Below are 112526 nucleotides of genomic sequence, written 5' to 3' on the forward strand. Positions count from 1 at the left end.
ACTCGGACCCCCTCCTGGCCCGGGCACTCCTGTTCCTGCCGGATCCGGGGGAGCGCGCGGCGCTGGCGCAGGACGAGCGATTCCACGTCCCGGCGTACTACGGGCCGGCCGGCTGGCTGGCATTGCCGCTGGACGGTGGAGTGGACGGTGGCGGCCGTGGACCGGACTGGGATGAGGTGGCCGAACTCGTCGAATCCTCGTACCGGCAGACCGCCGGGGGCCGGCGGGTCGCTCGTCTGGACGACCAGCGGGGACGCCCCGGCGACTAGGCTGCACTCATGCCGCTCCGCCCCCGCTCCGAGGCCGCCTCGCCACGCAGGCGCTCGTCCGACGGCATGGACCTGGGGACCCGGGCGCTGGTGCTGGGTGTCGGGGCCCTGGTGATCTCGTGGGTGCCGGTGCTCAACATCATCGCGTTCCTCGCGGGCCTGATGGCCGTCGCGTTCGGCCTGCTCGCCCGCTGGCCCACCGGCTGGCTCACCAACGACGATGCGAACCCACGTCGCGCACTGGCGGGCGTGGTCCTGGGCGTGATCGCCCTGGTGGTGTTCGTGGTGACCGCGGTGCGGTACTCGGCGCTCTAGCGCGCGTTCGACACGACCCAGCCGATCGCGGTGCGCATCCGGCGGGCGAACGTGCCGGGGTGGGTGGCACAGACTGCGTGGCCGGCGTGGATCGGGAACACGGCGCTGTGCGGCAGCAGATCGGCCATCTCGTCCTGGATCCACTGCGGGAACGCGAGGTCACGGGTGGTCTTGACCACCGCGACGGGCAGGGTGAGTTCGTGGAGCCAGGGTGTCGAGTTGAACCCGGCCACCTGGGCGATCACGGTGCGGTGCGTGGCGAGCGAGACCGACGACAACTCGCGCAGCGCCCACGCGTGCGGCCTGAGCGCCTCGTCGTCGACCTGTTCCTCCACCACCTCGCCGACCTCCTCCGGAACGGTGTTGAGCAGCGGCTGGGAGCGGGTGAACCCGCTGAGTGCGACCTTCTCGAGGGCATTGCGCTGTGCGCCCGTCCCGGTGGCGGCCAGCACGAGGCCGCCGAGCCGGGAGGGGTCGCGGCGGGCCGCCAGCTGGGCGACGATCCCGCCCATCGAGTAGCCGCCCACCACCGGTGCCGCCAGGTCGAGGTGGTCGGCGACCCGCAGCACGTCCTCCGCGAGGGTCTCGAACCGGAAATCCCCGTGGAAGCCCTTGCCGTGCCAGCGTTGGTCGAACGTGATGAGCCGGTACTCGCCCCGCAGTCGTTCGAACGTCTGGTACCAGTTCAGCATCCCGGTGGCCGCCATCCCGTGCAGCAGGATCGCCGGTGCGAGGTGCTCCTCGCCGGTGTCGTGGACCTTCGTGGTGACACCGTCCGCGAGCGTGACGATCCGCCCGGGTGGCAGATGCGCCAGGTCGGGGATCATCCGCGGTAGTCGCGCGGCCGTCCGCGGCAGCCAGACGATCGACCTCCTGGACACAGGGCACCTCCTGGTAGTGGTACCCGATTGTGTGTCAACGGGCGGGCGGGCGCATCCGGCCGCGCGGGGGCGCACCTGCGGTCAGTCCACCGAGACCAACCCCCGGTCCTCGAGGAAATCGCGTGCGACCAGCGCGGGATCCTCGCCGTCGACGTCGACACGCATGTTCATCTCCACCATCACCTCGTTGGTGAGGATGTCCACCAGCGGTGCGAGGACGTCCGCGATCTCCGGGTGTGCGTCGAGCATCTCACCGCGGACCACCGTCGCGAGGTTGTAGACGGGGAAGAAGCGCTGGTCGTCCTCCAACACCAGCAGGTCCAGGCCCTTGATCCGGCCGTCGGTGGTGTAGACCTCGCCGAACCGGCACTCCCGGCCGACCGAGGTCGCCTGGTAGATGATCCCCGGCTGCATGATCGGCGTGGGCACGGCGCCCGCGTCGAACCCGTAGGCCTCCGCCAGCCCGGGCCAGCCGTCGCGACGCACGGAGAACTCGGTCTCCATGCAGGTCAGGGCCGCCTGTGGATCGGTCCGGGCCAACTCGGCGTACTCGGAGAACGTGCGCACCCCGGTCTCCTCGGCGGTGGCCCGGTTCATCGCGAACGAGTAGGTGTTGTCCACGGTGGTGGGGGCCAGCCACCTCAGGTCGTGCTCGGCCAGGTCGGCGTCACGCACCGCCTCCCACTGCCCCTGCGGATCGCGGATGGGGTCGGAGTTGCCCAGGTAACTCATCCACGCGGTGCCGGTGTACTCCATGCCGATGTCGACCTGCCCGGTCACCAACGCCTGGCGGAAACTGTTCGACCCGGCCAGTGACGACATGTCGGACACCTCCATCCCCGCGGCCGCCAGCAGGAACTCCACCAGGTAGCTGGCGATCACGCCCTCGGTGAAGTCCTTGCCGCCGACCGTGATGCGCACTCCCTCCAGCGCGGGGACGGTGCCCTCGGGGCCGGGGCCCACGGGCAGCGGGACGGAACCGCCGTTGTTGAGCCCACATCCCGTCGCCAGCATCACGGTGGCCAGGAGCGCGGCGACCAGGCGCCTCGTCCGTGTCAGCCCGGTTCGTGTCGGCCCGGCGCGCGTCATCGCAGTCCCTTCGGGTTGAACAGGATCTCGCCGACCCCGCCGAGCCAGTCCACGAACAGCGCCAGGCACACCGCCAGCACCGAGCCGACCACGAGGGTGGTGTAGTCCTGCAGCCGGTATCCGGTGTCGATGAAGATCCCCAGCCCGCCGGCGTCGACGAGGAAGCTCAGCGTCGCCGTGCCCACCGCCAGCACGAGGGTGGTGCGCAGGCCGGCGAGGATGAACGGCACCGCGAGCGGCAATTCGACCGTGCGCAGGACCCGTCCGCTCGACATCCCCTGTCCGCGCGCCGCGTCGATGAGTGCGGGGTCGACGTTGCGGATCCCCACGATGGTGTTCCGCAGCACCGGCAACAGGGAGTAGAACGCGACCGGCAGCACACCGATCCAGAACCCGGTCCGGTTGGTGGCCAGGAACAGGAGCACGATCAGGCCGATCGCGGGCGCCGCCTGGCCGATGTTGGCGAACCCCACCGCCACCGGTGCGAGGAACCGCGTCCGTCGGCGGGTGAGCAGGATCCCCAGCGGCACGCCGACCGCCACGACGATCGCCACGACCGTCACCGTGATCTGCACGTGCTCGAGCGTGCGCTGGGTGATGGAGGCGGCGTTGAGCGAGGCCTTCTGTGTCTCGTCCAGTTCGCTGGAGAACGCCCACCACAGCACGCCCACGGCCGCGGCCACGATGAGGAGCGGTTGCACGATCAGCCGCGCGGAGTCCTGGAGAGCGGCGACCCCATTGGCAGCGCCACCACGACCGGCGGAGCCCCCGCGCGTCGCCGTGGCGGGGGCGCTCACGGCGCCACGTCCTGCTCGGCGAGGCCCTCGTCGTTGTGCCGGTGGTGGATACGCCGCAACTCGGCGACCAGGTCGTCGATCCCGATGGTGCCGCAGTAGGCCCCGTCCCGGTCCACGACCACCGTGGTGGCGCTCGCCGTGGACAGCAGTCCGTCCAGCGCCTCCTGCAGCGAGGAGTCGACCGTCACGGTGCCGGTGATCGGCAACCCGCCCGAGCCCAGGTCCGGCATTCGCGACACCCGGTCCCCGCGCACCCAGCGCAGGGGGCGGCCGGCGTCGTCGAGCACCACGGCCCACTCGTCGCTGGTTCCGCGCAACCGGGCCGCGAAATCGGTCGGGCTCTCGGAGGCCCTCGCCGTCGTCGCCCCTTGGAGTTCCACGTCCCCCACGCGGCGGAGGGTCAGGGTCTTCAGCGCGGCGTCGTCGCCGATGAACCCGCTCACCGTCTCGTCGGCGGGATTGGTGAGGATCGCCTCCGGGGTGTCGAACTGCAGCACCGACGATCCGGGGCCGAGCACCGCGATCCGGTCCCCGAGCTTGACCGCCTCCGAGAAGTCGTGGGTGACGAAGACGATGGTCTTGCGCAGTTCGTCCTGCAGTCGCACGAGCTCGTCCTGCAGTGACGCGCGTGTGATGGGGTCGACCGCGCCGAACGGCTCGTCCATGAGCAGCACCGGCGGGTCCGCGGCCAGCGCCCGGGCCACGCCGACGCGCTGCTGCTGACCACCGGAGAGCTGCGCGGGGTAGCGGTCGCGGTAGTCCGACGGGTCCAGGCCGACCAGTTCCAGCATCTGGTCCACCCTCTCGGCGATGCGCGACTTTTTCCACTTGAGCAGCCGCGGCACGGTGGCGACGTTCTGCGCGACCGTCATGTGCGGGAACAGTCCGGAGGCCTGGATGGCGTAACCGATGCTGCGGCGCAGGGTGTCGGCGTCGAGGGTCCGGTTGTCCTCGCCGTCGATCGTGATCGTGCCGGAGGTGGGCTCGATGAGGCGGTTGATCATCCGCATCGTGGTGGTCTTGCCGCAGCCGGACGGGCCCACGAACACGGTGGTCCGCCCGGCGGGCAGTTCGAGCGAGACGTGGTCCACCGCCGGGCGCTCCTGACCGGGGTAGACCTTGGTGACGTCGTCCAACACGATCGGCACGCCGGATACGGGTTCTGAGGTGCTCACTGGTTCCCCCTGATGGTGAGACGTCCGAGCAGGACGAGGAGCGCGTCGAGGACGAGCGCGAGGACGACGATGAGCACGGTCGCGGTGAGCGCCATCGGCAGCGCGGTGGGCGTGCCGACCCGGGACAGGGCCGCGAAGATGAGGTTGCCCAGCCCCGGGCCCTTGGCGTACGCGGCGATGGCGAGGATGCCCATCGACATCTGGGTGGAGATGCGGATCCCGGCGAGGATGGACGGCCACGCCAGCGGGATCTCGACCCGGCCCAGCACCCCGATCCGGCTCATCCCCACCCCTCGGGCGGCGTCGACGGTCGCCGCGGGCACGGCGTCCAGGCCGACGATGGTGTTGCGCAGGATCGGCAGCACCGCGTAGATCACCAGTGCGGTCATGGTGGGCAGGACGCCCAGGCCGAGGACCGGGATGAGCAGGCCGAGCAGCGCGAACGACGGGACGGTCAGGGCGGTGGTGGCCAGGCCGGTGGCGATCGCGGACCCCGACCGACTGCGGTAGACGGCCACCCCGAGCGCGACCGAGAGCAGCGTCGCGATGAGCACGGCCTGCACGGTGGCGCTGATGTGCTGCCACGAGTCCGTCGCGAGCTGGAAGCGGCGGGTGGAGATGAAGTCCATCAGGGCGGTCATCGCATCTCGGCTCCATCCGTGGGTGGTGCGTTCCGTGTTCGGGTGCGCCCACGGTAGCCGTATCGGCGGGCGTAGAGGGCGCACATGCGCCGATCCGTCGGGACGGTGGCGGGGCGTGGTGCACCATGGGGGCATGACGTCACGGCCCGCACGCCCCCTGGACCACGACCTGACCGAGCGCCTCGACGAGCTCCTCGCCGCCAGTGGCCGCATCGCTCGCCGGCACTTCCACGGTGACCTCGAGTCGTTGGCCGCCGCGGACAAGAACGGCGTGGCAGGCGACGGCGGGAACGGCGACGGCCGGGCCGGGAACGGCGCGACGGACGGGCGCTACGACCCGGTGACCGAGGCCGACCGCGCGATCGAGGCGCTGCTGCGGGCGGGGATCTCGAACGTCTACCCGGGCGACCGGATCGTGGGGGAGGAGAACGGCGAGACCGGGCCGGCCGGCGCCGCCCGGACCTGGTACCTGGACCCGATCGACGGCACCAAGGCGTTCATGACGGGCATGGCCGGGTGGGGCACGCTCGTCGGTGTGGTGGAGGACGGCCGCGCCGTGGCCGGGTGGATGGACCAGCCGGTCCTGGGCGAGACCTTCGCGGCGGTGCACGGCCGCGCCACCGTGCGGCGCCGCTCCGACGGTCCGGGCGCGATCGACCTGCGCGCGTCGGGGTGCACGGAGCTGTCCGAGGCGATCATGTACACCACCCACCCGTCGATGTTCGGTGACGACGGCGAGGTGCGCAGCCGCTACGACGAGCTCGGCCGCCGGGTCCGCCTGCAGCGCTTCGGCGGGGACTGCTACGCCTACTGCATGCTCGCCGCGGGGCGTGTCGATCTGGTCGTGGAGGCCGACCTGAACTCGTACGACATCGTGGCGCTGATCCCGATCATCGAGGCCGCGGGCGGCGTGATCACCGACCCGGACGGCCGCCAGCCGCTCGAGGGCGGCACGGTCGTGGCGGCCGCGACCCCGGAGTTGGCCGAGCAGGCGTGGGCGGTGCTGGGCACGGACCTGGGGTGACCGAGCCGCTCTTCGGCGTCGACCGCGAGCCCACCATCCTGGGCCCCGGTGCGGTGCACGTGCCCGACTGGCTGAGCCGCGAGCAGCAGGAGTTCCTCCTCCGGGCGTGCGTGGACTGGGCCGCGGTGCGCGTGCCGCGCTCGATCGTGCTGCCGGGCGGGGGCCGGATGTCGGTGCGCACGTTCAGCCTGGGACGCCACTGGGTGCCGTACCGGTACGACGACGACGAGGTGGTCCCGCCGGTCCCGGACTGGCTGGTGCGGGCGGCGCGGAACGGGCTCGCGGCGGCAGCGGCGGTGGAGCCGGCGGTCACGGGCTCGGCCGGCCGGACCCCCGACCCCGTCCCCGCCTACACCCCGGACACCGCCCTGGTGAACCTCTACGGCCGTGGATCCACGATGGGCCTGCACCAGGACCGCGACGAGGCGAGCATGGCACCCGTCGTCTCGCTGAGCCTGGGTGATGCGTGCACGTTCCGCTTCGGGACCCCGGAGCATCGCGGGCGCCCGTACACCGACGTGCGCCTGGAGTCCGGCGACCTGGTGGTGTTCGGCGGGCCGTCGCGGATGGCCTTTCACGGCGTCCCGAAGGTCTTCGACGGCACCGCCCCGGCGTGGTGCCGCGAGGTGCTGGGCGCGGAGCCGGGGAGGGTCAACATCACGCTGCGGGAAACCCGGCCGCCTACGCTGGGCGGATGACGTCAGGGCAGAACCCGTCCGCCAGCCGGAGCCGGATCATTCTCGTGGTGGCGCTCGTCGCCGTCCTGGCGGTGGTCGCCGCGGTCGTGACGGTGGTCGTCTCGTCGGCGACGTACTCCCCGGGGGTGCGCACCCTGTCCCCGAAGATCCAGGTGGCGGCGGGTTCCGATCACGTGGATCCCTACGCAGGCCTGGTGATCCGCGTCCCCGAGGGGTGGCGCGCGGAGTCGGGGGAGCTGGTCTTCGGCAGTACCGTCATGAGTCCGGTCGCGGCTGCCGATGATCCGAGCCGCTCGGACGGCGTCGTGTTGGTGGGGCAGCTCACCGAGGACCTGTTCGACCCGGAGAACCCGGACGACCAGCTCGCGGCGCTCGCACTGGCCAACGGGATGGGTCAGTTCCTGCTCCCCGTCCCGGGGCGGCCGGTCGAGGAGCGGATCGAACCGCTCTCCACGCGCGTCGGCGACGGCTGGTCGGTGTCGTTCCGGGTGCTCCCCACGGTCCCGCAGGACATCATCGGCCCGGAGGGCGCGCTGGTGTACTCGGCGGTCGTCGGCGAGGGCGCGCAGCGCTTCTGGCTGACCTACGTCAGTCGTCCGGGCGACGGCACCATGGCGTCGCCGCACGCGGAGTGGGCGGACGAGATCGTCGAGCGCCTGCGGCTGGCGGAGGGCTCGATCTGACCCCGGGTCCGACCCCGGCTCAGGGCCGCATGCGCCGGAAGCCCACCACCGGGTTCCCGTCCGCGAGTCCCTCACGCGACGCGCACACGGCCTCGACCTGCGCGCGCGCCTGGTCCCGCACCGGCGTTTCCGGGTCGAGCACCGACAGGTACTCGGAGTGCTCGGCCAGCGCGTCGACGGCCGGCTCGACGAAACCCTTCACGTCGACGTAGTGCGTCATCTCGGGCGAGGACTCGAACCACATCTGCGGACGCCCCTCCGCGGCGTCCACCCCGACCGCGGCCACCAGGTCGTCGTACGCGGCCCCCACGGCCGCTCCGAACTCCATGTGATCGCTCTGGTTGGGCATCCCCGGCCCGAACTCCTCACCGGAGTACAGGGAGATGACGACGTCCGGGCGATGGCGGCGGATCGCGTCGGCCACCGCGTCGCGCAGCTCGGCGTTGTTGACGATCCGGCTGTCCGGGAAACCGAGGAACTCCACCTCGTCCACTCCGACGATCGCCGAGGACCTCCGCTGCTCCTCCTCGCGGATCGGCCCCGCGATCGCCGGTGCCATCCCCTCGATGCCGGCCTCGCCGCTGGAGGCCAGGACGTAGACGATGCTGCGGCCCTCGGCCGTCCACCGCGCCACCGCGGCGGACATCCCGTACTCGGGGTCGTCGGGGTGCGCGACCAGGACCAGCCCCCGGGTCCAGTCGGTGGGGAACGCCTCGGGCACGGAATGGTCCGAGGATGCCGGGGTGGTGGCCTTCTCGGGCTGGGCTGCGTTCTCTGGCCGGTCCGGGGAATCGTTCATGCCCCGAGTATGGCCCTCCTCGGTGCTCGCGTGCCCGCCGTCGCCGGAACGGGCACACGTAAACTTGCCGCGAACCTCATCGTCGTCGTCGTCCCCTCATGGAGGCCCCCAGTGTCCGCACTCTTCCCCGACTACCGCCCCACCTGGGAGACCGACGACCACCGGCTGCTCCGAGAGCACGCCCGCGCGTTCTTCGCCAAGGAGATGACGCCCAACCAGGAGAAGTGGTCCACACAGAAGCACGTGGACCGCGAGACCTGGCTGCGCACCGGCGAGGCCGGCCTCATCTGCCTCGACGTGCCCGAGGAGTTCGGCGGCCAGGGCGGCGACCCGGGCATGGAGTACCTCGTCACCGAGGAGCTCGTCCACTCCGGGGACACCGCCTTCGGCATGGGCGTCGGCTCCACCATCACCCCCCACTACGTGGCGAACTACGCCACGGAGGAGCAGAAGCGCGAATGGCTGCCGAAGATCTGCTCGGGTGAGTGGATCTCCGCCATCGCCATGACCGAGCCCGGCGCCGGGTCCGACCTGCAGGGCGTGCGCACCACCGCCAAGCGGGACGGCGACCACTACGTCATCAACGGCTCCAAGACCTTCATCTCCAACGGTGGCTCCGCCGACTTCGTGGTGGTGGTGGCCAAGACCGACCTCGACGCCGGCCACAAGGGCATGGCCCTGTTCGCCGTCGAGGCCTCGACGCCGGGCTTCGAGCGTGGCCGCGTGCTGGAGAAGATGGGCCGCCACGGCGCGGACACCGCCGAGCTGTTCTTCAACGACATGCGCGTGCCCGCCGCCAACCTCCTCGGTGGCGAGGAGGGGCAGGGCTTCTACCAGCTCATGAACCAGCTCCCGCGCGAGCGCCTGGCGATCGCCGTGGACGCGCTGGCCATGGCCGAGGCCGCCGTCATCGAGACGCTCGAGTACGTCCGCGAGCGGCAGGCGTTCGGCAAGCCGATCCTGGATTTCCAGAACACCCGCTTCGAGCTGGCGCACTGTAAGACCCAGGTCATGGCCACCCGCACGTTCGTCGACCACTGCATCTCCCGGGAGATCGACGGCGAGCTCGACGCCGTCACCGCGTCGATGGCCAAGCTCCAGGCGACCGACATGCTCGACGACGTGGTCGACCGCTGCCTCCAGCTGTTCGGCGGCTACGGCTACATGATGGAGTACCCCATCGCGCAGAAGTTCGCCGGTGCCCGCGTCATGCGGATCTACGGCGGCACGAACGAGATCATGAAGGAGGTCATCGGCCGGGCGCTGTGATCCACCGCGACGTCGTGGTGATCGGCGGGGGCCAGGCGGGCCTCGCGGCCGGTTTCTACCTCCGCCGCGCCGGCGCGGACTTCGAAATCCTCGACGCCTCGAACGAGCCCGGCGGCGCGTGGCCGCACACGTGGCCGTCCCTGCGGTTGTTCTCGCCCGCCGACTTCTCGTCCCTGCCGGGCCGCCGCATGCCCCGCACCGACGACGGCGCCAATCCCGACGCGGCCCACGTCGTGGACTACCTGCGCGGGTACGAGGAGTACTACGACCTCCCCGTGCGGCGCGGGGTGACGGTGGTCGCCGTGGAGCCGCCGGGAGCGGTGCGAGAGGGCGGCTACGCCACCAACGGCAACGACGACCACGACGACAACCACGACGACGACCATGACGACGACGAGGTGTTTCTCATCCGGGCCGCTGACGGTCGCTCGTGGCGCGCGCGGGCGGTCATCAGTGCGACCGGTACCTATCGACGCCCCTTCGTCCCCACCTATCCGGGCGCCGCCGACTTCCGTGGCCGGCAGCTGCACAGCGCCGCCTATCGGGGCCCGTCGGACCTCGAGGGCAGGCGCGTCGTGGTGGTCGGTGGCGCGAACTCGGGCGCCCAGATCGCCGCTGACCTCGCCCGGCCACTCGCCGACTCCGGCGGGTCGCTGACCTGGTGCACAACCGGCCCACCCCGCTACCTGCCCGACGATGTCGACGGCCGCGAACTCTTCCGCGTCGCCAACGCGGCCATCCGGGGCGTGGGGGAGTCCGGCGGCGGCATTGCGGAGCTGGGCGACATCGTCGTGGTGCCGCCGGTCCGCGCGGCCCGTGACGCCGGCCTCCTGGAGGCGACGCCGATGTTCGAGCAGTTCACCGCGGCCGGCGTGGAGTGGTCGGACGGTCGACGCGAGCCGGTCGACGCGGTGATCTGGTGTACGGGGTTCCGGCCGGCGTTGGGTCACTTACGGGGGTTGCTGCCGCGTCGCGACGGACGAGTCGTCACGAGTGGCGTCGAGGTGCCGGGCGTCCCGGGACTGTTCCTGCTCGGCTACGGCGACTGGTGCGGCGCGGCGTCGGCGACCCTCATCGGGGTGGGGCAGTGGGCGAAGGCGGCGGTGGCCGCGTCGCTGGCGTGAGCACGACGGCCCCGCGTGTTCTCGGCTGGGGCTACTTGGTGACGTGAGGCCCTTGCCTGTTCGAATGTGTGTACGTATCATAGAACACAGATTCGATACCAGGTAGGCGGCGCACGGTCGGGGGGTGGGGCACATGGGCGGTAACGCAGACCGCGCGGCCGGTGGCCCCTCCTCGTCTGGTGGCGGCGCCGGTTCCGCGGCGCCCTCTTCGTTGTCGGGGTTGCGGGCGGCGGCGCGGGAGGGGTGGATGGGCGAGAATCGCGCGGCGGCGCGCCGGTTCGTGGCCTGTTACGAGTTGTTTGTCGAATGCCAGCGTCGGGAGGAGTCCGGGGCGGGCGGCGGTGAGTGTCGGCCCGGTCATGCGGTACTCGATCCGATCGATGTCGCGGCCGGGTACGTGGTGTCGGCGATGGCGATCTCGACGGGCCGGGCCGAACGGATGATCACCTTCGCCCTCGATCTGCACCTGCGGTATCCGGCGATCCTGTCCGCGATGGCGCAGGGGCGGCTGGATCTACAGGCTGCGAATATCCTGGCCTCGCAGATGGCCACCGTCCACGTCGATGTGCTCGAGGCGGTGCAGCGGCAGGTCGTCGAGGAGTATCTCGCCGCGATCGAGGGCGGGGTGCGCCTTGGTGAGAAAGCCATCCGCGGCAACGTCGATGCGATCATCGCCCGCTACGACGCCAACGGCATCCGCCTGCGCCGCCAGGAAGCCGCCCGCACCCGCGGGGTGCGGTTCCACAAGGGCGTCGACGGCATGTCGAGTGTGTCGGCGATCCTGGCCACCGAGGAAGCAGCCGTCCTGGCCGAGGCCCTCGACCAACGCGTGAAAGACCACAAGTACGCCGACGCCCAAGCCGCCGCCAACACCCAAGCCGACACCGCCAACCCCGGCGCCGGCGGCTCTGGCGAGGTCGAGGACTACTCGATCGCCGAGCGTCGCGCCGACGCCCTGATGTCCCTGGTGTGCGGCGACGCCGCCCCGGCTGGCACCCCGGCCCGCCCCGGCCGGTCGGGCGCGCCGGGTGCCGGGGTGGCGTTGCGGCCGAAGGTCACCGTCATCGCCACCGGCAACACCGCCCGCGACGACGGCGGCGCCCGGGTGGAGTTCACCCGCACCGGCCAGGCCGCCCTACAGGCCCTGCTCGACATGCTCGCCACCAGCGACGGAGCCACCTTCGAACCCATCGACCCGCGCATCGGCGCCGCCGACGACGCCCGCACCGCCCTGCAGTACCGGCCCAGCGCCGAACTCGCGCGCCGGATCCGGCTACGGGACGGCACCTGCCGCCACCCCGGCTGTGCGATCCCGGCCGAGGCCTGTGATCTGGATCATGTGGTGCCGTTCGATCACGCCGACCCCCAGCGGGGCGGGCACACCATCGAGGCCAACCTGGCCGCAATGTGCCGGCGTCATCACCGGTTCAAGACCTTCTCCGACTGGATCTACGACCTGCACCCCGACGGCACCCTGATTGTGCGCGCCCCGGACGGCTCGACCATGCTCACCCGACCCTCCGGCCCACTGGCCGAGTACCGGCGGGAACAGGCCCGCGCCGAGACCGAGGCGTGGACCCGGCAACAACGCCGCAGCCCCGGGCCCACCGGTGACGAGCAGGCCGACGCGGAGCCGACGTTCTGGTCGCGCCGCGCCGCGCGCCACCGCACCGAACGCCGCAACGCCGAACGCGCCCGCACCTTTGACCCCACCCCACCCGCGCCCGGCACGGGCACGGGCGCCTCCAGCTCCAGCACCGGCGCGGCCACCGACACCACGCCCGAGAAAGCCACCCCCGCCAGCGCCACCCCCGAGAGCGCCAGCCGCTGGTGGGCCCGCAACAAACCCCACCACAGCGACATCGAAAAAGGCATCCGCGCCCTACTCCACGAACGCCTCGACGAACTCATCGACCCACCACCGTTCTAGGTGGGTAGGTGGCTAGGTGGGCGCGGGCCAGTGAGGCGTGGATCAGTAGCCGGTGTAGCGCTCCGGCTCCTCGCCGAAGGTGAATCCGCGGCCGGAGATCTTCTCGGGCGTGATCTCGACGAAGTTGTACTTCAGGGTCGGGATCCAGGGCTTGAGCCCGAGCTCCTCCGCGCGGTTGATCTCCGCGAAGCTGTCGAGCCGTCGCGCCGTCCCACGCACGACGATCGACCAGGCGTCGTCGCCCTCGATGTGGTCGACTTGGAACACGACGTCCGGATGGACCGTGATCCCGGCGAGCTTGGAGCCCTCCGCGGTGCGGAAGAAGAGCTTGCCCTCCGGGGAGAGCGCGTAGTTGACGGGGAAGATGTCGGCACGGCCCTCGGAGACGGTGACCAGGCGTCCCAGGGAGACCGTGCCCAGAAGCTGCAGACTTCGCGCCTCGTCGAATTCGGTGATCGGGTTGGCGTCCATGTCCTGATTCTCTCACCGCAGGGCCGGCGCCGGAACCGTTGTCGGAGACTGCGCCGTGACCGACCTCACTCCCCGGCGGCCACCTGCACACTCATCGTGTTTTCAGGTAACGAATTGGGGAAGGGTGATGCAACAACGTGGGGACGTCACTACGGTGGACACCGACTATGAACCCAGGAGAACGAGTAGTACCCCGTAACCCTGATTCGTCCGACGCGCTGTTCCGTGTGCCCACCGCGGCCGACGGAACCCGCATGTGGGAGATCGCCCGAGACAGCGGCGTTCTCGACCTCAACTCCTCCTATGCCTACGTGCTGTGGGGGGCGGAGTTCTCGGAGAGCTCCGTGGTGGTGGAGGTCGAGGGCCGGGTCGTCGGATTCGTCACCGGATTCATCCGCCCCTCGGAGCCGGACACGATCTTCGTGTGGCAGGTCGGCGTCGACGCCGACCAGCGCGGCAAGGGACTGGCGGCGCGACTGCTGCACAGCCTCATGGACCGGCTGGCCGAGCGCGGCGTGGTGCGCCTGCGCACCACCATCAGCCCGGACAACGAGGCGTCCCAGCGCACCTTCGGTGCCGTCGCGCGAGACCGCGGGATGACGCTGTCCGACGAGGACTACCTGAGCTCCGAACTCCTCGGCGAAGGTCACGAGCAAGAAGACCTGTACACGATTTCCTAGACGAGGGCGCGCGGGCCGCCCGGCCCGCCACCGTCGCCCGCCTCTTCACAAATGGAGTGATCTGAAGACCATGACCGAGTCCACGCACGACACCAGCACCAATACGGACATCTTCTCCGACCGCGAGTCGGAGGTCCGTAGCTACTCGCGCAACTGGCCGGTGGTATTCGACACCGCCAAGGGCACCACGCTCACGACCGTCGACGGAGACGAGTACCTCGACTTCTTCGGCGGTGCCGGCGCACTGAACTACGGCCACAACGACGACGACATGAAGAGCGCGCTGTTGGAGTACATCCAGCGCGACGGCGTCACCCACTCGCTCGACAAGTACACCGTCGCCAAGCGCGCGTTCCTGGAGACCTTCTCCTCGAAGATCCTCGAGCCGCGCGGGCTGGACTACAAGGTGATGTTCCCCGGGCCGACCGGCACCAACGCCGTGGAGTCGGCACTCAAGCTGGCCCGTAAGGTCACCGGCCGCGAGGCCATCATCAACTTCACGAACTCTTTCCACGGCATGACCCTCGGATCGCTGTCGGTGACCGGCAACTCGATGAAGCGCGCCGGTGCCGGCATCCCGCTGGTCCACGCCACGCCGATGCCGTACGACAACTACTTCGGTGGCGTCACCGAGGACTTCCAGTGGATGGAGCGCGTCCTCGTCGACTCCGGCTCGGGCATGAACCGCCCGGCGGCCGTGATCGTCGAGTGCGTCCAGGGCGAGGGAGGCATCAACGCTGCGCGCGCCGAGTGGCTGAAGGCCCTCGACGAGCTGTGCAAGCGCCACGACATCCTGCTGATCGTCGACGACGTCCAGATGGGCTGCGGTCGCACCGGCGAGTTCTTCTCGTTCGAGTTCGCGGGCATCAAGCCGGACATCGTCTGCCTGTCCAAGTCGATCGGTGGCTACGGCCTGCCACTGGCGGTCACCCTGTTCAACCGCGAGCTCGACGAGTGGACCCCGGGCGAGCACAACGGCACCTTCCGCGGCAACAACATGGCATTCATCACCGCCGACGTGGCGCTGCGCAAGTACTGGTCCGACGACACCCTCCAGAACCGCACCCTCGAGAACGGTCGCATCCTGCGCGAGCGCTTCTCCCCGCTGGTCTACAAGTACGAGGGAAAGCTCGAACTCCGCGGCCGCGGCATGGCGTTCGGTATCGCCTTCCTCGAGAAGCCGGAGCTGGCCGGAGAGGTCATGGCCCGGTGCTTCGACAAGAAGATGCTGGTCGAGACCGCCGGCCCGAGCGACGAGGTCGTCAAGTTCCTCGCCCCGCTCACCCTGACCGACGACGAGCGTGATCGCGGCATCGAGATCTGCTACGAGGCCGTCGACCACGTCCTCGCCCAGCAGTACCTCTGAGCGCCCAGACCACACACCCTCGACCCACGACCTCGCCGAGGAGGCCCCGCATGATCGTTCGTACCACCGCAGAGATCACCGACACCGACCGCCACATCAAGGGTAACAACGGCAACTGGGAGTCCAAGCGCATCGTCCTGGCCGACGACCGCGTCGGGTTCTCGTTCCACGAGACCACCATCGCGGCCGGCACGACCAACGACTTCCACTACGCCAACCACATCGAGGCCGTGTGGCTGACCCGTGGCAAGGGCACCCTGCGTGACCTGACCAACGACAAGGAGTACCCGCTCGAGGCGGGCTCCATGTACCTGCTCGACGGCAACGAGAAGCACCAGGTCATCGTGGAGGAGGAGATGCAGATGCTCTGCGTCTTCAACCCCCCGGTCGTCGGCGACGAGAACCACGACGAGAACGGCATCTACCCGCTCCTGCGTCTGCAGGACGACGGCTCGGTCGTTCGCGAGAAGTAGACTCCGGGTCGCTTCCGGGCCCTCCCCGGTCGATTTCGTCCAGTGCGGACGAAACCGGCCGGGGATTCTCGCGTTCTGGGGCAGTATCTGTACCCGTGCCCATCTTTGACACCCGTCCAGTCGCCATCATCGGGGCCGGGCCCTCCGGCCTGGCCGCAGCCCGCAACCTCGACCGTCAGGGCGTCGCCTGGGTGGGCTTCGACCTCGCCGGAGACGTCGGCGGGCTGTGGAACATCGACTCCCCGCGAAGCACGGTCTACTCCTCGGCCCACCTCATCTCCTCCGCCCGCACCACGGAGTTCGCCGAGTTCCCCATGCCGGCCGACACCCCCGACTACCCGGACCACCGCCGGTTGCTGGCCTACTTCGCGACTTCGCCGACCACTTCGGCCTACGCGAACGGTTCCGCTTCGGCACCGAGGTGGTCCGCGCGGAACCGGTGAGTGACGCGCGCGACTCCGGGTGGCGACTCCACGTGCGCGCGGTGGGTGGGGGCGGCGGTGGGACCGACGACGACGAGGTGGGCCCCGGGCCCGAGGCTGACGCCGGGGAGTTCTCGGCGCTGGTGATCGCGAACGGCACCCTCTCTGAGCCCAAGATCCCGGAGTTCGCGGGCCGGTTCAGTGGCGAGGTCCGCCACACCAGCCGCTACAAGTACCCGCGGGAGCTGGCCGGGAAGCGCGTCCTCGTGGTGGGCGGCGGCAACAGTGGCTGCGACATCGCGGTCGACGCCGTCCACCACGCCGCGTCGGTCGACATCAGCCTGCGGCGCGGCTACCACTTCGTGCCCAAGTACCTCTTCGGCCGACCCGCCGACACCCTCGGGTCCGGCGGCCGCCCCCTGCCCCCGCGGATCAAGCAGTTCATCGACTCACGCGTACTCAAGGCCTTCACCGGCGACCCGACCCGGTTCGGCTTCCCGGAGCCCGACCACAAGATCTACGAGTCCCACCCCGTGGTGAACTCGTTGATCCTGCAGCACGTGGGGCACGGCGACATCGGGGTCCGCGCGGACATCGACCGGTTCGACGGGCGAACCGTGCACTTCGTCGACGGGACCTCCGGCGAGTACGACCTGGTCATGCTCGCCACCGGCTACGTGCTGGACTACCCGTTCATCGACCGCCGCCACCTCGACTGGGCCGAGAGCGCCGCCGCGCCGGACCTGAACCTCAACATCTTCCCGTCGGCCCGCGACGACCTCGCCGTACTCGGCATGCTCGAGGCCTCCGGCATCAGCTGGCAGGGCCGCTACGAACAGGCCGACCTCGTCGCCCGCTATCTCGCGGCACGCCGTGAGGACTCACCGGCCGGGCGTGCGGCCCTCGCCGTCGTCGACTCCTCCCGGCGCGGCCCCCGCCCGGACCTCACGGGCGGCTACCACTACCTCGGGCTGGACCGGATGGCCTACTACGTCAACAAGAGCGCCTACCGCGGCGCCGTGACCGGGCTGGTCGCGCGCATGGAAGCGGCGGGTTCGGACGCCGCGCAGACACCGGGGGCCGGCTCGTGAACGTCGACGACATCCGGATCGCGTTCGACTCCGGGTCCCTCACCACGCTGAAGATCGTCCTGGGGCTGATCCTGTTCGGCATCGCCATGGACACGCGGCTCTCCGACTTCCGGCTGGCGCTGCGCAAGCCCAGGGCGTTCGCGGTGGCCGTGGCAGCACAGTTCGCGCTGCTGCCCGCGCTGACGTTCCTGCTGACGCTGCTGCTCGGCGTGCAGGGGTCGGTCGCGCTCGGCATGATCCTCGTGGCGTGCTGCCCGCCCGGCAACGTCTCCAACATCCTCACGCACCGGGCGCGCGGCGACGTGGCCCCGTGGGACATGCTCAGCGAGGTGCTGCTGGTCATCGCGCTGCCGTTCGCGCTCGGGCTGACCGTGTCGCACCTGCTGCCGCAGGTCGCGGCGCGCACCCACCGCGTGGTGGGGGTCCTGTCGTTCGTGGCGCTGGGCGGGATCATCGTGATCGCGGTCGCCAACAGCTGGGCGCTGTTCGTGGCCTACATCGGGGTGGTGGCGGTGGCGGTGTTCCTCCACGACGCACTCGCCCTGGGCCTCGGGTACGGCATCGCGCGCGGGTTCCGGCTCGACGTCCCCGCCCGCAAGGCCATGACGTTCGAGGTGGGCATCCGCAACGCCGGACTGGGACTGCTGTTCGTGTTCAGCTTCTTCGACGGACTCGGTGGGATGGCCCTGGTCGCCGCGTGGTGGGGTGTGTGGGACATCATAGCCGGGTTGGTCGTCGCCGTGGTGTGGGCGCGGCACAGCACGACGAACGCCGAGAACAGGAAGGTCACGGCATGAAGGTTCTGGTCACCGGCGGCAGCGGGTTCCTCGGCAGAGGGGTGGTGGCCGGACTCGCGGCGGCCGGGCACGAGGTCACGAGCGGCGACCTGCTGGTGCCGGACGGCCCGGGCGACGCCGGGGTGCGGCACGTGCGCCTCGACGTGACCGCCGCCGCCGTCTCCGCCGCCGTGGCGGGCCATCACGCCGTCGTCCACCTGGCCTCGATCGTCGACCCCGACGGGATGGGGCGCCACGCCGCTTACCGGGTGGATGTCGACGGCTCCCGCCACGTCCTCGACGCCTGTGTAGAACACGGGGTCGGGCGGCTCGTCGTGTCCTCGTCGGGCGCGGCCTACGGCTACCACGCGGACAATCCGGTGCCCATCACCGAGGGTCACCCGGTCCGCGGCACCAGCGCCTTCGCGTACAGCCACCACAAGGCGCTCGTCGAACACCTGCTCGCCGACGCCCGCCGGGAGCACCCGGAGCTGGAGCAGGTCGTGTTGCGCATCGGCACGATCCTGGGCGACGCCGTGGACAACCAGATCACCGCCCTGTTCCACCGGCGGCGGCTGCTGGCCGTGCGGGGGTCGGACTCGCCGTTCGTGTTCATCTGGGACACCGATCTGGTGGCGATCGTCGTGCGCGCGGTGGGTGACGGGCCGCCCGGCACGTTCAACGTGGCCGGCACCGGCACGCTGACCATCCACCAGATCGCGGCGCGGCTCGGCAAGCGCACCCTCGCGATCCCCGAGCCGGTGCTCAAGGCGGTCCTCGCCGTGGGAAGCGCACTGCGGGTCAGCCGCTACGGGCCCGAGCAGACCGGCTTCCTGCGTTACCGCCCGGTGCTGGACAACACGCGTCTACGGACGGTCTTCGGCTACACGCCTGAGCTGACCAGCGCCGAGGCGTTCGATTGCTGGCTCGCGGGCCATCCCGACGCACGGGCGTGACGCCCCGCGCGGGGCGGCCGGCAGGGCAGAATGTCCGGGTGTCGACCATCGTGTTCCTCCACGCCCATCCCGACGACGAGACGTCCCAGACCGCGGGGATGATGGCGCTCGCCTCCCGCGCCGGGCACCGGGTGGTGACGGTGTTCGCCACCGACGGCGATCACGGTGAGCGCCCCGAGCACCTCGGACCCGACGGCGACCTGGTGGAGCACCGGCGAGGGGAGGCCCGTGCGGCGGCGGCGGTGCTGGGCGTGGCCCGGATCGACTGGCTGGGGTACCGGGATTCGGGGATGACCGGGTGGGAGCAGAACGATCACCCGCTGAGCCTCCACAGCGCCGACGTCGACGAGGCCGCCGCGCGGGTGGCGCGGATCTGCGACCGCGAGGACGCCGACGTCCTGGTGGGCTATGACCACCACGGGAACTACGGGCACCCCGACCACATCGCGGTCCACCGGATCGCCCGGCGCGCGGCGGAGGTGGCCGCGCGACGTCCCCGCCTGATGGAGGCCACGACCAACCGGGACGCCCAGGTGGAGATGCTCGACAGCCCCGCCGCGGCCGAGTTCATGCAGGCTCTCGCGGCCGGCGGGATGGACCTCGACGCGGATCGGATCCGGCAGGCGATCCTCATCGGCGACGACGGGCAACCGATCGGGGTCGCGGAGTCGGAGATCGCGTGGGCGATCGACCTGCCGTCGGACGTGATCGACCTCAAGCGGCGCGCGATGCAGTGCCACGCCAGTCAGACCAGCGACATCGGCATGATGCTGGCGTTCCCGCCGGACATCTACGCCGCGGCCTTCGGCACGGAGTACCTCATCGAGCCCGACGCGAGTGGGTCCGGAACGGACGTGCCGATGCGGCGCGGGTGGCCGTTCGGCTAGCTCAGGGCAGGTCGAGCGCGCGGACCCAGTCGCCGTGGCCGTGCGCCGTGGCCAGGGGGCGTCCGTTGACGGCGACGACGAAGATGCCCTTGTGTCGACGGAGCGACCCCGGGACCTGCTCGGCGACGTCGGGCAGGAGGGTCACACCCTCGACCGAGATCCACACACAGTCCAGCTCGGTGACCCGGCGGACGAACTCGGCGCGGGCCGGCGGCTCGAGGTAGCCGAGCACCGCGGTGTGGAACACCACCGGTGTCGATCCCGCGGGACACGCGGCGACGGAGGCCTCCAGCTCCTCGACCAGGTCGCCGGCGATGATCTGCGGCGGGTCGGCGGCCGCGATGTCGAGCGCGGCGTCCAGGCGGGGCACGCGCTCGGCCTGCTGTCCGGGCCAGACCAGGCTGCGTAGCCAGTCGCGGGAATCCGGGTCGGCTGGATCGATGGGGGAGAGGTCGACGCCGCCCCGGTGGACGACCTCCGGCAACGCGCGGGGCAGCGGGACGCCGCCGCGCAGGTCGCAGTCCAGGACCGGGGGCGCCGCGGGAGAGTCGACGATTGCGGGCGTCAGCTCGCGGGTGACGCCGCCGTCGAGCGTGTACCGGTAGGCGTAGCGGTCCGGGTAGAGGCACAGGCCGGCGGAGGCGCCCATCTCCACCAGCGAGAGCGGTCCGGGCAGCAGGGACAGGAACGGCAGGAGCACCGCGCAGCGCTTGGCCTCGTTGGTCTGCGTGGAGTGCGTGAGCGCGATCTGTTCGATCCCCGGCCAGTGTTCGTGGACGAAGTCGCGGAAGGCCGGGTAGTCCTCGGTCTCGGGCGCACCGGCGTGACGGGCGGCGGCGAAGAACAGTGCCGGCTGACGCTTGATCCGGGGCAGCGAGGCGATGAGGTCGCTGGTGTCGGGGTCGTCCGCGAGGCCCCGGGCCCAGGAGAGGTACACCGGGGTGCGTCCGCGGACCTCGAACTCGGCGAAGTCGGAGTAGCGGGCGGGGACGTCGTCGACGTGCGCGGAGTCCATGGTGCCCAGCGTCGCACACCCCTTGTCGGGAGGAGGGCTGGCCTGGCCACATCCCACCCGGTATGTTGGTGATGCATCAATAACCTCACGCCGATCTCTGGAGGCCCTCATGGCTGCCGACACCGACTTCACGCCCGCCAGGAACGCCTCGACCGACGGTGAGTTCGTCCGCGACGCCACCTACATCAACGATCGCGTGGTGGCGGACGTACCGGCCGGGTCGGAACCGGTGGGGGACAGGGTGGGCGAGATGCGGTGGCCGGTGGAGCCCGGCCGGTATCGACTCATGGCCGCCCGCGCCTGCCCGTGGGCCAGTCGCACCATCATCGTGCGCAGACTCATGGGGCTCGAGGGCGTCATCTCGATGGGCCTCGCGGGCCCCACGCACGACGTCAACTCCTGGGTCTTCGACCTCGACCCGGACGAGCGCGACCCGGAGACCGGCCTGCACCGCCTGCAGGAGGCCTACTTCAACCGGATCCCCGACTACCCGCGCGGCATCACGGTCCCCGCGCTGGTCGATCTGCCCACCAAGTCGGTGGTGACCAACGCCTATCAGAAGCTCAACTTCGATCTCCTCTCCGAGTGGACGGCCTTCCACCGCGAGGGTGCCCCGGACCTGTACCCGGCCGAGCACCGGGACGAGATCGACGAGCTGGACTCGTGGATCTACCCCACCGTGAACAACGGCGTGTACCGCTGCGGATTCGCGGCGGACCAGGACGCCTACGAGCAGGCCTACGACGAGCTGTGGGAATCGCTGGACCGGCTCGAGGAGCGGCTGTCCACGCGCCGCTACCTCGTCGGCGACACGATCACCGTCGCGGACATCCGGTTGTTCACCACACTGGTCCGCTTCGACGCGGTCTACCACGGCCATTTCAAGGCCAACCGCAACAAGATCTCCGAGATGCCCGCGCTGTGGGGCTACCTGCGGGACCTGTTCCAGACCCCCGGTTTCGGTGACACCTGCGACTTCCCGCAGATCAAGGAGCACTACTACGACGTCCACCGGGACGTGAACCCCACCGGTGTGGTCCCCAAGGGGCCGGACCTGTCCGGTCTGCTCACCCCGCACCACCGCGAGGAACTGGGCGGTCGACCGTTCGGCGACGGCACCGCACCCGGGCCCATCGAGGACCCGGCGGAACGCATCGCGGAAGGCCACGGCGCGGCCTGAGAGGGCGGTGAACGCCTAGACTCATCGCCTGTGACCCCAGCCCTCCCCGAACCCGGCCGCTACCGTCGTGGCGCCCGACAGTTCCTCATGTTCGGGATCGTGGGTGGCTCCGGCATGGTCGTGAACATGATCGTCACGGTCCTGATGAACAAGGCCAACGGCGGGACACAGAACGCCCAGGACATCCTCTTCCCGCTCGGGGGGACGGAGTTCAACTTCCGGTTCACCACGCTGGTGTGGATCGTGGCCTTCCTCGTGGCGAACGTCTACAACTTCCTGCTCAACCGGCACTGGACGTTCGGCAAGGGGCACAAGGCGCCGCCCTGGCAGGAGTTCTGGCCGTTCCTTGTGGTGGGGTCGGTGGCGGCGGCCGCGGGTATCTTCATCAAGCTCGCGTTCACCAACCCCACCAGCCCGTTCTACCTACCGGAGCCGCTGTTCCACGAGGACGCCGGGATCAACTCCCGTGAGTACTGGAGTCAGCTGCTGACGATCCTCATCACGATGCCGATCAACTTCATCGTCAACAAGCTCTGGACGTTCCGGGCGGTGCGCAACCGTCATCACGCGCGTTCCACCACGGATGCGTCGGACGCGGCCGACGCGGTGGTCTAGGCCCCGCCGTGGAGTCCTCGCCGCTGGTCCTGTGGTTCGACCTGATGGGTGTGTTCTTCTTCGCCCTGTCCGGGAACCTGCTGGCGGCGCGGAAGGACATCGACATCACCGGTGGCCTCGTGCTGGGGCTTCTCGCCGGTCTCGGTGGCGGCATCATCCGTGACGTCCTGCTGGGGGTCACCCCGCTCGCGCTGTCGGAGCCGATCTACCTGGTCGCGCCCGTGGTCGCGGCGGCGGTCGTGTACCTGCTCGGTTCGCTCATCCACCGCGTGCAGACCCTGATCGTCGCGTTCGACGCCGCGGGCCTAGGGCTGTTCTGCACCTTCGGCACCGCGCGGGCGCTGGATCACGGGATGCCGGTCGCGTCGGCGCTGCTGCTCGGGGTGGTCACGGCGGTGGGCGGCGGGTTGCTGCGGGACGTGGTCGCCAACGAGATCCCCGCGGTGTTCAGCGGCTCCAACCTGTATGTCATCCCGGCGGCGACCGGTGCCGCCCTGACGGCCCTCGCCGTGGCCACCGACACCTGGGGGCCGATCGCCGCGACCGTGTTGTCCTTCCTCGTGTTCGCGTTCCGCATGGTCGCGTGGTGGCGACAGTGGCGTGTCCCGGCACCGGTGCGGAGCTGGACCGTGCGGGACCTCGACGTGCTGCGGCGCCGCGAGCGGTCGGTGTTCGGCCGCCCGCGCCGGGAGGGGAGCTCCGCCGGCGAGCGGGACGACGGCGAGCGGGACGACGGCGAGCGGGACGACAACGAGGGCCGCGACCGCGACGACGACGCTGATCCCGACGGCCTCCGAGACTTCCGGCCGGGCCGACGTCGGTAGGGTTGTCCGGTGCAGTACTACCTCAGCCTGCTGGGTTTCGCGGCGATCGATTCGCTCAACCTCCTGGCCTTCGCCGTCATCGCGGGCCTGTGGCTGACCTCTGCCGGACGCGGGGTCGCGTTCGCGCCGCGGGCCGCACGGTTCACCGGCGGCGCGTTCTGCGGCATCGTGCTGCTCTCGCTGATCTCGGTGTGGGTGATCGGCAACAACCAGGAGTTCGTCCGCAGCCTGTTCTACAACCTGTGGGCGATGGTCGCGCTCGGCGTGGTCGGCCTCGTCATCACGGTCATGGGGTTGCGGCAGCCCGCCGAGGCCAAGGAGGAGAGCGTCGAGGCGCCGCTGACGCAGAACATCCTGCAGAAGTTCGGGATCATGGCCACGGGTGTCGCCCTGGGCGTCATCCAGTCCGGGACGTCGGCGCCGTTCGCCGCGGGGATGGTGCTCATCTCCTTCGCCGAGACCCCGTGGTGGTCCAAGCTGCTGCAGATCCTGTTTTTCGCGATCATCGCGATCCTGCCCAGTGCCGGGTTGATCGTCGCCCTGGCGCGGGTCCGGTCGGGCGGGATCACCGCGGCCACCCGCCGGATCGACCGGTTCCTGTCGTACGGCCGCGTGGCCGGGCGCGTGCTCACCCTCGTGGTGGGTGTGGCGCTGCTGGTCCTGGCTCTGGTGCGGATCGTCCAGCTCACGGGCGTGCTGTCGTAGCGCGGTCCTAGGGTGGCGGGCGACCGCCACACGGGTGGTCCGATGAACCCGGGAGACCTCATGCAGACCCAGACCCAGGCACAGTCCCACGCACAGTCCCAGACCCAGGACGACGACTCCGCCGCCGCCCCGACCCCCGCCGATGCCGCGAACCCCACTGCCCCGACCGCCGGCACGGTGCTCTGCGAGGACGGGCTGAGGCGACCTCCCTGGGCGGCGCGGGACCCCCTGCTGCGGGAGTATTACGACACCGAGTGGGGCGTGCCCGTCCGGGACGAGGCCGGACTGTTCGAGCGGCTGGTCCTCGAGGGATTCCAGTCCGGGCTCAGCTGGGTGACGATCCTGCGCAAGCGCCCGGCCTTCCGGGAGGCGTTCGCGGGGTTCTCCCCGGACGCCGTCGCCGCCTTCACCGAGGACGACGTGGCCCGGCTCATGGCCGACGAGCGGATCGTGCGCAACCGCCGGAAGATCGACGCCGCCATCGCCAATGCGCGTGCCGTGGTAGCCCTGCGGTCCGAGGGTGGGCTCGGGGAGCTGATCTGGTCGTACCGGCCGGAGACCACCCCGCAGCCGCGGACCGCGGACGAGGTACCCAGCCGCTCGCCGGAATCGGAGGCGCTCGCCAAGGAGCTCAAACGACGCGGATTCAGCTTCGTGGGACCGGTGACCGTCTTCGCGCTGATGGAGGCCATCGGGGTGGTCGACACCCACCTGGTGGATTCGCACCGTCGCGGATCCTCGGGCGTGTGGACCGGGGGCGCGACGACTCTGGAGGGCGCGGGCTGACCGGTCAGCCGGGTGGCCCCGGCAATGCGGGCAGTCCGGCGCGGGCGGGGAGGTCGGGGATCGGTGCGGACAGTGCGGCGGCGCCCTCGACCTGCCCGGTGGCGGGGCCGCCCACGCAGCCGGGGATCCCGCGCAGTGCCGCCATGCGCATCAGGGAGCGGTCGAGGGCCTGTCTGCTCAGGGCGCCATTGGCCAGTGCCTGTTCGACGGCGTCCAACGCCTCGCCGATCCCGGCCGTGGTGATCCACAGCGGGGAGTCCGCGCCGGCGATGAGCGACTCGGCGACCGCCCGGGGCAGCGGGAAGGCGTCGGTGACCGCGCGCATGCCGGACAGGTCGTCGGTGAAGATCGGTCCGTCGAACTGTTGCGCCCCGTAACCGTGGCCCTCCCGCAGGAGTCGGTACGCCGCCGGTGAGAGCGAGGCCGGACGGTCCACCCCGGTCAGTCCGGGCACCTGCTGGTGGCCCAGCATCATGCCGGCGCCGGGGGTCCCGGCGAGTTCGGCGAACGGGTGCAGGTCGTGGGGCACGAGCTGGTCCAGGGGTGGCACGGTCACCGACTGGTGGTGGCTGTCGCCGGAGGAGCGGCCGTGGCCGGGGAAGTGTTTGAAGACCGGGGCCACACCGGCGTCCTGCAGTCCGGTCGCGAACGCGCGGGCATAGCGCACCACGCGGGCCGGATCGGGGGAGAAGGAGCGGTCCCCGATCACGGCGCCGTCCGGTTGCGCGGACACGTCGACCGAGGGGGCGAAGTCGACGGTCACGCCCATCCCGCGCAGGAACTCGCCGCGCGCGCGGGCCGCCGACCGGACCTGCTCCGGACTCATGGTGGCCGCCATGACCCGGGCGGACGGCAGCGGGCCGGCGTAGGGGGCGATGCGGGACACGCGGCCGCCCTCCTCGTCGATCGCGACCAGCAGCGGGAGGGGAGAGTCCTGCTGGAGACGGGCGAGCGCGTCGCCCGAGACCACCTCGCCGACGACGCCGCCACCGAGGAAGATCCCCCCGATCTTGTGTTGCTCGACCGCCTGCCGGGCGTCTGCCATCGAACTCACGCCGACGGTGAACAGTTGCGCGATCCGCTCCCGCTGGCTCAGTGAATCCAGGGGCGACTCGCACGGCGGTGCAGGTGGCGGCGCCGGTGGCGCGGGCGGCGCAGCGCCAGCCGCTGTCGCTGCCGGGGTGGCCGCAGCGCTGACGGGGGCCGGGTCCACGGGTTCGTCGTCCGAGCACCCGCTCATCGCCAGTCCGGTGATGAGGACGGCGGCCATCACGCGGAGCCGGCGGGTGAGGGACACGCCTCCCAATGTATCCGGACCGGCGGGCGAGCCGACTACGCGCGGGGCCCGCGTGCCGCGTTCATCTGCCGTCCACGCGGGTTTGTCATGGTGGGGCGGTGACATCGAGTCTCGACCGCAGACTGGGCCTGTCCGACGCCGTCATGGTGGGCCTCGGAGCGATGGTCGGGGCCGGCGTGTTCGTGGCCTTCGCGCCCGCCGCGGCCCGCGCCGGCTCGCTGGTGTGGGTCTCGCTCGCGGTGGCCGCGGTGGTGGCCGTGTGCAACGCGTTGTCGTCGGCCCGGCTGGCGGCGCAGTTCCCCTCGGCGGGAGGGACGTACGTCTACGGGCGCGAACTCCTCGGGCCGCTGCCGGGGTTCCTCGCCGGCTGGGGTTTCGTGGTGGGCAAGACCGCGTCCTGCGCGGCGATGGCCCTCACCGTCGGCCTGTACATCTGGCCCGGGCACGCCGACCTCGTCGCAGCCGCGGCGGTGCTCGCGCTGACGATCCTGTCGGTGCTCGGCGTGCAGCGCACGGCCACCGCGTCGAAGGTTCTGGTCGGAATCGTGCTGGCGGTTCTGGCGGTGTTCGTCGCGATGGCGTGGGTCACGGGGCCCGTGAGTGCCGGCCCGGTGGCGCCACCGCCCGCCGTCGACGGTGAGGCGTGGCCCGCCCGGGTCCTCGGGGTCCTCGGGGGCGCGGGGTTCTGCTTCTTCGCCTTCGCCGGATACGCCCGCATCGCCACCCTCTCCGAGGAGGTGCGTGACCCCGCCCGCACGATCCCCCGCGCGGTCGTCGTGGCGATCACCGTGGTCATCGGGGTCTACGCGGCGGTGCTGGCCGCCACGGTGCACGTGCTCGGGGTGGGGGGAGTGGCCGCGAGCGCCGCGCCGGTGCTCGACGCGGCCGCGCAGATCGGCGGTGCGGGAGGCGGTGGCGCAGGAGACGGTGGCGCAGGAGACGGTGGCGGGGTGCTCGCGTCGGTGGTCCGGGTCGCCGCCGGGATCGCGGCCCTCGGGGCGTTGCTCGGCGGGGTGCTCGGCGTATCCCGAACGGCGATGGCGATGGCTCGCGACCGGCACCTGCCCGCGCCGCTCGCGGCCGTGCACCCCACCACGCGGACGCCGTACGTCGCCGAGCTCTGCGTGGGCGTGCTGGTGGCCGCGATCGTGCTGGTCGCGGACGTCCGTCAGGCGATCGGGTTCTCCTCCTTCGCGGTGCTGATCTACTACCTCGTGGCGAACACCGCCGCACTGCGCCTCGATCGGCGACGCCGGCGACTGCCGGCCTGGGTGCCGGTGCTGGGTGCGATCGGGTGCGTGGTGGTCGCCGGGAGTCTGCCCTGGCAGTCGGTGATCGGGGGCGTCGTCGTCTTCGTCGTCGGCGGCGCGGTCTATGCGGTGACCCGACGCCGGGCGGTGCCGCCAGGCGTAGCGTCGGGGGCATGACCCACGACGACACCCGCCACGTCCGGCCCCGTCTCCTGCCGTCCCACCTGCGGCGTCCCGTGATCGGTGCGCCGATGGCGGGCGGACCCACGACACCGGAACTCATCGCCGCGGTCGGCGAGGCGGGCGGGCTCGCGATGATCGGTTCGGGGTACCTCGACGCCGCCGGCCTCCGCGCGGAGATCGCGCGTGTGCGTGAACTGACGGACGCGCCGTTCGGGGTGAACGTCTTCCTCGTGGACCGCGACGACTCCGACGCAGCCCTGTCGGCGGCGGGTGGACCGGACGCGGTGGCGGGGTACGCGGCGGCGATCGGGCCGGTCGCACGACGGCTGGGGGTCACGCTCCCGGAGGAGCCGGAGTTCACCGACTTCGACCAGGACGCCAGCCTCGCGGCGCTGGTGGCCGACCCGGTCCCGGTGGTCTCCTTCACCTTCGGGATCCCGGATCCCGGCATGGTCCGGGCTCTGCAGGAGTCGGGGTCGGCCGTGGTCGTCACGGTGGCCGGGGTCGCCGACGCACGCCGGGCGGTCGAGGCGGGGGCGGACTGGCTGTCGGTGCAGAGTGCCGAGGCCGGAGGCCACCGTTCCACCACGACGGTGGGGGAGGAGCCCGACGGCATCACCACAGTGGCGCTGGTGCGGGCGGTGCGTGAGGCGCTGCCGGAGACGCAGTTCGTCGCCGCCGGCGGGATCAGCACGCCGGAGGACGTGGTCGCCGTGCTCGACGCCGGGGCGGACGGTGTGCAGCTGGGCACCGTCCTGCTGCGCACCCCGGAGGCCGGCACGAGCGACCTGCACAGGAGCGCGCTGGCCGACCCCGGGTTCACCGAGTCCCGGCCGACCCGCTGCTACACCGGCCGCTACGCCCGGGCGCTCGTCAACGGTTTCGTGGAAGAGTTCGATGCGGCCGCGCCCCCGGCGTACCCGCATCTGCACCTGCTCACCGGGGCCATGCGCAAGGCCGCCGCGCAGGCCGGGGACTCCGAGGTGCCGCCGCTGTGGGCGGGGTCGCGCTGGCGGGCGGCCGACGCCTACGCCGATCGGCCGGCGTCGGAGGTCGTCGCGGACCTGTGGGACCGGGCGGTGGCGCTGCGGGGCTGATCGGCGCCCGGCCGGGTGCGGGTCACCCGGCCCGCCGCTCGGCCTCGGCGGCGATGTCCGCCAGGTCCTGCTCCATCGTCCTGCGGGTCGACTTCTCCGCGAACCGGCCCATCACGGACATCACGACCCGGGAGACCGCGGGGGCGTGAGCGGTGTGTGCACCGAACCGCATCCGAAGGGTCGAACCGCCGTCGGCGTCCGGGGTGATCGTGAAGACGGTCTTGTACTCGGTGCCGCCGCTCTCGGCGACGATGGTGGTGGAGTGTGGCGGCTCGACGGCCAGCACCATCATCTCCTCGGTCGCCTTCATGCCGAACATCTTGCGCGTCTCACGCCAGCGCAGACCGGGCTGGTACGGGCCGGAGGTGAGGATCTCGACCGCCAGCACGCCACTGAGCGTGCGGTGCGCCTCGGGGATGTCGGTGAGCTCGGCCCACACGGTGTCGGGGCCGGCGGCGACGTGGCGGGTCAGGTCGAGTTCCATGGCTCCACGGTACCGGCGCGTGTGGACGAAACGGGTCGCGACAGAACGGGTTGCGGAAATGCGGAAACCGGCCCCCGCCGGAGCGGGGGCCGGTCTCACTGTGCGCTCGGGCCGACCGCAGCCGGGCCCGGGCGAGGCGCCGTCAGGCGCGTCGGCTCAGTTGGTCAGCGAGCCGGTGGCCTGCGCGACGAAGCCACCGATGGTGGTGAGCACCTCGGCGATGATGCCTGCGCCGGCGTCGACGACGTCGGAGCCGGTGTTAACGGCGTCGGAGCCGGTGGCGAGGCCGGGGAGGAAAGTCTCGATGGAACCCATGATGTGGTCCTTTCGTCGGGGGATGCGACGCCTGGTGCGTCGATCGGTGTGCGTGGTTCCCGGCGAGCTCGGGGCTCATCGGGAACTCACCTTCGGACGCTACGTAGAGCTGCAGCGGGATTCACCCGGTTCAGTGCCAATCGCGGGCGGTCCACGGGGAATGTCTTTTACTTACGCTGGCCGGCCCGGGTTCGCGGTTTAATGTGATCTACGCCACATTCAGCCCTGAAAGGCGTGCTGCGCCTTTCCGGAAAAGCCCGGAGGCGGGAGAAGAAGGGGCTGGTAAATGCACAACGCCGGCATCCTCGAAAGAGAATGCCGGCGTTGAAAGTGACTAGGACCTCGTGGGTCCAGCGTCACTCAGCTCAGAGCGCGCCCACGACGTTGCCGAGCGAGCCGGTGACGGTGCCGTAGACACCGTCGGCGGCGGCGGAGCCGGTGCTGACGAAGCCCTCGGCGGCGTCGGAGCCGGTGCCGATCAGGCTGTTGAAGAAGTTGAGGAAACCGGTGAAGATGCTCTCGATCATGAGAGACCCCTTTCGTCTGTGGGCGGCGCGAGGGTGCGCTGCTCTCGTGGTGCAGTCCTGCTTTCGGACTCGTGATGTACATCCCGAATCCGCTGGAGGACGTTACGCAGCACCCGCGGAATTACTACCTCCGGGGAGGTTTTCGCCCGGTGTTCCGGTCGCACACTTTCTTATCAATGCAGATAAGGGGGCTCCCCATTTTTCTCGTGTTAGTTGGGTCACATTACTGAAATACCTCGGGCTTCAGCAGGCGCCCCGGCCCGACACGGGCGGTCGCATACCGCCGGCGGACCCCGGCGGGGGAGAATGGTCACCATGACTCCGCCGAACGCCACCGTCGCCGCCCGGACGATCCCGCTCCCGCCGGGCTTTCGCGCCCACTCGGGTGCCGCGGGACTGCGTGAGCGCGGGGATGACGTCTTCGTCGTCGTCAACGACGGTCCCTCCCCGGCCTCGTCGGCAGTGTTCACCCGGTCCCTCTTCGCCGGACCGTCGGTCGTGCTCAGCCGCGCCAATGCTGCGAGCGGTCGGGCGCGCGGCGTGGTGGTCGTGGCCAAGAACGCCAACGTCGCCACCGGCGAACAGGGCATGGCCGACGCGCGCGAGGTGCTCGATCACGCGGCCGCCGCCGTGGGGGCGGCGCCGGAGGAGATGCTCATCGCCTCCACCGGCGTCATCGGCCGGCGGTACCCGATGGACCTCCTGCGCACGCACCTCGACGGCCTGGCCGGTGCCGGGTTCGATGCCGACGCGGTCGCGCTGGCCACCGCGATGATGACCACGGACACCCATCCCAAGACGGCGCGGGTGGAGGTGACGACGACGACGGGCGGCACCGCCGAGATCGTGGGCATCGCCAAGGGCGTCGGAATGGTCGAACCGGACATGGCCACGATGATCGCGGTGCTGTTCACCGATGCCGCGGTGGAGCCGGGGGTGCTGGACTCCGCGTTCAGGGCCGCGGTGGACGAGACCTTCAACTGCCTGTCCGTCGACACCGACACCTCGACCTCGGACACCGCGATCGCCCTGGCCAGCGGCGCGGGCGACCCTGTCGGCGAGGTCGAACTGCGTGCGGCGTTCGAGGCGATCTGCCTCGACCTGACCCGCCAGCTCGCGCGCGACGGCGAGGGCGCCACCAAACTCCTCACGGTCGAGGTCACGGGCGCGCGGGACCGGGCCCAGGCCAAGCGGGTGGCCAAGGCGATCCTCAACTCCCCGCTGGTCAAGACCGCCGTCCACGGCGCCGACCCCAACTGGGGACGGGTCGCCATGGCGATCGGCAAGTGCCACGACGACACGGACATCGACCCCGAGCGGGTGCGCATCGTCTTTGGCGACCTCGAGACCTACCCCGCCTTCCCCGGCGAGGCCGAGCTCGCGCGGCTCACTGAGATCATGCGGGCCGAGGAGGTCACCATCGCCGTCGACCTGGGTGTGGAGAGCGGCGCCGGCGTGGCCGACGGGGCCTGCACCGTCTACGGCTGCGACCTGAGTCGCGAATACATCTCGATCAACGCTGATTACACGACTTGAGCCGGCTGCACGACGGGAGCGCGGTGGAGGACCTCGAGGCGATCCGGGCGGTCTTCGCCCGGCGCCTGTACGTCATGGACACCAAACAGTGGGACGCCTACGGACCGTGCCACACCGAGGATGTGGTCAGCGAGTCGTGGGCGGCGAGCGGCGGCGCTGCCGAGGTGCGCGGGCGCGAGGCGCTCACCGCCGCGATCCGCGACACCCTCGACGGTCCGAACCCGGTGACGAGCGTCCATCACGGGCACACGCCGCTGCTGGAGCTGACGGGCCCGGACCCGACCACCGGTGAGCCCACGGCCACCGGCATCTGGGCGATGGAGGACCGGTTGTGGTGGTCGGTCGACGGCCGTGAACGGCGGCTCCACGGCTGGGGGCACTACCACGAGCGGTACCGGAAGGTGGACGGCCAGTGGCTGATCGCCTACCGGCGGCTCGAACGGATCCGCGTGGACACCGGCTGGAGCTAACCCGCCGGGTTGGGGCTGCGGCGGGCCATGGCCAGCAGCGTGTCGCGGGTGTCGTGCCACACGGTGCCGCTGATGTCGCCCCACGGGTCGTGCCCGCCGGGGACCAGCGAGACCCGGGCCGGGTCGCCGGCGCGGCGGGCCGCCCGGACATACGACTCGGACTGCTCGGGCAGGACCACCTTGTCGTCGCGGCCGTGGACGCACACCACCGGAATCCCGGCGGGAAGATGCGTGGCCGGGGACGCGTCGACGTAGCGCTGGCGGCGATCGTCCGGGCGGCCACCGAGGAGCCTGTGGACGTACCGGTCGCCCGTGCGCTCGGCCATGAGCAGGTCCGACACCCCGGCCAGGGAGACGCAGCCGGTGACCGGCACGACCGGCCGGGACCCGGGCAGCGAGGACGGCAACCGCGCCCGCCCCGCGACCCACAGCGCGAGATGACCGCCGGAGGAGTGCCCGGCCACCACCACCCGGCGTAGATCCAACCGACCGTCGAGCTGCGCGGACACCTCGGCGAGGTGGTCGACGGCATCGCAGACGTCCGCCACGGTGGTGGGCCAGCCGCCGCCGGAGTCCACCCGCCGGTACTCGACGTTCCACACCGCCACGTCGAAGGACGCCAGGTCGCGTGCATGGTTCTCCATGTACGCCAGGCCGAGCGAGTCCTTCCACCCCCCGCCGTGGACCAGCACCACCACCGGCAACGCCGGGTTCGCGGAGTCGGGTAGGTACAGGTCGCCGAACGTCTGGCCGTCGGTGTCGCCCGGATCGGCGTAGTAGTGGCGGCGGGGCTCGGTCACCGGGACGGCTCCCTCGGGCGGCACGTACGGGCGCGGCCCCACCGAGTCCGCATCCTGGCCGGAACCGGACCCCTCGTCGTCGTCACCCGCCCCGATCATCGACGTCAGGGCCCACCCCGCCGCCCCGCCGAGGCCGGCCGAGAGGCCGATCAACAGCGAGCGGCGGGACAGGTCGGGCCGGGCGCGGCGCGACGTTCGGCGGCTGGGCATGCGACTACTGGGCATGCGGCGGCTGGACCTCCTGGTAGGGGGCGCCGGCCGGGTCGGGCGGGGGGACTCAGACGGTGCCGGCGACGACGTCGTTCTCCGCGCCATCGTAGAACGGGACGTACCCGTTCTCCTTGGACAACACGTAGAGCGGGTCATCGAACTTCGAGGTGTCGAACGCCTGATCACGTAATTCGTTCTTGCGGCTCTTGTAGGTCGAGGTCTGCTCGAGTTCCTTGGACAGCCGGACGAACAGGGGCACCGCGTACGAGGGCAGCGAGTCGCGCAGGTGCTTCGCCATCGCCGCACCGTCGAAGTCGGACTTGTCGTGCAGACGCACCGCCGCCATTCCCGCCTTGCCGTCGGCGTCCGGGACGGCCACGCCGTAGACCACGGCCTGGTCCACCTCGGGAAGGGAGCTGACCGCGGCCTCGACCTCGGTGGTGGCCACGTTCTCGCCCTTCCAGCGGAAGGTGTCGCCCAGGCGGTCGACGAAGGACGCGTGCTTGAGTCCCTGGTCGAGCATGAGGTCGCCCGAGACGAACCAGGCGTCACCGTCGCTGAAGGCGTCGCGGACGATCTTCTTCTCCGTGGCCTCGGCGTCGGTGTAGCCGTCGAAGGGCTGGGAGTCGGAGATCCCGCTGATCAGCAGGCCGGTCTTGCCCTTGCCGACCTTCGTCAGACGGCCGTCGTCGCCCCGGCGGGGCTCACCCGTCTCGGGGTCGTAGTCGACGATCGCGAAGTCCATGGGGCAGTAGCCGGTGGTCCGTGGGACGTTGAAGGCGTTGACGAACGCGATGTTGCACTCGCTGGCCGCGTAGAACTCGCAGATTCGACTGATCCCGAACCGCTCCTGGAACTCGTGCCAGATCTCCGGGCGCAGGCCGTTGCCGGTCACGACGCGGATGGAGTGGTCGCGGTCGCCCGGGCCGGGATCCTGGTTGAGCAGGTACCGGCAGATCTCGCCGATGTAGATGGCCGCGGTCGCGCCGGCCGCGCGGGCCTGGTCCCAGAACTTCGACGCCGAGAAGTGCTCCTCGATCGCCATGCAGGCACCCGCGGCGAGCACGCAGCCGAGGCCCACCGTGAGGGCGTTGTTGTGGTACATCGGCAGCGGACAGAGCAGGACATCGTCCTTGCGCAGGCGCACGCCCGACAGGCCGAACCCGGCCATCGCCTTGTTCCAGCGGTAATGGGACATCGTCGAGGCCTTGGGCAGGCCCGTCGTGCCCGAGGTGAAGACGTAGTAGGCGGTCTCGTCCCCCACGGTGTCGTCGGCTTCCGGCGGGTTGGTGTCACCCACGTCGTCGCCCAGTGCGTCGAGCTCGTCCTCCAGCCAGGTCAGGTCGGACAGCTCCTCCGGGCGGTGGTTCGCGCGGAACTCGCGGAAGGGCAGGTCGATCGGGGAGCTGACGGCGACGAGCTCGCCGACCCAGTTCTCCCGGGGGACGGACTGGACGGCCTCGGCGCACTCGGCGCCGACGAGCACGACCTTGGACTCGATGATCTTCTGCGAATGGTCGAGGACCTCGCCGCGCTGGTGGTGGTTGAGCAGGCCCACCGACGCGCCGACCTTGACCGCACCCAGGATCGCGAGCATGACCTCGGTGCGGTTGACCATGCAGATGCCGACGGTGTCGCCCCGCTGGACCCCGCGCGCCCTGAGCACCTCGGCGACGCGGTTGGCCCGCCGGTTGGCCTCCCCGTAGGTGATCTCGGTGCCGAGGAACTTCAGGAAGGGGGCGTCGGGCCGGTCGGCCGCGAGCTTCTGGAAGCGGCGGCCGATGGACACCTTGTGGCTGCTGCGCGAGGTGCGGACGATGCGGAGACCGTTGAGGACGGACGGCAGGTCGGCGACCAGGGAGGGCAGGCCCTTGGCGAGGTCGGCCGGGCTGAGGGTCCGGGCGGCCTCGGACCGGCGGGCGGTGGCGGTGGACGTGTCGGTCACGGCTTCTCCTCTGTGGCGGTGGTGAGTGACTTCGCTGGGTCGCCCGCGAGGCCACGCCAGGCGAGCTCGACGACGACCCCGGCGGCCACCGACGTGGGGATCGAGCGGTGCGCGACGCGGTCGGCGACCGCCTCGCCCGCCCCGACGAGGGCGGTCGCGACGACCTCGAGCACCTCGCGGCTGCGCTCGTCGACGGAGTTCTGCGCGAGGAGGTCGGTGGTCAGATCCACCAGGACCGACCGGGTCTTCTCGACCTCCTCACGGAACTGGGGTTCGGCGAATGCCTGACGGTAGACGACGTTCCACGAGTCCGTGTGCTGGTCGACGAACTCCAGGAACGCCTGGACGACGCCCTCGAGTCTCCGCCGTGGCCCGGCGCTGCCGGTCGCGGCGTCGGTGAGGTGGTCGATGAGCCGCCCGGACTCCCGGACCACGCACGCGGCGAACAGTTCCTCCTTGGAGCCGTAGTACAGGTACAGCATCGGCTTGGAGATGCTGGCGTGGCGGGCGATGGTGTCCATCGAGGCCGACCGGTAGCCGAGATCGGAGAACACGCTGATCGCGGAATCGAGCATCTGTTGCTCGCGGATCGCGCGTGGGATGCGTTTGGTCCCCGTCGTCACAGGTCTCCTCCCGGCGGGCGCTCTGCGGTGCGGTGTGGTGCGGTCTGGTGTGGCGCGGTGTCATGTGCCACACCCAACTTACCCGCCGGTAAGGACTTATGGGAGCCGCTCCACCGATCCGGCGGGCCGCGGGTGCTACTCTTCCGGCGTCGGTGTGCTCCACAGCACCCGCCGTGAGACATCGTCAGACATTGTCACGTGAACCGCAGGGAGAACCCGATGAGCTTCGGTACCGGAGCGCTCGCCAGCGCAGTCGGCGGAATCGTCCTCGGCGGCATCGTCGCCTTCGGGGTCAACACCGCCATGGCCGAGAACTCCATCCCCGAGGTCGCGCAGCCGCCGGCCGACCAGGCCCTGCTCGGCCAGGTCGAGTACGGCGCGCGCTGATCCCGCGCAGCCGTCAATCCCTCACGCCGGCGTAGGTGATCCGCGGGGCCCGATTCGGCGCCGGCGCGCGTGACGCGGTCGTCGCGTTCCTCGCTTTTCTCCTGCTGGCGTGCCTGCAGTCCCCGGGTCTGGTCGTCCCGGACACCAAGTACGACCTCGTCGTGGACCCCGGGCGCTTCCTCGCCCAGGCCACCCACCTGTGGACCGGGCTGTCCTTCTCCGGCCAGGTGCAGAACCAGGCGTACGGATACCTGTTCCCGCAGGGCCCGTTCTTCGCGGTCTTCGACCTGGTGGGGATGCCGGCCTGGCTGACCCAACGCCTGTGGTGGGCCGTCGTGCTGACCGTCGCCTTCGTCGGCGTGGTCCGCGTGGCCGCCGCACTGCGCATCGGCACCCGGCAGACCAGGGCCGTGGCCGGGGTCCTCTACGCGCTCGCGCCGCGCATGCTCGGCGACCTGGGCTCGATCTCGTCGGAGATCTGGCCGGTCGCCCTCGCGCCCTGGGTGCTGCTGCCGGTCATCCGGGTACTGCAGGGGCGGATGTCGCCGCGCCGGGGCGGGGCAGGTGCCGCGCTGGCGTTGGCACTGATGGGTGCGGTCAACGCCGTCGCCACCGCGGCCGCCTGCCTGCCCGCGGTGCTGTGGTGGGCCCTGCACCGTCCGGACCGCACCTGGGCGCGGCTCGCCGCGTGGTGGCTGCCGCTGTCTGCGGCGGTGTGCGTGTGGTGGGCGGTGCCGTTGGTGCTGCTCGGCCGGGTCTCGCCCCCGTTCCTCGACTACATCGAGTCGGCTCAGGTCACCACCCGGTGGTCCTCGGTGACCGAGGTGCTGCGTGGCGCCTCGACGTGGGTCCCGTTCGTGTCGACCGACCGGACCGCCGGCGCGGACCTCACGAGCGAGCCGGTGTTCGTCCTGGCCACCGGGGTGCTCGCCGCGGCCGGCGTCGTGGGGTTGCTGTGGCGCGGGATGCCCGCACGGGGCCGGCTGCTGGTGATCGGCGCCGTCGGCCTGGTGGCGATGGCGGCGCCGTGGGTCGGGCCCGCCGGTGGCGGCCTCGCCGAGACCCTGCGCGCCGTCCTCGACGGCCCGGGCGCCGCGCTGCGCAACGTCCACAAGTTCGAGCCGCTACTGCGGTTGCCGCTGGTACTGGGCGTCGCCCACCTGCTGTCCTGTCTGCTCGCGGGACTCGCCCGGGGCGGCGACGGGGCCGCCCCGGGCGAGACCCCCCGCGTCCGCGTGGTGGACGCGCTGGCGCACCCGGAGCGCCACCGGTCGGTGGCCGTGGCGATGGTGATCGTGCTGGCCGCGGGTGTGTCCGTGGCCCCGGCGTGGCTGGGCAGGCTCGCGCCGGTCGGCGCGCATGAGTCGCTGCCCGACCACTGGCCGGACGCGGCGCGGTGGCTGTCGGAGAACGCGCCGGTGGACCGGCCGGGTGCGGACAGCGAGGACGGGGAGGACGGGGAGGACGGGGAGGACGGGGAGTCCGACCCGGCCGGCACCACGCGTGCGCTCGTGGTCCCCGGCGCGTCGTTCGCCCGCCAGGTGTGGGGGGTCACCCGGGACGAACCCCTGCAGCCGTTGGCCCGGACGCCGTGGGCGGTCCGCGACTCCGTGCCGTTGCAGCCGGCCCCCGCGATCCGCGCCCTCGACGCCGTGCAGCAACGACTGGCCGACGGCCGCGCCGCGCCCGGGATGGCCGCCACACTGGCGTCGCTGGGCGTCGCTTTCCTCGTGGTGCGCAACGACCTGTCCGAGGACGCCGCCGCGCCGCGCCCGGCGCTGGTGCACCAGGCGATCGACGGCTCGCCCGGGTTGGTGAAGGTCGCCGAGTTCGGCGACCCCGTCGGGGGATCCCGGGTCGGTGACGACGGGGTTGGTGACGACGGGGTTGGTGACGACGGGGTTGGTGACGACGGGGCCAGGAACGACGACGAGGTGGTCGTGGTGCCCGATTCCGGGCTGCAGCCGGCCTATCCGGCGATCGAGATCTACCGGGTCGACTCACGACTGGGATCGGATGCGGCGCCGCCCGGACCGCCCCGCTCGGCGACCGCGCCGTACACGGTGGAACTCCGCGACCTCCAGGTCGTCGCCGGAGGGCCCGAATCACTGTCCCGGTTGGACGACCTGCTGGCGTCTCAGGACACCGTCGGCTCGCCGTCCCGGGTCACGCGCCTGCTCGAGGCCGACGCGCTCGCCGCCGGCGTCGACCCGGCGTCCGATCCGTTCCCGCGGCCGCGGCCGCTGAACTCCACCGGCCCGGTCTTGACGGACTCCCCGGCGGATCGCGAGACCGACTTCGGCCGGGTCGACCACAACTCCTCGGCCGTCCGGGCCGAGGGCGACCCCCGCCGCAGCCGCGGCACGGTCCCCGACTACCCGGCGACCGTCGCCGAGGACGACCCGGCTCTCACGCGGGCCCGATGGTGGGACGCCCGGGTCACGGTGTCGTCCTCGGCGGCCGACTCGGCCCAGACCGGACCGGTGCGGCCGGCGCACTCCGTCGCCGCCGCCGTCGACGGTGATCCCGACACCGCCTGGCGATCCGGCGGGTACGGGTCCGCGTTCGGTGAATGGATCGAGATCGACCTGCCCGAGCCCCTCGACCGCGGCGTCCTGACGCTGACCGTCCCGGACCCCGCCGCCGGACCGCCCGTCAGCAGACTGGAGGTGCGCACCGACACCGGAACCACGACGGTGTTCCCCGCGGTGGGCGAACAGACCTCCGTGCCACTGCCGCCCGGCCCCACCGGGCGGGTCCGGGTGACGGCCACGGGCTTCGCCGACGGCGGCCGCGGCACCTACCTCGAGGTCTCCGAGATCGGACTGACCGCCGGTGGCCAGGACATCCCACTGCTACGGACCATCGCCCTGCCCGGCCGGCCCGAGGACTCCCGCGCGCCGTCCGGCTGGCTGCTGCGCCAGGAACTGTCCGGCCGCTCGGACTGCGTCCACGCCGGCAGCCCGGTCGAGGGACTCGCCGGGGCCGAGGAGTCCACCGGCGCCGCCAGGTGCGCCCCCGGCCTGGCGATCGACCCCGAGGAACCGGGCCGCTTCGCCCGCCTGCTCGACGTCCCCGCCGCCACGACAGTGATCCCGCGACTGCTCGTGCGCCCACGTCCCGGCCCCGCCCTCGACGACGTCCTGCGCGGGGACCCGGCCACCCGCGCACGGCAGGTCCGCGCGACGGGCGAGTCGCTCGTGGACGACCCCGCGGGCAGGCCGTCGGCGGCCGTCGACGGCGACCGTTCCACCAGCTGGCACGCGCCGGACGTTCCCGCGCCGTCGCTCGCCCTGAGCCTGCCCGGTCGTCAACTCGTCGGCTCGCTCCGCCTCTGGGCACCCCGCTCCGCGGCCCCCGCCGCGCCCGAGGTCATCACCGTCGACACCGGGGTCCAACGCACCCGCGTCGACCTGGCCACGCTCACCCCGGAGGAGGACGGCTCCGTCGTCGTCGACGTCCCCGCCGACCACACCGATCGGATCACCGTCCGCGTCGACGACACCCGGGACGTGCGCGGTCCCACCGGCGCGCGGCTGCCCACCGGCATCGCCGAGGTGTGGGTACAGGACCCCACCGGCGCCCGCATCGGCGCGCTGCCCGCCGCCGACGACGAGCCCGTCACCCTGACCTGCCGGGACGGGCCGAAGCTGCACCTCGGCGACCGGGTCGTCGGCACGCGGATCACCGCCAGCCGACGGGCTCTGCTCGAGGGCCGCGCGGTCACGGCCGAGCTCTGCGACGACTCCGCCGTCCGGCTGGACGCGGGACCGCAGGAGGTCTCGGTGGACCCGGGTCAGGCGTTCTCCGTGGACACGGTGGGCCTCGTCGTCGTCGACCCGGGAACCGGGAGCCGCACGGGAGGCACCGGGGGCGGCCCCGCGCCGATCCTCGGCGGTGCCCCGCACCCCGCCCGGGCCGTCGCCACCGCGCTGTGGGACGACTCGCGGCGCGAACTGCGCGTGCCGTCCGCGCCGCGCGAACGCGTCCTGGTGATCCCCGAATCCGTCACGCCCGCGTGGCAGGCCCGGCTCGTCGCCGACGACGGCACCGACCTGGCCGACCCGCGTCCGGTCACCGTCGACGGGTGGAAGCAGGGCTGGGTGCTGCCCGCCACCACCACCGGCGCCACCCTCGTGCTCACCGTGCCGCTCGACGCGCCGTACCGCGCGGCGCTGCTCACCGGGCCGCTCGCGCTGCTGCTGGTCCTGCTGCTGTTCCTCGTCCGCGGTAGCCGTGACCGGGCGGGGGCCCGCGCCACGCCGTGGCGCGGGCGCGGACCGTTGACGGTCGCCGCGACCGCCGCGTTCGGGTTCGCGGTGGCCGGGCCGGTCGGGCTGGGGGTGACCGCCGGGCTGACCGTGGGTGCGCTGGTGGCGAGTCGGTACCTCGGAGCCGGGCGGGCCCGGCACCTGCTCGTCGTGGGGGCCGGGGCGGGGATCGTCGCCGGCGCCGCGGTGCTGTCCCGCGCCCCGTGGCCGGACCCGCTGGGCTACGCCGGTGACGGCTGGGGGCCTCAGGTCGCGACGGTGGCGGGGCTCGTCTGCGCCGGGCTGGCCGTCAGCTGGCCGTCAGCTGGCCGTCCGCGCGGCGCGCGCCGGGGTGCCAGCCAGCGTCCGGCCGGCACCTCGACCAGCGCGTAGCTGGCAGCCGCGACCACCGTCGAGACCACCGCGGTCACCAGCCAGATCCGCAGCATCTGTCCGGAGAACATGGGCACCGCCGCGATCTGGAACGCGAAGTGCAGGACCAGGACGTGCCACAGGAACACGCCGTACGACCACCGGCCCAGGGTTGTGAGGACGGTCGAGCCGAGAACGGCGAAGCGCAGCCCGCCGCCGTCCGCGGTGCTCGGGCCTGCGGGGGCGGTGGACGGCGCGCCGGCCGGGGCCAGCGCGGCCGGCGCGCCGGCCGGGGCGAGCGCGGCCGGGGCCAGGAGGCAGAACGCCACCACGGCGCCGAGCGCCGTGCGGAGCGCGAACTCGGGGCCCGACGGATGCACGAAGCCCTCGGTGAACCACTGCGGCACCGTGCTCACCAGCAACGCCGCGGCCGCGACCGCCCACCACCCCCACCGTGCGTGGCGGTGGCGGGCCAGCGTCGCCGCCCGTCCGGGCGGGGCGCAGGCGAGTTCGGCCAGGATCATCCCCGCCGCGAACCACGACGCGAACGCCGGCGGCAGGATCTGGTCGTTGAGCCGGTCGTGCAGTCCCAGCTCGTACCACGGCACGAGCGCCCATCCCAGGCTCGCCACCCCCGCGACCGCGATCGCCGGGATGCGCCACCGCGCCGCCCGCCCGCGCAGCCCCGCGAGCGCCCACCACAGCAACGGCAGCACCAGATAGAAGCTCATCTCCACGGACAGCGACCACGCGTGCGTGAGCCCCTCGACGAGGGAGTCCGGGACGTACACCTGGGTGAGCGTCAGGTTGGACGTCCATGTGCTGGCGGAGCTCCGTGTGTTCCGGGGGATGAGCAGGAACACCGCGGCCACCAGGACGAGATACGCGGGCATGATGCGGACGAGTCGGGAGCGCAGATAGTCGCGGGCGGGCCGGGCGGTCCCCGTGCCTCCCCGGCGTGCGTGCAGAGCGTGCGCGCGCCACAGCAGGAAGCCCGACAGAGCGAAGAACACGGCCACGGACAGGTCGAATCGGCCCCAGACGCGGTTGAGGAACGACCCCGTCGAGGCCCCGGTCTGGAACGCGACATGGGTGGTGAGAACGCCGAACGCGGCGACCGCACGGAGCCCCTCGAGCGCCGGCACGAAGCCCGTCGCCGAGGGCAGTGTCCCGACTCGGTGGTCGGGGGTGCCAAATGCGTTCTTCATCACTGTTAATCTTCTCCTGATGATGGTCCGGTCTGGCAGCCGACCCGGGGACGTTACCCGGGCGTGACCACGGACCGAGGGCGCGACTCCAGGAGGACAACCGATGGCACGACAGAGCAGTTCCGCGGGACGGAGGTCGTCAGTGCCCGCGCTGGTCCTCGTCGGGCTCGGCGCATTCTTGATCACTATCGCACTGGCGCTCGTGTTCTTCGTGGTGCCGGCGCAGAAGAAGACCCCGCTGGACATCAACTCGACAACCGTCACCGAGGTCGCGCCGGGGGCGGTCCTCGTGGGCAGGGCACTGGCGGGCAACGCGCCCACCGAGCTCAACGCGGACCGGCCCGAGTGCCGTCCCGAGGACGGGGCCGAGGCCGCGGCCGGGGACGAGGGAGAGGGCGACGCGCCCGAGGGTGAGGCGGTCGAGACCCAGGACGGCGCCGAGGCCGACGACTCCGAGGTGCAGTTCCCCGTCTCGTGCTTCATCGACAACGACATCCCCCTGTACTCGCAGCGTCGGGTGATGGCCGTCGAGCCGTCGGACGCCGACGTCATCACCCTGCAGGCTGCCCAGTCGCTGCTGCGCGAGGACATCGCGGGCGGCGACGAGGTCGAGGCGCTGATCAACGCCACAATCGACCGCATCACGCTGGACCGCGTCACGGCGCAGCCGGTCGACGAGGCCACCAGCACCCTGCAGGTCGTCGCGGGCGGCGCCGACGACACCGCCCCCACGGGTTTCGTCCGCGAAGGGCTGCAGTACAAGTTCCCGTTCGACACCGAGCAGCGGGCCTACGACTACTTCGACGCCAGCACCTTCACCACCAACCCGATCGAGTTCGTCGGCGAGACGTCCGTCGGTGGGATCGAGGCCTACGAGTTCACCCAGGAGCTCGGCCCGATCGACATGTGGTCCTCGATCCGCGACCACTTCGCCTCGATCTCCGACGGCTACGACCCCGCCGTCGAGTCGATCCTCGCCAGCTACCGCCGCGAGGGCATGACCGCCGGCCAGTGGGGCCTCGAGGGTGACCCCGACCGCCCGGTCGACATGCGACGCTTCTACACCAACACCCGCACGGTGTACGTGAACCCGGCCACCGGCCAGATCATCAACGGCAAGGAGGACATCTTCCAGTTCTTCGCCGAGGACCAGGCCGAGGCCGACGCCTTCTTCTCCGACAAGGCCCGCCTGGAGGAGGAGAAAGCCGAGCCGACCCGCACGGCCGTCCGCTTCCAGTCCGGATGGAACGACGAGACCCAGGAGAGCACTCTGGCCGCGGCGCAGGACAGCGCGGACACGCTCAACACGTTCGGTCGTATCGTCCCGGCGGTGCTGGGCATCCTCGGCCTGCTCTCGCTGATCGGTGGCATCGTGCTGGGCCTGCGCGGGAGCCGCGGCGGCACCGGCGGACGGACCACCCGGACCCGCGCCTGACCTGTCAGACCCCGCGGCCGCTCGCCCTATCCGGAGCGGGGGCCGCACCCGGAGCATCGACAAGAGCGTTCCGCACACATCACCCGAGTGGGAGTGTGCGGAACGCTCTTCTCGTTGGGTGACGGACCCGCGACCGCCGCGCAGCCGCCGCGCAGCCGACCGCGACCGCGACCGCCGCGCGACCGTCGGGGACACCAGCCGCCCGGCTCCCGCGATCTGTCCCTCGGATCGGGCGCTGCGAACCCGCGGCCGGCCTCGACGATCCCGCTCCGCCAGCCGCTTCGCCAGCCGCTTCGCCTATCGGATCACGCGCCACCTAGCGGATCCGGTAGGTGAGTCGCCAACGGATAGGCGACGTGGCTCGGCTCGAGGGCGCGGCCCGCTCGGCGCCCTCGCCTCAGGCGGGGCGCACGCGCAGCGCCCGCCAGCCTGCGGCGACCGTGGTGAGGGCGACCGCGACGAGCGTCGCGCCCAGGACGCCCTCGACGTCGCGGGGCGCGAACCACACCGCGACGGCGGTGAGCACCAGACCGCACCAGGCGATCGCGGCCTCCACCGTCCGGTCGGAGGCGATGCTCGCCAGCAGGAACGCCTGCAGCACGCTCAGTGTCACGCCCAGGGCGGCGAACGCCCACAGCAGTCCGGCCACCGGCCGGTAGGCCTCGCCGACGACCACCGGCACGAGCGGGGCGGCCGCGGCGGCACCGATCACCACGACGGCCCCGATACCCAGCAGGACGCCCACCGCGGAACGGACCGCGCCCCGGTGCCCCGCCGGGTCGGCCATCCGCGGGTAGAGGACGGTGCCCACGGCCTGGGGCAGCCAGAACGCGGCCTTGGCGGCGACCGCCCCGAGCGCGTAGCGGCCGGCGTCCCCCGGGGACAGCAGGGCACGTGCGAGGAGCAGGTCGACGGAGGTCAGGGCCATCATCACGAGCTGCACCTGACCGGCCGCGAGCACCGCCGCGACGCCGGGTGAGGTCGAGGAGGTCCCGGTCGGCGGTCGCCACGCCCCGGGCCCGAGTGTCGAGATCCACCCCGCCACCAGCCAGGCCACCGTCACGCCGACGGCCCCGGCCGCGAGCGCGAGCCCCACGCCCCCGCCCGCGGCGAGGACCGCGACGGCCGGCACCACCTTGCCGGCGCCGGCCAGGGCGAGCACTCCTCCGAGGGCGCGGAACCGTTCGGCGCCCTGCAGCACGCCCTGCTCGGTGGTGAGCAGACAGAGCACCGGGCCGGGGGCCAGCGCGGCGGCGGTGGCCAGGACGGGGGTGTCCAGCAGCAGCGACACCGGGACGACCGCCAGTGCGGCGACCACCGCGACCAGGAGCGCGACCCGTCTGCCGAGCGAGCGCAGGACCCCGTCCGGTACTCCGCGCACGTGGTCGCGGGCGACGACCGCCTGCAACGCCAGTGACGGAACGGCGACCAGCAGCTGCGCGGAGAGCAGGGCGGCGAAGGCGCCGTAGCCCTCGGGCCCCAGCCACCGGGAGGCCGGTAGGTGCAGCAGGTAGGCGGCGATGTTGGCCAGCATCGACCCGGCCGTCACCGCCCCCGCGCCGGTCAGGAAGCGCCTGGTGGCGGTGCCGGGTGCCTCCTCGCGCGCCTGATGGTCCACACCGGGAATCGTAGGGGGCAGCCGCGGTGGCCCGGTGGCTGGCCGCCGGCGGCGCGGCCGCGCGGTGGCGGCGGGCCCCGCGCGCGGGCGTGGTGGAATGAGCGCATGTCGTCCGCTGTCGGTTCCCGTCGCGTGACCTTGCGATCCACCGGGAGGGACGCTGCGGTGGACGCGGCCGTGGGGGCGGTGGTGACCGCCCTGCTGCTGGCGGGGGTGGCGCGGCCCGGGTTCCCCCTGCTCAGGGACTGGGTGGCCACGCCGACACCGCCCCTGTCGGACGCCGCGCTCGGGCTGGGGGAGTCGGCGGCGCGGGCGGTGCCCCAGGACGTGGCGGTGGTGTGGGCGACCCGCGCGCTGCAGGCGGTGGGGTTGCCGGTGTGGCCGCTGACCGGCGTTCTCACCGCCGTGTTCTGCATCTGGTTGGCGGTGGCGGCGGGGGCGCTGGTGCGCCGGGTCCTGCCCGGCGACGCGGCCGCGGGGCTGTCCGGGCTCTGGCTGCGCCTGCCCGCCGTGGTGGGGGCGGTGTGGAACCCGTTCGTGGTGGAGCGGCTGCTGCAGGGGCACTGGTCCGTGCTGGCCGGGACGGCGGCGGTGATGTCGATGCCGGTGTTGTTGGCCTCCTCCGGCGCCCTCGGTGGCGCCCTCGGTGGCGCGCCCGGTCGGCGCCGGGTGGCGGCGGCGTGCGCGGCGCTGGCCGCGGCGGGGCTCACGCCGACGGGCTGGGTCCTCGCGGTCGTCGCCGCGGCGGTGTCGCTGTTCAGCGGCGGTGCGGGTGGCGGTGACAGTGCCGGTGATAGTGCGGGTCCCGCCGCGCGGCCGGGCCGGCGCGTCTGTGCAGCGCTGGCGTTGGTCGCCACGGCCGTGGTCACCGCGCTGCCGTGGCTGCTCGCGACCGCACTCGCCCCGGCCGGGACCGGCACCGCGCCGACCGCCGGCACGGGCGTGAGCGCGTTCGCCGCCCGCGCCGAGCCCGGCATCGGCACCTTCGGGTCCGTGGTCGCCCTGGGCGGAATCTGGAACTCGGAGGCGGTGCCGCCGTCGCGGGCCACGTGGTGGTCGGCCGTGGCGCTCGTGCTGCTGCTCGTCGTGTGGGCGGTGGCGGCGCGCGGGGTGTGGCGGGCGCGCCGCGATCCGGTGGTGCGGGCGACGGTACCGCTGGCGGTCGGGACGTGGCTGCTGGTGGCGGCCGCCGCGACGGGGCCGGGCCTGGCCGCGCTGGAGACCGTCGTCGCCGCGGTCCCCGGCGCGGGTCTGCTGCGCGACACCCAGAAGTTCGTCGCACTGGCGCTCCCGGCGACCGTGCTGGCGCTGGCCTTCGCCGCCCGCGAGCTGGCCGGGCGACTCCGACCGGCCGGGGCGGGCCTGCTGCTCACGGCGGTGGCCGTCGCCGCCGTCCCCGACGCCCCGCGCGCCCTGTGGGACCAGCTGCGGCCGGTCACCTACGGCCAGGACTGGGAGCAGGTGGCGCGGATCGTCGACGGGAGGCCCGGTGACCTGCTGGTCCTGCCGGCGGGGTCCTTCCGCTCGACGCCGTTGTGGGCGGGCGGCGCGGCGGTGCTCGATCCGGCGCCCCGACTGCTCGACACCCGCGTGCTGGTGCCCGGAGACCTGGTCGTCGGCGGGGCTGCCGGCGACGACGCGGCCGCGGTGCCGGGCGAGGGTGATCGCGCGAGGCGGGCCACCGAGGCGCTGCTGCGAGGGGACGATCCGAGCGTCCTGGCCGGACTGGGGGTGCGGTGGGTGCTCGACGAGCGCACGTCCGCCGGCCCGCGCGGGCGGGCGGCGCGGACGCTGGCCGGGACACCGCCGGAGTCGACGACGACGAGGTTCACCGGCTCCGAACTCGTCCTGCACGAGCTGGCCGCGCCGAACGGGCCGGGTGGGGCGGATGCCCGATGGGAGGCCACCGCCGAGCCCGCGGCTCCGGCGTCGGCCCGCGGATGGGTGCTGGCGGCGCACGCGCTGTGGCTGCTCACGCTCGCCCTCGCCGTGGCCGTTGCCAGCGTCTCCACCGCGACCACCACGGCGCGCCGGGACGCGTACGCCGCGGGAGGTCCGGTCAGCCGGCCCGGCCGCTGATCACACCGCTCACGCGCCGGCCCTCGGTGACCGCCCGGAGGACCTGCGCCATCGCCGCTCCGGTGGCGGGCCAGGACAGTCCCACAGCCTTGCGGCGGGCGGCCTCACCCATGCGTCCCCGCAGGTCGGGGTCCGCCAGGAGGCGATCGGTGGCCAGGGTCATGGCCGCGACATCGTCCACGAGGAGGCCCGTCTCGCCGTCGTCGATCGAGTCCCGTAGTCCCGCGGCGTGGTGGTAGCCGACGGTGGGCACCCCGTGCTGGGCGGCCTCGGACACCGCCAGGCCCCAGCCCTCCTTGCGGGAGGGCATGAGGTGCAGTGTGGCCCCGGCGAGGATGCGGTGCTTGGTGGACTCGTCGACGTGCCCGTGGAACCGGACCGCGCCGGTGTCCGGGCCGTCCGGGTCGAGGAGCCCGCGCTCGGCGGCGTACTCACGCAGTCGGTCGGACCACCAGCCGCTGCCGATGACGTCCAGCACCAGGCCGGGCCTGCTCGCGCGCAGGGTGGCGACCACGTCGAGGGCGTCCTCGACGTGCTTGTGCGGCACCAGCCGGGACAACACGACCAGCCGCGGGGCGGCGGTGTCGGTGTCAGGGCCGGGGCCCTCGTGCGCGGCCGGCCCGCCCGGCTCGACGTCCGCCGGGAGCGGGTCGAGTCCGTTGCGCACCACGGCGATGCGCGCGGGGTCCACGCCGAGCCCGGCGAGCTCGTCGGCCGAGGGGAGCGACACGGTCACGTACTGACTGCGCGAGTGCACGCGCGGGGACAGCCACGACTCGATCCACCAGCCGATCCGCGCGACCAGCCACCCGGCCACCGGCCACTGCTCGCGGTGGATGTGGTGGACCAGCACCACCACGGGCGCGGTGGTGGCCAGGCGGGAGAAGAAGGGGACGCCGTTCTGGGTGTCGACGACGACGTCGGGCCGCCGCAGGACACCGAGGGGCCCCAGCCCGATCCTGCCGAACAGGATCGCCAGCAGCGCGCGCGGATAGACGGTGAACCGTCCGCCGGCCCGGCTGAACCGCACCCCGGCCCCGGTGGTGGCGGAGCGGGCCGCGCCCGGTGAGCGCGAGGTCCGGTAGACGACGGTGTGCCCGGCGCCGGCAAGGCCGTCCGCGACGTGCTCGAGGTAGCGTTCGCTGCCACCGCCCTGGGGATGGGTGCTGTCGCGCCAGCACAGCAGCAGGATACGAGCCACGCGGACACTGTACGCGGGCGTCGGGACCGCCGACGGGGTGGTCAGCGCTGCCGCCGGTATCGTCACCGCCGTGATCACCGATCCCGTCCACCGCTCGCCCGCCCTGCGCTCGGTGGCCCGCCGCGCCACCCTCGGTCGGTCGCTCGGATTGCTGCGTTCGTTCCCGCTCGAGCAGTCCGACCCGGACGTCTTCTACTCCGGTCTGGCCCGCGACACCGTCGAACTGGTGGCGGACCTGTGGGAGCGCGCCGGTGACCGGCCGGCCGGGCGGGGCCCCGGGTCCGACACCGGCCGCCTCCCGGGGCTGACGGTGCTGGACGTCGGCGGCGGGCCGGGCTATTTCTCCGACGCCTACGCCGCCGAGGGGGCGCGGTACGTGTCCGTCGAACCGGACGTGGGGGAGATGTCGGCGGCGGGCCTGGACCAGGCGGGCTCGATCCGCGGCAGCGGGATGTCGCTGCCGATCCGATCGGACTGCGTCGACGTGTGCATCTCCTCCAATGTGGCCGAACACGTCCCCGAGCCCTGGACGATGGCCGAGGAGATGTGCCGGGTCACGCGACCGGGCGGCCTCGTCGTCGTCTCCTACACGCTCTGGTACGGACCCTTCGGCGGCCATGAGATGGGGCTGACCCACTACCTCGGCGGCGAGCGGGCACGGCGGATGTACGAGCGGCGCCACGGCCGGCCGCCCAAGAACGTCTACGGCGAGTCCCTGTTCGAGGTGGGCTGCGCCGAGGGGCTCGACTGGGCACGCCAGACCGGATCGGCCGAACTGGTCGCGGCGTTCCCGCGCTACCACCCGCGGTGGGCGTGGTGGCTGGTGCGCGTGCCGCTGGTCAGGGAGGTCCTGGTGTCCAACCTCGTGCTGGTGATGCGGGCCGGGTAGCTGCCCCACGGGGCGCCGTGGACTCGCTACAGTGAGGTGGAACACGTTCTTGTTTTCTACCTCTCGGAGGTCCCCGTGGTCGTCGTCCATGACAAGCTCTTCTCCGGCACCCGCTGGACCGATCCCATCACCACCGGCGTCCTCGAGGTGACCTCGCCGGCCACCAACGCCGTCGTGGGCCGGGTCGCCGAGACCACCACCGAGGACCTGGACGAGATGGTCAGCCAGGCGCGCGACTCGTTCGAGTCCGGCGTGTGGCGCTCCACCCCGCCCGCCGAGCGCGGCGCCCTGCTGGCACGCGTGGCCGACATGCTCGAGGAGCGCCAGGCAGAGGTGTGCCAGATCCTCTCCGACGAGATGGGCACCCCGCCCGGCACCGCCGCCATGATCCAGGTGACGCCGACCCTGGGCGTGCTGCGCTACTACGCCCGCCTGGCCGAGACCTTCCCGTGGTCCGAGGTGCGCCACGGCGACTTCGGCGCGTCGGTCATCACCCGCCACCCCGTCGGCGTCGTCGCCGCCATCACGGCCTGGAATGTCCCGCTCTACCTCAACACCGCCAAGCTGGCCCCCGCGTTGCTGTCCGGCAGCTCGGTGATCCTCAAGCCGTCGTCGGCCACACCGCTGTCCGCGCTGTGGCTGGCCGACCTGTTCCGTGAGGCCGGGCTGCCCGAGGGCGTGCTGTCCGTGGTGACCGGCCCCAGCTCCGTGGGCGACCACCTGGTCTCCCACGCGGACGTCGACAAGATCTCGTTCACCGGCTCGACCGGGGTCGGCAAGCACATCGCCGGGATCGCCGCCCAGAGCCTCACGCGCTGCTCGCTGGAGCTGGGGGGCAAGAGCGCCGCCATCGTGCTCGAGGACGCCGACATCGCCGCCAACGCCGGCACCATGGTCTTCTCCGCCCTGATGAACTCCGGGCAGGCGTGCGTGTCCCAGAACCGCATCCTCGCGCCGCGGTCGAGGTACGACGAGGTCGTCGAGGCGCTGGTGGAGAACGTCAAGGCCATGCCCGTGGGTGACCCGGCCGACGACGGCACCGCCTTCGGCCCGCTGGCCAACCACAAGCAGAAGGCGTCCGTCGAGGACTACATCCGCAAGGGCGTCGAGGAGGGCGCGACCATCGCCTACGGGGGCGGCACGGTCGAGGGACTGCCCGAGGGTGTCGCCGAGGGCGCCTACGTGCAGCSGACCGTCTTCCGGGACGTCGACAACTCCATGACCATCGCCCAGGAGGAGATCTTCGGGCCGGTCCTGCAGGTCATCGCCTACGACACGGTCGACGAGGCAGTGCAGATCGCCAACGACTCCGAGTACGGCCTGGCCGGGGCCGTGTACTCCGCAGACCCGGACGCCGCGCTCGCCGTGGCCCAGCGGGTGCGCACCGGCACGATGGGCATCAACTGGTACGCCTTCGACCCGAGCGCGCCCTTCGGCGGGTTCAAGAACTCGGGCCTGGGTCGCGAGAACGGCCCCGAGGGGCTCGAGGCCTTCTGCGAGCTGCAGAGTGTGCTCATGCCGTTCGGATGGGAGCCCGGCGAGGGCTGAGACCTCGACAGATGTGAAGACCCCCGGCCTCGGCCGGGGGTCTTCACACATCGGACGCGTCGGCGCGGCGCCGACCGGCCGGGTGTCACTCCACGCGGTAACCGACGCCGCGGACGGTCTGCACCTTGTTCTCGCCGATCTTGCGACGCAGGGAACGGATGTAGACGTTGACGATGTTGGAGCCCGGGTCGAAGTCCATGCCCCACACGCTCTCGAGCAGCTGCTCGCGACTGATGGTCTCGCCCTTGTTGCGCAGCAGCATCTCGAGCAGCGAGTACTCGCGGTTGGTCAGCTCCTGGATCCGGCCGTCCACCTCGACCCGGCGGGTGCGGATGTCCAGGCGCATGCCCGCGTGCTCGAGGATGCCCGGGTCCTCGGTGGCCTCGTGCTCGCGCAGCCGCAGACGGATGCGGGCGAGCAACTCGGGCACGCGGAAGGGCTTGACCATGTAGTCGTTCGCGCCGGACTCCAGCCCCTCGACGGTGTTCGCCACACTGTCGCGGGCCGTGAGGATGATGACGGGTGCGGCGAACCCGCGGTCGCGGGCCTCGCGGAGGAGGGTCAGCCCGTCGGTGTCCGGCAGGCCGATATCGAGCAACATCAGGTCGATGTCGGAGATCGTCGACAGGATCGCCTGGGCGCTCTCCCCGTCCACGGCCTCGAGTGCGGTGTACTCCGCGCCGCCGAGTGCCTTCACCAACACCGATCGGATGAGATCGTCATCCTCCACGACGAGAACATTCGTCATGCAACCCTCCTTCTCGAACCCGGAGTATCCCACGGGAGGACATCAGTTGGACGCTGCCCGGTCCCGTGTCCGCGGTTTCGTCCGGGACGTGCGCGGGATCAGCGCGTACCGCTGTCACCCGACGCGACCGGCTCGGCGTCCCCGTCGTCGCGGGGCCGCTTCTCCGGTGGTGGTGCGATGAGGGGGACGACGATGCAGAACACCGCGCCCCCGCCCATGGCGTTGAACGCGAACGCACGTCCCCCGTGTGCCTTGGCGATGGTGGAGACGATGGCCAGGCCGAGTCCGGTGCCGCCCCGGCCGTCGCGCAGTTGGCCGCGAGCGGTGTGGAAACGCTGGAAGATGCTCTCTTCTTCCCCGGGCGGGATCCCCGGTCCGCTGTCGCGGACCCACCACAGGAGCCGGCGGCGGTAGTCCTCCCGCTTGGGCGACGGGGTGACGGGCCCCGCCGCGAACCCGTCGGGCACGGTGGGATCCCCCGGCTCGATGATGCGGCACCCGATCTCGATGGTGTCGCCGGGTCCGGTGAAGCGGACGGCATTGGAGCAGAACTGCATGAGGGCCTGCGTGATGCGGTGCTGGTCGAGTCGGGCCACGCCCTCGGCGTAGGGGAGCACCCGCCAGTCGCGGTCGGCGATCACGTCGATCTTCGCCTCGACGTCCAGCACGAGTTCGGCGACGTCGGTCGGGACGGTCCGGAGGAAGTCGGGACGGTCGGCCCTGGCGAGGGTGAGCAGGTCCTCCACGATGCGGGTCATCCGCGACAGCTCGTCCTGCATGAGGCGGGTGGCCTCGGCGCGCCCGTCGGGGTCGTCGGGCATGAGGTCGAGGTTGCCCTGCACGACGGTCAGGGGCGTCCGCAGTTCGTGCCCGGCATCGTCGAGGAACTCCCGCTGGGTCCGGTAGGCCTCCTCGACGCGTTCGAGCATGGCGTTGACCGTGTCGGCGAGTGAGACGATCTCGTCGGGTCCGTCGGAGGGGACGCGCCTCGACAGGTCGGCGGCGGAGATGGTCTCGGCGGCCTCGCGGATACGGCGCACCGGCACGAGCATCCGCCCGGCGATCCACCACGCGAGTACCGCACTGACGACCATGCCTCCGGCGCTGGCCCAGCGCATGTAGAAGACGACGCGCTGTGTCTCCTGGTGAGTGCCCCGGTCGTTGACGGCGACGACGATGTTGGCCAGCCCGGCGGGGCTCTCGACCGTGGTCTTGCGCCACCGCACCGAGCCGTCGAGGATCCCCGAACTCTCGGTGGAGACCAGGCCGATCCGTTGGATCTGTGAGCGTATCGCCGGCGGGAAGAGCTGGTCCTCCTCGGACCCGTACCGGGAGAGCGTGAACTGGGTGCCCGACTCGGTGGCCGTCCCGACCAACAGCAGCTCCGAGGACGGGTACTGCTGGGCGAGGTACGCCCGGATCAACTGCTCGACCGTGGGGTCCTCCGACTCGAAGGACGGCAGGATCCCGGCCGTCATGAAGGTCGTGAAGTCGGCGGCCTCCCGGTTGAGCCGCGAGTCCATCACCCGTTCGGTGCTGAGGTTCAGCAGTTGGAACGTGAACACCATCATCGCCGCGAACACGGCGGCGGTGATCAACGTGATGCCGAGGGTGATTCGGAGCCGGGCGGAGTGCCACCAACGGATCGGGGCCGACGTCCGTTTCGAGGGGTTCACCTCGGCATCGGGTGGTCGTCGCCGGACGCTCTCGGGCTGGACACCGTCGGGCTCGCCTCCGTCGCGCCCGCCCCCTGCGAGGTCGTTACCGGCCCGCTCGCGGCACGGTCTCCCACGGGAGGTCGGCCGAGCACCGGAGCGCCGCCGGCGGGCGACCGACCCGCGTGTGGGGGAGGCCCGGTCTCGTCGGCATGGGCCGGTCGGCCGGTCTCTCCGGCGTGGGGCGGGGGCCCGGGCAGCGGGCCACCTGCTGCGGGCGGTCCGGGAACGGACACGGGAGGCCGACCGGCATCGGGCGCCGGTACGGCGGGACGGCCGCCCGGCCCGCGGTCGTCAGGCGTGTCGCCTCGATCGACCCCGCCCTCGGAGTGGGGTTCGAAGGTCACCGGCTGGTCGTCCGCCCCGGAGCCGGGACCGGGGCGCGGATCCCGGGGCACGAGGTCGTCCCGGACCCGGTCCGGGCCCTGCCCGGCGCGCGGACCGACGGTGTCCGCGGGAGCAACCCGGCCGTCGACCTGCGGGGGAAGCGGTGCCAGCGGCACGGAGGGCACCGTCAACAGCGAGAGGAACGACGGGATCGGCTCCGGTACGGGCAGGGCCGACCTGCCGTCGATCACCGTGAGGAACGGCTTGATCCCCTCGATGGCGGTGCCCGCGTACTCCTCGTCGACGGCCGGGGACGCGTCCGTCGACTCGCCGGTGATCCCGGCGGTGGCGGTCGGCCCGGCAGGAACGGACGTCGGGGCGGGGAGCCCGAGGCCGGCCACGGCGGCTGCTGCGACGCCGCTCGCCACGATGGGAAGCGCGATGAGGCCGATCACGCTGGCTCTCATGCCCCTCCTTCCGGGCGGGAACGCTGTTGCCCGCGCAGCCAGTAACTGTGACATCAACAAGGGCAGTAGTACAGGGCTTCGCCCAGATTGTAGAGGCGGACGGGCCACACCGGGGAATGGTGTGGCCCGTCCGCGTGGGTCTTTCCGTGCAGGTGCCGGTGTCAGCCGAGCCGCTCCTTGAGGGCGGCGAACTGCTCGTGGACCTCGGCCGGGACCTTGGGTCCGCAGAACTCGAGCCACTCGGTGATGAGCGGCAGCTCGCGGCGCCACTCCTCGGGGTCGACGGCCAGGGCGGCCTCGACGTCCTCGATCGGGGTGTCCAGGCCGGTCATGTCGATGTCCGCGGCGCGGGCGGTGATGCCGGCGGCGGTCTCGTCACCCTCCACGCGACCCTCGATGCGGTCCACGACCCACTTGAGCACGCGGCTGTTCTCGCCGAAGCCGGGCCACACGAAGCGGCCGTCGGCGCCCTTGCGGAACCAGTTGACGAGGAAGATCTTGGGCATCTTGTCGCCGCCCCGGGCGCCCATGTCGACCCAGTGCTGGAAGTACTCGCCGACGTTGTAGCCCATGAACGGCAGCATGGCCATGGGGTCGCGACGCACCGCGCCGACCTGCCCCTCCGCGGCAGCGGTCTGCCCGGAGGACAGGGTCGCGCCGATGTACACGCCGTGGTTCCACGAGTAGGCCTCGCTGACCAGCGGGACCGTGTCGGCGCGGCGACCGCCGAAGAGGATGGCCGAGATCGGCACGCCCTCGGGCGAGTTGAACTCCGGCGCGGTGACCGGGCACTGGTTGATCGGGACGCAGTAGCGCGAGTTGGGGTGCGCGGCGTTGCCGGCCTTGCCGTCGCCCTCCGGGGTCCAGTCGTTGCCCAGCCAGTCGATGAGGTGGTCCGGGGTGCCCTCGAGGTCCTCCCACCACACGTCACCGTCGTCGGTCAGCGCCACGTTGGTGTAGATGGCGTTGCCCGGCTCCAGCGTCTTCATGGCGTTGGGGTTGGACGAGTAGTTGGTGCCCGGGGCGACGCCGAAGAAGCCGTACTCCGGGTTGACGGCGTAGAGCCGGCCGTCGGCGCCGAAGCGCATCCACGCGATGTCGTCACCCACGACCTCCGCGCGCCAGCCCTCGATGGTGGGCTGCAGCATCGCGAGGTTGGTCTTGCCGCAGGCGGACGGGAAGGCCGCGGCGATGAAGTGGACCTCGTCGGCGGGGGAGATGAGCTTGAGGATGAGCATGTGCTCGGCCATCCAGCCCTCGTCGCGGGCCATGGCGGAGGCGATGCGCAGCGCGAAGCACTTCTTGCCCAGCAGGGCGTTTCCGCCGTAGCCGGACCCGAACGACCAGATCTCGCGGGTCTCGGGGAAGTGGGTGATGTACTTCTCCTCGTTGCACGGCCAGGGCACGTCCTGCTCGCCCTCGGCGAGCGGGGCACCCACGGAGTGCAGGCCCTTGACGTACTCGCCGTCCGTGCCGATCTTCGCCAGGGCCGCCGAGCCCATGCGGGTCATGATCTTCATCGAGACCACCACGTACGCCGAGTCGGTCAGCTCGATGCCGAGCTTGGGGTCCTCCGCCTCCAGCGGGCCCATGCAGTACGGCACGACGTACATCGTGCGGCCCCGCATGCTGCCGCGGAACAGTCCGGTCATGTGCTCGCGCATCTCGGCCGGGTCGCGCCAGTTGTTGGTGGGGCCGGCGCCCTCCTCGGTCTCCGAGCAGATGAAGGTCCGCGACTCGACGCGGGCGACGTCCTTCGGGTCCGACTGGGCCAGGAAGGAGTTCGGCTTCTTCTCCTCGTTGAGCTTGACGAAGGTCCCGGCCTCCACCATCTCGGTCGTGAGGCGATCCCACTCAGCGTCGGAGCCGTCGGCGAAGACGACCCGGTCCGGCTGGGTGAGCTCGGCGACCTCGGCGATCCACGCGAGCAACTCCGCGTGATCGGTTGGTGCCTGACCCTCGAGGCCGGGAATGGTGGTGGTGGTCATCACAGCTCCTCGCGCGTGGTGCATGGTGTTAGTCACAGAGTATCGTCAAGCGTTGTCGACTGCTCAGTCGCAGCCCCCTTTGCACACCCGGACATGAGGGATTCCTCAGGTCGCCGGTCAGATGTGGCCGTGGTCGATGCGTTCCCACCGGGCGGGCGACGGGAAGTCGCCGGTCGTGTCCCCGCGAGCCTCGTTCGTGAATCCCCCGAAGGGCACGCCCTCCGCGGGGTTCGCCAGCCGCCACGAGTCGTAGCTGCCGTCGAACCGCACGGTCGAGACGTGGTCGACGGTGCCGTCGCCGTCGGCGTCGGTGTACACGGTCAGTCCCCGGTCGTCGCCGAGGGTGACCGCCTCCATGAAGCCGTCCCCGTCGAGGTCCGCCTCGGGGGAGCCGAGGTCGAGGACGTCCTCGCCCACGGGCACGTGCAGTCCCAGCGACGAGGGTTCGGCCAGCGGGGCGTCCTGGAGGCCGCACACGTCGGGCGCCGGGTGGTGATCGAAGGAGTCCGCACCGAACAGCGGATCGGTCATGAGGGACTCCCTGTCGTGGGGGCCGGCGGGGCGGTCTGTCCCGCGCGGGTGGCTCGGATGCGGCGTTCGAGGTCGGCGACCCGGGGGCCGGGATCGTGGGCGAAGCCGTCGGTGATGGTGGCCTCCGCGGCGAGGATCCTCGAGCCGAGTGACTGCTCGGCATCGGCCCGCAGCGCCGCGAGCCTGTCGGCCACGGCCGCGACGGTGTGGGTGCGCAGCGCCTGCGTGCGGCGAACGGTGACGGTGATCCACCCCAGCACCACACCGCACAGGAGGGCGAGCGGGATGACCACCGCCGCGACCCCGGGGATCTCGGCGAGCGGGGACAGCAGCATGCGCCCCACCCCGGTCCCGCCGGCGGCACCCATGACCATGACGAGCAGTTCCTCGCCCGTGTTGCGCGGCGGTCGACCCGGGGCGATCCCGCTGGTGGGCGGGGGGATGCGGGGACCCGCCGGCGCGGCGGCGCCGAGATGGCGGGCGACGAGGGCGTCGGCGCGGCGGTCCGCGCGGGCGATGGTGCCGGCCACCGCGGCGTCGGCATCGGCGGCGAGCTGGTGGACCAGCGCGTCGACACGGGCGCGGGGGGCCGCAGCGAGTTCCTCGCGCGCGCGTCCGCCGAGGTCGCGCACCGACCGGTGGAGATCCTGGACGACCTGCATGCGCAGGGCCTGGACGTCCTGCCGCAGTGCCTGGGAGCGGGTGGTGATGGCCTCGGTGCGACGCGCGAGGAGCCAGTCGACGGTCGCGACGGCCGGGTCCGGTGGCGGTGTACCGCCGGGGGCGGGAGGCGCGGTGGGCGGACGGCGCACGCCGGAGGCGAGGACGGCGACGGCGGCGAGCAGCGCGGCCGGGGCTCCGGGGTGACCGTCGTCGATCACGTGGACCGGCGCCGTCACACCCGCCTCGGCCAGGCGCCGGGTGGTGACGTCGACCGTCTCCGACAGGCCCTCGGCGGTGCACTGGTCGGCGCGCCCGGCCAGGGCGACCGCCAGCGGCAGGCGGGCGGCGACGCCGCGCGCGACCTCGACGTCGTCGGGGCGTACCGGGCACACGGCGTCGACGACGAGGACAGCGGCGTCCGGCCGGTCCTCGGGTGCCGCGTCGACGAGCACGCGGATCCGGGCCCCGCCATCGACGGTCGGGGCCGCGGCCGAGGTCAGCGCCTCGGCGACGGCGGGCGCGGCGGAGTCCCGTGCGCCCAGGACCGCGATCGTCAGGTCACGGGGCGGGGAATCGCGGTGCGGGGAGTCGCGAGACGGGGAGTCGCGGGACGGAGCGGGCGCGGCGGTCACGACGGACCCGGTCCGGTGAGTACGCAGAGGGCGGCCTCCGCGAGTTCGCCCACCTCGTCGTGGACAGCGAGGCGTTCCAGTTCCGCCTCGAGACGGGCCACCCGGACCGTCGCCAGGGCGTCCAGGGCGCGGTCGAGAAAGGACACGACGCCGTCGACCGACCGGTGCCCCGGCTCCCGCGCGTCCACGGCGGGCAGCCCACGGGCCCACCGCGGCAGGACCTCGTCGTCGTCGTCGCTGCCGCTGCCGCTGTCGCTGCCGTCGTCACCGCCGCCACCGACACCCGTGGCCACCACCAAGAGGGCGTGCCGGCGCGGGCGCCGCACCCACGCCTCCTCGTGGCGGCAGGGGGCGGTGCGCAGGCACACGATCTCCACATCGGGCGCCGTCGTGGCCGGCGCGCCGGGAGCGGCGAGCACGTCGAGGTCGTCGACCTGTGCCCGCCACCCGCGACGCGCCCGCAGCGCCGCGGCCAGGGTGCGGCGCCCCGACCCCAGGCCGCCGCGGATCCGGATGTCGACGGGCGCGTCGAAGCGCGCGAGTGCCTCCTCCACCGGGCCGTGCACGCCCGGGTCGGACCCGGCCGGTCCGGTGGCGGGCTCGACCGACCGCCCGGAGCGTTCCCGGGCGGAGGAGACCAGGCGCCGGACGCGCGCGGCGGGATCCGGGCTCTCGGGTCGCACCGGGGCCTGGGGCTCGGTGTCGTGGGTCACGGTCGGCACGCGGTAATCGTGACGCGGGGATCTGCCCGCGGCAAGACCTTCCCCCAGGCAGGGTCACCCGCGCGGCGCGGTGGGCGGCCCCGCGGCGGGGACGGGGACGCCCGGTCGGATTCGTAACCCGACCACGGATTACGGGATGATGGCCGGGTGAACCAGAGCGAGAACCCCGCCCCGGCGGCTGACGGGACCCCGGACGACGGTGTCACTCCCGACGACAGTGCCCGTCTGTTCCCCCGGGTGACGGCCTACCGGTTCCGCCGCGGAACCCTGCGGCCGGGCCAGCAGCGCAACTGGGAGGAGCACTGGCCCACCTACGGACGCAACGTCTCCGACGAGACCGTGGACCCGGAGCAGATGTTCGGGCGCCGCGCACCGTTGATCGTGGAGATCGGGTCCGGGACCGGGACCTCGACCGCCGCGATGGCCGCCGCCGAGCCGGACGTCGACGTGATCGCCGTGGAGGTCTACCAGCCCGGACTGGCACAGCTGCTGGGCATGATCCTGCGCGAGGGGCTCGAGAACGTGCGCATGATCCGCGGCGACGGCGTGGACGTGCTCACCAACATGATCGCGCCGGCGAGCCTGACCGGCGTCCGCGTGTTCTTCCCCGACCCCTGGCCCAAGGCCCGCCACCACAAGCGGCGGCTGCTGCAGTCCGGCACCTTCGAGCTCATCGCCTCACGCCTGGCGCCCGGCGGCGTGTTGCACGTGGCCACGGACCACGCCGACTACGCCGAGTGGATCGGCGAGACCGGCGACGCCGAGCCCGCGCTGAGACGGCTGGACCCCGCGACCGACCTCGGGCACGTACCGTTCAGTCTTGACAGACCCGTGACGAAGTTCGAGGGCAAGGGGCTGCAGGAGGAACGAGTGATCAACGAATTCCTCTGGCGTCGTACGAACTGACGCCCCTTCTCCACAGCCCCCGAACCACGACGACCGAGGCGGACGCGATGACCCCACCTGACGAGATGCGCAACCACGACACGACGGACGTGGTCACGCCCGACGCCCCGGGAGTGGTGCTCCTGGTGTGGGACGCGCCCAACGTCGACATGGGGCTGGGGTCCATCCTGGGCGGCCGCCCCACCGCGATCTACCGGCCGCGCTTCGACGCGCTCGGCCGCTGGCTGCTCGGGTACACCGCCGACCTGTCCCTGCAGACCGAGGACACCCTCGAGGCCGAGGCGACGGTCTTCACCAACATCGTCCAGGGCACCTCGGACAACGTCCGGCCGTGGGTCGAGGCGCTGCGCAACGTCGGCTTCGCCGTGTTCGCAAAGCCCAAGACCAGCGACGACTCCGACGTCGACGAGGACATGCTCCAGCACATCGACCTGCGGGCCGGCTCCGGCCGCCTCGCGGGCGTGGTGGTGGCGTCGGCCGACGGTCAGGCGTTCCGCGAACCGCTGGAGGACCTCGCCCACGACATCCCGGTCACGGTGATCGGGTTCCGCGAGCACGCCACCTGGGCCGTCCAGCACGACACCATCACGTTCCTCGACCTCGAGGACATCCCCGGTGTGTTCCGCGAGCCGCTGCCCCGGGTCAGCCTCGAGAACCTGCCCGACGAGGGTGCCTGGCTGCAGCCGCTGCGGCCGCTCACGGCCCTGCTCACCTCGCGCTAGGAGTTCCCCGGTGTTCAACTCACTCGGGCGGTTCGTCGCCCACCGCCGCGTGCTGGTCCTGGTGTGCTCGGTTCTCGTCATGGCGTTCATCAGCCTCGCCGGAACCGCGTTCGGCAACCCGTTCGGTCAGGGCGGGTTCGAGGACCCCGACAGCGGGTGGGCGACCGCCGAACAGCTCGAGCAGGAGGCGTACGGACGCGACGCGCTCGGCGACGTCGTGGTGTCGTACCACGCACCCGAGGGCACCTCGGTCGACGATCCCGCCTTCCAGGACCCGATCCGCGCCTCGCTCGAGTCGATCCGCACCGAGCACCCCGACGAGGTCACCGGCGTCACCAGCTTCGTGTTCAACCAGTCCCCGGCCCTGGTCAACAGGGACGAGGGCATCGTCGTGGCCTCCATCCAGATCGCCGGCGAGGACGAGGAGATCCTCGAGAACTTCCGGGTGATCGAGGACGAGATCGCCCTCGACGGAATCCAGACCGACGTCGCGGGTGTGCAGGCGGTCGCCGGTGCGCTGCAGGACGGGATGGACGCCGACCTGGTCCGCGCCGAACTCATCGCGCTGCCGCTGGTGTTCCTGCTGCTGATCGTGGTGTTCGGCGGTGTCGTGGCCGCGTTCATGCCGGTCGCGGTGGGCGTGCTCACGATCCTCGGTTCGCTCGGGGCGCTGCACCTGCTGTCGCTGGTCACCCCGGTGAACTCCTTTGCCCAGAACGTGGTGACGCTGATCGGCCTCGGCCTGGCGATCGACTACGGCCTGTTCGTGGTGAGCCGGTTCCGGGAGGAGATGGCCGAGGGCTACCCACCGGACGCGGCGGTGCGCCGGGCGGTCGCCACCGCCGGACGGACCGTGGTGTTCTCCGCGGTCATGGTGGGCGTGACCCTGTCCGGGCTGCTCATCTTCCCGCAGGCGTTCCTCAAGTCCGTCGCCTACGGCGCGATCGCCGCCGTCATCCTCGCCGCCGCACTGTCGGTGACGCTCCTGCCGGCCGTGCTGATGCTGCTCGGTCACCGCATCGACATGCTGGGCATCAAGCGGCTGCAGCGTCACCGCTCGCGCGAGCAGGTGGAGAACGGCCTGTTCGGTCGCATCGCCGACTTCTCCATGAAGCGTCCGGTGGCCGTGGCCATCCCCGTCGTCGTGGTGCTGGTCGCGCTCATCATCCCGTTCTCCGGCGTGAAGTTCGGTGGCATCAACGAGACCTACCTCCCGCCGGACAACACCACGCGCGTCGCGCAGGAGCAGTACGACGAGAACTTCCCCGGCACCCGGACCGACCCGGTCAAGCTCGTGGTGATCGGCTCCGACGGCGGCACCCTGTCGCAGATCCGCTCGGCGGCCAACGAGGCGCCGGGTCTGACCGGTCCGTTCCAGTTCGCCCGTTCGGGCGAGCAGGACGCGCAGGGCCGCGACGTGGTGGTGTTGCAGACCGGCGTGGTCGACCGGAACGACGCCGCCGACACCGTCGAATATCTGCAGTCGTTCCCGATCCCCGCCGACACCGAGGTGTACGTCGGCGGCAACCCCGCCATGGAGCGCGATTCGGTCGAGGCCCTGGTCGACGGTCTGCCGTGGTTCGTGCTGTACGTCCTGCTCGCCACCACGCTCCTCATGCTCCTCGCGTTCGGGTCGCTGGTGCTGCCGATCAAGGCCGCGATCATGAACCTGCTCGGCCTCGGTGCCACCCTCGGCATCCTCACCTGGATCTTCGTCGACGGGCACCTGTCCGGGTTGCTCGGGTTCACGGCCGGCCCGCTCACCTCGCCGGTCGTGGTGCTGCTCATGGCGATCATCTACGGGCTGTCCACGGACTACGAGGTGTTCCTGGTCTCGCGGATGGTCGAAGCACGCTCGCGGGGCGCTCGGACGACGGAGGCCATCCGCAGCGGAGTGGCGAACACCGGCCGGATCATCACCTCGGCCGCGCTCATCCTCATCGTGGTGACCGGCGCGTTCGCGTTCTCCGAGATCGTGATGATGAAGTACATCGCGTTCGGCATGATCGCCGCGCTCATCATCGACGCCACCGTGATCCGCATGCTGCTCGTGCCGGCGGTCATGCAGATGCTCGGCACCGACAACTGGTGGGCGCCCGGGTGGATGAAGCGCGTCCAGGAACGGATCGGCCTCGGCGAGGCGGAGATCGACGACGAGCCCGAGCTGCTCACCGGCCGACCCGCCACCACCGGCGCGGCCGAGCCGGTCCCCGCCGCGGACTCCGGGGTCTCCGCGGATTCCGCGGGCGCCGGACGGACAGAGGTCGCCGGACCCGCCACCGCCGTGGCCGTGCTCGACCGCGAGCCCGGGGCCGAGCCGGAGCTCGAGCCGGAGGCGGAGTTCGAGCAGGAGCTCGAGCCGGAGGCGGAGTTCGAACCGGAAACCGAGCCGGAGCCGGAGTGGCAGTCCGAGTCAGAGCTCGAGCCGGAGGCGGAGTTCGAGCCGGTCCGTGACCCCGAGTACGACGAGGAACCCGACATCACCGAGGACGGGAAGATCCCCGCCTCCGACCTGATCGCCCGTCTGATGCGGGAACGTCAGCAGGGGCGCGACGCGTGACGCTCGCCAGGGCCCTGCGGTGTGGGTCCTGGGCCGGGTCGGATCCTTTGGTTATGGTGGGTCGATGATGGGCACGCGGGGCGCCGAGGCGCGGCGTCGCATCCGGGTGGTCCTGGGCAATCCGTGGTTCAAGGCCATCGCGACCCTGACTGTCCTGGGCTTCATCCTCTACTGGCTCCGTGGCCAGATGCCGTTCTTCGCCGAGGGATTCGAGGCCGTCACCCGCCCGCACTGGGGTTGGGTCGCGGCCGCGCTGGTGTTCTCCTACCTGTCGATGTCGAGTTACGGCTCGGTACAGAAGCTGCTGCTGCAGTCCGCCGGTGTCAGGGTGGGCTACTGGGGCAGCGTCGGCCTGGTCTTCTCCGCCAACGCGTTCTCCACGAGCATCCCGGGCGGCCAGGTCTTCGGCACCACCCTGACGTACCGCAAGACCCGGCAGTGGGGAGCCACCCGCGTCGTCGCCTCGTGGCAACTCGTCATCTCCGGCGTGCTGTCGACCGTCGGCATCGTCCTGCTGGCGCTGCTCGGCTTCTTCCTGGTGGGGACGGTGTCCAACCCGTTCCTGCTGGCGCTCTCGGCCATGGGTCTGGTGGGGATCGTGGTGGTGGTCCAGTGGGCCGCCCGGAACCCCGACAGGATCGAGGGGTCTCTCCTGGCGCTCCTCGAGTGGGTCAACGCGCGGCGTCGCAAGCCCGCCGACCACGGTGCCGCCGCGGTGCGCAAGGTCGTCGAGCAGGCCGAGGCCGTCGAACTGACCAAGACGCAGTTGTCCAAGGCCTTCGCGTTCTCCCTGCTCAACTGGGTCGCCGACATCGGCTGCCTGTGGGCGGCGGCCAACGCCGTCGGTGCCCAACACAGCATCGGCGGGCTGTGCATCGCCTACGTGACCGGCAAGATCGTGGCCAGCGCGCCCATCACCCCCGGCGGGCTGGGGACCGTGGAGTTCGCGCTCATCACGACCCTGACCGCGGGCGGGCTCGGCGCGCATCAGGCGTTCGCGACGGTGTTCGTCTACCGCATCGTCAGCTTCGTGCTGGTCGCCCTGGCCGGCTGGGTGGTCTTCTTCCTCTTCTACCGGGGTGCCGTGGACCTCGACCCCGACGCCGACCCGGACGACGCCGACGACCCGGGGGAGAACACCTCGTCGTCGTCCCCCTCTCCGTCCCCCGCGGCGGCGTATACCGCCGCGTCGCGGCAGACCGTCGCGGCGGCCCCGCCGGCCGGGATTTCGGCGATGTGGCCGCTCAAGGGCACACCGTGGCGGCCCCACGTGCACCACGACTCGGGTCCCATCCCGCTACTGCGCGTGCGTGAGGACGGGGTCGTGGACGACGAGGCCGGCGATGCGTCCTGCTCGGTCAGCGCGAGCGAGCGACGGGAGGGGAAGAGACGGTGAGTCGTGTGGCCGTGCCGGTGATGATCGTGCTCGATGCGGTGTTGGTGGTGGTGTTCTCCACGTTCGGCCGGGGCGCGCACTCCGAGGGGCTCGGCGTGGCCCAGGTCTGGGGTACGGCGTGGCCGTTCCTCATCGGGCTGGCAGTGGGGTGGCTGATCCTGCTGACGACCCGCCGCCCGCCCGCCGCCGTCGGGTCGGGCGTACTGCTGTGGCTGGCCACGCTGGTGGTGGGCATGGTGATCCGCGGTCTCGGTGACGGGCGTGTGCCGCACTGGAGCTTCATGGTGGTGGCGGGCGTCGTCACCGCCGTCCTCCTCATCGGATGGCGTGCGATCCGCTCCGCCGTGGTGCGGCGCCGCGAACCCGCACCGCGCTGACATCGCCGGAGGCCGGCGCGTTCCGGGTCAGCGCATTCCGGGCGGCAGCTGGGCCACGACCTCGCGGGGGATCTCGATGGTCTCCGGCAGGCGCACCCCGTCCGGGGCCGGCAGGTCGCGCGGTACGGGGATCGTGAACGGCTCGACCGGGACGGGTGCCTCCGGCGGGATCCCGGCGGGCGCCTCGACGATCTCGCGGTCCGACACGAGCTCTGGGGCGGGCGGGGGAGGCGGCGCCGGTGCGGGCTCCGGTGTGGATTCGGGTGCGGGGGCTGGCGCGGGTGCGGGTGCGGGTGCGGGCTCGACGTGGCCGAGCCAGGCGTGGAGGTCGTCGCGGGTTCCGGCGAAGACGTTGAGATCCACGCCGTCGGTGAAGCCGGGCACCTCACCGGTCTCGGAGCGCTGCCAGAACAGCCACTCGTTCCAGCCGCCGATCACGGGCAGGGTGGGCTCGGAGACCCCGTACTCGGCGAGCCACAGCGGGAACTCGGCGAAGCGGTGGGTGTTGGCCATCCGATCGATCCAGAAGTAGCGGTAGGTGTAGAGGATCGGCGCGCGGCCGGTCCGGTGGGCGAGAGTGTCGAGGAAGACCTGCGTCCAGTCGGCCAGCTCGGCGGGGTCGAGGCCCTCGTCCTTCTCCAGATCGAGCACCGGCGGGAGCTGCGGGCCGCCGACGGACTGCAGTCGGTCGGCGAACGCGTGGGCCTGCTGCGCGGGGTCCATGGCGGGGCGCGCCATGTGGTAGCTGCCGACGAGCATGCCGGCGGCGCGGGCGTCGGCCACGTCGGCCTCGTAGTAGCGGTTGGCGGGTCCGGTGCCCTCGGTGGCCTTGATGAACGCGAAGGACTGCCCGGACGCGGCGGCCGCGTGCCAGTCGACGCCGGCACCGTGCGGATGCTGCCAGCTCGCGGCGTCGACCCCCTGCGCGAGGCCGTGGTAGGCGGGCGCCAGGGGGACGCCGGCGTCGGCGCGCGGGGAGATGACGACGACGAGGAGGCCGAGAGAAAGGGCTGCTGCAGAGGCCACGGCGACGAGAAGGCGGGGAAGGGGGGCGCGTCGGGCCGACGGTCCGGCAGATGTCATGGGCTGAGTATGTTGCAACCCCTTCAGTCACACAAGCAACTCACGCAACATTTCTCACATCTGTCCAGTTCCGGCCCGGGCAGCGGACGCGGTGAGGCGCCGGAGGGTGGCCGGAGAGCGACCGGAGAGTGGCCAAGATCACGGGTTGATCACAACCTGTAACACGCTGCCCCACGCGTTCGATGACCTGGTTTCCTCACCTACGATTAAGGCAATCCCACCGACCAGTCGGGAGTGCCCCTCAATGAACAATGCGATCGACCTGACCACCCCGCGTTACCGCCAAGACCTCGTGACCGAGGTCGATGGCCCGGGCGACGACCCCTTTCTGGAGGTGTCGGTCGCCGAGACCGTGATGCTGGACGAGCACGGGGCGGGGCGGGGGGTTCCGGAGTTGCGGCTGCAGACCGGGGCGGAGGGCATCACGCTCACCGATCGTGACCAGATCCTGCAGCTCCAGGCGATCATCAACCGCGCGGTGAACCAGTGGCGCGAGTCCGCCTCGCACCTGATTTGAGCTCTCCTCGAGCGACTCGACGCGCTGCGCCCTGACGTCGGGCGGTCGGATGCGGGCGGCCGGATGTGGGTGACCGGTCAGTCGACCCGGATCCCCGCCTCGCCGATCAGCGCCAGGCCCACGCCCAGCACCTGGTCGGGCGAGATGAGGGCGCCCCGCAATGCCGACGCCCCGCGTAGGTCCTCCAGGTCGGCGCCGCGCAGGTCCACGGCCGAGAGGGTGGCCCGGTCGAACGCGGCACCACGCAGGTCGGAGCCCTCGGTGGTCAGATCGGCGATGCGCGCCTCGAGCAGGTCGGCCTGCCGGCACCGTGTCGAGGCGAGGCGGACCCGCTGCAGTCGGGCCATCCGTAGGTTGATCATGTCCGCGTGGCAGTCCTCGAATGTCACGTCGGTCAGTCGTGCGTCGGACAGCACGATCCCGGTCAGTCGGCAGCCCGCGAACCTCACGCGGGTGAGCGAGGCGCCGTCGGCCACCAGTCCCGACAGGTCGCAGCCGCTGATCACGACATCGGTCAGCCTCAGGCCGTCCGCGCGGGCGCCGCTCAACCGGAGGTTCTCGAGTGCGGATTCCCGGATCTCCATCCCGCCGATCTGCGCCGCGCCCTCCTCCGGGTCGGGCGCGTGTTCGGCGGCGGCCAGGACCCCGTCCCACAGGCCGTCCGTCTCGAGTTCGGTGCGCGGCGGCTCGAGCTGCTCCCGTCTCGGGATGACGGGGGCGGCGGGTGGACGGGGTGAGTTCGAGCGGCGACGCAGCGGTGGGGGCACGGCCGTCAGCGTAGAGGGGGCGCGATCAGGGGAGGTCGCAGAGTTGCCGGAACTGGTCCCACTCGGCCTCGAGTGCAGCCGGGGAGACGGTCGGCTGCACTGCGATGCCCGACAGACGACTCGCCACCGCGGACAGGGCGTTGTCGGTAACCCCGTCGGAAAGGCGGCGGACCTCGGCGGAGACGGCCTCGCGGTCGGTGTCGGCGCCGTGGACGAGTCGGTGGACGGGTTCGGTCAGCGTCCCGCAGCCCGGGGTGGCCTCCGGCCCGGGCGTCGGGGGCGGCGACGTCGCGGTGGGGGCCGCCGCCCCCGGGGATGAGGTGGCCGTCGCGATGGTCGAGGTGGCCGTGGCCTGGACGGCGGGGTCCGCGGTCCCGGGGGTCTGGTCTCCGACGCTGACCTGGCCGCACCCGGACACCGCCAGCGCGAGGGACGCGGCCGCCGCGACGACGGTGCCGGCCGCTGCTCTACCGGGGATCATGGGCCGACACTAGCGGCATCTGGGATTCCGCGGGGCGCGGGCGTACTCTGGTCCGCGAGGTAGACCGATCGGTCTATCGGAGTGCGTGAGGAGCGAGAACTGTGAGTCTGCGAGAAGCGTTCGTCTTCCCCGAGATCGTCAACGACTACGCCGCGCGGTGCACCGCCGCCCTCGTGGTGACGCTCGCGGTGGTCACCCTCCTCGCTCCCGAGCCCGCCCGGACATGGCTGGCGGGAGCGCTGGTGGTGGGTTTCGCGCTCCGGGTTGCCGGCGGCCCGCGGTACTCGCCGTTCGGTCGCCTGTCGGTGCATGTGCTCGCGCCGCGGGTCAGTGACGAGCCCAAGATGGTCGCCGGCGCGCCCAAGCGATTCGCCCAGACGATCGGCCTGGTGATGTCCTCGATCGCGTTCGGACTGTTCCTCGCAGGGTTCACGGTGGCGGGCAGCGTCGTGCTCGGTGTGCTGGTGGCCGCCGCGCTCGCCGAGGCCGCGCTCGGCTTCTGCCTGGGCTGCTGGATGTACGGGCAGCTCCAGCGGGTCGGCATCGTCTCGGAGGACGCGTGCGTGGACTGCGCGGACATCTGGGCGCGGCCCGGGATGACGGCCCGCAATTAAAGGGCGGCCCGGGAGGACCTCCCGGCTACGCGCCCGGAATGGTCCATTCCCGCAGCGAGACCCTTCGATGAGGGTGCAATCGGGCAGCGTAAGCCGGTGAGGACGTGCAGCCGGGGCCGCTTGTGGTGGCGGTGTGAGCGGTCTTCATCGCGGACGACCTGTCGTGGTGCCGCGATAGTGTGGATCCATGAGTACTCCCGCTGACGGCAACGCCTCCGACCGGCCCGACGACCCGTTCGGCGGTCGGGCGAACGAGCAGTGGCCCGGTCACGACGGCGGTCAGCAGTACGGGGCCGGCGGCTACGGCGGTCAGCAGTACGGGAGCCCGCAGTACGGAACCCCGCCGTACGGGAGCCCGCAGGGCGGCGGTCAGTTCGACCCGGGTCAGTACGGCGCGCAGCCCTTCTACGGCGCCGAGTACGCCTACGGGGCGCAGCAGCCGTACGGGATGCAGTCCTATGGTCAGCGGTACGGGATGCAGTCCTACGGTCAGCGGTACGGGATGCAGTCCTACGGTCAGTTCCCGCCGGCGGCCCGCAAGGACCCGGCACTGATGCTGGTGGCGTCCCTCCTCGTGCCCGGCCTGGGGACGATGCTGGTCGGCCGGGCCGGTAGGGGTGTGGGCATCCTCGCCGGCTACCTCGTGGGTGCTCTGCTCTCGGTCATCCTCATCGGACTGCCCATCATGTTCGGGTTCTGGATCTGGGGGATGGTCGACGCCTATCAGGGCGCCAAGGATCACAACGCCCGCCACGGCCTGCCCTGACCCGCGTCCGGCAGCCGCGCGCGGCATCCACGACCACCGGCCCGCCTCACCGGTTCGGCGCATCCCGTCGGCCCGCCTCGTCGTCGTCACGGAGGTGGCGACCTCCGACGTCGTGCCGACCGCCCACCCCGCGACCACTTACGTAACCTGTCCACATGACCGCGACCGAGATCCCCACCACCGACGCGCCCCGTCCCTCGGGCCTCGACCTGCAGTACGTCGATCCGGACGTCCGGCCCCAGGACGACCTCTACCAGCACGTCAACGGCACCTGGATCCGTGAGCACGTGATCCCCGCCGACCGGCCGATCGACGGTGCGTTCCTCGCCCTGCGCGACCTGTCCGAGGAGCGGGTGCGCGACATCATCACCGACGCCCCGGTCGACTCGCAGATCGGCGCCTTCTACGCCTCCTTCATGGACACCGGCGCCGTCGAGGCCACCGGCGTGGCCGCGCTCGCGCCCGATCTGGCCGAGATCGACGGTGCGACCGACGCCGACTCGCTCGCGCTGGCCATGGCGCGCCTGGAGAAGGTGGGCGTCGGCGGCCTGATCGGCGCCTACGTCAACAACGACGCCAAGAACTCGAGCGAGTACATCCTCTACCTGGTGCAGTACGGCATCGGGCTGCCGGACGAGTCCTTCTATCGTGAGGACCAGTACGCCGAGATGCGCGAGCAGTACACCGACCACATCGCCCGGATGCTCGACCTCGCCGGGCTGGTCGACGACGTGGACGGGGAGACCGGGGCCCGCCGGACCGCCGAGCGGATCGTCGCGCTGGAGACCCGCATCGCCGCCGCCCACTGGGACGTGGTGGCCCGTCGCGACGCGGACAAGACCTACAACCCCGTCACCTGGGACGAGTTGCCGCAGCAGGCCCCCGGCTTCCCCTGGCATGAGTGGGCCCGCGAGCTCGGCGGCACCGAGGAGACGTTCGGCCGGCTCGTCGCGATGCAGCCCGACTTCCTCACCGCCGTGGCCGACCTGTGGGCCTCCGAGCCGCTGGAGACCTGGAAGCAGTGGCTGCGCTGGCGGACGGTCTCCGCGCGCGCGCCGTTCCTGACCTCGGACCTGGTGGACGAGAACTTCCGCTTCTACGGCACCGTGATGTCCGGCACCGAGGAGAACAAGGCCCGCTGGAAGCGTGGTGTCGGTGCGGTCGAGGCCGCCCTCGGCGAGGAGGTCGGCAAGGAGTACGTGGCCCGGCACTTCCCGCCCGGCCACAAGGCGCGCATGGTCGAGCTGGTGGAGAACCTCACCGACGCCTACCGCTACTCCATCAGCCGTCTGCCGTGGATGACCCCGGCCACCCGCGAGCGGGCGCTGGCCAAGCTCGAGGCGTTCGTTGCCAAGATCGGCTACCCCGAGAAGTGGCGCGACTACTCGGCGCTCGAGGTCCGCGCCGACGACCTGCTCGGGAACGTGCGCCGCTCCGCCGAGTTCGAGCACCACTACGAGCTGGGCAAGCTCGGCGGCCCGGTCGACCGCGGTGAGTGGCACATGACGCCGCAGACGGTCAACGCCTACTACAACCCGGTGATGAACGAGATCGTCTTCCCGGCCGCCATCCTGCAGCCGCCGTTCTTCGACGCCGACGCCGACGACGCCGCCAACTACGGGGCGATCGGTGCCGTGATCGGGCACGAGATCGGTCACGGGTTCGACGACCAGGGAGCGAAGTACGACGGCGACGGCAACCTGGTCGACTGGTGGACCGACGACGATCGCGAGGCGTTCGGAACCCGCGTGGAGGCGCTGATCGCCCAGTACGACGGCCTCACCCCCGACGGCCTGGACGCCACGAAGGACCACGTCAACGGGGCCTTCACGGTGGGGGAGAACATCGGCGACCTGGGCGGTCTCACCATCGCGCTGCTGGCCTACCGGCTGGCACAGGGTTCGAACGAGCAGGGTTCGAACGAGCAGGGTTCGAACGAGCAGGGCACCGACGGCGAACCCGCCGAGGGCACCGAGGTGGGCCCGGAGATCGACGGGATGACCGGCATCCAGCGGCTCATCATCTCGTGGGCGATCGTGTGGCGGACCAAGACCCGCGCCGAGGAGGCCGCCCGCCGGCTCGCCGTGGACCCGCACTCCCCGCCGGAGTTCCGCTGCAACCAGGTGGTCCGCAACCTCGACGATTTCCACGCCGCCTTCGACGTGACCGAGGGCGACGGACTGTGGCTCGCCCCCGAGGAGCGCGTCAGCATCTGGTGAGGGTGCTCAGGCGCCGGTGAGTCGGCGGTGGTCGAGGTCGAACTCCCGCCGCGCGACCCTCTCGACGGCCCCCGAGGCGATGAGGTCGTGTAGTCGACGGCTCAGCGTCTCGGGGGTCGTCCCCAGATGCGTGGCCAGGTCGGACTGGGACAGTGGCAGTCGCACCCGGATCCGCCCGTCCTGGCGGGGCGACCCGGGTAACGACACGAGGTAGGCGGACAGTCGCGTGAGCACGTCCTCCGAGGTGATCGACGCCAGGTGCTGTTCGCTCTCGACCACCTTCCACGCCAGTTCGCGGGTGATCGAGTCGTTGAGCACCGGGCACGCGGCGGCCGCTGACCGGAGCGCGCCGTGCGAGACGCTGGTCAGCGTGGTGGCCTCCGCGGCGACGACGGTGTGACGGGCAGGGCAGCCCAGTGCGAACTCCACCAGGCCGAGATGGCTCCCGGGGCCGAGGACCCGGACGTGACGCTGGTGCCCGGACCGGTCCTCCCTGACGACATGGAGGGCCCCGGCCGTGATCACCACCAGGCGGCCCACCGGTTCCCCGGTCACCTGCACCACCGCGCCTGGCCTCGCCGTACTCGTCCGCGACGAGGCGGCCAGGGCGGCCCCGCACCGGGGTGGCAGCGAGGCGAACAGGACCGAGCCCGCGAACAGCGCGGACCCGGTGACTCCGGAATCGTCCCCGTGCGCGGTCATGTCACCAGTGTGGCCCTGTGGGGCGCCCACGTGTGCATTTCCTCACACCGAGTTGACCTAGATCAATGCGGTTCCGAGGCTTCCGGCCTAGTTTCGGATGAACGAACGACAGGGGAGCGATATGTCGGAGACTCTTGTACCGCCCACGCGCCCGACGCGTGAGCTCGACCACCCGCCGGGTGAACCCACGGGTGATGCCCGGCCGGGCTCGTTCGTGTGGAAGATGCTGACGACGACCGACCACAAGTTGCTCGGCATCATGTACATCGTCACCTGCTTTATCTTCTTCTTCGCCGGCGGCCTCATGGCGCTGCTCATCCGGGCGGAGCTCTTCTTCCCGGGTATGCAGTTCCTGTCGAATGAGCAGTTCAACCAGCTGTTCACCATGCACGGCACGGTGATGCTGCTGCTCTACGGAACCCCGATCGTCGTCGGGTTCGCGAACTACATCATGCCGCTGCAGATCGGCGCCCCCGACGTGGCGTTCCCGCGCCTCAACGCGTTCGGCTTCTGGCTGTTCGCGGCGGGCGGCACGATCATGCTCTCCGGCTTCCTGACCCCCGGTGGCGCGGCGTCCTTCGGCTGGACCATGTACATGCCGCTGGCGGACAAGATCCACTCGCCGAACGTCGGCGCGGACCTCTGGATCCTCGGCGTCGGCATCGGCGGCATCGGCACGATCCTCGGTGCCGTCAACTTCGTCACCACCATCATCTGCCTGCGCGCACCGGGTATGACCATGTTCCGGATGCCGATCTTCACGTGGAACATCCTCGTGGCGTCGGTCCTCATCCTCCTGATCTTCCCGCTGCTCACCGCGGCCGCGCTCGGCGTCTTCTACGACCGCACCTTCGGTGGTCGCATCTTCGATCCGGGCAACGGTGGCGCCATCCTGTGGCAGCACCTGTTCTGGTTCTTCGGTCACCCCGAGGTGTACGTCCTCGCGCTGCCGTTCTTCGGCATCGTCTCCGAGGTCTTCCCGGTCTTCTCTCGCAAGCCGCTGTTCGGCTACGCCGGCCTGGTCTTCGCGACCCTCGCGATCGCCGCACTGTCGATGGCCGTGTGGGCGCACCACATGTACGTCACCGGCGCGGTGCTGCTGCCGTTCTTCTCCTTCATGACGTTCCTCATCGCGGTCCCGACCGGCGTGAAGTTCTTCAACTGGATCGGCACGATGTGGCGCGGCAAGATGACCTTCGAGACGCCGATGCTGTTCGCCCTCGGCTTCATCATCACCTTCCTCTTCGGCGGTCTGACCGGCGTGATGATGGCCTCGGCGCCGATCGACTTCCACATCTCGGACACGTACTTCATCGTGGCGCACTTCCACTACACGCTYTTCGGCACCATCGTGTTCGCCACGTTCGCCGGCGTGTACTTCTGGTTCCCCAAGATGACGGGCCGGATGTACGACGAGCGGCTCGGYAAGATCCACTTCTGGTTGATCTTCATCGGTTTCCACACGACGTTCCTGGTRCAGCACTGGCTGGGCAACCAGGGCATGCCGCGCCGGTACGCCGACTACCTGGATTCGGACAACTTCACGGTCCTCAACCAGATCTCCACGGTCGGTTCGTTCATCCTCGGCATCGCGATGCTGCCGTTCATCTGGAACATCATCAAGAGCTGGCGCTACGGGGAGATCGTCACGGTCGACGACCCGTGGGGCGCGGGCAACTCCCTCGAGTGGGCGACCTCGTGCCCGCCGCCGCGCCACAACTTCGTGACGCTGCCCCGGATCCGCTCCGAGCGCCCCGCGTTCGAGCTGCACTACCCGCACATGAGCGAGCGGATGCGGGCGGAGGCCCACGTCGGGGGCCGTCGCAAGGCCCGGGACCCGGACACCGCGAAGGACGTCGGGGAGCGCGGGACCTCGCCCTACAGGAGCTGAACACCGAGGGCCGGATGCGTGGAAGCGGCAACCCCCGGGTCGGGGCGACGGATAGTGTCGGTGCCCATGACGATCCGGGTAGTGGAATGGTCGACGGGGTATCTGGGCCGGATGGCAGTCGAGGCGATCGCCGCCCGGCCCGAGCTGGAACTGGTGGGCCTGTACGTCTCCGACCCGGCCAAGGTCGGCGTGGACGCCGGGCGACTCGCCGGGGTGGACCGCGACCTGGGTATCGCGTCCACCGATGACACTGACGCGCTGCTCGCGCTGGACCCGGACGCGGTGGTCTACACCGCCGAGACCGAGACGCGGTTCGTGGACGCGATCTCCGACTTCTGCCGCTTCCTGCGCGCCGGTATCGACGTGGTGGCCTCCGGTCCGGTGCTGCTGCAGTACCCGCACGGCACCCTGCCCGAGGAGATGATCTCCGAGCTCGCCGCCGCCGGACGTGAAGGCGGCGCCACACTGCACGTCAACGGCATCGACCCCGGCTTCGCCAACGACGTCCTGCCGCTGGCCTTGACCAGCTTGTCCCGGCGGATCGACCACATCCACGTGGGCGAGATCGCCGACTACTCCGTGTACCACCAGGGTGAAACCATGCGGCGACTGTTCGGTTTCGGCGGGCCCATGGACTCGCTGCCGCCACTGCTGCGTCCGGGGATGCTCGCGGCGGGCTGGGGATCGGTGGTCCGCCAGCTCGCGGCCGCCCTCGACGTCACCCTCGACGAACCGCTCCTGGAGCGACACGAGCGCCTGCCCGCGGACCGCGACCTGACCCTGCTTGCGTGCGAGGTCCCGGAGGGGACGCAGGCCGCGCTGCGGTTCGAGGTGGTGGGGCAGGTCGACGGCGAGGACCGCATCGTCCTGGAGCACGTCACTCGCACTGCCCACGACCAGGCCCCCGACTGGCCGCGCCCGGACCACGGCGACGGCTGCTACCGCATCGAGATCACCGGCGATCCCGCGATGCGGGTGGAGTTCGGACACCACGCCGAGCACGGCGATCACAACGTCTCCGGCATGCTCGTCACCGCGATGCGGCTGGTCAACTCGGTGGAGGCGGTCGTGGCGGCGGCGCCGGGACTCGTGTACGCGAAGGACCTCCCGATGATCACCGGGCGTGGCTTAATGAGCACATGAGAACCCTGCGGGCCGCCCTGGCCGTCACCGCCGCCGCCCTCCTCGCGGTGACGGGCGCGGGCGCCGCGAACGCCACCGACCCGTCGACACGGGCACCGCTGCCGGTGCCGTACTCCTTCTTCTCCGGAGCCGCCCGGGCGCTCACCGCCCCGGGGGCGGAGCTGCCCGGGGCCAACGACTGGTCGTGCCGCCCCACCGCCGACAAGCCGCGCCCCGTGGTGTTGGTCCACGGCACCTGGGGCGGCGCGGTCACCAACTGGGCCACCTACGGGCCGCTGCTGCACAACGAGGGCTACTGCGTCTACACGCTCACCTACGGGGCGCTGCCCGGCCAGCCGTGGCCGGTCAGTCTCCTGGGCGGCCTGTCGGACATCACGGAGGTATCGGTGCCGCAGGTCGGCGAGTTCGTCGACCGCGTCCTCGCCTCGACCGGTGCCGAGCAGGTCGACCTCGTCGGCCACTCGCAGGGGACGCTCGTCTCCGGCCTGGTCGCCAAGGTCGGCCGGCCCGGCAAGGTGAACACCGTCGCCTCGGTAGCCCCGCTGTGGCACGGCTCCCGCGGGACCGGGTCCGGGGCGATCGGGACCGCCCTGGCCAGCGGGGACCGCGGACGCGCGGTCGAGATCGCGCCGTCCCTCGGCCGGATGGCGGCCGGGTCGGAGACGCTCGAACTCCTGTGGTCGGGTGGCACCCCCTATGCGCCGGGCGTGACCTACCTCAACCTCGTGACCCGCTACGACCAGCTGGTCCGGCCGTACACCGTCGGTGTCGTCGAGGGTCCGCGGGCCACCAACATCACCATCCAGGACGGGTGTGAGCAGAACCGGGCCGAGCACCTGGCCATCGCCTCGGATCCCCGGACCGMGGACTTCGTGCTCAACGCCCTCGACCCCGCCGACCCGCGTGAACCGCGGTGTGAGGCGGTCGCCCCGTACCTGGGACCGATCCCCCCGCTGCCGCGATCGTGAACCGGACCGGGATCGCGGGACTGCTCGCGGCGGCGGCCCTCGTCGTCGTCGCCCCCGTCCCCGCGGCTGCCGCGCCCACGGCGGCGGCCGCTCCCGCCCCCACCACGGACCAGGTCCCGTGGCGGTGGTGGGACGGCGCGGCGTACCAACTCACCCACGGCCTGGCCGATCCGCCCGGCATCAACCGGGACGACTGCCGGCCGACCGCGCAGCGCCCCGCGCCGGTGATCCTCGTGCACGGCACCGGGCTCACCGGCGGGAACTCGTGGGCCACCTTCGGCGCCGCACTGGCCGCCGAGGGCTACTGCGTCTGGGCCCCCACCGTGGGCGCGCCACCCGGACCCGGCGGCGCCCCGGCGTCTGTGGGCGGCGTCGACTCGCTCACCGGCGCCTCGGCGCCGCAGCTCGCCGCCGAGATCGACCGGGTGCGTGCGCTCACCGGGGCCGCCGAGGTGGACCTGGTGGGGCACTCGCAGGGCGCGATCATCGCCTCCTACGTCACCGCGACCGCCCGGGCCGACGCCGTGCGCACCGTCGTCACGCTGGGCGCCGATCCCGCCCGGTCCGGCGACGGGCCACCCGAGTTCGTCACCGATCTGCTCGGCGTGCTGTCGCCCGACACCGCGCGGCAGGACGCCGAGGCGACGCTCGCGTGGCTGGGCGAGGAGGGCGTCCCGTTCGCGCGCGGGGTGCGGTACGTGGCGGTGTCATCGGACTACGACGAACTCACCGGGCCGGTGGTGGCGCCGGAGGTGCCGGACTTCGTGGACCTGGACGTGGTGCGGCTGCAGGACGGCTGCGAGGTCGACCGCTCGGGGCACCTGACCGTGCTGGCGTCGCCTCGAGCGGTGGACCTGGTGATCGACGCCCTCGGCGGGCCGCGGGGCCCGGGTGGTGTCGAGCCGGCCGGCCCGCCGCCGCGCTGCGTTCCCGCGGATCAGCTGCTGGGCGTGCTCGCGCCCGTTCCGCCCCGGTGACCAGGCGCGCCGGATCAGTTCAAGCGGAGGCCGGTCTCGGGGTCGAACGCGTGGACCTCGGAGTCGACGTGCCGGACGCGGAGGCGCTCGCCGACCGCGGTCCCGTGTGCCCGGTCCAGGCGCACGGCGATCCGGTCGCCGGCGTCGGTGTGGCCGTACGCGAAGGACTCCGCGCCCAGCTCCTCGACCAGGTCCACCACCAGATCCAGGCCGGGTTCGTCCTCGCCCACAACCCGCAGTGACTCCGGTCGGGCACCGAGGGTGACGCGGTCGCGGCCCTCGAGTGAGGCGGGGATGGCCACCTCGGCGTCACCGACGTGGGCCCGGGAGCCCTCGACCGCCACCTCGAGGAGGTTCATGGCCGGCGTGCCGATGAAGCCGGCGACGAACGCGTTGACCGGCCGGTCATACAGCTCGCGGGGGGCCGCGACCTGTTGGAGGACGCCGTCTCTGAGCACCGCGACGCGCGTACCCATCGTCATGGCCTCGACCTGGTCGTGGGTGACGTACACCGTGGTCACGCCCAGCCGTCGTTGCAGCCCGGCGATCTCCCCGCGGGTGGAGACCCGCAGCTTGGCGTCGAGGTTCGACAGTGGCTCGTCCATACAGAACACCTTGGGCCGACGCACGATCGCCCGACCCATGGCGACCCGCTGGCGCTGGCCGCCGGACAGTTGGGAGGGTTTGCGGTGGAGGAGGGGATCCAGCTGCAGGATCCGCGCGGCCTCCTCGACCTGCTTGCGGGTGTCGGACTTGTTGACGCCGGCGTTGCGCAGTGCGAACCCCATGTTCTGGGCGACCGTCATGTTGGGATACAGCGCGTAGTTCTGGAACACCATGGCCACGTCGCGGTCGCGGGGAGCGACGCCGGACACGTCGAGCTCGTCGATGAACACGCGGCCGGCGTCGACGGGTTCCAGACCTGCGAGCATCCTCAGGCTGGTGGACTTGCCGCAGCCGGAGGGGCCGACCAGGACGAGGAACTCGCCGTCGGTGATGTCGATGTCGAGGGCGTCGACGGCGGGCGCCGATCCCTTGTCGAACCGGCGGGTCGCGTGGTCGAAGCGGACGGTGGCCATCGGGTGGGGTGCTCCTCGTGCGTGAATGTTCGGGGGAGGTGACGCGGCTGTGGGGTCAGGGGTGGGGCCGGGGCCGCCGAACGACGCCGACGCCGGGGCCGGATACGAGGTGCCCGGCCCCGGGCGTAGGCGATCGCCGGCGGTGACCGGTCAGCCGTTGAGCTTCGGCTGGATCTGGGTCTCGATGATCTGCGCGGTCTCGTCCTGCACCTGCTGCATGGTCTCGCGGATGTCGGCGCCACCGAGGACACGGTCGAACGCGCCACCGATGCGCCTACCACCGTTGGGTACCAGGACACGGGCGTTGTCCTGAGGCCGGGTGTGCGCGAGCTGGTCGATCGCGGTGACCGCCTGCGGGGTCTCGGACAGGTAGGCCTTGATCTCCTGCGCCTCGCGGGCGGACTTACGGACCGGCATGTACCCGGTTCCCTGCGCGAAGGTCGCCGTCGACTGCGTGTTGGTGAGGAAGTCGATGAACTTCATGGCGTTGAGCTTGCGCTCGTCGGAGATACCGGCCGGGATCGCGACGCCCGCGCCGCCGGTCGGGCAGGAGTTCTTCTCGGCCGCCCCGGGCAGGAAGGCCGTGCCGAACTCGAAACCGGCGTTGGTCTTGGCGGTGGCGAGCGAGCCGGTGGAGGCCAGTGCACACGCGGCGAGACCGGAACCGAACTCGACGATCGAGTCGGCGGAGACCACCAGGAAACCGTCGTCGTCGAGCTTCTTGATGTACTCCATGCCGCGAATGGTGCCGTCGTCGGTGAAGGTCGGGGTCCAGTCGCGGGAGAAGGCGCCGTCGAAGTCCCAGATGATGTTCTGCCCGGTCCAGTCCATGTAGTTGGAGCCGTCGTACATCGCGATGGCGTGCTTGCCGTCCCCGATGGCGTCCTGTAGGCGGGGTGCCCACTCCGCGAACTCGGTCCAGTTCTCCGGGCCGCGGTCGGGCAGCCCGGCGGCCCGCCACACCTCCTTGTTGTAGTAGAACAGCGGCGTCGACCGCGCGAAGGGCACGCCGAAGTTGTCGCCCTCGAGGACGTAGTCGCCCAGCAGGGCGTCGACGTAGTCAGCGGTATCGACGCCGGCCTCGGTGAACAGGTCGTTCAGCGGGGTGATCTGCCGGTTGAGCGCGAAGTTGAACCAGGTGACGTCGGAGACCACGACGACGTCGGGCAGCTCGCCGCCGGTGAGTGCCGCGTTGAACTTCTGGGCGACCTCCTCGTAGTTCTTCCCGCCGTCGACGAGGTTGACCTTGAGGCCCGGATTCTCCGACTCGAACGCCGCGATGATGTCGGTCTCGAGTGACTTGGAGTCACCGGGGTGGTTGGACCAGAACGTGATGGTGCCGGTGTCGCCGCCGGAGGCGGTTCCGCCCGACTCACCGGATGTGTCGCCGCCCGCGCCCGCGCAGGCGGTGAGGGTGGTGGCGGCCGCGGTGGCGCCGAGGACGCCGAGGAATCCGCGACGGTTCATGGGGTTCATTCGTGTCGGACCTTTCGTTGCTGCCGGACCGGTTCGGCCCGACGGGATTGGAGGTGGGATCGCGCGGAGTGGGTCATCCCTTCACCGCGCCGGAGGTCAGGCCCTTGATCATGTGGCGCTGGAGGATGAGGAACACGACGAGGATCGGGGTGATGGTGAGCACCGTGGCGGCCATGACCATCGGCCAGTCGGTGTAACCGCCGTCGGTGTTGACGAGGCGGGCCAGCCCGACCTGGAGCGGGGCGACGCGGTCGTCGGAGGCGATGAGGAATGGCCAGAGGTACTCGTTCCACTCGTTGACCACGGTGATGAGCGCGAAGGCGACCAGGGTGGGCCAACTCATCGGCAGTACGACCCGGAACAGCAGCTTGAGGTGCCCGCACCCGTCCATCCGCGCGGCCTCGATGATCTCGTACGGCAGGGTCAGGAAGTGGTTGCGCATGAGGAAGGTGCCGAACGCGACCCCCGCCAGCGGGATGATGATGCCCTGGAACGTGTTGATCCACCCGAGCTGCGCCACGAGTGCGTAGTTGGAGATCACCGTGATCTGGTTGGGCACCATCAGGGCCGCGAGCACGACCATGAACAGGACGGACCGGCCTGGGAAGCGAAGGAAGACGAACGCGTAGGCGCTGAGGACCCCCAACGTGATCTTCACGATGCTGAGCAGGCCGGTGATGACCACCGAGTTGGTGAAGTACCGGAGAAACGGGACCTCGGAGAGCACCTGCGGGTACGCGTCACCGGTCAGCGGGGAAGGCCACCACACCGGCGGCTGGACGTAGACCTGGTTGTCCGGTTTGAGGGAGGTGACGACCACCCAGAACAGCGGGAGGCCGATGACCAGCAGGACGAGGATCATCACCGCGTACCCGATGATCATGGTCGGCGTGGAGCCTGCGCGGATAGTGCTCATCGGGCGTTCCTGTCCATGACGCGGACCTGTAGGTAGGTGATGACCAGCAGGATGAGGAACATGATCGTCGCGACCGTGGCTCCGTAGCCGGCCCGGAAGTTCTGGAAGGTCTCCTGATAGACCTGGAAGACCATGGTCGTGGTGGCGTTGCCCTGGGGCCCACCGCGGGTCATCACGTAGATGATGTCGAAGACCTGGAGCGAGTTGAGCATCACGGTGATCGACAAGAAGAACGTCGTGGGGCGCAGCATGGGCAGTGTCACCGAGCGGAAGGTGGTCCACCGGCCGGCGCCGTCGATCTCGGCGGCCTCGTAGAGCTCTGCGGGTTTGGCTTGGAGCGCCGCCAGATAGATGACGAACGAGTAGCCCAGGTTCTTCCAGATGTAGGTGATGGTGATCATCGCCAGCGCCCAGTCGGGGTCCTGGTAGAAGTCCGGCACCGGGAGTCCGACCATTGTGAGCAGTGCCGAGACCATGCCGAACCGGGGATCGAAGATGAACTGGAACGCCACGCCGATGGCAGCCCCGGCGATGACGAACGGCGCGAACACCGCCGAGCGCACGATGCCGCGACCGATGAGCTGCTGGTCGAGCAGCAGGGCCAGGGCCAGCCCGAGCACCATGGACCCCACGACGGCCGAGACGGTGAACACGCCGGTGTTTCGCAGGATCAGCCAGCTGTCGTCCCGCCCGAACCACTCGACATAGTTGGCGGCTCCCACGAACGTCGAGGTGGGGGAGGAGATGTTCCAGTCGAAGAAGCTCAGCCGGAAGTTGTCCAGCAACGGCCGGTAGGTGAACACGCCGAGCAGTGCCAGGTTGGGCAACACCAGAGCGACGAAGAGCGCCTTCTCGCGGAACAGTCCGCCCGCCCGGGCCCGGCGCCGGGCCGGGCCGCGCTCGGCGAGGTCAGGGGGAGCGGTCGCCGGGTGCCCGTCGACCGGGGAGGACAGAGTCTGCACGCTGTGCAGCCTGGCCGGGAGAGGTGAACGGGTCCTTTCCGGACGATTGACCGCCGGTGGCCCGGCGAGGTCTAACCGGTACAGGTGTTGAAAAGCATGATGTCCCCACGCTTCTCATTCCGGACGGCCGGGCCGCCGGCGAGCGGGCGTCAGTAGTTCCAGTCGCCCTGGCCGTCGAACGCGCCGAACGGGCGGCCGGGCCCGTTCTTGACGATGAACGGGTCGCCGTTGCGGCTGGTGTCGTAGTACCAGCGGGCGTCGGCGGGGCTGACGTTGATGCAGCCGTGGGAGACGTTGCGGACACCCTGGTCGGCGACCGACCACGGTGCGGAGTGGATGTAGATGCCGTCGTAGGAGAGCCGGACGGCGTCGTTGATGATCGAGTTGTACCCGCCGTCCTCGATGCGCAGACCGAACGTCTCCGAGTTCATGCGGACCTCACGGCCGCGCTGGCCGGTGTAGTAGGTGCCGTTGTAGGTCTCCCAGCCGGGCCGTCCGGCGGAGGCTCGCATGGTGCGGATGTGCTGGCCGTTGCGGGTGACGGTGACGAGCTTGGTGCGGTCGTCGAACACGGCGATCACGGCGTCGCCGGTCCGGAACGACTGCTGACGCTTGCCACCGGCCCACACGGTCACGGAGGTGATGACCGGCCAGAACTCGTGGGGCCGCCAGCGCACCTCGCGGTCGTTCACCCAGTAGAACTTGCCCGGGACCGCCGGCTCGGTGCGGATGCCGATCGTGGCCTCGGCCCGCGCCCGGTCGCGGATGGGGCGGTCGAAGAAGAACATGACCGGCTGTGCCACGCCCACGATCTCGTTCGGGGTGGGGAAGATGTCGACGTTGCCGTACTCGGGTGTCGGCCGCGCGGGCCCGATGACCGGGTAGGTCAGTACGGGCATCGCGGCGACGCCCGGGATGGCCGGCGTGTACAGGGGCGCGTTCTCGAGCTGCGGCACCCCGGGAGGGCTCAGCGGCATGACGGACTGGGCCTCGGCGGTCGGGGCGGTGCCCGCGCCGACCGACACCCCCATGAGGAGCGCGATCGCGGCGAGGACCGCGGCGGCCACCGAGGGGCGGGAGGAACGGGTCATGTGAGGGGCTCCTGAGGACGGCGAGGGATTCTCTAAGCGTTACGACAGACTTCTACCCGGATATATCGTGCGTCACAACCGAAGTGTTTCGGAGCGGCGGCCCGCGGCCGCCCGCGGTCAGTAGTTCCAGTCGCCCTGACCGTCGAACGCGCCGAACGGTCGGCCGGGGCCGCCGGTGACGATGAACGGGTCGCCATTGCGGGTGTTGTCGAAGTACCAGGCCGCGTCCTCGGGGCTGACGTTGATGCAGCCGTGCGAGACATTCCGGACACCCTGGTCGGCGACCGACCACGGCGCCGAGTGGATGAAGATGCCGTCGTAGCTCAGCCGCACGCCGTTCTCCACGATCGTGTCGTACCCGCCGGCGGTCCGGGACAGTCCCCAGGTCTCCGAGTCCATGCGCACCTCGCGGGCCCGCCAGCCGTTGTAGTAGACGCCGTTGTGGGTGGCGTAGGCGTCGCGGCCGGCGGAAGCCTTCATGGTGCGCACCACCTGGCCGTTGCGGGTGACGGTGACGGTGTGGGTGGCGTCGTCATAGGTCGAGATCACCGCGTCGCCGGTGCGGAAGACGGTCTCACGCCCTCCGGCCCACACGGTGATGGAGGTGCCCGCGGGCCAGAACTCGTGTGGTCGCCAGCGCAGTTCCGAGTCGCCGACCCAGTAGAACTTGCCGTCCACGGCGGGCGCCGTGCGGATTCCCACCGACGCCTCGGCGCGGGCACGGTCGGCGACGGGCTGGTCGAACCGGATCATCACCGGTTGCGCGACGCCCACCGTCTCGCCCGAGGTGGGGTAGACCGAGGCCACCCCGGTCTCGGCCGTGGTCCGTCCCACGGCGGGGACGGGCATGGTGAGCACGCCGGTCGATCCGCCGACCGCGGGCAGTGGTGCGGACTCGAGTCCGAGCGCGCCGACCGAGCCGGTGGATCCGGTGGGACCGAGGAGTGACTGCGCGGAGGCGGCGGGGGAGAGGCCGACGACGACGAGGCAGGCCGTGGCCAGAAGCGTTGCGAAGGACCGGGTGCGGCGAGACATCGTTCTCCTCGGAAGCGGGCACCGCGGCGGGCGGCGACAGCGGGGGTCGCGTGAGGGCGGACAGCCAACCCCACGCGTCACATAAGTAACATCAGTAACAGTACATATCAGGTGCCCGGCCTGTACATCTCCGAGGTCGGGCGGGGATCACGGTGGGTGCCCGCTCCGCGGGGGACGCGCACCGACCCGGCCGGGCACCTTTCCACCGTTCGTTGGTATCGCCGCGGGGAGAACTGCTGGTAGATCCATGCGGGGGCCGTAGTTGAGCGGAAGTCAACGGAGAATCGCCTGATCATGGGCTTGACCGAACAGCAGGTGCAACATAGGGTCATCTCAGTCACCGCCGAGGGGTGGGTGGCGAAGTGAAGTGGTTGCTGAGGGGCTGCGACTTCACGTAACGAGGGGCCGGTCTTCCCGACCGGGGCACCTGGGGGGTGCCGACCCGCAGCCGAGAGGCAGCGTGGAGGCCGGATCGTACGCGATCTGCCAGATGGAGGGACGGCGTCGGATGCTGAGGGGCTCCGGCGCCGTTCCCGTCATTTCAGCCCACTTCTAGCCGACGATCTCCCGTGCCACGCGGTGCAGCCCGGCCAGCGCGACCGCCTCGGTCTGCGGTGATCTGGGCGTCTCGGGCCTGAGCATGGTGATGTGCCACAGTTCGTCGCCGGAGACCAGGATCGTGTGCACCTCGACGCCGCCGCCGGTGGGTGCCGCCACGCAGTCGATGTACATCGTGGCGGGCCGTGGGCCGACCGCGGCGGGTGCCCCGGGCTCGCCCGGGGCCGTCAGGCCGGCCTCCGCGGCGCCCGCTTCGCGGATCTCCGAGCAGGCGTACCTGGCGCCCAGCAGTGCGGCCTGACCCGCGAGCGCGGCCTGGGCACCGTCGCGGGGGGTGACGACCCCGGCGGCGACGGTGTCGGGGACGACGTCCGGATCGAAGGCCGGCGGGGTGGTCGTCACCGTGGTCGCCGAGGTCGTCGCCGACTCGTCGGTCGTGGCGTCGGCTGTCGGCGCGTCGGTCGTGGCCTCCGCCTCGCCTGCAGCGCCCGCGGCGCCCGCCGTGTCCGCCGCGCCCTCCGTGTCCGCCGACTCCGTATCCGAGACCTCGGCGGCGTCGGCGTCGGTGCCCGCCGCGTCGGCGTCGGTCGTGCTGGTGCCCGCCAGTCCGGCTTGGTACCTCTCGGGTGACCCCGGGCCGCCGTAGGTGCACAGCAGCCCCAGGTCGCCGGAACCGGTCGGGGCGACCTCCGGCATGTCGGCACCGGTGAGGTCGATGATCTCCTCGGTGGTCAGGTCGAGGAGCTCGCAGGCGTTGAGTCGTTCCTCGGGCGCGGGCCGACCCTCGACCATCTCGGCGGCGACGTCGTGCCGGGGATTCGGGGTGAGTCTCGGCGGGCCCGCGTCACCCGAACCGGGGCCGGTGGCAGTGCATCCGGCGACAGTCACCGTGGCCGCCAGGGCGACGAACCCTCCGGCGAGACGGCGTCCGCGCGCCGGACGGGGTCGCTGCGATCGCATGGCCCGATCCTACGGGTCGGCCCCACGGCCATGACCCCGACGTCCGGCGTTCACCGCGCGTGCGCGGCCCGCTCATCTCGCTCGGCGACACTGCCGGGTGTGGAAGCGAGACGCGGGCGGGACGCGCAGCCGCTGCCGGGGCCCGCACTCGGCTACCGGCGTTCGGACCTGCACGAACACGGGAGACCTCCCGGGGGGTGGAGGGAGGTCATCGCCCACGCCGTGCTCGGCGAGGGCGTCGCCCTGTTCGACGGGGCCGCGGACGATCTGCTGAGTCTGGCCGCCCACGCCCGTGCGGGGATCAGGACGGCCCCGGCGGATCCGCCCCTGGCATCGGACCTCGTCGTGCTCGACGGGCCGATGCGTGGCCCCTGCCGACTTGTCGACCTGATCGACGAGTCGCTCCGGCAGGGCGTCGTCGTCGGCACCCTCGAGGGCAACACCGCGGTGGCCGAGCACCGCTGCCACATCGACCTGCACCCCGGGACGGACGAGGTCACCGTCACCGTCCGGACGGTGTGGCGGCCGCGCACCTTCTCGGTGCTGCCCGGTGCCGCGGGCCGCGAGGCGCGCGCCTACCAACGCATGGGCGACCGCCTGGTCCGGACGCTCGGCGGCGCTTTCTAACCAGGCACGGCGCCGTCGGGGGCAGCCGGGCCTCTGGCGACGTCGGTCGGCTCGGTCACCGAGCCTCGGATCGCATCGAACGATTCCCGGATGCGGTACTCGAGCAGGGAACCCGGCTCGTCGGTGCGCCACCGTTCTACGGCGATGCGGAGGATCGCGATCGACGCGGCCGCCACCGTCGCGGCCTCCACCGAGTCCGGTTCCCGCCCCTCCCGGCGCGCCACCAGGGACGCCAGCTCCTTCTCGTTGCACGCCAGGATCTCGTAGACCTGGGTGCGGACGCTCGCCTCCCGGCGCCACATGTCGTGGAATCGGTCGAAGGCCCGGCTCTGTCGCCGTGCGTTGGACACCTGGTGCCACATGAGCCGTGAGAGGGCGGTCATGGTGGACACGCTGCGGTCGGTGAGGAATTCCCTCACCGCGTCGCGACCGGCGGGGGGCGTGTCCGGGATGCAGGCGGCGGCCTTGGACGGGAAGTAGTTGAAGAACGTCCGCCGCGACACGTTGGCGGCTCGGGCGATCTCGTCGACCGTCACCGCGTCGAGTCCCCGCTCGATCACCAGATCGACCGCGGCGGCGGAGATCGCACCGCGCAGGTCGCGGCGGCGGTCCTCCGCGCGGTCGGCGCCCGCAGCGATGCTCGTGGAGTCGCCCATCTGCCACCTCCCGGTGCCGTCGCCGTGTCGGCGGTCAGCCGCACCGCCACGGTCAACAGTACTGACCGACCCGGCATCTATCCTGGCGGTATGCGCAAACCCGCCTCCCCAGCCCTCGTCGCGGTGTCCGCGGTCCTGCTCGGTGCCCTCGCCGGGTGCGGCGGCTCCGAGCCGGCCCCGGAGATGGGCACCATCCGGACCGCCCCTCCCGAGACGACCGAGCCGGAACTGCCGCCGGTCGAACCGGTCGCGGATGCCGAGTGCCCGTACCTGTCCGCCGACGAGGTCACACGACTCAGCGGCCAGCCGGTCACCGACGTGCGGATCGACGACGGCGTGGAGCCTGCGGCCTGCTTCTTCTACGACTCAGACGGCGAGGTGCAGCTCACGACCACCGTGTATTCGGTCGCGTCCCCGGAGCGGGCGGCGGAGCTGGTGGAGGAGTCGGCGCCCTCCGACGAGGCCGAACCCTCACAGGCGGAGGGAGGCTGGAGCGGTGGCCGTACGGTGGGCCTGGGCGGTGCGCTGGTGGTCCTGTCCCGCGACGCCCGGGTGCTGGCCGTGCAGTCCACGCAGGACGACCCGACGACGGCCCAGCGGATTGCCGAGCTCACCGCACCGCGGGTGGCCGGCTGACCCATCGCTCAGTGGGGATCAAGTGCAGTGGGGATCACGTCGGGTCGGTGACCATCCCCAGGATGAGCTCGGCCATGCTGCGGGCGGTCATCGCGGTGGTCCGGACCTCACCGAGCATCGCGGCGGTCACCGAGCCGTCGTGGAGGAGCGCCAACCGGTCGGCCAGGTCGGTGATGTTGTCCGGGTCCTCGAGGCCCATGCCGGCGAGCTCGGAGCGCAGGGTCTCGGCGACCCACTGCCGCTGATCGGCCACGGCGGCGCGGATGGCGCGCTCGCCGTCCGTCGCCGGGCTGGGGAACTCGATCGCCGCCGCGAGGTGGCAGGACCCGGGCATGGCGGGCTCGACCTGCTCGCGGACGATGTCGAACAGCGCCAGGATGCGGCCCCGGGCATCCGGGGCGAGGTCGGCGCGGCGCTGCCACAGGTCACGGTCCCGTTCGGCGACCGACCTCAGGTAGGCCACGACGAGCTCGTCCTTGGACCCGTAGGTGTTGTAGAGGCTGGCCTTGGCCACCCCGGCCTCCCGCAGGATCCGGTCGATCCCGACCGCACGGATCCCGTCGGTGGAGAACAGACGGGTCGCCGTCGCCAGGAGCCGCTCCCGCGGCCCGGGCTTGGTCGACCGTGTGCTCGTCACGGGGTACACACTATCGGCAGTGACCGTCGACACCACGGGGCCGGTGCCGCGCGCGGCGGACACCGGCCCCATCGCCTGACGGTGCGGTCGATGATGGTCAGGCCGGCGGCTGGCCGTCGGCCGGCGGGCGGCTGTGCTGCGACGAGTCCGGGTCCGGTGTCGGCGTGCCGTCCGGGGCGTCCGGGACCTCGGGCGCGTCCGCAGTGCGTCCGGTGAGGAATTCGCCGGCCTTCTGCTGGGCGGTGTCGACGTGCTGGGCGTGCTTGCCGCCGGTGCGCTTGTCGAACGCATCGCCCGCCTTCTCGAGCGCCGACTCCACCTTGCCCGGGTTCTTGCGGGCGAGGTCCTTGGCCTTGTCGAACAGTCCCATGACGGGCTCCTTCTACTCGGGGTGGTGTACACGAACGGCCCGGCCCTTGTGGGGCCGGGCCGTCCGGATGTAGCGGTGTCTCTGGCGTCTCGCGCCCGGGTCAGACCCTGGTGCGTCCGCGCCCCTTGACCGCCGAGACGATGAAGATGACCAGGATCGCGCCGATGATCGCGGCGACGAAGCCCCAGATGGAGAATGCCTCAGGCATGCCACCGCCACCGGTGACGAGCGAGACGAGGAGGCCGACGATGAAGGCGCCGATCACGCCGGCGAGAACGTTGGCGACGAGGCCCATCTGTGCGTTCTTGCCCATGATCATGGAGGCGATCCAGCCAGCGAGGCCACCGACGATGATCCAGGAGATGATGCTCCACAGCATTGTGGTTGGTCCTTTCCCGAGAGTCGTACTCGGCCCGGGACGGGCCGCTCTCTCAGGAGAACACGACACCGACACGAATGCTTCCGGTAGGGCGCCGAGTGGCGTTAAACGTCGCTCACTCGTTACCGGTTCGTGTCCGCCGGGCCACCCCCCCGCGGCCTCAGGCCATCTCCGCGGCCTCGGGGTGCTTTTGGATGTATCCCGCGACGAACGAACACGACGGGCGCACCCGCAGTCCCTCGTCCCGGGTCACCTGCAGCGCCTCACCGACCAGCGTCCCGGCGAGGCCGCGCCCACCGAATTCGGACGCGACCACCGTGTGGGGGAACTCCCGGACGCCGTCCGTGCCGTCGGAATAGTCGGCGAAACCCGCCACCACGTCGTCCACGAGGATCTCGAATCGCCCGGCGGCGGTGTCACGCCGAACCTGAACGTTGTCCTCGCTGCTCATGAGTGCGATTCCGGACGGACGACCATCACCGGGCACGGGGCCGCCTGCAGGAGCGCCCGGGAGGTGGAGCCGAGGACCATGCCCGTGAACCCGCCCCGCCCGTGGGAGCCGACGACGACGAGCTGGGCGTTCTCGGCCTGCTCGACGAGCGCCCGGACCGCGCGATCGCGCGTGACGAACCGCTGCACCTCGACATCGGGGTACCGGTCCGAGAATCCCGCCAGCCGCTCCGACAACGTCTGGAGCTGCTGCTCCTCGAGTTCCTTCCAGTCGTCCTCGGTGAGGGAGATCCCGGCCGCCGCGGCCTGCACCTGCGGATCCATCCAGGTGTGCACTGCGACGAGGGGGGCGGACCGCGCGGAGGCCTCGGCGAACGCCCACTCGGTGGCCTTGGCGCTGACCTCGGAGCCGTCGATCCCCACGACGACCGGGCCGCTGCGGTTCAGGTCGTCCGTGTCCTCCCGGGTCACCACGACCGGGCAGAACGCGTGGCTGGCCACCGCCGCCGACACCGAGCCGAGCACCATGCCCTTGATCCCGCCCAGGCCGCGGGAGCCCAGGACGATGAGCTTGGCCTTGCGCGAGTAGTCGATGAGCACCTGCGCGGGGTTGCCCTCGACGATCGCGTGCGACACCTCGATGCCGGGCGCCACCTTGGCCGCGGTCTCCCGGGCCTTCTCGATGATGGGTGTGCACTCCCGCTCCAGCTCGTCGTAGACGGGCTGCGGAGGGATCATTCCCTCGGCGAACATCGCGGCCGGCATCGTGTAGCTGGTCACGAGGAGCAGCGGGATACGGCGGGTGGCGGCGGTGTTGGCGGCGTACGCGACCGCACCGGTGGAGGCGGCGGAGCCGTCGACGCCGACGATGACGGTGTTCTCGAGGGAAGCCATGGCCCCGACCCTACCGCCGGGATACGACACCGGATCGCGGTTTGGGAGTGCGCCGTCTAGAGCTGGTCCGGGAACGGGGCGTTGGCCGGGTAGGCCATGTTGAAGCTGCCCTGGAACGCCGGGAGGACGGCGCGGCCCGGGCCGAAGAGGAAGAAGTCGACGACGGCGTCGATCATGGGCACTCCCGAAATCTCAAGGTGATGGTTCCCAAAGTGTTGCGTGGGACAGATGGTGCGCGAGTGAGTGTAGCCCACCGTCTAGGCTCGTGGACATGTCCAGCTCCAGGCGCCGCGGGCGGCCTCTCCCGTTGCGCGACGGGGTGGACCCGGTCCGGATCCGGCTGGCCGACCCCGGACAGGGGCCCCGCAGCATCCCCGAGGAGTTGCGCCGGCGCTTCCCCGACCGGCTCGCCGAGCTCGCCGCGGCCCTCGAGGCGGGGCAGGTCGTCACCGCCGACGGAGCGCCGGTCACCGCCGCCACCCGGCGGCACCGGGGGATGGACGTGTGGATGTACCGGACGCCGGAGCCCGAGGTCCCGGTCCCGTATGAGGTCGAGGTCCTACACGCGGACGACCGCCTCGTCGTCGTCGACAAACCCCACTACCTCGCCACGACCCCCCGCGCGGGGCACGTCACCGAGACCGCGCTCGTCCGGCTGCGGCGCGACCTCGCGCTGGACGACCTGGCACCCGCCCACCGCCTCGACCGCCTCACCGCAGGCGTCCTGGTCTTCACCGTCGATCCCGCGCACCGCGGCGCCTACCAGGAACTCTTCGCCGCCCGACGGGTCACCAAGACCTACCTGGCGGTCGCCACCGCCCCCGACGGGGTCCCCACCGAACGGCAGCGGTCCAGCCGGATCGTCAAGACCCGCGGCGTCCTCCAGGCGGCCGAGGTCGACGGCGAGCCCGATGCCCACACCCGCATCACCCTCCTGGGCACCCGTGGGGACGGGGCCGGGCGGATCGGGCTCTACCGGCTCGAACCCACCACCGGCCGCACCCACCAGCTGCGCGTGCACATGAACGCGCTCGGAACCCCCATCCTCGGCGACGACCTCTACCCCCGTGTGCTCGACGTGGCCCCCGGTGACTTCTCGACACCACTCCAGCTGCTGGCCGCGTCGATCGCCTTCACCGACCCCGTCTCGGGCGAGAAACGCGAGTTCGTCACCCGGCGGACCCTCGACGCCTGGACCCGCGAGCAGGATCAGGGTGGACACCCGGGCAATCCCCCATCGGCATCCGCTCCGAATTCCTGCAAGCTTTAGATCGACCACCATGATCCGAGGGAGCACATGACCACCCAGGCCGAGACCCACCAACACGACGGAGAGCCGCACTCCGCGGCCGCCGTCGCCACCGACCTCGTCATGACCTACGGGGAGGGTGAGACCGAGGTCCGCGCACTCGACCACGTCAGCGCGACCTTCGAACGGGGACGGTTCACTGCGATCATGGGCCCCTCCGGCTCGGGCAAGTCCACGCTCATGCACTGCATGGCGGGACTGGACCGGCCGACCTCCGGGTCGGTGCAGATCGGCGAGACCGAGATCGTGGGGCTGGCGGACAAGGAACTGACGGCGCTGCGACGTGACCGGATCGGATTCGTGTTCCAGTCCTTCAACCTCGTCCCGACCCTGACGGCAGAGGAGAACATCACCCTGCCCCAGGACATCGCCGGCCACAGCATCGACCGGGCCTGGTTCGACGAGGTGATCGGCCGGCTGGGGATCGCCGACCGGCTCTCGCACCGGCCGTCCGAGCTGTCCGGCGGCCAGCAGCAGCGCGTCGCGTGCGCCCGCGCCCTGGTCGGCCGCCCGGACATCCTGTTCGGTGACGAGCCCACCGGCAACCTCGACTCCACCTCCTCGGCCGAGGTCCTGGCCATCCTGCGCAGCGCCGCCGACGACTTCGGTCAGACCGTCGTGATCGTCACCCACGACCCCCGCGCCGCCACCTACGCCGACCGCGTCCTGCTGCTCGCCGACGGCCGGGTCGTCCGCGAGCTCACCCACCCCACCGCCGACGAGATCCTGGCGGCCATGGGCGCCCTCGAGGAGCGGTGATGGCGGCCAGGCACGCCTCCGGGCACGCCGGACCCGCCGGCGGGGGGCGACACGAGTCCGCCCACGCCCCGCGCCACACGCGCCCGATGCTGCGCGTGTCGCTGCGCAACATCGCCGCCCACAAACTCCGCCTGGTGCTGTCCGTGCTGGCGGTGGTCCTGGGCACCGCGTTCGTCACCGGTTCGCTGGTCTTCACCTCCACCCTCAAGAGCACCTTCGACGGGCTGCTCGACCAGGGCACCGCGGACCTCGCCGCGATGATCGAACCCGAGGACCCCCGCGGGGCCGGTGTGCCGTTCGAGGTGGCCGAGCAGGTGCTCGAGCTGCCGGGCGTCCAGGCGGCCATGCCCGGCGTGTCCGGCACCGTGGTGCTGTTCAACGCCGACGGCACCCCGTACCAGTCCGGCGGCGCGCCGTCCGAGGGCCTGGCCTGGATCGATCCCGACGACGCGGTCGGCGAGAGCAGCTGGATCACGGACGGTCGCGCCCCCGCCGCCGACGACGAGGTCGTCCTCCCCGAGACCGTGCTCACCGCCGCCGGCCTGGCCGTCGGCGACACCGCCGAGGTCTACACCACCGGGCAGGGCGTCCTCGACGTGACCGTCGTGGGTGCCTACGCCAACGAGACCGACATCGGCGGGTACGTGGGCGTCGGGTTCTCCGAGGAACGCGCCCGCGCCCTGTTCACCGACGGCGAGAACGCCTCCAACGTCTCCGTCCGCGCGGAACCGGGCGTGAATCAGGAGGAGGTCCGCGACACCATCGCGGCCGAGTTCCCCGACTACGAGGTCCGGACCGGCGAGGAGGTCAAGGAGCGGCTGTCCGAGCAACTGTCGACCGTCCTCGACTTCATCAACTACTTCTTCGTCGCCTTCGGTCTGATCGCGCTGCTGGTCGGCACGTTCATCATCTACAACACCTTCTCCATGCTCGTCGCCCAGCGACTGCGGGAGCTCGCCCTCCTGCGCGCGATCGGCGCCTCCCGCGGGCAGCTCACACGATCGGTGATGGCAGAGGCCGCCGTCACCGGGCTCATCGGATCCGTGATCGGTGTGATGGCGGGATTCGGCCTGGCCCAGCTGATCTTCGTGGTGCTCGAGGCCTTCGACCTGGGCATCCCGTCCGGAGCCCTCTCGCTCACCCCGATGTCGGTCATCACGCCGCTGGTGCTGGGCTTCGTCGTCACCGTCTTCTCCGCCTGGGCGCCCGCCCGACGCGCCGGACGCGTCGCCCCCGTACAGGGCATGCGTGTCGGCGCGGCCTCCACCGAGGCCGGCGGCGGATGGCGCACTTCCGTCGGCCTGTTCGCCGTGGTGAGCGGCCTCATGCTCGCGGTGATAGGCACCTGGCAGGAGACGACCCGGGACGGTGCGATCACGGTCGGTGTCGGCGCGGCCGCGCTGATCATCGGCAGTTTCCTGGTGATGCCCGCGCTCGCCAAGCCCATCGCCGGTGGCATCGGCAGGGTGATCGGCGCGCCGTTCGGCGCGGTCGGCAAGCTCGCCGCCACCAACGCCGGACGCAACACGCGCCGGACCGCCGCGACGGCGTTCGCGCTCACGCTGGGACTGACCCTGGTGGCGGCGTTCGGAACCCTCGGTGCCACCACGAAGGAGAGCGTCAGCGGCGTCATCGACCAGGACATCAACGCCGATGTCGTGGTCCAGGGCGTGGCCTCCCAGGGGCCGCCGACCCCGCTGCCCGGCGGCATCGAGCAGCGGATCGCGGACGTGGACGAGGTCGGCGACGTGGCCTGGCTGGCCTTCGCGTTCGCCCAGCTCGCCGGGGAACCGCAGGCGCTGTCCGCCGCGGGCGGACCCGTCGGGGAGATGATCGACGCCACCGTGGTCGACGGGTCGCTCGACCCCGGCCCCGACTCGCTCGTCGTGTCCCGGACCGTCGCCAGGGACAAGGGATGGACGATGGGCGCCTCCGTGCCACTCGTCGGGCCCGACGGCAGTGAGAGCACCCTCCGGGTCACCGGCGTCTACGAGGACTCCCAGATCCTCGGGCAGTTCTACACCGGGATGGACGTCTACGAACGTCTGGTGCCGGAGAACCTGCGGTCGACCTTCAACGTGCTCGTCGCGGCGGACGACGGGGTGGGCGAGGACGAGGTCCTCGCGGCGGTGACCGACGAGCTCACCGACATCCCCATCGCGATGGTCCAGAGCAAGCAGCAGTACATCGACACCCAGACCGGCGGGATCGACCAGCTGTTGACGATCATCTACGCGCTGCTGGGGCTGGCGCTGGTCATCGCGGTCCTGGGCATCGTCAACACCCTCGCCCTGTCGGTGATCGAGCGTCGCACCGAGATCGGGATGCTCCGCGCGGTGGGCATGCAGCGCTCGCAGGTCCGCCGCACGATCAACCTCGAGTCCACGCAGATCGCGGTGTTCGGCGCGTTGATCGGCGCGGCGGTGGGCGTCTACCTGGGCTGGGCGTTCGTCACCGTGCTCGCCGACAGTGGCCTGACGGAGACGACCATCCCGTGGGGCAGCATCGGGATCGTGCTGGCGGCCTCGGCGGTCGTCGGGGTCCTGGCGTCGCTGTGGCCCGCGCACCGGGCCGCCAAGACCGACCCCCTCGAGGCGATCTCGGACTAGGTGCGGGGGTCGCCCGCGGGGGTCGCCCGCGGGGGTCGCCCGCGGGCCGGGCGACACCCGCGCTAGCGGCGCAGGCCGAAGAGGTTGCGGGGACCGCGGTGCTCGTGTCGGGCGAGCACCGCGCCCAGCACCTCGGCGTCGTGCTTCTGGTCGACCTCGACGCCGGCCAGCCTGCCGACCGTGCGCTCCCACAGCAGGCCCTCATACACGGTCAACAGGTCCAGTGCGGCTGTGGCCGGGTCGCGCAACCCGGCGGCGTCGAGCGCGCCGACGAGGTCGCTCGGATCGAGCAGGGCGGCCACGAGGTCCGTGGTGTCCTCCTTGCCGGCGAGTTCGACGACCAACGCCGACCTGGCCGCCAGCTCACCGCGGTAGTCGACCAACAACCCGTCGACCATGCGCGTGAGCATCCCCAGTACGTCGTCGGCGTCGGAGGACGCCAGTTCCTGGATCCCCGACACCTCGACGTATCCCCTCAGCAGCGAGGTGAGCCGGTCGACGGTGAGGGTGAGCAACTGCGCACGGGTGCGGCAGTAGTAGGAGGTGGAGCCCGACGGCAATCCCGCCTCCGAGTCCACGGCGCGGTGGGTGAGGGCACGGACCCCGTCCCTCGCCACGACCTCGATCGCGGAATCGGCGATGAGCATGCGCCGGTCCTCCATGGGGGCTCCCGTCGTCGTGTTCCACGGACATTCAGTTCGACCGGTGTAGTGCCGGACGTCGACGGGACCCGCCGACTCGAGCGACAGCCTATCGCCGTACGGGGCCGAGGGCGTCGGAATCACGGACGCCCCGGCACCGGTATCCGGTGCCGGGGCGTCCCTGGCGTCAATCGTGCGGCCGCTGGTCAGGCCACGGCGGCGACCTTGCGGGCCCGCCGCGTGGCGCGGTGGTGCTGCAGTGCGGTCTTCAGGCCCGCCCGCTGACCCTCCACGGACGGCAGCGGCTTGGGCAGGTCGGCGAACATCCGCTCGGAGTGGGTCTCCGGCGCGTCGTCAGTGGTGTCGCGCAGCATGTGGTTGGGCAGCGACAGCTTGGCGATGGTCCGCCAGGTCTTGAAGTACTGCACCGGCAGGGGACCGGCCACGTAGGGCAGGTCGTACTTGCGGCACACCTCGCGCACCCGGATGGACGCCTCCGCGAGGCGGTTGGACGACATGTCCGGGTAGATGTGGTGCTCGATCTGGTACGACAGGTTGCCGGACATGAAGTCGACCACCGGACCGCCCGTGATGTTGGCGGAGCCGAGCATCTGCCGCAGATACCACTCGGCCTGGGTCTCGTTCTCCACGTCCTTCTTGGTGAACTTCTCGGCACCGTCGGGGAAGTGGCCACAGAAGATCACCGCGTTGGTCCAGACGTTGCGGATCCCGTTGGCGACCAGGTTGGCGGTGGCGGTGGACTTCCACCCCTTGCCGGACAGCAGCGGAAAGAAGACGTAGTCCTTGGCGAGCTGACGGCCGGCCTTCTTGGCGAAGAGCGAGAGCTTGTTCATGGTCTCGCGACGGTCGTCACGACCCTTCGCGACCTTGCCCAGCTCGAGGTGCTGGATACCCACGCCCCACTGGAACAGCAGCGCGAGGGCCGCGTTGTAGGCGATGTTCCCGTAGAAGAAGGGGTGCCAACGCTGGTCGCGGGTCACCCGGAGAACGCCGTACCCCACGTCGTCGTCCAGGCCGACGATGTTGGTGTACTTGTGGTGGATGTAGTTGTGGGTCTGCTTCCAGTGCTCGGCGGTGCCCACGATGTCCCACTCCCAGGTGGTGGAGTGGATCTCGGGGTCGTTCATCCAGTCCCACTGCCCGTGCATGATGTTGTGGCCGAGTTCCATGTTCTCGACGATCTTGGCGACCCCGAGGGTGCCTGCGCCGATCGCCCAGGCCGTGCGGTTGCGTGAGCCCACGAGGAGCAGTGCACGGGCCGCGATCTCGAGTCCCCGCTGGAAACGGATCGTGTTGTGGATGTAGGTGGCGTCTCGCTCGCCGAGGGAGCCGATGATGTCCTGACGGATCTGCTCGAGCTCCGCGCCGAGGGCTTCGATGTCGGTCTCGGTGAGGTGCGCGAATTCCGGGATGTCGGTGATGGCCATGAAGCTACGGTACCGTAACTTACGGTCGCGTAGGTAGGTTCGGTTGCGTGGGTCACAATTTTGATGTGCGGTGGGCTGATCGATCGTCGCCCAGTTGTGGTGTGGCCGAAATCTATTTTCCGGCGCCGTTGCGCGCGTGGCCTGCACGTGGCCTGCGTGGGGAGCCGACGATGTCACGCCGGACATCACGGTTGTGTAACGTCGAGCGGGTCAGTGACGACATAGATGGCGTCACGAGGGGTACAGACACAACGCCCGATACCGCAGTACGACTCAGTACGCAGCAGTAATTACGAGGGGACACATCATGAGCAACGCCAACGACATCTTCCTGCAGGCCATCCAGCCGGTCATCGACATCTTCTGGTCGCTGGTGTGGACCGCCACCGGTTCGACCATCAGCGTTCCCCGTCCGACCGCTCCCGCGGGCACTCCCGAGTCGGTCTGATCGTCACGAGCGCCGGGTTCATCGCCCGGTGATCTCCGCGGCAGCCCGCCCCTCGATCGAGGGGCGGGCTGCCGCGTTTCATCCGGTCGATCCGGTCGGGGGGGCGGTGGTGGCAGCGGCCGGGCCCGCCGGTTCAGAGGCCGAACTTCTCGCTGCCACCCAGGTCGATCGGAATGGAGGCGCCGGTGATGCCCGCGCCCGCGTCGCTGCACAGATAGACGGCCATGGAGGCGATCGCCGACGGCTCGACCCACGGCTGCGGCATCTGGTTCATACCGCTGAAGGTCTCCGCGGTGTCCTCGAGCGTGGTGCCCTGTCCGCCCGACATCATGGCGATCATCGACGGGTTCTCGATCATCGGCGTGCGGACGTTGCCGGGGTGGATCGAGTTGCACCGGACGTCTGAGAACCCGAGCTCGCCGGCGAGCGCCTTGGCGAGTCCCCGCACGGCCCACTTGGACGTCCCGTAGCTGGCGGTGAAGGAGCCGCCCCGCAAGGCCACCATCGAGCTGATCAGCACGACCGAGCCGCCGCGCCCGGTCGCCAGGATGTGCGGGATTGCCACCGTCGTCGTCACCCACGTGCCCTTGAGGTTGATGTCGAGCGTCGTGTCCCACTCCTCCTCGCTCCGCTCCCAGGACGCGGCCGGCTGGGGCGAGACCCCGGCGTTGGCCACCACGAAGTCCAGGCCGCTCAGCTCGGCGACCGCGGCGTCAACGGCTGCACGCATGCCGGGGAGGTCCCGCACGTCCACCTCCCCGGTGATGCAGCGCCGGCCGAGCGCGCGAACGGCCTCGGCGGTGGCCTCGAGGTCCTCCGGATTGGCCATCGGGTAGGGGACCGTCTCGATGTCCCGGCACAGGTCGAGAGCGATCACGTCACAGCCGGCGGCGGCGAACGCCTCACAGTGTGCGCGACCCTGGCCGCGCGCGGCACCGGTGACCAGCACGACCCTTCCGCTCAGATCGGCCTGGGTGGGGACGGCTTGCGACATCGGGGCTCCTGACGTGGTTCGGCGGCGGACCCTGCGGGGCCGCCCGCCCTGCGGCATGCTGGAAGTCAACGTAGACAATCAGAACAGGTAGTGATCATCATGCTTGAACGGACTCTGGTCCTCGTGGATACCTCGTATCTACTGGCTAGCTTTTACAACTCGTGGGAGGAGGGTGCGCGCGGCCAGTTGGAGATATCCCTGGCCACGGTCGTGCACCGTTTAGACCATGTAGCCCACGGTCTGGTGGACCAGCCGGTCCAGCGCCAGAACTGGTACGACGGCATCCCGGATTCCGGCCCGCACCGGTATCAGCGCACCCTGCGCGTGATCGAGGGCGTGCAGCTGCGCGCCGGCCAGTTGATCGAGTGGGGTGAGAGACGAACCCAGAAGGCGGTCGATACCCTCCTCGTCGCCGACATGATCCAGGCCGCCTACAAGGGCCAGTGTTCGGACATGGTCCTGGTCACCGGGGATGCCGACATGATCCCCGGCGTGCGGGTCGCGGTGGACGCCGGTGTCCGTATGCACCTCGTGGGTTTCGGCTGGGACTCGATCTCCTCCGCGCTGCGGCACGCCTGCGACACCACGACCGTGCTCGATCCCCGCACCGATTTCCACGACGCGATGCAGATCAGGGTTCTCGAGGGCCCCATCCCCCCGAAGGTCCGGACCCCGACGGCTCCCCCGGTGCATCCGGGGGAGGACGCCCACGAGACCGAAGAGTCGGTGGGCATGGCCGACGTCGTCCTGCGCTCGGATCGCGCCTCGGCCACCTCGGTGGCTGATGAGACCCGCCTCACCGCCGCCGAGGAGGAACGCGCCGCCGATGCGGAGGAGTTGGCGGCGGACGAGCAGGAGTGCGCGGCGAGGGTCGAGTCCGAGCCCCCTGCGCCGGAGGCCGGGGGTTCCGCGCCGAAATCGGCCGAACAGCCGACGGCCGGTGAGGGTCCCACGCCTGGCGCGTCGTCGAAGCCCGAGAGTGCACAGAATCCGGGGCCGTCGCCCGCGCAGTTGGCCAAACAGACCGACGAGGCGGAGAAGTCAGAGAAGGCAGAAAAGACCGAGAAGGCGGGGGAGCCCGGGCCGCCCAGCCCGGCCGAGGCGTCCCCCGAGGCTGCCGAGGCCGCCGGGTCGCACCCGGGCCCCCAGCCCCCGGCGCAGTCCTCCCGGGTCGCTCCCCAGTTCGCGGGCTCGGTCCAGAAGCCCTCGGACCCCGGCGCGGAGCCCAACGGGTCGTCCCGGCCGAACCCGTCGATGATGGCGCCCCATCGTCGGCCGCTGCGGTCGAAGTTCGTGCCGCTCCCTGACGAGGTCTGGACCTCGTCCGGTGAGCAGACCCCCTTCGACGTGGGCCAGCAGTACGCCACGTGGTGGTACGAGCGGGCCGCCACAGAGAGTCAGCGGGACCAGGCGCATCTCCTCTCGGGCGGTGTGCTTCCCCCGGGGATCGACCGCCCGTTGTTGCAGTTCGCCTGCCAGATGCTCAACGAGTTCACCCTGACGGAAGCCCAGCGGGTTCGCCTGCGAGACGGGTTCCACGAGGGGATCCGGGCAGTCCTTCTCAAGCACCGCTGACGCCTTCCCGCCTGGCCGGTCAGAAGGGTGGTGGGTCGGGGTCGTGGTGGTGGTCGGGTGGGGTGTCTGGTGGTGGGGCCATGGCGTTGGCTTTGCGCTCGGCGGCCAGGCGTAGGGCGCGTCGGTACCAGTGGGTGCTCTGGGGTCGGGGGTCGAGCCAGGGGCGGCGTGGAGGTGGGATGTCGGCGTCGCTGCCGGCCCCGGCCCTGGTGTCGGTCGCAGCCCCGGTGTCGGTCTCGGTGGTGTGGCGGCGCCAGCGGGCGAGGGGGCCGTCGGGGTGGGTGGTGAGGGTGTGTCCGGTGTCGGTGGTGATGGTCAGGGTGCCGTCGGGGGCGAGTTGATAGTGCCAGTTGTGGAAGGTTTTGAAGCGGTGGTGGTTGCGGCACATGGCGGCGAGGTTGTTCTCGAGGGTCGGGCCGCCGGCGGTGGGGTCTGTGTGGTTGAAGGGGCGGACGTGGTCGATGTCGCAGGCGTCGGCGGGGACGGAACAGCCGGGGTGGCGGCAGGTGCCGTCGCGTAGGCGGATGCGGTGGGCCAGTCGGTCGCTGATGCGGTAGCGGTGGGCGTGGTGGGGGGTGTCTGCGGCGCCGGGTGCGGTGTCGGGCACGGTGATGGTGGCGCCGGTGCTGCGGGTGAGTAGTTCGATGAGGGCGTCGATGGTGGCCGGGCCGCCTCGGGGGAGGTAGACCTCGGGTTCGCCGTCGGGGCCGGGGGGTGCGAGCACGGTGATGGTGGGGCGGATCTGGGTGGCCGGCGGGCGGTGACCCGCACCCGCGACCCCGCCCGCCCCGGCGCCCCTGCCTGCGTCGGTGTCGGTGCTGGGGTGGCCGAGGAGGGCGGTGACGAGGGCGTCGGCGCGCAGTTCGTCCATGCTGCGGATGGTGTCGGTGTCGAGGGTGTCGGCGCCGTGGCGGCGGGTGGTCTCGACGCGGGTGCGGGTGTCGCGGTGGCGTTGGGCGGTGGCCCTGGTCTGCAGCAGGGTGTGGATGGCGGAGGCTTCGGTGGCGGTGAGGTGGGCGGTGAGGTCGGCCATGCCGTCGGGGGCGCGGCGCAGGGTGACGCGGCGTTCGCGGACCGCGGCGGTGCGGCGCAGGCGTACGCCGTCGGGGTCGTGGGCGGCGATGATGCGGTCGGTGTGGGACAGGATCGCGTCGCGTCCGGGGCGCCTGCCGGCGGCGAGGGCGGCCAGGAGCCAGTCGATGACCTCGCGGTGGACGTCGTCGCGGTGCAGGGAGTCCACGGTGCGCATGTGGCGTGCGAGCAGGGTGGCGGTGGCCTCGTCGAGGTGGCCGGTGTCCATGGCCTCGACGAGACAGGGGAACTTGGTGACCAGGGTGATGGCCAGGGTGAGCAGGCTGCGGGCGCGGTTGTGGTGCACGCCGTAGGCGGCGACGACCTCACTTGTGGCGATGGTCAGTGGGTCGATGACGGCGTGTTCGGGGCGTTGGTCCAGGCCGGGGCCGTAGCCGGCGGCGATGTCGCGCAGTTCCTGTTCCTCGCGGCAGGTGGCCCACAGGTCGTGGCAGGCGCGCAGCCGGGCGGCGGCCGCGCGATTCTCGGCGTGCAGTGCCGCCAGGGCTGCGGAGCTGGCGGCGGTGACGGCGGGACTGCCGGCCACAGCTCCGGCATCATCCCCGGTAGTCGTCTCCCGCATGTGCACCCCCTTGCCGGCGGTTGACCGCACGACCCTGATTCGCCTGTGTGTTCGATTGAGGGAACACTAGCAGGGGGGTCCGACATGAGGCTCTCAACTGCGAAAACAGGTGGAGGGCGCGCAGTCGAAGACCGCAGCGGGACCTACCGTCTCAGCCGCGCAGCAACGCCCGGTAGTGGTCGGCCAGGGCGGGGTGGTAGTCGGGAGAGAAGCGCAGGGCCTCCGGATCACGGCCCGCCTCGGCCTCGACCAACCGGTCCAGATAGAAGTCCCACCCGGGACCGATGTCGGACGCGGACTCGGCGTCCGCGATGTCCTGTTCCAGGGAGATGGTGACCTCGTCGTCGTCGCCCTCGATGCGCACGGTGACCACCCAGCCGTCCGGTCCGATCCTGACGACGACGAGGTTCGGCGCCTCACACCGTAGTACCTCAACGGTCTCTGCGGGTGAGCCCTCCTCGGCGCACATCGTCATCTCGACGGTGCCCGACGCCGGGTCGCCCGACCACGACCCGATCCAGCGTGCGGTGCGGGCCGGATCGGTGACGGCCGCCCACGCCTGGTCACGGGACATGGGCAGCCGGCGGGGGAACACCACGGCGCCCGACGGGGCGAGGTATCCGGAGGCCCGGGGTGTGGCGGTCATGGCGACTCCTTCGCCGATAGCCCGGGGCTACTCCCTGGTGTCCCGGGGGAGCGTGGGGCCGGAGAGGTCCTCGGGGCTCGGCTGGTCGGTCGCCTCGTCGGGGTCTCTCGGGGCCTCCGGGTCCGCCTGGCCGGGCGCCCCGGCCTGGCCGGTGGACGACGCCGCCGGCGACCCCGCCGGCGACCCGGACTGCCCCTCGCCTCCGGTGAGCTGGCGGTCGGCACCGGAGTCGGAGCCCGAGTCGAGCCCCATCGAGGCGCGGATCTGCTCGAGCTTGCTCTTGCCCTCGGATTCGCGCGTGAACGCGGCGGCGTCGAGCTGTGCGGTCGATGTTGCGCCGGTCGCCTCGGCGAGCTCCTGCTTGCCCAGTGCGGTGGTGTAGCGGCCCTCGATCTTGGCGCGGATCTCGTCGAAGGTCGGGGAGTTGCCGCCGCCGGCGCCCTGCAGGGAGCTCATGGACTCGGTGGTCCGGTGCTGCATCTCGGCCTGGGTGGCCTGCAGGAGCAGCTGATCCTCCTGCGCCAGTGTCTCGCGCAGCCGCTGTTCGGACTCCTTCACCGCCTGCTTGGCCTGCTCTGCGGCCTGCACGGCCTGGCCGTGCAGCTGCTTGGTGTGGTCGAGGTCCTGTTCCAGTGCCACCAGCCGCCCGGCGAGCTGCTCGGCCTGGGTGTCGAACTGCTGGGCGCGGGAGGTGTCGCCCTCCGCGCGCGCCTGCTCGGCCACCTGCAGGGTCTGTCGGATCTGTCCCTGCACCTCGTCGAGCTGCCGCGTCTTGGTGCCCATGGCGATCTCGAGCTGCTTGGCGTTGCCGATCACCGCGGCCGCCTGGTCGGACACCGACTTGTGCTGGTCGCGCGCGTGGTTCATCGCCTGGTGCACGAGGATCTTGGGGTCCGCGTTGTCGTCGACCGACTTGTCCAGCGAGGCCTTGAGGTAGTTCCAGCCCTTGGCGAAGGGGTTCGGCATGGCGGCGTCCTTAGATGTCTCGGTGTCAGGTGTCCCGGCGGCGGTGCGGTGCGTGTTCCTACCTCTTGACGGTACCGATCAGCGCGGCCACCGGCAGGGCGGTCCGCGGCAGGTACGGCTGACGCCACAGTCCGCCGGATGCCGCTCCCGACGACTCGTGCTGCCACTGGACGTCCACCTGCGGCCGGCCCACGTTGAGGTCGTGGACCATCAGCGCGGCGAGCAGGGCGGCGGAGGTGTCGGGCGCGAAGATCTCGATGCCGAAGGCGTAGGCGCCCTTGTAGGTGGCCGCGAGGATCTTGTTCTTGGTCACCGAGTGGGTGTCGGTGGCGGGGGCGACGTTGACCGAGACGGTGTGTCCGTCGGCGAACGCGGTGGTGGCGCGCCAGCGCTGTACGCGCTTGGCCAGGGTGTAGTTGGGGCCCTGCTGGGGGACGAGGGCGTCGTGCACCGCCGGGCCGTGGCCGGCGGGGTAGTTGCGGGCGAAGACCTTGCCGCGGGCGACGGAACCGACGAGTCGCTTGACGTCGGTGATCTTGCGCGACGCGAGTGCCGCGTTGGCGGCGTCCCGCACGTCGGCGGGGACGACGAAGGTGTCCATCGGGGTGGCGAGGTAGGCGAGCGCGTTGGCGGTGTTGTCGCGGAGGAGGTCGACGACGAGGGCGTCCGCCGCGGAGGAGAGCTGGACGTGGGTTCCGCCGTCCGCGTAGAAGTAGCTGCCGACGGTGAGCGGTGCGGGGGCCGCGGCCCTGGCCCATGCCGCGAGTTCGGGGAGCTGGGTGAGCAGATCGATGCCGGGGCGGCCGTCCGGCCCGGTGGGGACGTGCAGGCGCCCGGCGAACGTCGGGGCCTCTCCGCGGAAGCGATCCCACGCGGGGCTCGACGGCAGGTCGACGCCCATCACGTCGGCGCCCCACTGAAGGAGGCGGAGGGCGGGCCCCATCTCCGAGCCCAGGCCCAGGACGAGCATGGCGCGGCCGGGCAGGGAGAGCCACTGGGGGTTGTCCTGGACCAGCTTCAGCGCGTCGGCGCAGCTGGGTTCGATCACACCGGCCGCGACCCACTTGTCGAGCCGGGCGCGCAGGAGGTCGCCGGTCAGTTCCTCGCCGCGGAAGGGGATGGACAGCTCGCGGACCGGGGTCGCGGTGCCCTGGATCGTGTCGGTCGTCGGGGTGGCGGTGGGGGCGACGACGGCGAGGTAGTCCGTCATCGGGGTCTCCACGGACTGCCCGGCTGTCTCGTGTACGCCGACCATGCGGGACTGCAGCGACTCGAGTGCGGCACGCGCGACACCGTCCCAGGCCGCCGGGTCGGACACCCCGGCGCTGACGAGTTCGGTGAAGGGCTCGATGTAGCCCTTACGCCAGTCCTTGATCCGGTGGACGCGCTCGGAGGCCGCCGGGTCCACGGTGGCGAGTGCGTCGGCGACGACGTCCTTGGCCAGCCGTCCTGTCGAGCGGTTCCCGGAGGAATCGGTGGGGAAGAGGACTCCGGTGGTGCTCGATGCCATGACGCTCCTGAAGGTTGGGGATAATGCGAGGTTAACCTCAGATTCGAATGGATCGTGCTCGGCTCGCCCACTCTCCGACGTCGTCACCCGAATGTGTGATTAAACTCACCGATCGACGTTCCGCAGTAATCTGGTTAGCGCCCGCTTATTTCTTAACTTTCGCATATGCCGAGGTCGATGCGGGAGAACGCCTGGGGGACGTCCGCTATCGCGTCTAGCTGCGCGGTTGGCCGACTGCCCATCGTCGGTGTGTTGCTGTGTCATGTACGAACGTGGTGTAACAGCCCTGAGTATTACCTCGATAAGGTGATGACACGATCGAACGGCGGGTGGTCAAGGCCACGTGCCGGGCCGGCGAGCAGGGGGAGATTCCGAATCGCCGCGTCGTCAACGACAACAGGAAGGCATTTCCTATGAAGAACTCGAAGCGGATGCTCGCGGTCATCGCGGCCTCCGGACTAGCGCTCGGGTCCATGCCGGGCGTCGCCAACGCGCAGAGCGTTGAGCTCGGTCTCGGCGTTGGTGCAGTGGTTGGCTCGGCCGCCCTCGGCCTCGCCATCAATGCTGGAGCCGATTCGTCCGGTGGGGAATCTTCCAAGCTGCCCACGCTGTCCTCCGATTCGCTGGGGACCGCTCCGGATACGGATTCGCTGAAGTCGGATTCGCTGAAGAGTGACTCGCTGAAGACGGATTCCCTCAAGTCGGATTCGCTGAAGTCGGATTCCGTCAAGTCGGATTCGCTGAAGTCGGATTCCGTCAAGTCGGATTCCGTCAAGTCGGATTCCGTCAAGTCGGATTCGCTGAAGTCGGATTCGCTGAAGTCGGATTCGCTCAAGACGGGCTCTATCGGCGAGGACGGCAACCCGACGGGATCTCTCGCCGCGATCGCCCTCACCCTGGGATCGTTGGACCAAGATGGAAAGCTCGTCGGCTCGTTGGAGTCTGACTCCCTCAAGTCGGATTCGCTGAAGAGTGACTCGCTGAAGTCGGACTCTCTCAAGAGTGACTCGCTGAAGTCGGACTCCCTCAAGAGTGACTCGCTGAAGAGTGACTCGCTGAAGAGTGACTCGCTGAAGAGTGACTCGCTGAAGTCGGATTCCCTCAAGTCGGATTCGCTGAAGAGTGACTCGCTGAAGTCGGACTCTCTCAAGAGTGACTCGCTGAAGTCGGACTCTCTCAAGAGTGACTCGCTGAAGTCGGATTCCGTCAAGTCGGATTCGCTGAAGTCGGATTCGCTGAAGTCGGATTCCGTCAAGTCGGATTCGCTGAAGTCGGATTCGCTGAAGTCGGATTCGCTCAAGACGGGCTCTATCGGCGAGGACGGCAACCCGACGGGATCTCTCGCCGCGATCGCCCTCACCCTGGGATCGTTGGACCAAGATGGAAAGCTCGTCGGCTCGTTGGAGTCTGACTCCCTCAAGTCGGATTCGCTGAAGAGTGACTCGCTGAAGTCGGACTCTCTCAAGAGTGACTCGCTGAAGTCGGATTCCCTCAAGTCGGATTCGCTGAGCGGATCCAAGACCGGTGACTCGGTCACGAACATCAACGGCTCCGACGCCGGCACCGTCCTGGCTGTCGGCTCGCTCGCTGCTGCCGGCATTGGCATCGGCCTCGCCGTCTCCGGTGGCGTCAACCTCCCGCCGCTGCCCGAGATCAACGTGGGCCTCGTCTGCAACCTCCCCCCGGAGGCCATCGACTTCCTCAAGAGCAACGGCTCCATGGAGCAGGATGAGTGCGAGCCCGAGGAGGAGCAGAACTGAGGTTCTGCCCCATCCACGCTGACTGAGTCAGCAACCGGATAGCACTCCGGCGATCCCCCGTCGACCACACGGTCGGCGGGGGATCCGCCATTTCGGCCCCGCGGATACGCTCTCGGACATGGCCACCCCCGACTTCGTCCTCGAACTCCGCAAGCACGTGGGCACCGCCCCGCTGTGGCTGGCCGGAGCGACCGCCGTCATCCGGGACCCCGACGCAGCCCGCGTGCTCCTGGTCCGGCGCAGCGACAACGGCTGGTGGACCCCCGTCACCGGCATCGTCGACCCCGGCGAACACCCCGCCGACGCCGCCGTCCGCGAGGCCCACGAAGAAGCCGCCGTGAGCATCCGCGTCGACCGCGTCGCCTCCATCGGCGTCTCCCGCATGGTCACCTACGACAACGGCGACCAAGCCCAGTACATCGACCACACCTTCGCCTGCACCTACCTCGGCGGCGACCCCCACCCGGCCGACGGCGAGAACGCCGACGTCCGTTGGTTTGCCGTCGACGACCTGCCAGAGATGCGACCCCACATGCTCGCCCGGATCGACGCCGGGCTCGCCGACGAGGAACGCGCCCGCATCGTCACCACCACCGAGGGCGCCACCTCCGGATAGCCCGCCACACCCCCCGGGGCATAGAATCGGGGCATGTCCGCCGACCGCCTCCGCGCCGAGGTCCCGCCCGCGGTGACCGCGGTCGTCGGCATCGTGGTGGCGCTGGTCAGCGGTGTGTTCGGCATCAGCGCCCACGGACTCGCCGCCGGCGCGCTCGCGGGTCCGCCCACGGTTGGCCAGATTCTCTCCGTCGCGTCCGCGAGCGCCGGGGTCGGAGTGGTGACCGCCGCCGTCGCCCGCCGCCGGGCCCCCGTCCTCACCGCCGCGGCCGGCCTAATCGCGGGACAGGGGCTCGTCCACCTCGTGCTGGCCAGCGGGCACACGCACGGCACAGCCGGCACGACCGGGGCACTCGGCCACCACACCACCGACCCCGTAGCGCTCCGGGCCGCGATGGACGGAGTCGGCCCCGCCCCGGCATCCTCCGCGGCAGCACTACTCACCCCGGGAATGCTGGGCGCCCACCTGGCAGCGATCGCCGTCACGCTCGCGCTCGTCGCGATCCTCTCCGGGACCCTGTCCTGGCTGGCGGCTCGGATACCGCCCATGGTGGAGACGGCCCACCTCGTCGTCGTCGCCCGACTCCTGGCGTCCTACGACGCCGACACCCCCCGCGGACGGTTCCTCCTGGCCCGCGGGGGAACCCGCGCGCCGCCCGTGGCCGTGTGACGACCACCCGCACCGGTACGCGCCCCGCGCTGCCGGGCGATCACACACACCACACCGAGGACTCCCACACCATGCGTACCCACACCCGTGCCGCCTTCGTCGCGGCCTCCGCACTCGCGCTCGCCCTCACCACCACCGCCTGCGCGACCAACGACACCGACACCACGACCGCCGCCACTCCCGCCGCCGCGGCCGACACCGCCGACTCCGCAGCCTCCACGACCGTCACCTTCGACGACGGATGGGCCAAGGCCACCGGCACGGAGATGACCGGCGTCTTCGGCACCATCACCAACCCCGGCGACACCGACCTGCACCTGATCGGTGTCGAGAGCGATCTCGGCGGCAGCGCCGGACTGCACGAGACCGTCCCCGGTGGCAGCGGGATGATGATGCAGGAACGCGAGGACGGCTTCGTGATCCCCGCCGGCGGTGAGCTCGTCCTGGAGCCCGGCGGCAACCACATCATGCTCATGGAGCTGGGGCGCCCCATCACCACCGGCCAGCAGATCACCCTCACCCTCGAGTTCGACGGCGCCGAGCAGGACGTCACCGTCTCCGCCCGCGACTTCCAGGGCGGGGAAGAGGAGTACGTCGGCGGCGGTCACGGCGAGATGAGCGGGGGCACGAGCCACGATGGCTGAGCAGGCCCGTCGCGGTCTGTCCCGGCGGTCGGTGCTCGGCGGCGGCGTCGCGGCGGTGGGTGCCGGCGTCGTCGGTGGGGCTGCCATGGGCGGTGCCGCCGGGTACGTGGGTCGAGGTGTCGTCGACGACGACGAGGTGATCCGAGACTGGGCGGCGGTCGCCGACTCACGGGTCGTTGGGGCCGCCACCGAACCGTTCCACGGCCCGCACCAGGCCGGCATCACCACGCGACCGCAATCGCATGCCGCGTTCGTGGCGTTCGACATCGTCCCGGGGGCGACCCGCACGGAGATCCAGGGAGTCCTGCGGGCGTGGTCCCAGGACGCCGCCCGGCTCACCCGGGGGCGAGGCGGACTCGCGGACCTCGAACCCGAACTCGCCGAGGATCCGGCGCGGCTCACGGTGACCATCGGGTTCGGGCCCGGGCTGTTCGACGCGATCGGGATGCCGGAGGAGCGGCCCACGTGGCTGGCGCAGCTGCCGGCGTTCCCGCAGATCGACAAGCTCGAGGACCGGTGGTCCGAGGGGGACCTGCTGCTGCAGATCTGCGCCGACGACCCGGTGATCGTGTCCCACGCCGCCCGGGTGTTGGCCTCAGGTGTGCGGGGCGTGGCGCGGCAGAAGTGGGTGCAGCGGGGCTTCCGCAAAGCTGTCGGCACCGACCCGACCGGGCGCACCCAGCGCAATCTGTTCGGGCAGATCGACGGCACCGTCAACCCCACCGAGCAGGACGTGGACTTCGATCAGATCCTGTTCTCCGACGGCACCTCTTCTGACGGGCAGGTCCAGCGGTGGATGCGGGGCGGGTCCTCGCTCGTGCTGCGGCGGATCCGCATGACGATGGACACCTGGGAGGAGATCGACCGCACCTCACGCGAGCTGAGCGTCGGCCGGCGGCTCGACACCGGCGCGCCGCTGACCGGGGTGCACGAGCACGACCCGGCCGACTTCGAGGCGATCGACGAGGTGGGCCTTCCGGTGATCCCGGCGGAGTCCCACATCGCGCGGGCGCGGCAGCTCGACCGGAGCGAGGCCATGCTGCGGCGGCCGTACAACTACGACGACCCGCCGGAGGGCGGCGAGATCAGCAACTCCGGGTTGCTGTTCACCGCCTATCAGGCCGACCCGGTGCGCACCTACGTGCCGGTTCAGCGGCGGCTCGCCGAGCAGGACGCGCTCAACACGTGGACCATCCCGATCGGGTCGGCTGTGTTCGCGCTGCCGCCCGGCGCGCCGGAGGGCGGGTACGTGGGGCAGGGGCTGTTCGAGGGCTGACGGGCGCCCGCCTCACGAGCAAGCCGCCCGCCTCACGACGCAGCCGCCCGCGGGCGTGGCGTCTGGCGCGCGCTTCGGTGCGCGCCAGACGCCCTCCCCAGGGGCGGCTGTGGTCGTACCGGGGTGGCGGCGGTCAGATCGCCGCGGCGATCGCGTCGGCCATGGCCTGCTGGCCGAGGGCCGTGGGGTGCATCGGGTAGGCGCCGGTCGGGGCCCCGCCGAGGAAGTCGGTCCAGCGCTCATCGGCGGCGCCGCACGCACTGCGGTCCACGGTGGGGTCGACGGGCAGGACCGAGACGTGACCGTTGCGGACGGCGGCGGCGTCGACGGCGGCGTTGATCTTCGCGGTCACCTCGCGGGCCCATTTCACGTCGTCCGGGACGAGCCGCTCGGTGAACGCGCAGCTCTCTCCCTCTGCGGGCATGAGCGGCAGGTACTGGGTCGCGACGACCGTCGCGCCGGGGGACCGCTTGGCGATCAGGGCGTAGATCGTGTCGACCTTCGTCGCGACCGGGACGTCCTCCTCGACGCCCGCGCCGAAGACAGTGTCGATGGCGGCGGTGATCTCGTCGTCGAGTTCCTCCCGGCAACTGGGGACGGTGGCGTAGTCGTCCTGCTTGGTGATGCAGTTGACGATCGTGCCGAAGCCGACGTCATTGCCGCCGATCGACAGCGTCACAAGATCCGTCCCCGCGTCGAGAGCATTCAGCTGGGCGGGGACCCCGTCGTACTGGAACCCCGTAAGGCTGGGGATGATCGCCCCGCCGCAGGTGACGTCAACCAGCTCACCAACCGCCGGGTTCAGGTCCAGCACATTCGGGTAATTGGTCAGGCTACGACCGCACCGGGCGTCGGGGCCGTCCGTGACCACGGGCTCCGTCTGGTCGCCGAACGCGGCGTAGGAGTCGCCGAGGGCGACGTACTCGGCGTAGGCCGGAGTGGCCAGCGAACCGAGGGAGCCGGACACGCTGCCGGGTGCGGTCTCCGTCGAGCCGAGGGAGCTGACGGCGATCGTGCCGTCCGCCTGGGTGGTGGACTGGGCACCAGCGACGGGTGCGGCCGTGAGGACGACGGACGCGGCCAGGGCGAGGGAGGTGGTGAGGGTGCGGGAACCGGCGAAGCGGCGCCGAGGAGTGGTGAGCATGAGCTCTATGTTCTCTCATCGACGCCGCTTCGTTACCGAATTGGGCCCAACTGGACAGTCGTCAGGTGACGTGACCGGACTCAGGCATCGCCCAGCGCGGCGAGCACCCGATCCGCGACGTGCGCATGGCCGGCGGTGGTCGGATGGACCGGCACCGCGCCCGTGACCAGCCCGGTGAAGTCCACCCAGCGGTTCTCGGGCGGGGTGCACATCGAGTGGCCCGGTTCATCGGGGATCACGACGGTGGCGCCGTTGCGCTCGGCGGCGTCGCGGACGACGCGGTTGATGCTGTCCTGGAAGCCGCGGACCTTGGCCCGCTCCTCCCGGCTGATCGCCATGAACGGAGCGCAGGCCGGGGATTGCTCGATGATCCGGTCGTCCGCGGGCACCGCTGCCAGGTACCCGACTGTCACCACGCGGGCCTGCGGCGCACGCTCGGCGATCCCGGCGTACACCGCGTCCATGCGTTGATCCAGATCCGCGAGCGCGCGGGCGGCCTGGCGGTCGATGACGTCCGAGCACCCGGCGGTGGGATCGAAGCCCTTCGACAGGCTCGCCGTCGCGCCGTCGACGAGCGGCAACAGCTCGGGTGCGGTGTTGGGCCGCAGGGCGCACGCCACGATCACGGCGGCGAAGCCCACGTCATTACCGCCGATCGTCATGGTCACCAGGTCGGTATCGGCGTCGAGGGCGTCGAACTGGGGAGGAGCCCCGGTCCGGCCGACCGCGAGGAAGTCGTCGGCCACCGCGCCACCGCAGCTGGCGTTGACGAACGTGCCCACCCCCAGCTCGCGGGCCACCACGGTGGGGTAGGCGTCGTCGGTGCGCACGCACGCGACGGGACCGGCCCCCCACGCGCCGGGCGCGATCCTGCCGACGGCGGCGTAGGAGTCGCCCAGCGCCACGTATTTGGACGGGCCGGTGCCCGCCCCCGACAGGACGGTCGGACCCATCCCGGTGCCGGTGACCTGGCCGGCGATGGTGCCCCCCAGCGTCTGCGCCGACCCGGCGGCGAGCTCGACCGGGGAGGCCTGAGGCGCGACGGGTCCGGGGATGGCGGGCGTGGCCCCGGCGGGGGCCGCCACCAGCAGGGACAGCAGGGCGGCGGTGGCCGCGACGGCACCGGCGACCAGGCGGCGCGTGACGCGCCGGGAAAGAAACATGTGCATGAGGTCACTTTCTCATGAACCCACGTCTAGTTGGCGTCCCTCCCGAGGCCTTCCCTTGCACGCGGGGAGGCCTCGGGAGGCCCCGGGAGGGACGCCCGGGCCATCAGTCGACGGGCGGGGCCGCGGGGAGTCGGACGACCTGGCCGGCGTAGGAGAGGCCGGCGCCGAACCCGATGCACAGTGCGACGTCGCCCTGCTTGGACTGGCCCTCGCGCAGCATGGTCTCCATGGCCAGCGGGATCGAGGCGGCCGAGGTGTTGCCGGTCTGCTCGATGTCGTTCGCGATCGCCACGGTGTCGGGCAGGCCGAGGTGCTTGGCCATCGCCGAGTTGATGCGGCCGTTGGCCTGGTGCGGGACGAATGCCTGGATCTGCTCCGCGGTCACCCCGGCCGTCTCCAGAGTCTCGGCGCACACCTTCGACACCTGCACGGCGGCCCAGCGGAACACCTTGGACCCGTTCATGGTGAGGAAGGGCTGACGGACGTCCTCAGCGCCGGAGTCGACCTCGTCGACGTACGCCTTGAAGTCCTTGGTCTGGCTGATGGCGCTGCCCTGCTCGCCGTCGGAGCCCCAGACCACCGGGCTGATGTCGTTGGTCTCTGCCGGGCCCACCACGACCGCGCCGGCGCCGTCGCCGAAGATGAACGAGGTGTTGCGGTCGGTGAAGTCGATGCCGTCGCTCATCTTCTCCACACCGATCACCACGACGTACCGGGAGGCACCGCCGCGGATCATGTTCGTCGCGACCGCCAGGCCGTACCCGAACCCGGCGCAGCCGGCGGTGAGATCGAACGCGGCGATGCCGTTGCGTCCGAGGTTCGTGGCCACCTGGGGCGCGGCGTGGGGCACCTGCGTCCAGTTGGTCGACGTGCACAGGATGACCGCGTCGACGAGTTCGGGGTCGATCCCGGCAGAGGCCACGGCCTTCTTCGCGGCCTCGGTGGACATCATGACGATCGACTCGTCCGCGCCGGCGAAGCGACGGTTGAGGATGCCGGACCGCTCGTAGATCCACTCGCTGGTCGAGTCGATCGACTCGCAGATCTCCTCGTTGCTCACCACGCGACCGGGGCGGTACGCGCCGATACCCAGCAGGGTGGAGCCGGGTGCGCCCACGCCGGTCGCGATGGTCACGGTCTCGTTGGAATCCGCCATACGGATGTAGCTCCTCGTCGGTGTGCGGTTCGGGATCGGGTCACGCTGGCGCGGCCCGTCACCATACTTCCCCGCAACAGTACTGGGGTCGGTGAGAACATCGGCGGATACGACCGGGACGTTTCGCTACAGTCCGCGCCCCCTGTCGCCCCCTGTCAGGCCTCACCCCTGTGAGGGCCCGGTTCACCCGCGGGCGAGCTCGTCCAGCCATTCGCGCCAGCGCGGCGCGTCCCAGGTGGGCGTGACGTCGACGGCCGCGG

106 protein-coding genes and 2 pseudogenes (2 of these 108 running past the window's edge) are annotated in these 112526 nt (G+C 71.2%); 55 read left to right on the top strand and 53 right to left on the bottom strand.

Annotation, left to right across the window (positions count from 1 at the left end):
* On the top strand, positions 1 to 269 hold the 3' portion of the coding sequence (locus G6R20_RS09250; RefSeq protein ID WP_163376214.1) for an MmcQ/YjbR family DNA-binding protein. It extends 163 nt beyond the left edge of the window; the window shows 269 of its 432 coding nt (coding positions 164–432); the start codon falls outside the window, past its left edge; its stop codon occupies positions 267 to 269.
* 9 nt (positions 270 to 278) lie between these two features.
* Positions 279 to 584, top strand: coding sequence for a hypothetical protein (locus tag G6R20_RS09255; RefSeq protein WP_067719096.1), 306 nt, complete (start codon positions 279 to 281; stop codon positions 582 to 584).
* Here the strand turns inward: G6R20_RS09255 and G6R20_RS09260 are convergent.
* From G6R20_RS09260 to G6R20_RS18695, 5 genes are all read right to left on the bottom strand, one after another.
* Positions 581 to 1465, bottom strand: a complete 885-nt coding sequence (locus G6R20_RS09260; protein WP_240341361.1) for an alpha/beta hydrolase — start codon at positions 1463 to 1465, stop codon at positions 581 to 583. The genes G6R20_RS09255 and G6R20_RS09260 overlap by 4 nt on opposite strands.
* Positions 1466 to 1546: 81 nt before the next feature.
* Positions 1547 to 2554, bottom strand: coding sequence for a glycine betaine ABC transporter substrate-binding protein (locus tag G6R20_RS09265; RefSeq protein ID WP_240341362.1), 1008 nt, complete (start codon positions 2552 to 2554; stop codon positions 1547 to 1549).
* Complete coding sequence (locus tag G6R20_RS09270) at positions 2551 to 3261, bottom strand: ABC transporter permease (RefSeq protein WP_163376430.1); 711 nt, start codon at positions 3259 to 3261, stop codon at positions 2551 to 2553. Before G6R20_RS09270 ends, G6R20_RS09265 begins: the two co-directional genes overlap by 4 nt.
* Positions 3262 to 3347: 86 nt before the next feature.
* The gene (locus G6R20_RS18690; protein ID WP_163376215.1) at positions 3348 to 4526 is read right to left on the bottom strand and encodes an ATP-binding cassette domain-containing protein; all 1179 of its coding nucleotides are present in this window, start codon (positions 4524 to 4526) and stop codon (positions 3348 to 3350) included.
* A complete protein-coding gene (locus G6R20_RS18695; RefSeq protein WP_163376216.1) occupies positions 4523 to 5167 on the bottom strand; it encodes an ABC transporter permease in 645 nt (214 codons plus the stop codon). Before G6R20_RS18695 ends, G6R20_RS18690 begins: the two co-directional genes overlap by 4 nt.
* 133 nt (positions 5168 to 5300) lie before the next feature.
* On the opposite strand from G6R20_RS18695, the gene G6R20_RS09285 reads away from it, so the two are divergent.
* Genes G6R20_RS09285 through G6R20_RS09295 form a run of 3 tightly spaced genes read left to right on the top strand, consistent with a single transcriptional unit; the run spans position 5301 to position 7572 of the window.
* Positions 5301 to 6191, top strand: coding sequence for an inositol monophosphatase family protein (locus G6R20_RS09285; protein ID WP_163376217.1), 891 nt, complete (start codon positions 5301 to 5303; stop codon positions 6189 to 6191).
* Positions 6188 to 6889 carry an alpha-ketoglutarate-dependent dioxygenase AlkB gene (locus tag G6R20_RS09290; protein ID WP_163376218.1) on the top strand — a complete coding sequence of 234 codons (702 nt, stop codon included), beginning with the start codon at positions 6188 to 6190 and terminating at the stop codon, positions 6887 to 6889. The genes G6R20_RS09285 and G6R20_RS09290 overlap by 4 nt, the downstream gene beginning before the upstream one ends.
* Positions 6886 to 7572: an APA family fibronectin-binding glycoprotein gene (locus G6R20_RS09295; RefSeq protein ID WP_163376219.1), complete on the top strand. Its 687-nt coding sequence runs from the start codon at positions 6886 to 6888 to the stop codon at positions 7570 to 7572. Before G6R20_RS09290 ends, G6R20_RS09295 begins: the two co-directional genes overlap by 4 nt.
* A gap of 19 nt (positions 7573 to 7591) precedes the next feature.
* On the opposite strand, the gene G6R20_RS09300 is transcribed toward G6R20_RS09295, so the two are convergent.
* Positions 7592 to 8371 (bottom strand): PIG-L family deacetylase, encoded by a 780-nt coding sequence (locus G6R20_RS09300; RefSeq protein WP_240341363.1) that lies wholly within the window; start codon positions 8369 to 8371, stop codon positions 7592 to 7594.
* Between the two features lie 111 nt (positions 8372 to 8482).
* On the opposite strand from G6R20_RS09300, the gene G6R20_RS09305 reads away from it, so the two are divergent.
* The 3 genes from G6R20_RS09305 (at position 8483) to G6R20_RS09315 (ending at position 12694) form a co-directional block, all read left to right on the top strand.
* Entirely contained in the window at positions 8483 to 9640 is a 1158-nt protein-coding gene (locus G6R20_RS09305; protein WP_159147587.1) for an acyl-CoA dehydrogenase family protein, read from the top strand.
* Positions 9637 to 10764, top strand: a complete 1128-nt coding sequence (locus G6R20_RS09310) for an ArsO family NAD(P)H-dependent flavin-containing monooxygenase (RefSeq protein WP_163376220.1) — start codon at positions 9637 to 9639, stop codon at positions 10762 to 10764. Before G6R20_RS09305 ends, G6R20_RS09310 begins: the two co-directional genes overlap by 4 nt.
* Positions 10765 to 11011: 247 nt before the next feature.
* Positions 11012 to 12694, top strand: a complete 1683-nt coding sequence (locus tag G6R20_RS09315) for an HNH endonuclease signature motif containing protein (RefSeq protein WP_240341364.1) — start codon at positions 11012 to 11014, stop codon at positions 12692 to 12694.
* Between the two features lie 42 nt (positions 12695 to 12736).
* Here the strand turns inward: G6R20_RS09315 and G6R20_RS09320 are convergent, their stop codons facing one another.
* A complete protein-coding gene (locus G6R20_RS09320; protein WP_069390131.1) occupies positions 12737 to 13165 on the bottom strand; it encodes a pyridoxamine 5'-phosphate oxidase family protein in 429 nt (142 codons plus the stop codon).
* A gap of 167 nt (positions 13166 to 13332) precedes the next feature.
* On the opposite strand from G6R20_RS09320, the gene ectA reads away from it, so the two are divergent.
* The 7 genes and pseudogenes from ectA to G6R20_RS09355 all read left to right on the top strand — a co-directional run bounded on the left by ectA (position 13333) and on the right by G6R20_RS09355 (position 19816).
* Positions 13333 to 13845, top strand: a complete 513-nt coding sequence (gene ectA / locus G6R20_RS09325) for a diaminobutyrate acetyltransferase (protein ID WP_067715900.1) — start codon at positions 13333 to 13335, stop codon at positions 13843 to 13845.
* A 70-nt stretch (positions 13846 to 13915) separates the two neighbouring features.
* A complete protein-coding gene (gene ectB, locus G6R20_RS09330) occupies positions 13916 to 15211 on the top strand; it encodes a diaminobutyrate--2-oxoglutarate transaminase (protein WP_159147614.1) in 1296 nt (431 codons plus the stop codon).
* Between the two features lie 50 nt (positions 15212 to 15261).
* Positions 15262 to 15684, top strand: a complete 423-nt coding sequence (locus tag G6R20_RS09335) for an ectoine synthase (protein ID WP_067715905.1) — start codon at positions 15262 to 15264, stop codon at positions 15682 to 15684.
* Positions 15685 to 15779: 95 nt separating this feature from the next.
* Positions 15780 to 17197: pseudogene (locus G6R20_RS09340) on the top strand (NAD(P)/FAD-dependent oxidoreductase).
* A complete protein-coding gene (locus tag G6R20_RS09345; protein ID WP_163376222.1) occupies positions 17194 to 17994 on the top strand; it encodes a bile acid:sodium symporter family protein in 801 nt (266 codons plus the stop codon). The pseudogene G6R20_RS09340 and the gene G6R20_RS09345 overlap by 4 nt, the downstream one beginning before the upstream one ends.
* Complete coding sequence (locus G6R20_RS09350) at positions 17991 to 18929, top strand: NAD-dependent epimerase/dehydratase family protein (RefSeq protein ID WP_163376223.1); 939 nt, start codon at positions 17991 to 17993, stop codon at positions 18927 to 18929. The genes G6R20_RS09345 and G6R20_RS09350 overlap by 4 nt, the downstream gene beginning before the upstream one ends.
* Positions 18930 to 18967: 38 nt before the next feature.
* Complete coding sequence (locus tag G6R20_RS09355; protein ID WP_069390137.1) at positions 18968 to 19816, top strand: PIG-L family deacetylase; 849 nt, start codon at positions 18968 to 18970, stop codon at positions 19814 to 19816.
* A 1-nt stretch (position 19817) separates the two neighbouring features.
* On the opposite strand, the gene G6R20_RS09360 is transcribed toward G6R20_RS09355, so the two are convergent.
* Positions 19818 to 20831 carry a DUF2332 domain-containing protein gene (locus G6R20_RS09360; RefSeq protein WP_163376224.1) on the bottom strand — a complete coding sequence of 338 codons (1014 nt, stop codon included), beginning with the start codon at positions 20829 to 20831 and terminating at the stop codon, positions 19818 to 19820.
* A 109-nt stretch (positions 20832 to 20940) separates the two neighbouring features.
* Between G6R20_RS09360 and G6R20_RS09365 the strand changes: the two genes are divergently transcribed.
* The 5 genes from G6R20_RS09365 to G6R20_RS09385 are packed head-to-tail and all read left to right on the top strand — an operon-like array spanning position 20941 to position 24941.
* Entirely contained in the window at positions 20941 to 22011 is a 1071-nt protein-coding gene (locus G6R20_RS09365; RefSeq protein WP_067715913.1) for a glutathione S-transferase C-terminal domain-containing protein, read from the top strand.
* A gap of 30 nt (positions 22012 to 22041) precedes the next feature.
* Positions 22042 to 22626, top strand: a complete 585-nt coding sequence (locus G6R20_RS09370) for a GtrA family protein (RefSeq protein WP_082923884.1) — start codon at positions 22042 to 22044, stop codon at positions 22624 to 22626.
* An 8-nt stretch (positions 22627 to 22634) separates the two neighbouring features.
* Positions 22635 to 23450 carry a TRIC cation channel family protein gene (locus G6R20_RS09375; protein WP_067715918.1) on the top strand — a complete coding sequence of 272 codons (816 nt, stop codon included), beginning with the start codon at positions 22635 to 22637 and terminating at the stop codon, positions 23448 to 23450.
* A gap of 9 nt (positions 23451 to 23459) precedes the next feature.
* On the top strand, positions 23460 to 24155 hold the full coding sequence (locus G6R20_RS09380) for a hypothetical protein (protein WP_069390142.1): 696 nt from the start codon (positions 23460 to 23462) through the stop codon (positions 24153 to 24155).
* Between the two features lie 60 nt (positions 24156 to 24215).
* A complete protein-coding gene (locus tag G6R20_RS09385; protein WP_227022190.1) occupies positions 24216 to 24941 on the top strand; it encodes a DNA-3-methyladenine glycosylase I in 726 nt (241 codons plus the stop codon).
* A 4-nt stretch (positions 24942 to 24945) separates the two neighbouring features.
* On the opposite strand, the gene G6R20_RS09390 is transcribed toward G6R20_RS09385, so the two are convergent.
* Positions 24946 to 26238, bottom strand: coding sequence for a glycoside hydrolase family 3 N-terminal domain-containing protein (locus G6R20_RS09390; protein ID WP_132062870.1), 1293 nt, complete (start codon positions 26236 to 26238; stop codon positions 24946 to 24948).
* 98 nt (positions 26239 to 26336) lie between these two features.
* On the opposite strand from G6R20_RS09390, the gene G6R20_RS09395 reads away from it, so the two are divergent.
* On the top strand, positions 26337 to 27665 hold the full coding sequence (locus G6R20_RS09395) for an APC family permease (protein WP_240341365.1): 1329 nt from the start codon (positions 26337 to 26339) through the stop codon (positions 27663 to 27665).
* Positions 27662 to 28768 carry a nitronate monooxygenase gene (locus tag G6R20_RS09400; protein WP_163376226.1) on the top strand — a complete coding sequence of 369 codons (1107 nt, stop codon included), beginning with the start codon at positions 27662 to 27664 and terminating at the stop codon, positions 28766 to 28768. Before G6R20_RS09395 ends, G6R20_RS09400 begins: the two co-directional genes overlap by 4 nt.
* 22 nt (positions 28769 to 28790) lie before the next feature.
* On the opposite strand, the gene G6R20_RS09405 is transcribed toward G6R20_RS09400, so the two are convergent.
* The 3 genes from G6R20_RS09405 to G6R20_RS09410 all read right to left on the bottom strand — a co-directional run bounded on the left by G6R20_RS09405 (position 28791) and on the right by G6R20_RS09410 (position 30094).
* Positions 28791 to 29252, bottom strand: a complete 462-nt coding sequence (locus G6R20_RS09405) for an SRPBCC family protein (RefSeq protein ID WP_163376227.1) — start codon at positions 29250 to 29252, stop codon at positions 28791 to 28793.
* Between the two features lie 156 nt (positions 29253 to 29408).
* A complete protein-coding gene (locus tag G6R20_RS18490; RefSeq protein WP_205475809.1) occupies positions 29409 to 29567 on the bottom strand; it encodes a hypothetical protein in 159 nt (52 codons plus the stop codon).
* Positions 29568 to 29932: 365 nt separating this feature from the next.
* Complete coding sequence (locus G6R20_RS09410; RefSeq protein ID WP_156523569.1) at positions 29933 to 30094, bottom strand: hypothetical protein; 162 nt, start codon at positions 30092 to 30094, stop codon at positions 29933 to 29935.
* A 315-nt stretch (positions 30095 to 30409) separates the two neighbouring features.
* On the opposite strand from G6R20_RS09410, the gene argJ reads away from it, so the two are divergent.
* Together argJ and G6R20_RS09420 are read left to right on the top strand one after the other, a co-directional pair.
* Positions 30410 to 31630 (top strand): bifunctional glutamate N-acetyltransferase/amino-acid acetyltransferase ArgJ, encoded by a 1221-nt coding sequence (argJ, locus tag G6R20_RS09415; protein WP_163376228.1) that lies wholly within the window; start codon positions 30410 to 30412, stop codon positions 31628 to 31630.
* On the top strand, positions 31627 to 32100 hold the full coding sequence (locus G6R20_RS09420; RefSeq protein WP_154831062.1) for a nuclear transport factor 2 family protein: 474 nt from the start codon (positions 31627 to 31629) through the stop codon (positions 32098 to 32100). Before argJ ends, G6R20_RS09420 begins: the two co-directional genes overlap by 4 nt.
* Here G6R20_RS09420 and G6R20_RS09425 read toward each other — a convergent pair.
* Genes G6R20_RS09425 through G6R20_RS09435 form a run of 3 tightly spaced genes read right to left on the bottom strand, consistent with a single transcriptional unit; the run spans position 32097 to position 35678 of the window.
* Positions 32097 to 33125: an alpha/beta hydrolase gene (locus G6R20_RS09425; protein ID WP_163376229.1), complete on the bottom strand. Its 1029-nt coding sequence runs from the start codon at positions 33123 to 33125 to the stop codon at positions 32097 to 32099. The genes G6R20_RS09420 and G6R20_RS09425 overlap by 4 nt on opposite strands.
* 52 nt (positions 33126 to 33177) lie before the next feature.
* Complete coding sequence (locus G6R20_RS09430; RefSeq protein WP_163376230.1) at positions 33178 to 35055, bottom strand: long-chain-acyl-CoA synthetase; 1878 nt, start codon at positions 35053 to 35055, stop codon at positions 33178 to 33180.
* On the bottom strand, positions 35052 to 35678 hold the full coding sequence (locus G6R20_RS09435) for a TetR/AcrR family transcriptional regulator (protein WP_082923886.1): 627 nt from the start codon (positions 35676 to 35678) through the stop codon (positions 35052 to 35054). Before G6R20_RS09435 ends, G6R20_RS09430 begins: the two co-directional genes overlap by 4 nt.
* Before the next feature lie 219 nt (positions 35679 to 35897).
* Between G6R20_RS09435 and G6R20_RS09440 the strand changes: the two genes are divergently transcribed.
* Both G6R20_RS09440 and G6R20_RS18705 read left to right on the top strand, forming a co-directional pair.
* Positions 35898 to 36065 carry a DUF2613 domain-containing protein gene (locus G6R20_RS09440; protein ID WP_082923887.1) on the top strand — a complete coding sequence of 56 codons (168 nt, stop codon included), beginning with the start codon at positions 35898 to 35900 and terminating at the stop codon, positions 36063 to 36065.
* Positions 36066 to 36100: 35 nt separating this feature from the next.
* A pseudogene (locus tag G6R20_RS18705) lies at positions 36101 to 38416 on the top strand (DUF3367 domain-containing protein); the annotation flags it as partial.
* Positions 38417 to 40581: 2165 nt separating this feature from the next.
* Here G6R20_RS18705 and G6R20_RS09450 read toward each other — a convergent pair.
* A complete protein-coding gene (locus tag G6R20_RS09450; protein WP_163376231.1) occupies positions 40582 to 41895 on the bottom strand; it encodes an acyltransferase in 1314 nt (437 codons plus the stop codon).
* A gap of 142 nt (positions 41896 to 42037) precedes the next feature.
* On the opposite strand from G6R20_RS09450, the gene G6R20_RS09455 reads away from it, so the two are divergent.
* Entirely contained in the window at positions 42038 to 43330 is a 1293-nt protein-coding gene (locus G6R20_RS09455; RefSeq protein ID WP_240341366.1) for a DUF3068 domain-containing protein, read from the top strand.
* 397 nt (positions 43331 to 43727) lie between these two features.
* On the opposite strand, the gene G6R20_RS09460 is transcribed toward G6R20_RS09455, so the two are convergent.
* Positions 43728 to 44948, bottom strand: coding sequence for a polysaccharide biosynthesis protein (locus tag G6R20_RS09460; protein ID WP_163376233.1), 1221 nt, complete (start codon positions 44946 to 44948; stop codon positions 43728 to 43730).
* Between the two features lie 105 nt (positions 44949 to 45053).
* On the opposite strand from G6R20_RS09460, the gene G6R20_RS09465 reads away from it, so the two are divergent.
* Positions 45054 to 47027, top strand: a complete 1974-nt coding sequence (locus G6R20_RS09465) for a hypothetical protein (protein ID WP_163376234.1) — start codon at positions 45054 to 45056, stop codon at positions 47025 to 47027.
* Here the strand turns inward: G6R20_RS09465 and G6R20_RS09470 are convergent.
* Entirely contained in the window at positions 47008 to 48228 is a 1221-nt protein-coding gene (locus G6R20_RS09470; protein ID WP_163376235.1) for a glycosyltransferase family 4 protein, read from the bottom strand. The two genes, G6R20_RS09465 and G6R20_RS09470, sit on opposite strands and share 20 nt — an antisense overlap.
* Before the next feature lie 70 nt (positions 48229 to 48298).
* Here G6R20_RS09470 and G6R20_RS09475 point away from each other — a divergent pair, with 70 nt between their 5' ends.
* The gene (locus G6R20_RS09475; protein ID WP_096907448.1) at positions 48299 to 49117 is read left to right on the top strand and encodes a class I SAM-dependent methyltransferase; all 819 of its coding nucleotides are present in this window, start codon (positions 48299 to 48301) and stop codon (positions 49115 to 49117) included.
* A 36-nt stretch (positions 49118 to 49153) separates the two neighbouring features.
* Positions 49154 to 50665 (top strand): aldehyde dehydrogenase, encoded by a 1512-nt coding sequence (locus G6R20_RS09480; protein WP_240341367.1) that lies wholly within the window; start codon positions 49154 to 49156, stop codon positions 50663 to 50665.
* Between the two features lie 85 nt (positions 50666 to 50750).
* Here the strand turns inward: G6R20_RS09480 and G6R20_RS09485 are convergent, their stop codons facing one another.
* From G6R20_RS09485 to G6R20_RS09515, 7 genes are all read right to left on the bottom strand, one after another.
* A complete protein-coding gene (locus G6R20_RS09485) occupies positions 50751 to 51413 on the bottom strand; it encodes a response regulator transcription factor (protein ID WP_067715955.1) in 663 nt (220 codons plus the stop codon).
* A 98-nt stretch (positions 51414 to 51511) separates the two neighbouring features.
* Positions 51512 to 53089 carry an ATP-binding protein gene (locus G6R20_RS09490; RefSeq protein WP_163376236.1) on the bottom strand — a complete coding sequence of 526 codons (1578 nt, stop codon included), beginning with the start codon at positions 53087 to 53089 and terminating at the stop codon, positions 51512 to 51514.
* A complete protein-coding gene (locus tag G6R20_RS09495; RefSeq protein ID WP_163376237.1) occupies positions 53086 to 53922 on the bottom strand; it encodes a hypothetical protein in 837 nt (278 codons plus the stop codon). Before G6R20_RS09495 ends, G6R20_RS09490 begins: the two co-directional genes overlap by 4 nt.
* Before the next feature lie 161 nt (positions 53923 to 54083).
* Positions 54084 to 55910, bottom strand: a complete 1827-nt coding sequence (locus tag G6R20_RS09500; protein ID WP_096906647.1) for a phosphoenolpyruvate carboxykinase (GTP) — start codon at positions 55908 to 55910, stop codon at positions 54084 to 54086.
* Between the two features lie 117 nt (positions 55911 to 56027).
* Positions 56028 to 56441: a DUF6802 family protein gene (locus G6R20_RS09505; RefSeq protein WP_069389409.1), complete on the bottom strand. Its 414-nt coding sequence runs from the start codon at positions 56439 to 56441 to the stop codon at positions 56028 to 56030.
* On the bottom strand, positions 56438 to 57736 hold the full coding sequence (locus G6R20_RS09510) for a hypothetical protein (protein ID WP_240341368.1): 1299 nt from the start codon (positions 57734 to 57736) through the stop codon (positions 56438 to 56440). The genes G6R20_RS09505 and G6R20_RS09510 overlap by 4 nt, the downstream gene beginning before the upstream one ends.
* Complete coding sequence (locus G6R20_RS09515; protein WP_163376238.1) at positions 57733 to 58458, bottom strand: hypothetical protein; 726 nt, start codon at positions 58456 to 58458, stop codon at positions 57733 to 57735. The genes G6R20_RS09510 and G6R20_RS09515 overlap by 4 nt, the downstream gene beginning before the upstream one ends.
* Before the next feature lie 147 nt (positions 58459 to 58605).
* Between G6R20_RS09515 and trmB the strand changes: the two genes are divergently transcribed.
* From trmB to G6R20_RS09540, 5 genes are all read left to right on the top strand, one after another.
* Positions 58606 to 59364 carry a tRNA (guanosine(46)-N7)-methyltransferase TrmB gene (gene trmB, locus G6R20_RS09520; RefSeq protein WP_163376239.1) on the top strand — a complete coding sequence of 253 codons (759 nt, stop codon included), beginning with the start codon at positions 58606 to 58608 and terminating at the stop codon, positions 59362 to 59364.
* Positions 59365 to 59429: 65 nt separating this feature from the next.
* Positions 59430 to 60086 carry an NYN domain-containing protein gene (locus G6R20_RS09525; RefSeq protein ID WP_069390031.1) on the top strand — a complete coding sequence of 219 codons (657 nt, stop codon included), beginning with the start codon at positions 59430 to 59432 and terminating at the stop codon, positions 60084 to 60086.
* Between the two features lie 10 nt (positions 60087 to 60096).
* Positions 60097 to 62646 (top strand): MMPL family transporter, encoded by a 2550-nt coding sequence (locus G6R20_RS09530; protein ID WP_163376240.1) that lies wholly within the window; start codon positions 60097 to 60099, stop codon positions 62644 to 62646.
* A gap of 64 nt (positions 62647 to 62710) precedes the next feature.
* Positions 62711 to 64042 (top strand): YbhN family protein, encoded by a 1332-nt coding sequence (locus G6R20_RS09535; RefSeq protein ID WP_163376241.1) that lies wholly within the window; start codon positions 62711 to 62713, stop codon positions 64040 to 64042.
* The gene (locus G6R20_RS09540) at positions 64039 to 64419 is read left to right on the top strand and encodes a DUF3054 domain-containing protein (RefSeq protein WP_240341369.1); all 381 of its coding nucleotides are present in this window, start codon (positions 64039 to 64041) and stop codon (positions 64417 to 64419) included. The genes G6R20_RS09535 and G6R20_RS09540 overlap by 4 nt, the downstream gene beginning before the upstream one ends.
* Positions 64420 to 64446: 27 nt before the next feature.
* Here G6R20_RS09540 and G6R20_RS09545 read toward each other — a convergent pair whose 3' ends face one another.
* Positions 64447 to 65502, bottom strand: a complete 1056-nt coding sequence (locus tag G6R20_RS09545; RefSeq protein WP_096906653.1) for a glycoside hydrolase family 25 protein — start codon at positions 65500 to 65502, stop codon at positions 64447 to 64449.
* Between the two features lie 244 nt (positions 65503 to 65746).
* On the opposite strand from G6R20_RS09545, the gene G6R20_RS09550 reads away from it, so the two are divergent.
* Positions 65747 to 66019, top strand: a complete 273-nt coding sequence (locus G6R20_RS09550) for a hypothetical protein (RefSeq protein ID WP_067715983.1) — start codon at positions 65747 to 65749, stop codon at positions 66017 to 66019.
* Positions 66020 to 66096: 77 nt separating this feature from the next.
* Here the strand turns inward: G6R20_RS09550 and G6R20_RS09555 are convergent, their stop codons facing one another.
* Positions 66097 to 66786 (bottom strand): pentapeptide repeat-containing protein, encoded by a 690-nt coding sequence (locus G6R20_RS09555; protein WP_096906654.1) that lies wholly within the window; start codon positions 66784 to 66786, stop codon positions 66097 to 66099.
* 25 nt (positions 66787 to 66811) lie between these two features.
* Positions 66812 to 67267, bottom strand: coding sequence for a hypothetical protein (locus tag G6R20_RS09560; protein ID WP_163376242.1), 456 nt, complete (start codon positions 67265 to 67267; stop codon positions 66812 to 66814).
* Positions 67268 to 67368: 101 nt separating this feature from the next.
* Between G6R20_RS09560 and G6R20_RS09565 the strand changes: the two genes are divergently transcribed.
* The 3 genes from G6R20_RS09565 to G6R20_RS09575 all read left to right on the top strand — a co-directional run bounded on the left by G6R20_RS09565 (position 67369) and on the right by G6R20_RS09575 (position 70866).
* Positions 67369 to 67881 (top strand): DUF4395 domain-containing protein, encoded by a 513-nt coding sequence (locus G6R20_RS09565; protein WP_069390025.1) that lies wholly within the window; start codon positions 67369 to 67371, stop codon positions 67879 to 67881.
* Between the two features lie 187 nt (positions 67882 to 68068).
* Entirely contained in the window at positions 68069 to 68647 is a 579-nt protein-coding gene (locus tag G6R20_RS09570; RefSeq protein ID WP_163376243.1) for a hypothetical protein, read from the top strand.
* 155 nt (positions 68648 to 68802) lie between these two features.
* Positions 68803 to 70866: a M13-type metalloendopeptidase gene (locus tag G6R20_RS09575; RefSeq protein WP_163376244.1), complete on the top strand. Its 2064-nt coding sequence runs from the start codon at positions 68803 to 68805 to the stop codon at positions 70864 to 70866.
* Between the two features lie 6 nt (positions 70867 to 70872).
* Here G6R20_RS09575 and G6R20_RS09580 read toward each other — a convergent pair whose 3' ends face one another.
* On the bottom strand, positions 70873 to 71568 hold the full coding sequence (locus G6R20_RS09580) for a Crp/Fnr family transcriptional regulator (protein WP_067715997.1): 696 nt from the start codon (positions 71566 to 71568) through the stop codon (positions 70873 to 70875).
* 223 nt (positions 71569 to 71791) lie between these two features.
* On the opposite strand from G6R20_RS09580, the gene ctaD reads away from it, so the two are divergent.
* The 4 genes from ctaD (at position 71792) to G6R20_RS09600 (ending at position 76547) form a co-directional block, all read left to right on the top strand.
* Positions 71792 to 73459, top strand: a complete 1668-nt coding sequence (gene ctaD / locus G6R20_RS09585) for a cytochrome c oxidase subunit I (RefSeq protein ID WP_240341410.1) — start codon at positions 71792 to 71794, stop codon at positions 73457 to 73459.
* A 66-nt stretch (positions 73460 to 73525) separates the two neighbouring features.
* Positions 73526 to 74602, top strand: coding sequence for a diacylglycerol kinase (locus G6R20_RS09590; RefSeq protein WP_163376246.1), 1077 nt, complete (start codon positions 73526 to 73528; stop codon positions 74600 to 74602).
* Positions 74599 to 75570: an alpha/beta fold hydrolase gene (locus tag G6R20_RS09595; protein ID WP_163376247.1), complete on the top strand. Its 972-nt coding sequence runs from the start codon at positions 74599 to 74601 to the stop codon at positions 75568 to 75570. The genes G6R20_RS09590 and G6R20_RS09595 overlap by 4 nt, the downstream gene beginning before the upstream one ends.
* A complete protein-coding gene (locus tag G6R20_RS09600) occupies positions 75567 to 76547 on the top strand; it encodes an alpha/beta fold hydrolase (protein WP_240341370.1) in 981 nt (326 codons plus the stop codon). Before G6R20_RS09595 ends, G6R20_RS09600 begins: the two co-directional genes overlap by 4 nt.
* Positions 76548 to 76561: 14 nt before the next feature.
* On the opposite strand, the gene ugpC is transcribed toward G6R20_RS09600, so the two are convergent.
* The 7 genes from ugpC to G6R20_RS09635 form a co-directional block, all read right to left on the bottom strand.
* Positions 76562 to 77626, bottom strand: coding sequence for a sn-glycerol-3-phosphate ABC transporter ATP-binding protein UgpC (gene ugpC / locus G6R20_RS09605; protein ID WP_067717165.1), 1065 nt, complete (start codon positions 77624 to 77626; stop codon positions 76562 to 76564).
* Positions 77627 to 77776: 150 nt separating this feature from the next.
* Positions 77777 to 79102, bottom strand: a complete 1326-nt coding sequence (locus tag G6R20_RS09610; RefSeq protein WP_163376248.1) for an ABC transporter substrate-binding protein — start codon at positions 79100 to 79102, stop codon at positions 77777 to 77779.
* A gap of 73 nt (positions 79103 to 79175) precedes the next feature.
* On the bottom strand, positions 79176 to 80018 hold the full coding sequence (locus tag G6R20_RS09615) for a carbohydrate ABC transporter permease (protein ID WP_096906662.1): 843 nt from the start codon (positions 80016 to 80018) through the stop codon (positions 79176 to 79178).
* Entirely contained in the window at positions 80015 to 80881 is an 867-nt protein-coding gene (locus G6R20_RS09620) for a sugar ABC transporter permease (RefSeq protein ID WP_067717214.1), read from the bottom strand. Before G6R20_RS09620 ends, G6R20_RS09615 begins: the two co-directional genes overlap by 4 nt.
* Positions 80882 to 81129: 248 nt before the next feature.
* A complete protein-coding gene (locus tag G6R20_RS09625; RefSeq protein ID WP_163376249.1) occupies positions 81130 to 82071 on the bottom strand; it encodes a L,D-transpeptidase in 942 nt (313 codons plus the stop codon).
* Positions 82072 to 82188: 117 nt separating this feature from the next.
* On the bottom strand, positions 82189 to 83106 hold the full coding sequence (locus G6R20_RS09630) for a L,D-transpeptidase (RefSeq protein WP_163376250.1): 918 nt from the start codon (positions 83104 to 83106) through the stop codon (positions 82189 to 82191).
* Positions 83107 to 83658: 552 nt separating this feature from the next.
* Positions 83659 to 84624, bottom strand: a complete 966-nt coding sequence (locus tag G6R20_RS09635) for a hypothetical protein (RefSeq protein ID WP_163376251.1) — start codon at positions 84622 to 84624, stop codon at positions 83659 to 83661.
* 99 nt (positions 84625 to 84723) lie between these two features.
* On the opposite strand from G6R20_RS09635, the gene G6R20_RS09640 reads away from it, so the two are divergent.
* Complete coding sequence (locus G6R20_RS09640) at positions 84724 to 85251, top strand: DUF1990 family protein (RefSeq protein WP_159148153.1); 528 nt, start codon at positions 84724 to 84726, stop codon at positions 85249 to 85251.
* Here G6R20_RS09640 and G6R20_RS09645 read toward each other — a convergent pair.
* The gene (locus G6R20_RS09645; protein ID WP_163376252.1) at positions 85248 to 85907 is read right to left on the bottom strand and encodes a TetR family transcriptional regulator; all 660 of its coding nucleotides are present in this window, start codon (positions 85905 to 85907) and stop codon (positions 85248 to 85250) included. The genes G6R20_RS09640 and G6R20_RS09645 overlap by 4 nt on opposite strands.
* 90 nt (positions 85908 to 85997) lie before the next feature.
* Between G6R20_RS09645 and G6R20_RS09650 the strand changes: the two genes are divergently transcribed.
* Positions 85998 to 86543, top strand: coding sequence for a DUF2020 domain-containing protein (locus G6R20_RS09650; protein ID WP_096906668.1), 546 nt, complete (start codon positions 85998 to 86000; stop codon positions 86541 to 86543).
* A gap of 34 nt (positions 86544 to 86577) precedes the next feature.
* Here the strand turns inward: G6R20_RS09650 and G6R20_RS09655 are convergent, their stop codons facing one another.
* The 5 genes from G6R20_RS09655 to G6R20_RS09675 all read right to left on the bottom strand — a co-directional run bounded on the left by G6R20_RS09655 (position 86578) and on the right by G6R20_RS09675 (position 89273).
* Positions 86578 to 87180 (bottom strand): TetR/AcrR family transcriptional regulator, encoded by a 603-nt coding sequence (locus G6R20_RS09655; RefSeq protein WP_163376253.1) that lies wholly within the window; start codon positions 87178 to 87180, stop codon positions 86578 to 86580.
* Between the two features lie 97 nt (positions 87181 to 87277).
* Entirely contained in the window at positions 87278 to 87550 is a 273-nt protein-coding gene (locus G6R20_RS09660) for an antitoxin (protein WP_163376254.1), read from the bottom strand.
* 100 nt (positions 87551 to 87650) lie between these two features.
* Positions 87651 to 87929: a GlsB/YeaQ/YmgE family stress response membrane protein gene (locus tag G6R20_RS09665; RefSeq protein WP_067717194.1), complete on the bottom strand. Its 279-nt coding sequence runs from the start codon at positions 87927 to 87929 to the stop codon at positions 87651 to 87653.
* Positions 87930 to 88089: 160 nt separating this feature from the next.
* Positions 88090 to 88380 (bottom strand): GNAT family N-acetyltransferase, encoded by a 291-nt coding sequence (locus tag G6R20_RS09670; protein ID WP_163376255.1) that lies wholly within the window; start codon positions 88378 to 88380, stop codon positions 88090 to 88092.
* Positions 88377 to 89273 (bottom strand): universal stress protein, encoded by an 897-nt coding sequence (locus G6R20_RS09675; RefSeq protein WP_163376256.1) that lies wholly within the window; start codon positions 89271 to 89273, stop codon positions 88377 to 88379. The genes G6R20_RS09670 and G6R20_RS09675 overlap by 4 nt, the downstream gene beginning before the upstream one ends.
* A 271-nt stretch (positions 89274 to 89544) precedes the next feature.
* Between G6R20_RS09675 and G6R20_RS09680 the strand changes: the two genes are divergently transcribed.
* From G6R20_RS09680 to G6R20_RS09690, 3 genes are read left to right on the top strand one after another with little or no spacing between them, the layout of a single operon-like run.
* Positions 89545 to 90543: a pseudouridine synthase gene (locus G6R20_RS09680; protein ID WP_163376257.1), complete on the top strand. Its 999-nt coding sequence runs from the start codon at positions 89545 to 89547 to the stop codon at positions 90541 to 90543.
* A 27-nt stretch (positions 90544 to 90570) separates the two neighbouring features.
* The gene (locus G6R20_RS09685; RefSeq protein ID WP_163376258.1) at positions 90571 to 91341 is read left to right on the top strand and encodes an ABC transporter ATP-binding protein; all 771 of its coding nucleotides are present in this window, start codon (positions 90571 to 90573) and stop codon (positions 91339 to 91341) included.
* A complete protein-coding gene (locus G6R20_RS09690; RefSeq protein WP_240341371.1) occupies positions 91341 to 93950 on the top strand; it encodes an FtsX-like permease family protein in 2610 nt (869 codons plus the stop codon). The genes G6R20_RS09685 and G6R20_RS09690 overlap by 1 nt, the downstream gene beginning before the upstream one ends.
* 62 nt (positions 93951 to 94012) lie before the next feature.
* On the opposite strand, the gene G6R20_RS09695 is transcribed toward G6R20_RS09690, so the two are convergent.
* Both G6R20_RS09695 and G6R20_RS09700 read right to left on the bottom strand, forming a co-directional pair.
* Entirely contained in the window at positions 94013 to 94612 is a 600-nt protein-coding gene (locus G6R20_RS09695) for a transcriptional regulator (protein ID WP_163376259.1), read from the bottom strand.
* A gap of 185 nt (positions 94613 to 94797) precedes the next feature.
* Positions 94798 to 96039: an acyl-CoA desaturase gene (locus G6R20_RS09700; RefSeq protein WP_163376260.1), complete on the bottom strand. Its 1242-nt coding sequence runs from the start codon at positions 96037 to 96039 to the stop codon at positions 94798 to 94800.
* A 307-nt stretch (positions 96040 to 96346) separates the two neighbouring features.
* On the opposite strand from G6R20_RS09700, the gene G6R20_RS18495 reads away from it, so the two are divergent.
* Positions 96347 to 96487 (top strand): hypothetical protein, encoded by a 141-nt coding sequence (locus G6R20_RS18495; protein WP_167492364.1) that lies wholly within the window; start codon positions 96347 to 96349, stop codon positions 96485 to 96487.
* Positions 96488 to 96620: 133 nt separating this feature from the next.
* On the opposite strand, the gene G6R20_RS09705 is transcribed toward G6R20_RS18495, so the two are convergent.
* Positions 96621 to 97481, bottom strand: coding sequence for a mycofactocin-coupled SDR family oxidoreductase (locus tag G6R20_RS09705; RefSeq protein WP_163376261.1), 861 nt, complete (start codon positions 97479 to 97481; stop codon positions 96621 to 96623).
* Between the two features lie 99 nt (positions 97482 to 97580).
* Here G6R20_RS09705 and G6R20_RS09710 point away from each other — a divergent pair, with 99 nt between their 5' ends.
* Complete coding sequence (locus tag G6R20_RS09710) at positions 97581 to 99056, top strand: NYN domain-containing protein (protein ID WP_163376262.1); 1476 nt, start codon at positions 97581 to 97583, stop codon at positions 99054 to 99056.
* Between the two features lie 19 nt (positions 99057 to 99075).
* Here the strand turns inward: G6R20_RS09710 and G6R20_RS09715 are convergent, their stop codons facing one another.
* From G6R20_RS09715 to G6R20_RS09730, 4 genes are all read right to left on the bottom strand, one after another.
* Positions 99076 to 100710: an HNH endonuclease signature motif containing protein gene (locus tag G6R20_RS09715; protein WP_163376263.1), complete on the bottom strand. Its 1635-nt coding sequence runs from the start codon at positions 100708 to 100710 to the stop codon at positions 99076 to 99078.
* A 151-nt stretch (positions 100711 to 100861) separates the two neighbouring features.
* Entirely contained in the window at positions 100862 to 101356 is a 495-nt protein-coding gene (locus G6R20_RS09720; protein WP_163376264.1) for an SRPBCC domain-containing protein, read from the bottom strand.
* 27 nt (positions 101357 to 101383) lie between these two features.
* Positions 101384 to 102322: a PspA/IM30 family protein gene (locus tag G6R20_RS09725; RefSeq protein WP_163376265.1), complete on the bottom strand. Its 939-nt coding sequence runs from the start codon at positions 102320 to 102322 to the stop codon at positions 101384 to 101386.
* 58 nt (positions 102323 to 102380) lie between these two features.
* Positions 102381 to 103832 (bottom strand): hypothetical protein, encoded by a 1452-nt coding sequence (locus G6R20_RS09730; protein WP_163376266.1) that lies wholly within the window; start codon positions 103830 to 103832, stop codon positions 102381 to 102383.
* Between the two features lie 413 nt (positions 103833 to 104245).
* Between G6R20_RS09730 and G6R20_RS19000 the strand changes: the two genes are divergently transcribed.
* The 5 genes from G6R20_RS19000 (at position 104246) to G6R20_RS09755 (ending at position 108797) form a co-directional block, all read left to right on the top strand.
* The gene (locus G6R20_RS19000) at positions 104246 to 105592 is read left to right on the top strand and encodes a hypothetical protein (RefSeq protein WP_275898242.1); all 1347 of its coding nucleotides are present in this window, start codon (positions 104246 to 104248) and stop codon (positions 105590 to 105592) included.
* A 118-nt stretch (positions 105593 to 105710) separates the two neighbouring features.
* The gene (locus G6R20_RS09740; protein ID WP_096906682.1) at positions 105711 to 106208 is read left to right on the top strand and encodes an NUDIX domain-containing protein; all 498 of its coding nucleotides are present in this window, start codon (positions 105711 to 105713) and stop codon (positions 106206 to 106208) included.
* A 33-nt stretch (positions 106209 to 106241) separates the two neighbouring features.
* On the top strand, positions 106242 to 106877 hold the full coding sequence (locus G6R20_RS09745; RefSeq protein ID WP_173674792.1) for a hypothetical protein: 636 nt from the start codon (positions 106242 to 106244) through the stop codon (positions 106875 to 106877).
* Positions 106878 to 106948: 71 nt separating this feature from the next.
* The gene (locus tag G6R20_RS09750; protein WP_240341372.1) at positions 106949 to 107521 is read left to right on the top strand and encodes a copper chaperone PCu(A)C; all 573 of its coding nucleotides are present in this window, start codon (positions 106949 to 106951) and stop codon (positions 107519 to 107521) included.
* Positions 107514 to 108797, top strand: a complete 1284-nt coding sequence (locus tag G6R20_RS09755) for a Dyp-type peroxidase (protein ID WP_163376268.1) — start codon at positions 107514 to 107516, stop codon at positions 108795 to 108797. Before G6R20_RS09750 ends, G6R20_RS09755 begins: the two co-directional genes overlap by 8 nt.
* A gap of 133 nt (positions 108798 to 108930) precedes the next feature.
* Here G6R20_RS09755 and G6R20_RS09760 read toward each other — a convergent pair whose 3' ends face one another.
* The 4 genes from G6R20_RS09760 to G6R20_RS09775 form a co-directional block, all read right to left on the bottom strand.
* Positions 108931 to 109941 (bottom strand): SGNH/GDSL hydrolase family protein, encoded by a 1011-nt coding sequence (locus G6R20_RS09760; RefSeq protein ID WP_163376269.1) that lies wholly within the window; start codon positions 109939 to 109941, stop codon positions 108931 to 108933.
* Positions 109942 to 110021: 80 nt separating this feature from the next.
* Complete coding sequence (locus G6R20_RS09765; RefSeq protein WP_163376270.1) at positions 110022 to 111110, bottom strand: SGNH/GDSL hydrolase family protein; 1089 nt, start codon at positions 111108 to 111110, stop codon at positions 110022 to 110024.
* A 103-nt stretch (positions 111111 to 111213) separates the two neighbouring features.
* Positions 111214 to 112266 carry a beta-ketoacyl-ACP synthase III gene (locus G6R20_RS09770; protein ID WP_163376271.1) on the bottom strand — a complete coding sequence of 351 codons (1053 nt, stop codon included), beginning with the start codon at positions 112264 to 112266 and terminating at the stop codon, positions 111214 to 111216.
* Positions 112267 to 112449: 183 nt separating this feature from the next.
* Positions 112450 to 112526, bottom strand: partial view of an SRPBCC domain-containing protein gene (locus tag G6R20_RS09775; protein WP_163376272.1) — the end only. It continues 865 nt past the right edge of the window; only the last 77 of its 942 coding nucleotides appear in the window; its start codon lies off the right edge, out of view; its stop codon occupies positions 112450 to 112452.

Source organism: Dietzia sp. Alg238-R159, assembly GCF_900537145.1.
Taxonomy (GTDB): domain Bacteria; phylum Actinomycetota; class Actinomycetes; order Mycobacteriales; family Mycobacteriaceae; genus Dietzia; species Dietzia kunjamensis.

What these genes read in the sequence shown, in the direction of transcription:
- G6R20_RS09255 (WP_067719096.1), top strand. Translation starts at nt 279, where the DNA reads ATGCCGCTCCGCCCCCGCTCCGAGGCCGCCTCGCCACGCAGGCGCTCG.
- G6R20_RS09265 (WP_240341362.1), bottom strand. Translation starts at nt 2,554, where the DNA reads ATGACGCGCGCCGGGCCGACACGAACCGGGCTGACACGGACGAGGCGC.
- G6R20_RS18695 (WP_163376216.1), bottom strand. Translation starts at nt 5,167, where the DNA reads ATGACCGCCCTGATGGACTTCATCTCCACCCGCCGCTTCCAGCTCGCG.
- G6R20_RS09285 (WP_163376217.1), top strand. Translation starts at nt 5,301, where the DNA reads ATGACGTCACGGCCCGCACGCCCCCTGGACCACGACCTGACCGAGCGC.
- G6R20_RS09295 (WP_163376219.1), top strand. Translation starts at nt 6,886, where the DNA reads ATGACGTCAGGGCAGAACCCGTCCGCCAGCCGGAGCCGGATCATTCTC.
- G6R20_RS09300 (WP_240341363.1), bottom strand. Translation starts at nt 8,371, where the DNA reads ATGAACGATTCCCCGGACCGGCCAGAGAACGCAGCCCAGCCCGAGAAG.
- G6R20_RS09315 (WP_240341364.1), top strand. Translation starts at nt 11,012, where the DNA reads ATGGGCGAGAATCGCGCGGCGGCGCGCCGGTTCGTGGCCTGTTACGAG.
- G6R20_RS09320 (WP_069390131.1), bottom strand. Translation starts at nt 13,165, where the DNA reads ATGGACGCCAACCCGATCACCGAATTCGACGAGGCGCGAAGTCTGCAG.
- ectA (WP_067715900.1), top strand. Translation starts at nt 13,333, where the DNA reads ATGAACCCAGGAGAACGAGTAGTACCCCGTAACCCTGATTCGTCCGAC.
- ectB (WP_159147614.1), top strand. Translation starts at nt 13,916, where the DNA reads ATGACCGAGTCCACGCACGACACCAGCACCAATACGGACATCTTCTCC.
- G6R20_RS09335 (WP_067715905.1), top strand. Translation starts at nt 15,262, where the DNA reads ATGATCGTTCGTACCACCGCAGAGATCACCGACACCGACCGCCACATC.
- G6R20_RS09350 (WP_163376223.1), top strand. Translation starts at nt 17,991, where the DNA reads ATGAAGGTTCTGGTCACCGGCGGCAGCGGGTTCCTCGGCAGAGGGGTG.
- G6R20_RS09360 (WP_163376224.1), bottom strand. Translation starts at nt 20,831, where the DNA reads ATGGACTCCGCGCACGTCGACGACGTCCCCGCCCGCTACTCCGACTTC.
- G6R20_RS09365 (WP_067715913.1), top strand. Translation starts at nt 20,941, where the DNA reads ATGGCTGCCGACACCGACTTCACGCCCGCCAGGAACGCCTCGACCGAC.
- G6R20_RS09385 (WP_227022190.1), top strand. Translation starts at nt 24,216, where the DNA reads ATGCAGACCCAGACCCAGGCACAGTCCCACGCACAGTCCCAGACCCAG.
- G6R20_RS09400 (WP_163376226.1), top strand. Translation starts at nt 27,662, where the DNA reads ATGACCCACGACGACACCCGCCACGTCCGGCCCCGTCTCCTGCCGTCC.
- G6R20_RS09405 (WP_163376227.1), bottom strand. Translation starts at nt 29,252, where the DNA reads ATGGAACTCGACCTGACCCGCCACGTCGCCGCCGGCCCCGACACCGTG.
- G6R20_RS18490 (WP_205475809.1), bottom strand. Translation starts at nt 29,567, where the DNA reads ATGGGTTCCATCGAGACTTTCCTCCCCGGCCTCGCCACCGGCTCCGAC.
- G6R20_RS09410 (WP_156523569.1), bottom strand. Translation starts at nt 30,094, where the DNA reads ATGATCGAGAGCATCTTCACCGGTTTCCTCAACTTCTTCAACAGCCTG.
- argJ (WP_163376228.1), top strand. Translation starts at nt 30,410, where the DNA reads ATGACTCCGCCGAACGCCACCGTCGCCGCCCGGACGATCCCGCTCCCG.
- G6R20_RS09425 (WP_163376229.1), bottom strand. Translation starts at nt 33,125, where the DNA reads ATGCCCAGTAGTCGCATGCCCAGCCGCCGAACGTCGCGCCGCGCCCGG.
- G6R20_RS09440 (WP_082923887.1), top strand. Translation starts at nt 35,898, where the DNA reads ATGAGCTTCGGTACCGGAGCGCTCGCCAGCGCAGTCGGCGGAATCGTC.
- G6R20_RS09450 (WP_163376231.1), bottom strand. Translation starts at nt 41,895, where the DNA reads ATGAAGAACGCATTTGGCACCCCCGACCACCGAGTCGGGACACTGCCC.
- G6R20_RS09465 (WP_163376234.1), top strand. Translation starts at nt 45,054, where the DNA reads ATGTCGTCCGCTGTCGGTTCCCGTCGCGTGACCTTGCGATCCACCGGG.
- G6R20_RS09485 (WP_067715955.1), bottom strand. Translation starts at nt 51,413, where the DNA reads ATGACGAATGTTCTCGTCGTGGAGGATGACGATCTCATCCGATCGGTG.
- G6R20_RS09495 (WP_163376237.1), bottom strand. Translation starts at nt 53,922, where the DNA reads ATGAGAGCCAGCGTGATCGGCCTCATCGCGCTTCCCATCGTGGCGAGC.
- G6R20_RS09500 (WP_096906647.1), bottom strand. Translation starts at nt 55,910, where the DNA reads ATGACCACCACCACCATTCCCGGCCTCGAGGGTCAGGCACCAACCGAT.
- G6R20_RS09505 (WP_069389409.1), bottom strand. Translation starts at nt 56,441, where the DNA reads ATGACCGATCCGCTGTTCGGTGCGGACTCCTTCGATCACCACCCGGCG.
- G6R20_RS09525 (WP_069390031.1), top strand. Translation starts at nt 59,430, where the DNA reads ATGCGCAACCACGACACGACGGACGTGGTCACGCCCGACGCCCCGGGA.
- G6R20_RS09535 (WP_163376241.1), top strand. Translation starts at nt 62,711, where the DNA reads ATGATGGGCACGCGGGGCGCCGAGGCGCGGCGTCGCATCCGGGTGGTC.
- G6R20_RS09545 (WP_096906653.1), bottom strand. Translation starts at nt 65,502, where the DNA reads ATGACATCTGCCGGACCGTCGGCCCGACGCGCCCCCCTTCCCCGCCTT.
- G6R20_RS09550 (WP_067715983.1), top strand. Translation starts at nt 65,747, where the DNA reads ATGAACAATGCGATCGACCTGACCACCCCGCGTTACCGCCAAGACCTC.
- G6R20_RS09560 (WP_163376242.1), bottom strand. Translation starts at nt 67,267, where the DNA reads ATGATCCCCGGTAGAGCAGCGGCCGGCACCGTCGTCGCGGCGGCCGCG.
- G6R20_RS09570 (WP_163376243.1), top strand. Translation starts at nt 68,069, where the DNA reads ATGAGTACTCCCGCTGACGGCAACGCCTCCGACCGGCCCGACGACCCG.
- G6R20_RS09575 (WP_163376244.1), top strand. Translation starts at nt 68,803, where the DNA reads ATGACCGCGACCGAGATCCCCACCACCGACGCGCCCCGTCCCTCGGGC.
- G6R20_RS09580 (WP_067715997.1), bottom strand. Translation starts at nt 71,568, where the DNA reads ATGACCGCGCACGGGGACGATTCCGGAGTCACCGGGTCCGCGCTGTTC.
- G6R20_RS09590 (WP_163376246.1), top strand. Translation starts at nt 73,526, where the DNA reads ATGACGATCCGGGTAGTGGAATGGTCGACGGGGTATCTGGGCCGGATG.
- ugpC (WP_067717165.1), bottom strand. Translation starts at nt 77,626, where the DNA reads ATGGCCACCGTCCGCTTCGACCACGCGACCCGCCGGTTCGACAAGGGA.
- G6R20_RS09610 (WP_163376248.1), bottom strand. Translation starts at nt 79,102, where the DNA reads ATGAACCCCATGAACCGTCGCGGATTCCTCGGCGTCCTCGGCGCCACC.
- G6R20_RS09615 (WP_096906662.1), bottom strand. Translation starts at nt 80,018, where the DNA reads ATGAGCACTATCCGCGCAGGCTCCACGCCGACCATGATCATCGGGTAC.
- G6R20_RS09625 (WP_163376249.1), bottom strand. Translation starts at nt 82,071, where the DNA reads ATGACCCGTTCCTCCCGCCCCTCGGTGGCCGCCGCGGTCCTCGCCGCG.
- G6R20_RS09630 (WP_163376250.1), bottom strand. Translation starts at nt 83,106, where the DNA reads ATGTCTCGCCGCACCCGGTCCTTCGCAACGCTTCTGGCCACGGCCTGC.
- G6R20_RS09635 (WP_163376251.1), bottom strand. Translation starts at nt 84,624, where the DNA reads ATGCGATCGCAGCGACCCCGTCCGGCGCGCGGACGCCGTCTCGCCGGA.
- G6R20_RS09645 (WP_163376252.1), bottom strand. Translation starts at nt 85,907, where the DNA reads ATGGGCGACTCCACGAGCATCGCTGCGGGCGCCGACCGCGCGGAGGAC.
- G6R20_RS09650 (WP_096906668.1), top strand. Translation starts at nt 85,998, where the DNA reads ATGCGCAAACCCGCCTCCCCAGCCCTCGTCGCGGTGTCCGCGGTCCTG.
- G6R20_RS09660 (WP_163376254.1), bottom strand. Translation starts at nt 87,550, where the DNA reads ATGGGACTGTTCGACAAGGCCAAGGACCTCGCCCGCAAGAACCCGGGC.
- G6R20_RS09665 (WP_067717194.1), bottom strand. Translation starts at nt 87,929, where the DNA reads ATGCTGTGGAGCATCATCTCCTGGATCATCGTCGGTGGCCTCGCTGGC.
- G6R20_RS09670 (WP_163376255.1), bottom strand. Translation starts at nt 88,380, where the DNA reads ATGAGCAGCGAGGACAACGTTCAGGTTCGGCGTGACACCGCCGCCGGG.
- G6R20_RS09675 (WP_163376256.1), bottom strand. Translation starts at nt 89,273, where the DNA reads ATGGCTTCCCTCGAGAACACCGTCATCGTCGGCGTCGACGGCTCCGCC.
- G6R20_RS09680 (WP_163376257.1), top strand. Translation starts at nt 89,545, where the DNA reads ATGTCCAGCTCCAGGCGCCGCGGGCGGCCTCTCCCGTTGCGCGACGGG.
- G6R20_RS09685 (WP_163376258.1), top strand. Translation starts at nt 90,571, where the DNA reads ATGACCACCCAGGCCGAGACCCACCAACACGACGGAGAGCCGCACTCC.
- G6R20_RS09690 (WP_240341371.1), top strand. Translation starts at nt 91,341, where the DNA reads ATGGCGGCCAGGCACGCCTCCGGGCACGCCGGACCCGCCGGCGGGGGG.
- G6R20_RS09695 (WP_163376259.1), bottom strand. Translation starts at nt 94,612, where the DNA reads ATGGAGGACCGGCGCATGCTCATCGCCGATTCCGCGATCGAGGTCGTG.
- G6R20_RS09700 (WP_163376260.1), bottom strand. Translation starts at nt 96,039, where the DNA reads ATGGCCATCACCGACATCCCGGAATTCGCGCACCTCACCGAGACCGAC.
- G6R20_RS18495 (WP_167492364.1), top strand. Translation starts at nt 96,347, where the DNA reads ATGAGCAACGCCAACGACATCTTCCTGCAGGCCATCCAGCCGGTCATC.
- G6R20_RS09705 (WP_163376261.1), bottom strand. Translation starts at nt 97,481, where the DNA reads ATGTCGCAAGCCGTCCCCACCCAGGCCGATCTGAGCGGAAGGGTCGTG.
- G6R20_RS09710 (WP_163376262.1), top strand. Translation starts at nt 97,581, where the DNA reads ATGCTTGAACGGACTCTGGTCCTCGTGGATACCTCGTATCTACTGGCT.
- G6R20_RS09715 (WP_163376263.1), bottom strand. Translation starts at nt 100,710, where the DNA reads ATGCGGGAGACGACTACCGGGGATGATGCCGGAGCTGTGGCCGGCAGT.
- G6R20_RS09720 (WP_163376264.1), bottom strand. Translation starts at nt 101,356, where the DNA reads ATGACCGCCACACCCCGGGCCTCCGGATACCTCGCCCCGTCGGGCGCC.
- G6R20_RS09725 (WP_163376265.1), bottom strand. Translation starts at nt 102,322, where the DNA reads ATGCCGAACCCCTTCGCCAAGGGCTGGAACTACCTCAAGGCCTCGCTG.
- G6R20_RS09730 (WP_163376266.1), bottom strand. Translation starts at nt 103,832, where the DNA reads ATGGCATCGAGCACCACCGGAGTCCTCTTCCCCACCGATTCCTCCGGG.
- G6R20_RS19000 (WP_275898242.1), top strand. Translation starts at nt 104,246, where the DNA reads ATGAAGAACTCGAAGCGGATGCTCGCGGTCATCGCGGCCTCCGGACTA.
- G6R20_RS09740 (WP_096906682.1), top strand. Translation starts at nt 105,711, where the DNA reads ATGGCCACCCCCGACTTCGTCCTCGAACTCCGCAAGCACGTGGGCACC.
- G6R20_RS09745 (WP_173674792.1), top strand. Translation starts at nt 106,242, where the DNA reads ATGTCCGCCGACCGCCTCCGCGCCGAGGTCCCGCCCGCGGTGACCGCG.
- G6R20_RS09750 (WP_240341372.1), top strand. Translation starts at nt 106,949, where the DNA reads ATGCGTACCCACACCCGTGCCGCCTTCGTCGCGGCCTCCGCACTCGCG.
- G6R20_RS09755 (WP_163376268.1), top strand. Translation starts at nt 107,514, where the DNA reads ATGGCTGAGCAGGCCCGTCGCGGTCTGTCCCGGCGGTCGGTGCTCGGC.
- G6R20_RS09760 (WP_163376269.1), bottom strand. Translation starts at nt 109,941, where the DNA reads ATGCTCACCACTCCTCGGCGCCGCTTCGCCGGTTCCCGCACCCTCACC.
- G6R20_RS09765 (WP_163376270.1), bottom strand. Translation starts at nt 111,110, where the DNA reads ATGCACATGTTTCTTTCCCGGCGCGTCACGCGCCGCCTGGTCGCCGGT.
- G6R20_RS09770 (WP_163376271.1), bottom strand. Translation starts at nt 112,266, where the DNA reads ATGGCGGATTCCAACGAGACCGTGACCATCGCGACCGGCGTGGGCGCA.